The sequence below is a fragment of the Hydrogenophaga sp. L76 genome, assembly GCF_057654755.1.
In genome coordinates this window covers 2754706-2864798 of the sequence record NZ_CM172807.1, presented here as the reverse complement: position 1 = coordinate 2864798, position 110093 = coordinate 2754706, and the positions used below count along the sequence as shown (strand labels likewise).

Below are 110093 nucleotides of genomic sequence, written 5' to 3'. Positions count from 1 at the left end.
CGCGAGGAAGACGGCATCGTGCTGATCGACCAGGACAAGTGCCGCGGCTGGCGCATGTGCGTGAGCGGCTGCCCCTACAAGAAGATCTACTACAACTGGAAAAGCGGCAAGGCCGAGAAGTGCATCTTCTGCTACCCGCGCATCGAAGCCGGTCAGCCCACGGTGTGCAGTGAAACCTGCGTCGGTCGCATCCGTTACCTCGGCGTGCTGCTGTACGACGCCGACCGCATCGCCGAAGCCGCGAGCACGCCCAACGAGATCGATCTTTATCAGGCACAGCTCGACCTGTTCCTCGACCCGAACGATCCCAAGGTGATAGCGCAGGCGCGCATCGACGGCATCCCCGACGCCTGGATGGCCGCGGCCCGCCAGAGCCCGGTCTACAAGATGGCGGTGGAGTGGAAGGTGGCCCTGCCGCTGCACCCCGAGTACCGCACCCTGCCCATGGTCTGGTACGTGCCACCGCTCTCGCCCATCACCGCTTCGGCCAACGCCGGCATGCTGAGCCAGAACGGCGAGATCCCGGACGTGTCGCAGCTGCGCATTCCGGTCAAGTACCTGGCCAACTTGCTGACCGCCGGCGACACCGGCCCGGTGGTGCGCGCGCTCGAACGCATGCTGGCCATGCGCTCCTACCAGCGCACCAAACACGTGGATGGCCTGGTCAACCAGGAGGTGCTCGACCAGGTGGGCCTGACCGCCCGCGAGGTGGAAGAGATGTACCGCTACATGGCGATCGCCAACTACGAAGACCGTTTCGTGATCCCGACCACGCACCGCGAGTACGCCGAAAACACCTTCAACGTGAAGGGCGGCTGTGGCTTCAGTTTCGGCAACGGTTGCTCCGAAGGCCAGACCGAGACCAGCCTGTTCGGTTCTGAAAAGAAGCGCACCATCCCGATCAAGCTGGGAGCATGAGATGAACCTGTTTTCTTCCTCCCCTCCGCAGGCCCGCCACACGCTGCGCGTGCTGGCGCACCTGCTGCGCTACCCCGACGCGGCGTTTCGCGCCCACACCGCCGAGATGCAGCAGGCGCTGCGCACCGAGGCGGCTTTGCCGGCCGCGCGGCTGGCCGAACTCGACGCGCTGCTCACGCACCTGGCCACCCAGCCCGCGCTGGACATCGAATCGGAATACGTCGAGCTGTTCGACCGCGGGCGCCGCACCGCGCTGCACCTGTTCGAACACGTGCACGGCGATTCACGCGACCGTGGCCCGGCCATGATCGACCTGATCCAGACCTACGAAAAAGCGGGCCTGTTTCTGGGACCGAACGAGCTGCCCGACTACCTGCCCGTGGTGCTGGAATTTGCGTCCACCCAGCCGCCGCAGCAGGCGCGTGAGTTCATGGGTGAGATCGCGCACATCGTGCGCGTGATCTTCAGTGCGCTGGCCGGTCGCCAGAGCCCTTACGCCAGCGTGCTGGCCGCCGTGCTGGAGCTGGCGGGCGAAAAGGCCGAAGCGGTGGCCGTGGCGCCGGAGCCCGAAATCGACGAGAGCTGGGCCGAGCCCGAGGTGTTTGGTGGTTGTTCGACCGAAGGCCAGGCCAAACCGAATCAGCCGCAGCCCATCCAGATCGTCAGAAAGTCACCCCAACCCTCTTCAGGAGCGCAGGCATGAACACGCTGCACAACTTCTTCTTCAACGTCTACCCGTACATCTGCCTGTCGGTGTTCCTCATGGGCAGCCTGGCGCGCTTCGACCGCGACCAGTACACCTGGAAAAGCGACTCGTCGCAGCTGCTGCGCAAGCGCCAGTTGCGCTGGGGCAGCAACCTGTTTCACATCGGCATCCTGTTTTTGTTCGGTGGTCACACCGTGGGCCTGCTCACGCCCCACTTCATCTACGAGCCCTTCATCAGTCCGGGCGACAAGCAGATGGTGGCCGTGGTGGCCGGCGGTATCGCTGGTGTGATCTGCTTCATCGGCCTGACCATGCTGCTGCACCGCCGCATTTTTGACGACCGCATCCGCCTCACCAGCCACCGCACCGACCTGTTCATCCTGGTCATCCTCTGGGTGCAGCTGGTGCTGGGTCTGATCACGCTGCCGTTCTCTTACGGGCACAGCGACGGCTCGGTCATGCTGGTGCTGTCCGACTGGGCGCAGCGCATCGTCACCTTCCGCCCCGACGCGGCTGGCCTGGTGGCGCTGGACTGGCCTTACAAGGTGCACCTGGTGCTCGGCATGACGATCTTCCTGCTCTTCCCCTTCTCGCGCCTGGTGCATGTGTGGAGCGGCTTCGGCACGCTGGCCTATGTGTTCCGCCCCTACCAGGTGGTGCGCAGCCGCAAGCTGGGCCTGACGCCCAACACCCCACGCCAGCCGTGAGCGCCTCCACCCTGAACCAGGAATTTGCCATGAACCCCTCTTCCACTGTTGGTTGCGGCAGCAGCAGCTGCGCCTGCGCCGATCTGGCCCAACCGCAGGTGGCCAGCATCAACGGTATCGCCCTGCACGAACCCGATGAAGTGCTCGATGCCCAGACCCTGCGCGAGCGCGCCTACACCGAGCTGCTGATGCAGGAAGCGGTGAAACAGGGCCTGCTGCCGCGTTTCCGGGGGCTGGTCGCGCAACAGCCGGACGAGGCGCAGCGCCAGGTCATCGAGACCATGCTCGACCAGGCCGTGACCTCGCCCGACCCCACCGAAGAGGAATGCCGCCGTCACTACGAGGCGCAGAAGAACCGGCTGATCGTCGGGCAGGCGCTGCATGTGCGGCACATCCTGTTTGCGGTGACGCCGGGCGTGAACGTGCACGCGCTGTCGCAGCGCGCCGAGACCGCGTTGCTGGAGCTGTCGCGCAAGGACGTGCCCGCGGGGCGCTTTGCGCAACTGGCCGCCGAGCTGTCGAACTGCCCCTCGGGCGCCCAGGGCGGCGACCTGGGCTGGGTGACGCCGGAAGCCTGCGCCCCCGAGCTGGCGAACGAGCTGTTCTTCCAGACCGATTCGCGCTGGGGCATGGGCGTGCATCCGCGCCTGGTGCACACGCGTTTCGGCCTGCACATCATCGAGGTGCTGGGCCGCAAGAAAGGCCAGTTGCCCGAGTTCGGGCAGGTTCGTGACCAGATCGCCAGCCGGCTCGCGCTGCAGTCGCGCAGCACCGCGCTGCGCCAGTACATGCAGCTGCTGGTGGGGCAGGCGAAGGTCGAAGGGATCGAACTCGAAGGTGCCGACTCGCCCCTGGTTCAGTGAGACCGAGGCCACCATGCCCGACGACCTGCTGCTGCGTCTGCGCGATTTCCATTCCGATTATTTCCCGCTGCACCAGCAGCGCTTCCAGGACCTGGTGGCGCAGGGGCAGCATCCTAAGACGCTGTTCATCGGCTGTTCCGACTCGCGCCTGGTGCCCTACCTGCTGACCGGCGCGGCGCCGGGCGAGCTGTTCCTGGTGCGCAACGTGGGCGCCTTCGTGCCGCCCTACGACCAGGTCATCGAACGCCCCCCCGTAGGCGCCCCTGGCGCCTTCCCCCCCGAGGGGGGCGCCAGCCTTGGGGCGGCCCGGCGCCTGGCCGGCCTGCACGGCACCACGGCGGCGATCGAGTTCGCGGTGCTCAGCCTGAAGGTGGAACGCATCATCGTCTGTGGCCACAGCCACTGCGGCGCCATCCGCACCGCCTACGAAGGTGCGCCCGAGGAGGCGGTGGCGCTCAAGGCCTGGCTCAAGCTGGCCGACGAGGCGCTGCTGCCGGTCCAGCCCAGTGCCGAAGCGCTGCGCCGCACCGAGCAGCGCGCGGTGGTGCTGCAGCTGGAGCGGCTGATGGATTACCCCATGGTGCGCCGCGCCGCGGAGGCGGGTCAGCTGTCGCTGCACGGCTGGCATTACGTGATCGAGGAGGGGGAAGTCCACGTTTTTGACGCAGAACAAGGTGCCTTTGTGCCGGCCTCGTTGGCCTCCCACAGCGGCACGGGGCCCTATCCGCCTTATGTCGAACACGATGGGCAAATTCTTTCTGATGGATGAATTGAGACATATGGAAAGCGGATTGCCTGTTCATGAGGCAGTTGCCGGGCGCGGGCGGGCCGGGGCACCCGGGTGCCACCGCCGATTTCGCTCGGAAAAGGGACGGGCATCGGATGCGAGGTCGTTGAACCGGCGCGGCTCAGGGCAAAATGCAGGGTGGTTTTCACCCGTCCGGTCGTTCACCGCCCACACGACGGCATGCCCGACCTGGGCCACCCTGCCACCACCCCGCAGCCTGGCCGCCCCCTCTCACTCTTTCCAACAAACACCGAGATGAAACGCGACAACACCATGCGTCCCCAGGACCTGACCGCCACCCAACCCATCAGCCAGGACGTGCTGGCCGAGAAATACCTGAAGCCGGGCGAATCCGGTCTGGAAGACCTGTACCGCCGTGTGGCGCGGGCGCTCGCTTCGGTGGAAAAAGAGGCCGAGCGCGTCGAATGGGAGCAGCGTTTCCTGGACAACCTGCACGCGGGTGCCATCGGCGCGGGCCGCATCATGAGCGCGGCCGGCACCGACATCCAGGCCACCCTGATCAACTGCTTCGTGCAGCCCGTGGGCGACGCCATCCAGGGCGTGGACGCCGAGGGTTACCCCGGCATCTACGAAGCGCTGCGCGAAGCCGCCGAAACCATGCGCCGCGGCGGCGGCGTGGGTTATGACTTCTCGCGCATCCGCCCCAAGGGCGCCGAGGTCAAGGGCACGCATTCGATGGCGTCCGGCCCCTGCAGCTACATCAACGTGTTCGACCAGAGCTGCTCCACCGTGGAGAGCGCGGGCGCACGCCGCGGCGCGCAGATGGGCGTGCTGCGCATCGATCACCCGGACGTGATGGAGTTCATCACCGCCAAGCGCACGCCGGGTCGCTGGAACAACTTCAACGTCTCGGTCGGCGTGAGCGACGCCTTCATGGAAGCCGTGGGCGGCGACCAGCCCTGGGAACTGGTGCACAAGGCCCGGCCCGGCAAGACGTTGCTCGACAAGGGCGCCTACCAGCGCGGTGATGGCCTGTGGGTCTACCAGACCCTGTCCGCCACCGAGCTGTGGGACACCATCATGAAGTCGGCCTACGACTTCGCCGAGCCGGGCATCCTGTTCCTCGACAAGATCGGCACCGACAACAACCTGCACTACTGCGAAACCATCGCGGCGACCAACCCCTGTGGCGAACAGCCGCTGCCGCCCTACGGCTGCTGCGACCTCGGCCCCATCATCCTCACCCGCTTCGTCAAGAACCCGTTTGGTTTCGGTGGTGTGCCGGCGTTTGATTTCGAGGCCTTCGAGCAGGCGGTGGCGACCCAGGTGCGTGCGCTGGACAACGTGCTCGACGTGACCTTCTGGCCACTGGAGCAGCAGCGCGTCGAAAGCGCCGCCAAGCGCCGCATCGGCGTGGGCTTCACCGGCATGGGCAATGCGCTGGCCATGCTCTGCGTGCGCTACGACCGCGAAGAGGGCAGGGCCATGGCGGCCCAGATCGCCGAACGCATGCGCAACGCCGCCTACCTCGCCTCGGTCGAGCTGGGCAAGGAAAAGGGCGTGTTCCCCAAATTCGACGCCGAGGGTTACCTGGCCCCCGGCACCTTCGCCAGCCGCCTGCCCGAGGCGATCAAGAAGGCCATCCGCAAACACGGCCTGCGCAACAGCCACCTGCTCTCGATCGCGCCCACCGGCACGGTCAGCCTGGCCTTTGCCGACAACGCCTCCAACGGCATCGAACCGCCGTTCTCCTGGATGTACCGCCGCAAGAAGCGCGAGGCCGATGGCAGCACCAGCGAGTACGCGGTGGAAGACCACGCCTGGCGCCTGTACCGCGAACTCGGCGGTGACGTGGACCAGCTGCCCGACTACTTCGTCAACGCGCTGGCCATGAGCGCGGGCGAACACATCGCCATGATGGAAGCGGTGCAGCCCTTCGTGGACACCGCCATTTCCAAGACGGTCAACGTCGCGGCCGACTACCCCTTCCAGGACTTCAAGAGCCTGTACCAGAAGGCCTGGCGCGCCAACCTCAAGGGCATGGCCACCTACCGGCCCAACAGCATCCTCGGCTCGGTGCTCGACACCGGCAGCGCCGCGACCGACGCCAAGGCCGATGCGGCCCCGGCGCCCGCAGCGCCCGTGGACCCGATGCGCACCGTGATCGAGAGTCGCCCCAAGGGTGCGCTGTCGGCCGTGGCCGACAAGATCGAGTACTGGACGCAGGAAGGCCACAAGACGCTGTACATCGTGGTCTCCTTCCTGCCGGTGCCCGCGGCCGAAGGCAATGGCACGGTGGAACGCGCCATCGAGTTCTTCATGCCCGTGGGCCAGAGCGGTGAATCGCAGCAGTGGATCACCTCCACCATGCGCATGCTCTCGCTGGCCGCTCGCGGCGGTTTCCTGGGGCGTGCGTTGTCCGACATGCGCAAGGTCGCCTGGGACCGCGGCCCCGTGCGCCTGGGCACGTACCAGAAGGCCGATGGCACGCACGTGCCGATGTGGCACGACTCCGAAGTCGCTGCCATCGCCTATGCGCTGCAGAACATCATCGCGCGCCGCGCCCAGCTGGGTGTGGTGGCGGCTGCCCCGGCGCCGGCCATGCCCGAACTCACCGGCATGCCCTCGGGCGTGATGGCCGGCAAAAAGTGCCCGGAGTGCGGTGCACACGCCATGATCCGCAAGGACGGCTGCGATTACTGCACCTCCTGCGGCCATCTCGGCACCTGCGGATGAGCACCGTCCGGCCGTTCCGAAGGCGCTCAGCTGTGGGTGACACCATAAGCTGCAAGTTTGTCAACATAAGCTGCAAGTTTGACCGGTGAAACCTGCAAGTTTGTCCGCTCCCCTCGACCCCTGAGATTCAGTTGAATCTCAGGGGTCGTTTTTTTTCATAGCGTGTTGGCGCCGACCGAAAACTGAGCCACTTTTGAGGGTAGTGCCGACCCAAAACTGAGCCAGGTGAACAACCTACTCTGCTGTTTTTATGTGCAGCAGAGGACAAGGAGTGATCACCATGGACATGATTGGCAGGATCCGGCATTTGCATGCCCGGAAGAACAAATCGGAGCGCGAGATATCGCGCATGACAGGGCTCTCGCGCAACACGGTGGCGAAGTGGTTGCACGGCGAGGTGGACGGCCCGCCGAAGTACCGGCGCGGCGAACAGCCCAGCAAACTCACGGCGTTCCATGACGCACTCAGGCAGGCCTTGAAGGCCGATGCACGTCGGCCCAAGCACGAGCGGCGCACGGCCAAGGCGCTGTACGCCGAGATCAGGCGCGCGGGCTACGAGGGCGGGTACACGCGAGTGACCGACTTCATCCGGGCATGGCGCCAGAGCGAGGGTCAGGGGTCTGCGGGCAACGCCTTCGTGCCGCTGACCTTCGAGCTGGGCGAGGCCTTCCAGTTCGACTGGAGCGAGGAAGGCATGGTGATCGGTGGCATCTACTACCGGGTGCAGGTCTCACACATGAAGCTGTGTGCTTCACGGGCCTTCTGGCTGGTGGCCTACCCCAGCCAGGGCCACGAGATGCTGTTCGATGCCCACACCCGGTCGTTCGCGGCACTCGGCGGTGTGGCCCGACGCGGCATCTACGACAACATGAAGACCGCTGTAGACAAGGTCAAGAAGGGCAAGGGTCGCATCGTCAACGAGCGCTTTGCCACCATGTGCGCGCACTACCTGTACGACCCGGACTTCTGCAACGTGGCCAGCGGCTGGGAGAAAGGGGTGGTGGAGAAGAACGTGCAGGACAGCCGTCGGCGCATCTGGATCGACGCGGCCAAGATCAAGTTCGGCAGCTTCACCGAACTCAACGCCTGGCTGGGCCAGCGCTGCCGCGCGCTGTGGGACGAGGTGCGCCACCCCGAGCACACCCAGTTCAGCGTGGCCGAGATGCTCGAACACGAGCGCGCGCACCTCATGCCCATGCCGGTGCCGTTCGACGGCTACGTCGAGAAACCCGCGCGGGTCTCCAGCACCTGCCTGGTGTCGGTGGCGCGCAACCGATATTCCGTGCCGTGCGAACGGGTCGGCCAGTTGGTCAGCACACGGCTGTACCCGGGCAGCGTGGCCATCGTGGCCGACGACACCATCGTGGCGCGCCACGAGCGGCTGAGCAACGCGGGCGAGACCCGGTACGACTGGCAGCACTACATCCCGCTGCTGCAGAGGAAGCCCGGTGCCCTGAGGAACGGCGCGCCCTTTGCCGACATGCCCGAGGCCCTGCAGCGGCTGCGCCGAGGGCTGCTGCGCAACCCGGGTGGCGACCGGGTGATGGCGCAGGTGCTGGCCATTGTGCTCAGCGCCGGTCTGGACGCGGTGCTGGTGGCCATCGAGCTGGCACTGGAGAGCGGTCCACCGGGCAAGGTCAGCGTGGAGCATGTGGTCAACGTGCTGAACCGGCTCAACGCGCAGCCGATACCGCCCACGGCGGCCACACTGTTGAAGGTGAGCACGCCGCCGCTGGCGAACACGGCTCGCTACGACAGCCTGCGTTCGGACACCGTGGGCAACATTGTGGGAGTGACCACCGAAGGAGCCGGCCATGAAGACTGATGTGCTGGTCGAACTCAAGGCACTGCGCCTGCACGGCATGGCCGGGGCGTGGGCCGATCTGGTCGAGCAAGGGGGTGGTAAGGGAGGCGGTGTGGGCATCGAGTCCTCGCGCTGGCTGATCGAGCACCTGTTGCAGGCCGAGGGCACGGACCGCGCGATGCGCTCGGTCAGCCACCAGATGCACGCGGCGAAGTTCCCGGTGCACCGCGACATGGCGGGCTTTGACTTCGAGGTCTCGCCGGTGGACCGCAAGCTGGTGGAGACTCTGGCCACCACGGCCTTCACCGACGAGGCGCACAACGTGGTGCTGGTGGGCGGGCCGGGCACAGGCAAGACCCATCTGGCCACGGCCATGGGCGTCTCGGGCATCACCCGGCACGGCAAGCGGGTGCGCTTCTACTCCACGGTCGATCTGGTCAACGCACTGGAGCAGGAGAAGGCCCAAGGCAAGGCCGGGCGCATCGCAGCCAGCCTGCTGCGCATGGACCTGGTCATTCTGGACGAGCTGGGCTATCTGCCGTTCAGCCAGGCCGGCGGGGCGTTGCTGTTCCACCTGCTGAGCAAGCTGTACGAACACACCAGCGTGATGATCACGACCAACCTGGACTTCGCAGAATGGTCCAGCGTGTTCGGCGACGCGAAGATGACCACCGCGCTGCTGGACCGTCTCACTCACCACTGCCACATCGTGGAGACAGGCAACGAGTCGATCCGTTTCAGTCGCAGCACAGCTGCAGCCAAGAAGCGTATCAAGGCCCGCGAGCAGGCGCGAAAGAATACCTCGACGCAGGCTGAGCCCGACCCATTCTGAGCAAGTGCCGTGCTGTGCAAGCCGCTACAGGCTACGCCCTGCGCGGCTTGCACAGCGCCTTCAACACAACAACAAGGAGATCGCCGAACCAGGACAGCACCTACACTTATCCACAGCCGACCCCACAAAAGTCGGCTTCCACCCCTGGCTCAATATTCAGTCGGCACGGTGGCTCAAATTTGGATCGGCGCCGACACCAATGAGAACAAGGGACACCGACTCTGGAAACCCCCGCGTAGTTTGACGCACCAGTTCAAGTAGCGCGGAGCTGTACAAACTTAGAGGGAACTCGACGCGCCAGACGAATACTTTTCTCTCCAACTGCGAGTGCTGTGAAACGAAGATGTCGTCACTGCCCAGCAGATCCAGGCTGTCCATAACGAATGACTCAGATAGTGTGCCCCCCGCATCATCTGCACCCATCCCAACAGCAGTCCCACCGTCACCGTGAGAATCAGCCACCATCTGGCTGTGCGCGGTGCACTCCCACGCAAAGCAAACCAGCCTGCCAGGAATCCAAATGCGCTTGAAGCGTGCCCAGCTGGAAAACAACCGCCGGGTCCACCGTCGCTGTAGCCCAGCAGCCAGTGCGGCACGTACCTGGCTTCGCCACCAAACTCGACCAATGACCATGGGCAACTTGTCGAACTCACCTGCTTGAGCAGAGGGATCAAGGCAACGCAGAGCAAGATGGTTGCCAACATCCAAATCCGACCTCGTTGGGACACTGAACGCAGCAGCGGAACCGACAACCAAACGCTCAAGGCCACGTAAGCGAGCAGGCTCAGTGCCACTGCGCGTGCGCCGCCATGCAGCATGCCACCCGTGAGCCAGTGGTTGCGCCACGAAAATCCCTCAGCATTGCCGTACAAACGCGCCAGTGGCAAGTCGAGTCCGCTCACCTCCCAAAGCACCAGCAGCAGGAGCAGAGCACCAACGCCGATAGCGTCACGCCATGCTGCCTGTTCGTGTGCTCTGGATTCGTGTTCAGAAAGTGCCATCTTTATGTGCGCTTATTCGGCCCTGCATCCCGCCGATATATCGAATTTGCGTTCGTACACGCTGGTCTGCACCTGCAACAGCCCGAGTACCGTGTGAAACAACTCATCGTGTGCCCATGGCTTGGTGGTTTGCTTTTTCAGACAGCTCTGGTCAAGTCCGAAGCTTTTTGTAAATCCTGCCGACAACCACCAAACCATCGGCACCTTGGTTTGTACGTCGGGCGCGATGGCGTACGGAACGCCGTGGAGGTACAGGCCACTTTCTCCCAGCGACTCCCCATGGTCAGACACGTACATCAAGGCTGCGTCGAAGGTTCGCTCTTGTTGCTTCAGAAAGTTGATCGTCTTGGACAGAATGTGGTCTGTGTACAGCAAGGCGTTGTCGTAAGCATTGACGATCTCGTCCTTGGTACATTTTCGAAGCTCGCCCGTGTCGCATGTCGGTGAGAAGCGCTTGAACGCATCGGGGTATCGCTTGTAGTACGTCGGTCCATGGTTGCCAAGCATGTGCAGAACGACCACCAGGTTGCCCTTTGCATCCCGCGCGACCGTGTCCAGTCCGCTCAGCAAGGCGTCATCCAAGCACCGACCGTCAACGCACAGTTCGGGCAATTGCGCAGGATCAATCTGCTGGATGGGAAGACCATCGCATACCCCTTTGCATCCAGACTGGTTGTCGCGCCAGAGCACCTGAAAGCCAGCTCGGTTCAGCACGTGCAACAAAGACTCACTGCCGCGGATGCGCTCTTCGTCGTAGCTTCGGCGACCCACTGCGGAGAACATGCACGGAAGCGAAGTTTCCGTGTTGGTTCCGCATGCGGTTACATCGGTGAAGTTCAGGACGTCCTGTTTGGCCAACTCGGGTGTGGTCTGTCGGACGTAGCCATTCAGCCCCCAGTTTGCAGCGCGAGCAGTCTCTCCGATGGCCAACACCAGCAGGGTGGGTCGTGGCCGTGCGCTCCATGAGGCGCCCTGTCGTGCATCAGCGCCCACCGTCAATCGTGCGACCGCAGCTTGCCGCGTATCGGCTGTCAGAACCCGTGCCGTTGAATACAGGAAGTTCGCGGGAGTAACGAGATAACGCATCTCCTTTTGGTTGCGCATGAGCGCCGAGAAGTCCTGATACACAACGAACACCGAGCCAATCAACAAGACTCCCGTCGCCATCAGTGCCAATGTACGCAACGCGAGTGCTCGCGCCAAAGAGCGCTTTTTAATCTGAACACGCCAGAGGAGCAGAAGCGGAAGTCCAGCGAAGACCACCAGATGAGGCACCATGCCAAGGCTGAACAGCTCGCGGGCTTCAGCCACATCGGTTCGCAGCACATTGCGCAGCATGCTTGGGTCCATGAAGACGCCAAACCGCTGCATGTAGTAAGTTGCGAATGCGGTGGCAATGAGCAGCACGCTGAGCAGCTCGCGCGCGACCGATCGGTGAAGCACCAGCAGCAGTAAAAACAAGTGGAGCATGGTGAGCATCACCACCATGGCGCCACCGAACATCCAGGTTGATGGGTCGGACTCAAGCCGTCCAGCCAGCGCGGCCTTCAAAAATTGCGAGTTACACGCAAGCGCGAAGAACACGCTGGCCGCCAGCGCAACAACCTCGGTACTGACCTGTGGACGGATTCGGAGCAGTGGGCCAAGACGTGTGCTGATTTCATGTGTCAGCCTCATCTTGGAGGGAAGCCCAGCGCCTTGGCTGGATCGGAGCGGTGTTCAATACATACCATCGCTCACATTTTTTGCCGCTGCGACTTAAGTGCGACTTAACTCGCCGGACGCGTTCAATGACATGAGGTGGTTGATGTCACCAACGCATCTGTCCTGCTCCGACACTCTGCAAGTGAGATTGCAGAAGGACGCACCCAGACGGAATACCGCCCAAGACGGTGATCCGTCGGCCTCTAACCTTTAGGGGCGAGCCAAAACCAGAGAGCCGCAGAAAACCCAATCCAGATGAGCACGATCAGCGCTGCACCGAGTCGGCTGCGCGGTTTCGATCCCTGAACCTTCATCCACGCGTCGGCCTGTTCGCGGCAATCGGCCAGGACTTCACTTGGCAATAGGCGGATAGTCAGCCAGATGAGTCCGGGTAGCAACAAAACATCATCCACGTAGCCGAGCACCGGGATGAAGTCTGGAATCAGGTCAATTGGACTGAGCGCGTAGGCCACGACGAAAGCTCCCAGTGCTTTCGCATACCACGGCGTTGCAGGATGTTTGCCAGCGAACCAAAGGGTCACACCGTCTCGTTTGATTCGCCTCGCCCAAATCTTAAGTTTGCCGCTGAGTTCCATTTTTGGGAGCATGCCACACCTTCACCCACGCCTCTAAATTCAAGCATCACGGAAGATGTTTTCTGCGAATCAAGGCATGAAAAGAATTACCTAGGCTTGAAGGAGTTGGTGGCGCTACTCTGCGGCCTGGTCGTTGAGCCGAAACCGAACAGTGACCTCAAGGCCCCGATGATCCGCAGGCGATGCCAAGCCGACATGGGCGCCATGGCGTTCGGCAATCGCTTGCACGATTGCCAGCCCGAGACCACTGCCGTAGCCATCGCGTGCCAACGCCGTGGCTTCGCTCCCTCGGTAGAAACGATCAAAAACCCGTTCCCGTTCAGCATCGGAAATACCCGGTCCATTGTCGATGACGCGAAGCACTGGGGATGCGTCATGATCTTGGGAAATCTTGACGTCCACCACGCCACCCGCCGGCGTGAATCGAAGCGCGTTTTCGACCAAGTTGTTCAGCAGCACGGTGAGTTGTTCAGAGTCCCCATTCACCCATACGCCAGTGGAAGTGGGCTCGCTACTGACTCCCAGATCAATGTCGAGCACGTCGGCTTTCAGACTGAAGCGTGCCACCACCGACTGCACCAGTTCCGTCAAATTGAGCGGCTGCGGAGAAAAATGGTCACTGTTGGCGTCGGCTCTTGCAATGTTCAACAACTGCTCCACCAGCCGTTGGGAGCGGTCAACCCCGGCGGCAAACTCAGTCATCGCTTGCGAACGCTCTGCATCGTTGCCGCTCCCCTGGAGCAACTGCAGCTGCAGACGCAGTGCCGTGATTGGAGTTCGCAACTCGTGCGCCGCATCGGCCAAAAATCGACGCTGCGTCGCAAACGCCTCACCCAAGCGCTTCATCAGGTCGTTGATCGAAACCACTAGCGGCTGGATTTCATTCGGAACCCCATCCAGTGAGATGGGGTCCAGCGAATGTGCGCTGCGCTGTGAAACGTCTTGTGCTGCGCCTTGAAGTGGTTTTAGACCTTTGCGCAAGCCAAAAATCAGCAATGCACCGACCACCACAACAAGTCCCAACAGGGGCGGGAGCACTTTGGACGCCGACTCCCCGGCCATCTCCTGACGGGCAGATACGCGCTGGGCTGCTTGGGCTACCCCGTCGTCATTGACGCTCGAATAAACGATCCAGTCTTCTCCCTTTGCGGACGTGCGCGACAGTCCTTGCGTGCTGCTGAACGGAAGTTCAACCCGGGGATCAGAAGCGAACACGCGCTTGCCTTCGCGCGTCCAGGTCAGTGTCACGATCTCAGAATCTTCCGGCGTGTCGGTTCGATTGGGCATCACCACAACACTGTCGTCCCCTGGCCCGTACCCGGCGTGGTGGTAACTCGCTACCGCTTGTGCAATGTTCTTGAGATCTGCATCAAAAACCTCGTGCATTTCATCGAGTGTGACAACGTATGTGAGCAATGCAACCAGCAAGGCGCCCAGACTCAACGCTCCAAGAATCCAGGTCAGCAGGGTTCGCTCGATCGAACTCATCACATCTCCGCAATGCGGTACCCAACACCACGCACATTTTTGATGGCCGATGCGCCGAGCTTCTTGCGCAGGTAGTGCAGGTGCACTTCGATGGCGTTGCTGCCGACTTCGCTGCCCCACCCATACACGGAGTCCTCAAGCTTTTCTCTTGACAGGACTGCGCCGGGTCTTTGCATGAGGGCTTCAAGGACCGCAAACTCCTTTGCAGTCACATCGACGGTTGCTCCACCCTTTGTGACCAGCTTGTTGACGGGGTCCAGTTGCAGTTCACCGCAGCGCAGCATGGGCACGCCGCTGCCGGCATGGCGCCGCAACAAGGCTCGTACCCGAGCGATCAACTCGTCCAGGTCGAAAGGTTTCAGCAAGTAGTCATCGGCACCGGCCTCCAAGCCCGAAATACGGTCTCGCACGGTATCGCGCGCCGATACGATCAGCACGGGCATGGAGTTGCCCCCATGGCGAAGCGTTGCAAGGATGGCCATTCCATCCTTCTTGGGCAAACCCAGGTCCAGGATCGCGAGGTCGTACACGCGGTTTGCCAGTGAACACTCGGCATCGCGCCCATCGGTAACCCAGTCAACGACGAAGCCCGCTTTGGTCACACCACGCTTCACGGCCTTCCCGATCATGGGATCGTCTTCAATCAGCAAAATTCGCATAGGTGAACGAAAGCCGGTCAGTCGCGGGAGCACTCGCAAAAAGGCAGTCCACTGGTTGGGGATTTAGCCAGGTTCTATTGAGATCAAGGACGCCGCGTTCACCCGCCCTTACATTGAGGTGCACTTCATCCTTGGCCACCGCGTCGTGTCTATCGCGGCAGCTCTATCAGAACCAGCACGAACGACCACTCTACATTCCCTATTGTCGCGGCCAAACCATCTCCGAGAGCTTGGGATCGGTGACAGTCCACCCCTTGTCACTGTAACCCGGTGGCTTCCACAACTTCAACCAGGCTGTCACTGCACATAGACTACCCGGGCCGTACCGCATCGAGAGTCTTGCCCTGTGCAGAGTGCCGAGGCGAGGCCTGATGGCCGCTCAAAATACAGCGAGTTTCGGGCTGCCCTCTTCACTGCGAAGACATTGGTCTTTGCAGCGGTCATTGGCTGGACAAATATCCGCAAGCAAAGCTGCGTGTGGATTGGCTCCCGATTCAGTTTGAAGGACAGAAGGCGTTATGCAAAAAAGCTTGCGGGTACTGCGTTCTCGACATCTGCTTGAGCCGGCGGCTCTCCTGCTGGTTTTGCTGATGTCACTGGCTGCTGGCGTTTTCGTCTGGACCGCTGACGAAATGCGGGAAGGCGAGACCTTGCTGCGCGATCGGCAGTGGCTGCTCGCCCTTCGTGCGCCCAATGACGTGGCAACTTTGTTGGGCGGCGCCTCTGCACTTCAACTCGCTCGGGAAGTGACCGCGCTGGGCAGTCCCTGGTTCCTTGTGCTGCTGGTCGGGGGTGTTGGCGGGGTTTTGATTGCGATGCATCAGCGGCGTTTGGCACTTTTTATCGTCGTGGCAACGTCGGGAGGCGCGCTGCTCAAACGGGCCTGAAGCACGCGTTCGAGCGAGCGCGACCCGACCTGGTGCCTCACGAGGTGATCGTGGCGAACGCCAGCTTCCCCAGCGGACACGCGTTCGGGGCGGCAATGGTGTACTTGACGCTGGCGGCATTGCTGACTTTTCGGATGCAGCCCAGGGCAGCGCGCGTGATCTTGCTGGTGCTGGCCATCGGTGTGGCGCTGGCTGTGGGCGTGAGCCGTGTTGCATTGGGCGTGCACTGGCCCAGCGACGTGCTGGCCGGCTGGGCTGCGGGCTCAGCTTGGGCGTTGGCGAACTGGATTATCGCCAACGCGACAGGCTGGTTTGACGCTCGCGACCGGTCTGAATCCGCTTGAAAGGGACCGCATTCCACCGCGCAGAACTTGAATTCAACCCACGGCGGTGGTGAAGGGAACGCGAGTTCCGGGCTAGGAAACCTGAGGGCGACGACTCCTCAGCGTGTCTCTCTGCCCCACCGTTCAAGTGACTGCGAATGCCAGCACCACCGCGCCGAGTGCCAGAAGCGCCAGAGCCGTCAAGAACACCCATTCCGCATACCCCTCCAGACGAGAGCCAAACCGCTCGGACCGCATCGACATGAATGACAGCACGGCGCTGGCCAGGAACACCAACGCGTCGACCGCCATGAGTTTGTCGACGATTACGCGACGCGTCATCATAGGGCCAAGCAGGCTGATGTAGAGCGTCGTCATGCACACCCCGGTCATCGTGGCCGATGTTGGCAGGATGTGTGCCGAGAGTCCATTGCTTGTAGGTCCCCCGGCATGGTCGGAAGGATGAAGAGCGTTCCGCTTCGTCATGCGTGGACCCACGCATGACGAACTGGCCGTTGCGCCGTCTCGTGTTCCATCAGCCTACCTGCACCGGCACAAAAATCTTCTCGCCGTCGCGTTGAATCAACAATGCCACTGACTTCTTGTTGCTGGCCACCGCCGCACGCACTTGCTCAATGTTCTTCACTTGCGTACCGTTGATGGCCATCAGAACGTCGCCCGCTTGCACTCCTGCCATTGCGGCGGGACCAGCAGCCTCTTCAATGAGCAGCCCGTCAACGCCGGCAACGCGCCGTTCCTGAGGCTCAAGCGCGCGCAGAGCCAGACCCAGTTTGCCTTTGTCCGCGGCACCAGTGCTCTTGGCCATCTGCACTTTCTTGTTGACAGCGTCGCCCAGCTTGGCCGCCAAGTCCTCGCGCTTGCCTTGGCGCCAGACTTCGAGTGTCACCACTTCACCCGGCGTGGCTTGGCCGATCAGGGCGGGCAGATCACCCGAAGCAACGATGGGCTGACCATTGACCTTGCGAATCACATCGCCGTATTTCAGCCCCGCTTGCTCGGCGGGGCTGCCGGCATCCACGCTGGACACCAGAGCGCCCTCGGGTTTGTCAAGCTTGAATGAGTCGGCCAAAGCCTGGTTCACTTCTTGGATCGCTACGCCCAGGCGTGCGTGGCTGGCCCTGCCTGTGGCGACAATCTGGTCCTTGATCTTGTTGACCAGGTCGATCGGGATGGCGAAGGACAAGCCCTGGTAGCCGCCCGTGCGGCTGTAAATCTGCGAGTTGATCCCCACCACCTCGCCGCGTGCGTTGAACAGCGGGCCGCCGGAATTGCCCGGGTTGACGGCAACGTCGGTCTGAATGAACGGCACGACGCTGTCCTCGGGCAATGAGCGGCCCTTGGCACTGACCACGCCCGCACTCACACTGTTCTCGAATCCATACGGGGAGCCGATCGCCAGCACCCATTCACCGACCTTCAGGTCATTCGAGTTCCCCTTGGTCACCGTGGGCAGGTCTTTTGCGTCAATCTTGAGCACGGCCACGTCGGTCTTGGGGTAATCCCCCCGAAAAACCAAAGTTCCCAGAAGTAGAATTTTCCAAGAAGGAAGTTCTACGTGAAGAAGTCGAGATTTACCGACAGCCAGATCATGGCTGCCTTGAAGCGAGTTGAGGCCGGTCTGGCGGTGCCAGAGATCTGCCGGGAGGTGGGGATCAGTACCGCTACTTTTTACAAGTGGCGTGCCAAGTTCGGCGGTATGGACACCTCCATGATGGCCCGCATGAAGGAGCTTGAAGACGAGAACCGGCGCCTCAGGAAGATGTATCTGGAGGAGAAGCTCAAGGCTGAAATCGCCAACGAGTACCTCGCAAAAAAGTAACACGGCCATCTCGTCGGCGCGAGATGGCCAAGGAAGTCGTGCAGCAGCGTGCCGTCGCCATACGAGTCGCCTGTGCGGTGTTCTCGATCAGTGAATCCTGCTACCGCTACGAGTGCAAACAAAACGCCGAGAACGAGGAGATTGCCAACTGGCTGATGCGCCTGACGGACAACCACCGCAACTGGGGATTCGGCCTGTGCTACCTGTACCTGCGCAACGTGAAGAATTTTGGCTGGAACCACAAACGGGTCTACCGCATTTACCGCGAGCTGGAGCTCAACCTGCGCATCAAGCCACGCAAGCGGCTGATGCGGGAGAAGCCGCAACCATTGGCCGTGCCGCAGGCTATCAATCAGGTCTGGTCCATGGACTTCATGCACGACAGGCTGGAGGACGGCAGGAATCTGCGCTTGTTCAACGTGATCGACGACTTCAACCGTGAGGCGCTTGGCATTGAGGTGGACTTCTCGCTGCCCAGTGAGCGGGTGATCCGGGCGCTGAAGCAGATCATTGCCTGGCGAGGCAAGCCGCTGGTGATTCGTTGCGACAACGGGCCGGAGAACATCAGCGGCACCATTCAGAACTGGGCCAGTGAATGGGGCATCCAGATCGAATACATCCAGCCTGGTAAGCCGCAGCAAAACGCCTACGTTGAGCGGTTCAACCGGACGGTGCGATACGAATGGTTATCCCAGTATCACTGGTCAAGCCTTGAAGAGGTTCAGGACTTCGCCACGCAATGGATGTGGTCCTACAATCACGACCGCCCGAACATGGCCCTGGGCGGATTCACCCCAAAGCAGCATCTGGCCATGGCTGCATAACCGTTCTACTTCTGCGGACTGTGGAAATTGGGGGGATTACCTTGGGATCCGAACCCAGGACTGTGGCCGTGTACTCACGGCGATCCGTGAGCTTGACGGTCACGACCTGCGCGTCGCGCACAACGTGGGCGTTGGTCAGAATCAGTCCATCCGCACTGACAATGAAGCCAGATCCCTGCCCCCGCACTGGCGACGCCCGCTCTCCCGGCTGGCTGTCACTGGGACCTTCAAAGCGCTTGAAAAACTCGGAGAACGGGTCGCTGGGGTCCACGCCCTGCGGGGCTCGGCGGTGGGCTGCCGGCGCTTCTCCTGATTCATTGGAGACTTGTCGCAGGCCACTGACACTGATGTTCACCACAGCAGCACCGTTGCGCTGGGTAATTTGCGAGAAGTCGGGCGCGCCGCTGATGCCAGGCATTCCCATGGTCGAGGTAGCTGGTGAGACGGCCTGGGCAACGATATGAGGCGCCTCGGCACGAGCGTGCGTGCCAGACACAAAAGTGGCCCCTGCGCCGCCGAGGATGCCGGCTGCGGTCAACGCAAGAACCAGGCGTGTGGAAGTCATAGAACGGGTGGTCATGTGAACTCCTGAATGAGAAGATGTTGAACAGGTGGTCAGTGTGTTGCCGGACACTTAGACAGTTCTTAATCTTCTTGTGGACGACCACACGCCCCCATCAGAAGTGCGATGCCCAGTTCAGCGTGCTCAGATCCAACCGCGTGAATACCAGACACTTTTCAGTTGTGCATAAATGATGGGAGCACTCACGAGTCCAGCGATACCGAAGAGAGCTTCGAGTACCAACATGGATGTCAACAGTTCCCAAGCCTGAGCACGGATTCTTTGGCCCACGATGTGCGCATTGAGAAAATACTCCAGCTTGTGAATGCCCACCAACCATCCCAGCGAGAGTGCCGCCACGCCCAGCGAGTGGGTAAGACTGACCCCAACGATCATGGTGTTGGAGACCAAATTGCCCAACACAGGCACCAAGCTGGCGACGAATGTCGCAACCACGAGCGTGCCGGCCAGCGGAATGGGCGTCCCCAACAGAGGCAGCACGCCCAACAGGTACACCCCGGTAAGCGCTGTGTTCACGGCAGCGATTCGAAATTGAGCGAACACCACGGCCGTGAAACTGGTGACGAGGCCATCAAACTGGTTGCTGACGGCCAAACTCATGGGAGGTTTGCGATCGACAGCGACTTCCCGTTCTGCCCGTTGAAGCGTGAGCAGCGCACCGATCACGATACCTGCGAGGGCGTACCCCAAGCCTCGAACGGTGTGCCCTCCCCAAAGTTGTACTTGTGCGGCGTGCGACGTGAGCCAACCCACAGCAGCGGTTCGCAGCGTCTCAAGCGAAGCCGGCACATGGCTGGCCAGCCACGGTGGCAACATCAGTCGCAACCGATCCAGCGCCGCAGCCATTTGTTGAAGAACCGCTGCATAGCCACCGCCCGAGGCCGTTGCCTCGGCTGCTTGCTCAACCATCAAAGACATCGTCAGCACGACCACAAACACAAACAAAATCAAACCCCACCCCTGCGAGTGGCGCAGCGCCGGCCAGATACGGCGGAGCATCGCAGATGTAGCGCGCGAACCGCCGAAGGTGAGCAGTGCGGCGAACAACGCAGGCGTCAGGTGCAGCGACAGGATAGGCACCCACAACAGCGCAACACCCACCACCGAAATGGCAGCTGTGCTCAGTTTGAAGTCGGTTGGTTGGATCATGGTTCGGTTTTCTCACTCATTTCATGCCAGGTGCGACCACATCTGACGGATGTATACGAATCGCCCGGGGCAGGTGTTCCCCAGAGCGGGAACGCCACTTGAGACGGTACCGCAACAAGCTCATCAACGTCGAGCCTCTCGCCCCACGGACTGCGCCGGTGCAAGGGCAAACAGGTTGCGTCAGCGAGGGCACAGCAAAGTGGACTTGGTCGCTCCTGTGCAGCCTCCTGGAGCGGCACTACGACGCGACGGAATCACTGGGCAAAGGGTCGCGCTGCGATTGATCAATACGTTCCGTGGACATCCGCTTGTTGACCAGCGCGGCGACATCGATCAAGGCGCCCGTCAGGCCGATACCCCCGGGCGCTGCGAGATACCTCGATCGCCACACCGGCCCAAACTTGTTCTTGTACGCGCGCAGACCTTGAAAGTTGTAGAACTGTTCTCCATTGCGAAACAGTGCCGTTCCCAGCCGATGCCACAGCGGCGCCAGGGGGCGTGAATCCAATCCGGCAAGCGGTGCCATCCCCAGGTTGAAGAATGCATACCCCTCATGAGCGCCCCACAGCATAAGCTCTGTGAACAGGAAATCCATGGTTCCATCAGGAGCGTCAGGCCGGTGTCGCATCAGGTCAATCGACAACTCCCCCTTGCCATCGGCGGTCCAGAGATTGGCAAATGCCACGATTTGGTCGCCATGCTTGACCACCCCAAAGCGGAAGTGGCGCAGATAGGGCTCGTCAAAACGGCCCAGCGAGAATCCTTTCTCATGTGCGCCCTTGCTGCGAAGCCATGAGTCAGACACCTCCCGAAACGCCTCCATCAAGTCCGCCACTCGAGCCCCCGACACAATCTCGAAACTCATCCCATCTCGTTGGGCGCGCCTGTGCGTGCGTCGAAGATTGGCACGATGAGGACCGTCAAGAGAAAACTGGCCCAGAGAAACCAGCGCCTCTTCACCCATTTTGATCGCGACCAGCCCGAGATCTGCATACATGCCCAATCGGGTGTCCCCCACTTGATAAAAAACCGGTCGTGCACCGTGTCGGTCTGTCATTTCCCGTATCCGCCACACGAGTCTCTCGGCCGCCTGCGGCGATCCGATCGGATCGCCCATCACGACCCAACTGCGGCCCTGAACCTGGTACATCAAAAACGCGTCTTCCTCATCATCGAAAAGAATGCGCTTGTCCCCAAGCAAGGCCAGCGCTGCGTCCGCCACAGGCCACGTATTGATGATTTCTGACACCTTCGCCAGATCGTTTGATGAGGGAACCTCGCGCTCAACAGGCTGGGGCCTCAAGAGCTGCCACAGTGCCATGGCCAGAGTCAGGCCTGCAACGAGCACGGCTGCTCTTAGATAGCGCGGCGCATCACCCCGCAATGCAAACTGCCACCACAGGTCGGCGGAGTAGTCCACATGCTTGTATGAGAACAGCCCAAGCACGATTGTTGCGGAAACAACCGCGGCAACAGCAAACCAATTCTCCGGCCCGAGAAGCCGCAAACCCATCCGAGCGGGCCGGTCGAAGACCGCTCGACTCGACCACAGAAGCACCCAAACCAGCGCCGCGATGATGGCTTCTTCAACGTCAACGCCCTTCAAAAGTGACACCAGTACCCCTGCCACCAGAAGCCAGCTAACGAGCTGGTGAGCCACTCGAATCCGGCGGTACAGCGCGTGCGCCAGAACAACCATGGCCAGCCCGATCAGGCTGCCGGCCAAATGAGAAACCTCAATCACTGGGAGCGGCACCAGCGTCAGGAGCAAGGACAGACGATCAAATTGGGCTGGAAGACTGCCCGACAACAGCAGCAGGGTCCCCGCCACAAACACCGCAACACTGACCACGGGTGGCGCGATCCAGTTGATCAATGGCTGGGTAAAGGCTTCCAGTTTTTTAAGTCCAGCGAAACTTCCTTTGAGAGACAAAGCGCCACCCAGCGCGCCGGCAAGGCCCAGCGGCACGAAGTAGTAAATCACTCGATAGGCAAGGATCGACGCCAACAGCTGTTCGTGCGCTATGGACGGCAGGCCCAGGATCATCACGGCCTCGAAAACACCCAAACCTGCTGGCACATGGCTCACGACCCCCAAGACGACCGCGAGCACGAACACCCCGAGAAAAACAGGCCATACTGGCGCCGTGTCGGGTAGCAGCACCCAAAGAGCGAGTGAAGCCGCGCCCAGATCAACCACCGCGAGCAGAATTTGTCCCAGTGCCAGCAGCGGTCCAGGCGTGTGAATGACCCAGCTCTTCCATTGCAGGGATCGTGCCCCTCGCAAGGCCAGTCCGAGGTATCCCGCGGGGATCAGCAGCAGCAACGCCCCCGCAGCGCGTCCCCAAGCCGTGTTGATCTGCAGCGTTGCCAGCATGGATGGCGGCTCCAGCAGCAGAGCAAGCCCACCGCAGAGGGCAACGCCAACACCAAACGTGGTGCCGACGATCCCAATGAGCACACCGACTTCACTGGCTGAAAGGCCCCAGTTGCTGTACAAGCGCATGCGCACCGCACCCGCGCTGACCAGTGCCACCCCCACGTTGTTTCCAATGGCGGTTGCCACGAACGAGGCCAGACACGTCCGCGTTGCGCTCAGGCGGTGTCCCAGTTGCCGCAAGGCAAGCGCGTCGTACCCCATCAAAGCCACATAGCTCAGCAGCGTTGCCAGTCCCGCCCAGATTACCGAAGAGAGCGGAACAGCCTGCCAAGCCTGCTGAACGTCCACCAAGCGCAACGCGCCCAGCTGTCGATGAATCGCCCAGAACATCCACGCCAGCAGGACCGCGCCCGCCAGCGCGACCAGCCACCGCCATGGGATTGGCGGCAGCCGTGCTGGAGGTTTACCTGCCGTAGAACTGGTGCTGACGCGGCTCACAATTTGGACGTGGGCGATAGGGTTGATTGCCGAAACACAGCCGAGCGCCGGTTGTCGACGCGCCTCACCATGTAGCTGCACCCCTGCACGATACCCCAGCCCACGGTGCCTCCCAACGCAAAACCGGCCAAGATATCGACCGGGAAATGAACCCCCGTTGCGACCCGGCTCCACCCGATTGCAAGGGCAGCGAAGGGCCCAAGCCAACGCAGCGATGACTTGGGGTTACCCCACCAAACAGCCGCAGCGAAGGCGGCAGCAACCGTGGCATGGGTGCTTGGAAATCCAGGCGTTGACGCGTGCGCCATCCACTGATGCCCAAGACCCAAAACAAATGGCCTCGAAGCGTCAATGACCGATGCCAGAAGGCGTGCGATCGGGAAGCTCAGCGCCATCGCGAGTGTGGCCTGAATGGCTGTGCTGCGCCAGCGAGGGCGCCCAATTGCAATGGCCGAAATCACAGATGACAGAAGAAAACCGGGCAGGACGGTGGATGTCAGTATCGCCAACTTGACAAGCCACGGTGATGCATTGGCGCTGAGATTCAAAAAATCGAACAGCTGAATGTTGACCGCGTTCATGGGGCGCTTTCGTGGGCAGTGAGGCTGGGGGCAGGCGTGATGGGCGTGTGGCATGTAGCCACAGCGACGGCGGGTTGTCGGGTGCCCGGTTCAGTTTGGGAGACGCGGGAAGCACTGCGTTCAGACGAACATTGAGCGCGTGCGTGAAGCGAAAACGCAACGCAAGGAGGGGCGCCAAGCGCCCCTCCTGTGTTCGATCAAGAGTCGTCTTTGTCGTTGCCCTGGTCGGCCTTGTCGAGCTGGCTGGACAGGACCTTGCCGTCGGCAGCGTCGACCTTGACGTCGAAGACCTTGGCATCAGCCGTGACGACCTCCACCTCGTAGTGCAAAGCGCCTCGCTCGCTCTCCAACTCGGCCTTTGCGGATTTTCCGGTGGCGTGTGCTTCAGCAGCCGTGATGGCCTGGCTCAGCGAGATCTTGGCTTTGGCCAGGTCGGCGACTGCGTCGTTTTCGTTGGCCTTTGCGAAGGCCAGCGTGCCAGCCGTGGCCAGGCCAGCAGCGAGCAAGAGCGCGGAGATTTTGGTGTTGCGGTTCATGGTGAGTTCCTTTTTGGGAGTTGTGTCAGGGCGGTATTGCCAACCGACGGATGAACTATCTCGCCCATGACTTAGGCCCCGCTTAGGAATCACCAGACACTGCAAATGAAGATCAACAAAGTGCGCTTGACATTGCAAAGCACGAATTTTCCCGAGTTCAGACCGCAACGCAGCACAGGCGATGCGCGTTCTGGATGGGCTTCGCGTGCCAACAGCTGGAGTTTGGGTGGTCGGTGCAATTGGCTTTGTCGACCCGTGCTCAACTCCACTTCAAGAGGCAAGATCGTTGCTGCGATGAGGTGGTGGCAGGCGGTCTTGTCCTGGCGGGCCAACTGCTGCGATGCGCTGATGGAGCGTTCCTTGGTCCGTACAATCGACGACAGCAGGTGGCGTGCTCCCCCAAATTGCGCGCCGTGCACCTCCTGCATGCGACCCGTTCGATGGCTGCGCAAGCCTCCGACCCAGATCCTGCGACGGGGGCGGATCTTGACAATCCAACGCCCCCAAGGCGACACAAGTCCGGCACTGCTGAACCTGCTCCTTTGTCGGCACCACAAACTGCATTGACGCATGGACCCAGTTGAACGCCACCCCTTGCACGTCTTGTACTGGACCGCGCGATTGACCGCTTTTCAGGGCCACGGTCTGGCTATCTTTGTCGGCATCGTTGGGGCGTTTGCCGCTGCACGATTGGTTCCCGTCGCTTCGGAGGTGCCATGGCTCGCAGGCTGGCTGGCTTACAACCTCACGTACTTGACCATTGCATGGCAGTTGATCGTCCGCCTGGACGCGCACTCCACGCGTCGCCGGGCACAGAGGTCCGATCCAGGTTCAGTGGCCTTGTTCACGCTGGTGGCTGCGGCGGCTTGTGCAAGCGTGGTTGCCGTGGCGCTTGCAGTGGACACGGGACGAGCCATGCAGGGCTTGGCGCGCTGGGGTTACCTTGCCATCGCCATGCTGTCGCTGGCAGCGTCCTGGTTGTTGCTGCAGACTGCTTTTGCGTTGCACTATGCACGCGTGTTTTATCAGCGAGGTCAGGATGGGGGTCAAACCGAAGGTGGGCTGAACTTTCCCGGAAGTATTGACCCCGATTACCTTGATTTTGTCTACTTCTCGGCAATTGTCGGCATGACTTCACAGGTTTCAGACGTCGCAGTGACCGGTCGACGCATGCGCAGACTGACGCTTTTGCATGGGCTGCTTTCCTTCGCGTTCAATTTGATCGTGCTCGCCATGGCCGTCAACGTTTTTGCGGGCAGCCTCGCTTGAGAATCATCCGAGAGCTTTCACAAAAAAAGTAGCGTCTATTGGACTGGTGTAGCTCGCCACAACCCACTACCGTTATGGTGAGTGGCCTGGTTGCTTCAGGGAAATTCCTTCGCAGTTCTCAGCGGGAACTCAGCCTAGCGGACATCTTCCATGCTCAAAGCAATTTTCAATCTGCCTCGAACAGTTTGGGTGATCGGACTCATCAGTCTGGTCAACGACAGCGCCAGCGAAATGCTGTACCCACTGGTGCCGCTCTATCTTGCGTCCGTGTTGATGGCAGGTCCGCGGGCACTGGGAATCATTGAAGGCATCGCAGAAGCAACAGCGAGTCTGCTCAAACTGTTCTCCGGCGTGGTCGTGGACCGGTCGCGACGGTCAAGGCCCTGGATCGTGTTCGGGTATGGTTTGGCCGGTATCGGTCGCCCTCTGATCGCCTTTGCAAGCAGTTGGCCTCTTCTGCTGGCCATCCGTTTTGCCGACAGGGTAGGCAAGGGCCTGCGAAGTTCGCCCAGAGATGCACTTCTGGCGGCCAGCGTTGGTCCCGATCAGCGTGGCTTGGCGTTCGGATTGCACCGAGCCATGGACAACGCAGGTGCCGTCATTGGCCCCCTTCTCGCCTTTGCATTGCTGGCTTCCCATGTTCCGCTTAAGAACATATTTTTGTGGTCCGCCATCCCGGCTGCCCTCTGTGTGGGATTGGCACTTGCCGTCCGAGAGCCAAAGGCGGCACCGCTCACGTCCAGGCCTGCGTTCGACTGGCGGCTGCGGGACATGCCTGCGTTGTTCAAACGTTACCTGTTCGTGGTGGCACTGTTCACCCTGGGCAATTCGTCCAACATGTTTTTGTTGCTGCGCGCCAGTGAACTGGGAGTCCCACAGGCTCAGATTCCACTGCTTTGGGCAGCTGTTTCCACCGTCGCGATGTTGTTCTCAACCCCACTGTCGGCTCTGTCAGACCGGCTGGGCCGAGTGAGGCTGTTGATCGTTGGCTACGTTGCCTATGCGGTCTTCTACTTTGCGATCGGTTTCCTCAACACCGGTGGATGGATGCTGTTTGCCTTGTTCGGTTTCTATGGCCTGTTCATGGCGGCGACAGAGGGGGTCGAGAAGGCGTTCGTGGCTGACCTGGCGCCCGCCCATCGCGCGGGCACGGCCTTCGGCTGGTTCAATTTGGTGACCGGCATCTTTCTGCTTCCGGCCTCAATCGTCTTTGGCTGGATCTACCAGTCCATCGCCCCGTGGGCGGCATTCCTCTTCTCGGGCAGTTGCGCATTGTCAGCAGCCATCCTGCTGGTTTTCGCCGTCAAGGACAAAGCACTGCTCTCAACGACCAGCAAGTCCTCGGAGCGTGATGCAACATAAACGCCGATCGCGTGTCAAAGCTCAAGTCGGAAGGCAATACAGACTTTCAGCCCTCCCAGCTTCTCTGATTCTGAGAGAGAGAGCGATGCTCCGTGAAACTCGACAATGCTCTTGACGATCGACAGACCCAGGCCACTTCCAGAAGCGCTGGCGCCCGCGATTCGGTAAAAACGATCCAGGACTCGCTCGCGCTCCGATAATGGAATTCCAGGGCCGCTGTCCTCAGTTCGGAGCTGCAGTTCGCTTGCCGTTCGCACTACCGCAACGTCCACCGTTCCTCCGTCTGGGGTGTATTTGATGGCATTGCTCAACACATTGCCGAGAAGAATGCCCAATGCATCCTTTGCGACGAGAATTGAGCCCTCGTCTGCGGTGGTGATGCCGATGTCGATGGAGCGCTCTCGGGCCAGCGCGGCAACATCTGCAACTGCCTGTTTTGTGAACTCAGACAACGGCAGGTACTCTCGGGGCATGCTGTTTACGATGCCTTCCTCGTGCCTTGCGAGCACCAGAAGCTGCTCCACCAGGCGCGTCGCCCGATCGATACCTGATGTCAATCGACCCATTGCAATGTCCCGGGTGCTGGTGTCTGCAGACCGCCTCAACCCCTCCAATTGCAGCTTGAGCGCCGCCAGCGGTGAGCGTAATTCGTGCGCGGCGTCCGCCACGAACCGCTGTTGTGCATCGAAAGCCTTGCGGACTCGCGCAAACAGCAGATTGAGCTCATGGACCAGCGGCCTGATCTCATCTGGAAGGGTCGCCTCTTCCAGCTTTTCCAACTCATCGGCCTGGCGCAATGCAACCTGTCTGCTCGCGAGCAGGACTGGCTTCAACGACGCGCCCACAACCACCCAAACTAGCAGCATGAGCATGGGCGCAATCAACACAATCGGAACAACAGTGCGCAGCGCAAGCTTGCGGGCCATCTCCAGGCGTGCGTCCAGATCTTGTGCAACCTGCACGTTGATCACACCCACCTTCGTGGCAAATACCCGGTATCTCCCATCGTCCAACGTGACTTCAGCAAATCCCGATACCCCAAGCTGCGGCAGCATGCTTTGATGAGTCCGGTAGACGCTGATTCCATCTGCAGTCCACGCCTGAACGACAAAATCGAAGCCTTCCTCATCGTGTTGAACCTGCGCTCCCGGGCTGCCGCCCTTCAATGTGATCCCACTGCCCAGCATGATCGCCATCTGTTGCATGTGGTAGTCGAAGATTTCGTCAGCCTCCGACCTGGCGGTCTGATAGGCGATCAACGCCTGTGCAAGTGCAGTCAGCACGATCGCGGCCGACAAGAGAATCAGCAGGCGTGTTCGCAAAGAGTTGGAGATCTTCAGCGGCATTTGAAACTCACTCCTTGGGCACCATGTATCCGACGCCTCTCACGTTCTGGATCAACTCTGCGCCGAGCTTTTTTCGCAGCCCATGGATGTACACCTCCACAGCGTTGCTGCTGATCTCGTCCTTCCAGCCGTAGAGCTTTTCTTCAAGCTGTGTGCGTGAGAGCACCATGCCCGGTCTGGCCAACAATGGCTCGAGTACCGCCCATTCACGGGCGGAAAGCACGACGGGCACCCCATTTGACGTCACCTCCCGTGAAGCGGGATTGATACAGACACCTTTGTGCTCGTAGACAGGCTCGGCACGACCAGAAGCGCGCCGCAGTAGGGCCCGGATTCGAGCCAACAGTTCATCGAGTTCAAAGGGCTTCAACACGTAATCATCTGCTCCCGCATCAAGCCCTTCGATTCGCTGAAAAAGCGAATCGCGTGCAGTTGCAATCAGAACGGGGGTGCGATCCTTGCGAGCGCGCAGCGCTCGAAGCACAGACAACCCATCAAGGAGCGGCAGTCCCAGGTCGAGCACGATCAGATCGTAGGTCTGCGTTCGCAAGGCCGTGGATGCCATGTCGCCATCCTTCACCCAATCAACCGCGTAGTGTTCAGAGCGCAGGAGATCAAGCACCACCTCGCCGATCATCTTGTCGTCTTCAACCAATAGAAGTCTCACTTGAAGTCTCCATACAAACCGCAAACATGACGGGGGGCCCGCCGTCCTCCACGTTGACACGATGCCTACGTAAGAACACGCCCGTTTGCATGAATCCCCCAGCAGGCACGCTCAAATGTTTTGTGGATCAAATTGATTTGATTCCTGGGGCAGGCTTTCACGCACGAATTCTTCGATTGCCTGCTTGACAAAGAGGCTGTCCAGCTCGTGAACACGCAACGGTCGCTCCTCATCGACAGACTCACTGAACACGCCATTCAGGTGGGGAGAACTTCGAGCGGTAGGCGCAGTAGCCACATCAAAACCACCATCCGTGCCAATGCCAGGGAGACGTCGCTGCTCTATGACCATCTCGAGCACGAGGCACCGCTGCAGCAGCAAATACACAATATCCTCGCGGGTCTTCTGAAGCGCAGACGCCAGTATCGCAGCCTCATCGTCCCGAGGACCTACCGGCACTTGAATGAGGCGCCGGATGAGGCGCCCCAAAAGATATCGTTCACTGTTGTTCATGATCGTTCCTTACGGAACGGGGAGTGGGTTTCCCCTCTCCCCGTGTTCGATCAAGAGTCGTCTTTGTCGTTGCCCTGGTCTGTCTTATCGAGCTGGCTGGACAGGACCTTGCCGTCGGCTGCGTCGACCTTGACGTCGAACACCTTGGCGTCGGCCGTGACGACCTCCACCTCGTAGTGCAAAGCGCCTCGCTCGCTCTCCAGTTCGGCCTTCGCGGCTTTGCCGGTGGCATGTGCTTCAGCCGCCGTGATGGCTTGGCTCAGCGAGATCTTGGCCTTGGCCAGGTCGGTCACTGCGTCGTTCTCATTGGCCTTTGCAAAAGCCAGTGAGCCAGCCGTGGCCAGGCCAGCAGCGAGCAAGAGCGCAGAGATTTTGGTGTTGCGGTTCATGGTGAGTTCCTTTTTGGGAGTTGTGTCAGGGCGGTATTGCCAACTGACAGCTGCACTATCTCGCCCATGACTTAGGCCTCGCTTAGGCGTCCCACTGGAGCCCCTGCTTGTCGCGCGATGATCACTCAAACACGGAAGCAACACCGTGAACTGGTTCCCAGGTGGCCACTAGATGTCCTCACCCAGATGAAAAAAAAGTGGCTATAGATCTTTGCCCAAACAAGTTGTGTCCAAGACGCTCAGCACTTGGCCCTGACCTGCAGACGCATGAGCACATAGAGGCTGCCGTCTTCAGTGCAAGGACCTGGACGTTAACGGCCAACACTGGGCCAATGGGGGTGCTGGTCATCCACCACAAAGGCGTGTGCATGACGAACTCCATCACCACGATCCACGTCAGCATTCGTGTGTGCGTGACCGACGGGCAAGTCCGGATGTTCATGCTCAACCACGTCCGGATCTTGTGAATGCCAGACCCGCGAAGCCAACCAGGCAGACAGAGCGCCCGCGGCACCGAGAACCGCAAAACTTGTCGGCATGCCAAAACGCGCGCCCAGCCAGCCGGCCAAGGGGTAAAACAGCAACCAGCACGCATGCGAGAGCGCGAACTGCGCGGCAAAAAGTGCTGGCCTATCCTCTGGGTGGGCGGAGCGCCGCAACAAGCGTCCCGAAGGTGTCTGCGCGGTGGAGTAGCCAATGCCGAGCAGGAACCACAGGACCATCAACCCGGTGTGCCCAACCACGAACGTTCCAGCAAAAAGGCCCACGATCATGACACTGATGCCGCCAAGCATGGCCGTGCGATCGGTCAGTTTTTCCAACATGCCTGGCAAGGCCAAAGCTGCCAGCATGGAGCCTGCGCCAAAACTGGCCAGCGCCAAAGCCACCGCGCTCTGGGTCAGGCCCAACCCTGCCTGCACGATCACCACCGTGTTGACAAACACCATGGATCCCGCCGCCGCCACAGCTGCGCTTATGGCCAGAAGTCCCCGCAGCCGAGGCGTGGCCAGGTAGATGCGCAGCCCGCGCGTGGTGCGCTCGTAAATGCCACGGCGCTGCGGCGCCGGATGGGCTGGCAACTCCACTGAGACCACCAGCGCCGCCGAGACTAGGAAGCCCACCACCGTGCCGGCGAACAGATCGTGAAAGCCGATGACGGTGAGCAAGGCGGCCGCCAGCATGGGGCTGACCAGACTCTCCATGTCGTAGGCCAGACGGGAGAGCGACAGGGCCTTGGTGTAGTCCTTTTCATCGGGCAACACGTCCGGAATGGTCGCCTGAAAGGTGGGGGTGAAAGCGGCCGACGCCGCCTGCAGCACAAAGATCAGCAGGTACACCTGCCAGATCTGGGAGACAAACGGCAGCAGCAGCGCCACGGCCGCGCGCACCAGATCCAGCGTGACCAGCATGGTGCGCCGGGGCAGACGATCGGCAAAGGCTGCTGCCACCGGCGCCACGCCCACGTACGCGACCATCTTGATGGCCAGTGCTGTGCCCAGCACCATGCCCGCGTTGTCTCCGGCAAGCTCAAAGGCCAACAGTCCCAGCGCCACCGTGGCCAGCCCGGTCCCGATCAGGGCAATCACCTGCGCGGCAAACAGATGGCGGTAGGTGCGATGGGACAAAACGTTGAGCATGTGTCGATCTCGCGTGGTGCGGGGTGATCAAAGAATCGGTTCAGGCACTGCGCACAACTCAGAGGTAACGGGTGATTTCCCTGAATTCGTCCATCGAGTGGCGCTGACCCGCGCCGAGGGGTCCGACCAAGTGCTCCAGGCAGTGATCCAGGTGGTCCTGGATCAGGGCCTTCTTGGCTTGCTGGATCGCTTTCTCCACCGCTTGCAGCTGCTGCGCCACATCAAGACAGGTGCGCCCCTGCTCCAGCATGTCTATCGTGCTGCTCAGGTGTCCATTGGCCCTGCGCAGGCGCTTGATGATGGCCGGGTGGGAGGTATGTGTGTGCGGTTGTTTCATGGTGGTCGTATCCCCTCGGGGAGGTTACTATAATTCACCGGTCTCCAATACCATCCCCACTCGATTCCATGACCTTTCGTACTCCGTCTTCTTTGCTGCCCTCCCGGGCGATGCGAGGCATGGGGTGGATGGTGCTGATCGTCATCGTGGTCGGCACGATCATCTCCTCGATCGGTCTGACAAGCTCCCATGGGCTGGCAGCGATTTCAGCGGGACACCCTTCAGCATCACAGCCTGCTGACGAGTCACACGGGCATTCGCATGGCGACCAGGACGAAGAGGTTGCAGCAGTGGACGGCCTTTTGGGCGGCGACCATGCGCACCACGCGGTAGACCACTCGCACGACAAGGCCCATGCTTTGCCCGCGGGTTGGCAGGCTGCGGCCACCCAGACGCCAGGCTGGTGCGGTCAGGTTCGGCCGTGGGTTGAAATGGTGCAAGCGTCCCGGCTGGACCGTCCTCCGATGGCCTGAGGCCACTCTTGCTCTCGCGCTGCCCTTCGCAGTGCTCCCATTTCTTTCAGACCATTGGAGTCTTCATGCACAGCCTTCTTCAAGACAGGCTGCCACGTTCGCCATGGGCGATGCGGCAGTCACGTCTCTTGCTTCCTTCAATCTTCCTCCTCTGTTTGCTCCTCGGGACCTCCGATGTCTGGGCCCATGCGGTGACCGCTGGTGACAAGGGCTACATCCAGGAAATTTCGGGCGTCAACCTGCTGCCCTTCATGTACCTGGGTGCGAAGCACATGATGACCGGCTACGACCATTTGCTGTTCCTTTTCGGGGTGATCTTCTTCCTGTACCGGCTCTCGCATATCGGACTCTATGTGAGCCTCTTCGCGCTGGGTCACTCCACCACCATGATCCTGGGCGTGTATTTCAACGTCGGGATCAACAGCTACCTGATCGACGCAATCATCGGTTTGTCGGTGGTCTACAAGGCGCTGGACAACATCGGCGCCTTCCAGCGTTGGCTCGGGTTCCAGCCCAACACCAAGGTCGCAACGCTGGTGTTTGGCCTGTTCCACGGTTTCGGGCTGGCCACCAAGATCATTGAGTACGAGATCTCGCCCGACGGCTTGGTGCCCAACCTGCTCGCCTTCAACGTGGGCGTGGAAATCGGTCAACTGCTGGCGCTCACCGTCATCCTGATCGGCATGAGCTACTGGCGCCGTACGCCCAGTTTTGTCCGCAACGCCTACACAGCCAACGTCGCCATGATGAGCGCGGGCTTCATTCTGGTGGGCATGCAGCTCACCGGTTACTTCGTATCGTGAACACCCAAGGAATACCAACCATGTACAACGCTGAAACGCCTTTGCGCGCTGAACTGCCTTCTTCCTCGAAGCTGCTGCGCTCCACGCTTCTGGCCGCCGTCTCCGCCATCGTGATTCTGGTGGCCATCGTGCTGCCTGCCGAGTACGGCGTGGACCCCACCGGTGTGGGCCGCGTGCTGCGCATGACCGAGATGGGTGAAATCAAGCAACAGCTGGCAGCAGAAGCCGCTGCGGATGCAAGTGCCGCTCCTGCTGGCAGTCCTGCTTCAACGGTTGCAGCCGTCCCGGCGAACGCCGGTGCTGCAGTCTCCGCAACGCCCAGTGCACCCGAAGTGATTCCGCAGACTGCGGCAATCCCCGCAGCCCAGTCGAACTGGCGCGACGAATTGACGTTCACTCTGACCCCGGGCGAAGGCAAAGAAATCAAATTGCGCATGGCTGAGGGGGAAAAGGCCGAATTCCAGTGGATCGTCAATGGTGGTTCGGTCAACTACGACACGCACGGCGACGGCGGTGGGCGCTCCATCAGCTACGAAAAAGGCCGCAGCGTGCCAGCCGACGATGGTGATTTGGTGGCAGCGTTCACCGGCAACCATGGCTGGTACTGGCGCAACCGGGGTTCATCGGATGTGAAGGTCGTGCTCCGGACACGCGGCCAATACACCGACATCAAGCAGGTTCAGTGACCTGATGCGGGGGGGCTGCGCCGCCAGGGCAGTTCCCTTGCAAGCGGGCCACTTGCAGAACCTCGCGAATCTTCGCGAAATGGCGCCCTTGTTCAAGACGCCCTGCAAGTGGCTCATCAGAATGCCGGCACTCACCCGCTGCACCAAACAATGCAGGGGTAGTGAGGGTGATTGATGTCCCCAGGAAGGATTCATTCGTGTCTTTGTCCACCGACCAAAGTGTCTTCCTCAAGAGCTGGCTGAAACGTCCCATGAGGACCGGCGCAGTCGCGCCCTCCAGCAACGCATTGGCGCGTCTCATCACGCGCGATATCTTGCCTGGCGCAGGACCCGTGATCGAACTGGGCCCAGGAACCGGGGCCTTCACACGGTGCATCCTTGCCAAGGGAGTACCCCAGTGTGATCTCACGCTGGTGGAGAACAGCCCGGACTTCACGGCGCTGCTGCGCCAGCGCTTTCCCGAGGCTCGCCTGCTGGACATGGATGTGACACGCATGCGGCGGTGGCACGACCCATGGCGGTCGATGCAGGCGCAGGCCGTGATTTCCGGCTTGCCACTGCTGACCATGGGTGTGCGCGCACAGTGGAACGTGGTCGGCGCCTGCATGCAAAGCTTGCAAGCTGGGGCAGCGCTGTACCAGTTCACCTACATGACCCGATGCCCGATTGCACCCGAGATACTGATCCGAATGAACCTGAGGGCAGAACGCATCGGAAGCTCGCTTCTCAACTTGCCACCCGCCTCGGTGTATCGAATCGCGCTGAACACTTGACCTGAGAACTGGCCCGGGAAACACCTACCCCGAAGTGCTGCAGCGCTGCAGCCAGGAAGCTCACGGCTGAGACGCGAAGTGCAAACAAAACTGCGTCCCTCCTGCCACCGAGGTGACCGCAACGCTGCCGCCATGAGCGAGCATGATGGCTTTGGTGATGGCCAGACCCAAGCCCGCGCCATCGGACGACGGGTGCGCGCGCGCCTTGTCCACGCGATAAAACCGGTCAAACAGGCGCGGCAGGTCTGCCGCATCGATCGGATCGCCCGTGTTGGTGACACACAAGCTGGTGCCATTCGTCTGAGGCTCGACAGTCAGCGCAACATCGGTACGAGGGTGCGCGTGCCGCAGTGCGTTGGACAGCAAATTGCTGATGGCCCGCCGAATCATCAAGCGATCACCCACCACGGTGCCCGCCCCCGCCACCCGAAAACGAAGCTCTTTGTCTTCAGCCACCGCATCGTAGAAATCCAGAAGACTCCTCACCTCGTCTTCCAGCGCGACATCTTCGCGATTCGGGAGCTGAATGCCGTGGTCCGTCTTAGCCAGAAACAGCATGTCGGACACCATGCGCGCCAGGCGCTGGAACTCCTCGGCGTTGGAGGCGAGGATGTCGCGGTAGGTGTCTGGATCACGGTGCTGCGACAGCGACACCTGGGTCTGTGTCAGCAGGTTGCTGATGGGGGTGCGCAGTTCGTGGGCGATGTCGCTGGAGAACTCCATGAGCTTCGCAAAATCCTGCTGCAGCCGCTCCAGCATGGTGTTGAGGCTGTTGGCCAGCTCGGCCATCTCCACGGGCACGGCGTCGATCGGCATGCGCTCGTCGAGCTTGTGGGCCGTGACCTTGAGCGCGCGTTCTCTCATGGTCCGAAGCGGGGCCAGACCGCTGCGGGCTGCCCACCACCCCAGAAGGCCGCTGAGCAGGGTGGCCAAGACGACATAGATCGCCAACTGCTGGCGCAGCATCTGCGTGAAATGGGTGTGGTGTTGCGTGTCCAGCGCAAGCGTCAGGCGCAAACTCTGACCTGAGTTAGGGCCTGTTAACACAAACCACGAAGGCCGTCGGCCACCAGAACGAAGCTGAGAAAGCCCAGGAACATCGAATCGAGCTTTTCGAACCGCGAGAAGATGCGACGGTAACCCTTCAAGCGCCGAAACAGTCTCTCGACCTCGTTGCGGCGCTTGTACATCGCCCGGTCGTATTCCCAAGGCTCGATCCGGGTCCTCAGCGGAGGCACGACCGGGATAAATCCCAGATCAAGGGCAAGCTGGCGAGTCTCGTTGCCTTCATAGGCGCGATCCATGAGCAAGTGAATTGGACGGCTCGCAGGCCCCAGGCTTTGCAGCAGGCGTCTGCCCTCGGGCGCATCGTGGGCCTGTCCAGGCGACAGGCAGAACGTCACGGCCGTTCGAGCATCCGCGGCAACCATATGAATCTTGGTGTTCCATCCGCCTCGGGACTTGCCAATGGCCTGTGGGCCGTTTTTTTAGAGCACCTGTTCCATCGGGGTGCACCTTGATGCTCGTGGAGTCCAGCGAAACCGCCTCGATCTTCACGCGCACCAGCTGCTCGCGCTGCAGCTCCTCGAACATTTTGTCCAGCACACCCGCCTTGGTCCAGCGCCGCATGCGCGTGTAGATCGTGTGCCAGTTACCGAACCGCTTGGGCAGTCCGCGCCACTTGCAGCCGTGTTCGGCAACATACAACATGGCGTTGACCACCTGCAGATTGCTCAGGCTGACGTTGCCGCGCTGCACGGGCAAGCAGTGTTCGATGCGTTTGAATTGCTCGGGTGTGATCTCCATGCCTGCAGTTTCACATCCGGTGACTTCCGTCGCAATTAGTGTTAACACGCCCTAGTCAATCCGCCGGGCATCTGCGCCGTGAGGAGCTCTGTGCTCATGCCTCGCAGTTGACGCTCACCATCGGTCCAATCAATGGGCTGATCTGAGGCGCTTTGCGCAGCGAGTTTGGCTGGAAACGTGACGTTGCCTGTTCCAAAAACCAGCTCTTCACCGCGCGTGAGCGAGATAAACAGGCCTTGATGGCTGTCGAGCAACTCTTCCAGCTTGGCAGAAAGCTCGGTTGAGTCGGGCGTCTCATCCACGATCTTCTGGATGAGCTGCACCTTGTCCAAAAGGTAGTCGCGGTCAAGGTCGATGAAGTGCATATGGGTGGACCACGCCACCAGGACACCCAGGCCCAGCAGTACCGCAGCCGATACCAGGGTGTACAGAAAAGTGAGTCGTGCGGTGAGGGTCATGCGCCGGATCATCAGGAGTGCTCCGGCACTTCCAGCACGTAACCCATGCCTCGCACGGTCTGCAACAGGCGGCATTCAAACCCGTCATCCACCTTGACGCGCAGCCGTCGCATGGCCACCTCAATGACGTTGGTGTCGCTGTCGAAGTTGACGTCCCAAACCTGGGAGGCGATCAGCGAGCGGGGCAACACCTCTCCCTTGCGGCGCATCAGCAATTCCAGCAAACCGAACTCCTTGGCGGTCAGGTCGATGCGCTTGCCCGCGCGGGTGACCCGGCGGCGCAGCAGGTCCAGCTCCAGATCCGCGACCTGCAGGGTGGTGGGCTCCATACCCGAGCGCCCACGGCGCAAGATGGTGCGCACCCTGGCCAACAACTCGGAGAACGAAAACGGCTTGACCAGATAGTCGTCCGCTCCGAGCTCCAGACCCTTGACGCGGTCGTCCACATGATCTTTGGCGGTCAGGAAGAGCACCGGCATCTCTCGACCTTGGGCACGCAGACCTCTGAGCACCTGCCAGCCGTCCATGCCAGGCAGCATGACGTCCAGAATGATGAGGTCGTGGTCGCCCTCCAGCGCCTGGTGCAATCCGTCCACACCGTTGTTGAGCAGCTCAACCGCGTAGCCCGCCTCGCGCAGCCCCATGGACAGGTACTCACCCGTTTTGCGTTCGTCTTCAACAATCAAGATTTTCACGTTCACTCCTGTAGCGATTTTCACTGCCAGCGGCCCCGCGCAACCGAACCTGACAACTTTGTAATGAAACCGACAGGTTCGTGACGGGTGGCCTTTTGCACACTGCCCTCAGCTTGAAACAGTTGAACAGGAGCAAATCAGTGATTCATCGACGTTACCCTTCCTCAGCACTGCGGGCCATTGCAATAAGCGTTCTGGCGCTGCCTTTGGTGGTGTCGGCCCAGATTGCACCGGCGCCCGCCGAGAAAAACTGGCGCGAAGCCAACGACGCCGTGGGGCAGTTCAAACGCGGCCATGCCGACATTCTCAAGTGGGAGAAACAGAACACACCCGTCGTGCAGCCCGAGGCATCAGCTGCTGCCCGGCTGAGCCTCATGTCCCCCGAAGACGCCGTCCGGCAAGCCTGGTTGTTTCACCGTGGGCTGGTCAAGCCGATGAACAGAATTGGTGCGGCCAACGTGGATCTGATCGCCAAAGGCCAGTGGGCAGATGTCGATCCGGTCTGGCAGCGCAAGGTGGACGACTTCGGCGAACTGCTGGAGGTGGCCGCACAGGGGCGCAAGGCCTGGATTCAAGCGGTGGCGGCTCGCCAGGTGCTCAAGCAGCACCGCGACACGCTGGACGCTGCAGAGGCCGGGAACGAACTGGGTCGCCGCATGGTGAGCGTGGGCAACTGGAGCAAGCTTCAGCAGGCCCAGGTTCAGCTCGCGCAATCCTCCGCACAGGCGAATGTGCGCCGCGCCCAGCACGCGGCCACCCAAGCGGAGGCCACGCTCATCAAGACATTGGGCCTCACGGGTGTGCATTCCGCCATCACCTTGCCTGACCGTCTGCCAGAGATGCCTGCCCAAGCGATGTCGCCGCAGGTGCTTGATGCGCGTGCCGTCGCCATTGCGGCACAACTGCCGCGTGCCGAGGGCATGCGCAATGGCGCCAACGCTCGCCTGGCGCGCCAGGCTTACCTGGCCAGCCATGCACTGGCCGTGAGTTCACGCGACGAGGTTCTGAAGGTTCGCGAGTTCATCACCGAAGAAACCGTTCTTCACTACAACGGCATGCTCAAGAGCGTGTGGGACTTGTTGGGTGAGGTTTCCAGCCAGTCCCAAGCGGTGGCCAGTGCCATCGAGGCGCAGCGGGACTTCTGGATCGCAGAGACCGATCTGCAGTGGGTCCTTCAAGGCGGTGCGCCCGACAGCTTTGTCTCTCTGGGCGGCGGAGGCGGTGAGCCCGCTGCTGCCGCTGGCCACTGATCACATTGCACGCATAGAAAGAAAACCAACATGAGTCTCCTCAATTCACGTCGTCAGTTTTTCGCGGGTGCTGCCGCTTCGGTGGCAGGTCTTGCCGTCGCGCGCTCTGCCATGGCCGCCCTGCCTGAACCTGTCTACCAAACGTCCGTGGACACAGCGCCGCCGCTGGTGCCCACCACCGGCCGGCCCTACAACCCGGTTGTCACGCTCAACGGTTGGACCTTGCCCTGGAAAATGAACAACGGTGTCAAGGAATTCCACCTGGTGGCCGAACCCGTGGTGCGCGAGGTCTCGCCGGGCTTCAAGGTCAACATGTGGGGCTACAACGGCCAGAGTCCTGGCCCGACCATCGAGGTGGTCGAGGGTGACCGTGTGCGTATCTTCGTCACCAACAAGCTGCCCGAGCACACCACCATCCACTGGCACGGCCAGCGCCTGCCCAGCGGCATGGACGGAGTGGGTGGTCTCAACCAGCCAGCCATCCCCGTGGGCAAGACCTTCGTGTACGAATTTGAAGCGCGCCGCCCGGGCACCTTCATGTACCACCCCCATGCAGACGAAATGGTCCAGATGGCCATGGGCATGATGGGCATGTGGGTCACCCACCCCAAGGGCAAACATCCCCACATCAGCGAGGTCGACCGCGACTTCTGCTTCCTGCTCAATGCCTTTGATGTGGAGCCCGGCAGCAAGACGCCCAAGACTGCCACCATGACCGACTTCAACATCTGGTGCTGGAACAGTCGGGTGTTCCCTGCGATTGACACACTCAATGTGCGTCTGAACGACCGCGTCAGGATTCGCGTGGGCAACCTGACCATGACCAACCACCCGATCCACCTGCACGGACACGAGTTTCTGGTGACCGGTACCGACGGCGGCCCGACGCCCCCCAGCACGCGCTGGTATGAGGTGACTACCGACGTGGCTGTGGGACAGATGCGGCAAATCGAACTGATCGCCGACGAAGAAGGCGACTGGGCCATGCACTGCCACAAGAGCCACCACACCATGAACGCCATGGGCCATGATGTGCCCACCATGATCGGTGTGGACCACCGCGGCTTGGTTAACAAGATCCAGAAAGTGGTACCCGACTACATGCTGATGGGCGAGCGCGGCATGGCCGACATGGGTGAAATGCAGATGCCGATTCCCGACAACACCGCACCCATGATGACGGGCACGGGCCAGTTCGGCCCGCTGGAGATGGGCGGCATGTTCACCGTGTTCAAGGTGCGCAAGGATCAGAAGCCGGGCGACTACAAAGATCCTGGCCCGTATAAGTTCCCCGAAGGCACTGTTGCGCACGAATGGACCGGTGCGCCGTTGCCCGCCGTCAGGCCCAAGGCAAGTGCAGACACAACCCCGGCGATGGGCACAGCTGTCAAGCCCATGGGCAAGGGCATGCAGCACTGAACCGTGCGTCTAGATACATTTTTTCCGCTTGCTTTCTCAACCCATCAAACCAGAGAGTTCACATGATCTTCACCCAATCCCCTCTTTCCAAGCGTTCGAGCCTTTTGTTCGTTGCCGCTCTTCTGGCCGCCTCGGCCGCCACAGCGGCGGGCACGCACGGCGGCGGCCACACCGAATCGCCCATCGGTGAGCCCGGCGTCGCCAGTAAAGCTTCCCGCACGATTCAGGTCGACGCTGCCGACAGCATGCGGTTCACGCCAGCACTGGTGGACGTCAAGAAGGGCGAAACCGTCCGTTTCGTCGTCACCAACTCCGGCAAGGTGCCGCACGAGTTCAGCCTGGGCACGGAAAAGGAGCTGAAAGAGCACTACGAAGTCATGAAAAAGTTTCCCGGTATGGAACACGATGAGGCCAACAAGATTTCCTTGAAGCCTGGGCAAAAGGGCGAAGTCATCTGGCGTTTCACAAAAGGCGGCGTCGTTGATTTCGCCTGCCTTCACCCCGGGCACTACGACGCAGGCATGAAGGGTCAGATCAAAGTGACCACCAAATAAGCCGGCAAAGCTCGCTTTCCGATACTCCACATCCACACCTGATTGAAGGAACATCTCATGAAATCACTGAACCTGAGTCTGGCCGCATCAGCGGTCGCCCTTTCCCTTGCCTTCGCTGGACCCGCGCTGGCTCAAATGACCATGGACCCTGGAAAGATGGGAATGGATCAGGGCAAGATGGGCATGGCGGCGACACCCGGCATGACCGACGGCGAAATTCGCAAGATCGACAAGGAAAACGGCAAGGTCACGATCAAGCATGGCGAGATCAAACACATGGACATGCCTCCGATGTCCATGGTGTTCAACGTCAAGGACAAGGCCCTGCTGGACAAAGTCCAGGTGGGCGAGAAGATCCAGTTCATCGTCATTCAGGACGCCGGCAAGATGGTCGTCACCGACATCAAAGCGACGAAGTGATTTGACCTTGCTGACCCTCTGGGTCGGTTAGGGTGAAGGGGTCGGTTGTGATGACCGAACCCTTTTTTACATGGGTGACGTCCTCGCTGCCATGTGAAACCGGTCCGACACAGCCTCGCAACCAATGGGCAGGCGTACGTTGGCGCACAGTCAATCCGAGCATCGTTGTCGATGATGATGAACCCGCCTTCGGGTAGCTTCAAGGAAGTCACATGAATCATCAATCCACCACAAAACGCTTCACCACTGTCCCTGTCAAGGCTCTGTGCGCCGTTTCGCTGACTGTGCTCATGTCGATGTCGGCGCATGCTCAGTCCACGCCAGCCACACGCCCAGCGACGATGCCCATGTCCGATATGCACAAAGGCGCCACAGGTGCACACGACATGAAAGGTTCCATGATGATGGGCATGGAGGAAATGCAAAAGATGCCCATGTCGGGCAATACCGACAAGGACTTCGCGATGATGATGAAAATTCATCACCAGCAAGCTTTGAACATGGCCGAGATGCAGCTCAAGACCGGCAAGTCACCCGAGATGAAGGCCATGGCAAAGCAGATCATCGCGGCGCAAAAGAAAGAGATCGCTCAGTTCGACAAGTGGCTCGCCAAGCACAAGTGATCTGTATGGCAGGGGCAAAGCGGCGGTGCTGCTGACATACGCATAAGCGCTGGCTCAGGCAATCAACGAAGCGTCGGTCTTCAAGGCTGCAATCAGCGGGCATCGCACCTTGCCCCTGGATGCTCCGCAAAGTCGAATCAAACCCTCAAGCACTCCTTCAATCCGGTGCAGGTCCTCAAGCCTGCTCTTCACATCCGCAAGCTTGGCCTGTGCTTTGGTTCGGGCTTGAACACAGCTGGTGCCATCGTCGAGTTGCAGCAGCTCGGCTATCTCGTCCAGGCTGAATCCGAGTCGCTGCGCCGACTTGATGAAATGAAGGCGAGAACGGTCAGCTTCTGCGTAGCGCCGAATCCCGCCAAATGGGCGGAGCGGCTCAGGCATCAATCCCTTTCGCTGGTAGAAGCGGATGGTCTCCACATTGACTTCGGCTGCCTTGGCCAATCCGCCAATCGTCATGTTGGAGTCGGAAGGTGTTTGGATATCGCTCATGTCACTTGACTCCGTACTTGGGTACGGCTTTAAGGTTATCTCATGCCAGCGCACTCCACCACCCCGAGCACACCCACTTCCAGTCCCGCTACCGAACATGGGGGCAAAGCCCTCGTGGCTGGTGGTCTTGCAGCCCTCTTTGCATCGGCCTGCTGCCTGGGCCCACTGGTGTTGATCCTGGTGGGCATCTCGGGCGCCTGGATCAGCCATCTCACGGCCTTGGAGCCCTATCAACCGCTGTTCATGGGTGTATCGCTGGCGGCGCTGTTCTTTGCGGCAAGAAGCATCTGGAGGCCAACGGCTGCCTGCGAACCAGGTCAGGTGTGTGCGATTCCCCGCATCAACCGCATCTACAAACTGCTGTTCGGTGTCGTGGTGCTGCTGCTCACCACCGCAATGGCATTCCCGCTGGTAGCTCACTGGTTCTATTGATGAAAGGCCTGGCTGTGAAACACATCTTGATTGCTGTCGGATTTGTGCTGAGTCCGCTTGCATGGGCAGCGCAGAAAACCGCCACTCTATCCGTCCCCGGTATGTCCTGCGCCACCTGCCCGATCACGGTCAAAAAGGCGTTGACGAAACTGGGTGGCGTGGTCGACGTGAAGTCAAACCTGGGCAGGCGGGAGACCTCGGTGGTTTATGACGACACCCAGGTTTCATTGGACGCTCTGACCCGGACGACCAAGGAAGCTGGCTTCCCTTCAACCGTCAAGGGAGTCAAGCCTTGACCGAAGTGCTCCTGACGTCGGTGTTGACCTGTCCTGAGTGTGGACACGCAAGGGCTGAAGTCATGCCCACCGATGCTTGCCAGTGGTTGTATGAGTGCGAGGAATGCCACACGATCCTTCGGCCGAAGACGGGTGACTGCTGCGTGTTCTGCAGCTACGGAACGGTGCCGTGTCCACCAATTCAAGGAGGAGACCAATCGGGTTGCGAGAGGGTCTGCTGACTTTGCGCTGACTAGGGCGTGTTAACACTAATTGCTTTTGGACATCTCGGCTGCGAAACTATCGGCCATGGAGATCACAAAAGAGCAATTCGCGCGCATTGAACACTGCCTGCCCTTGCAGCGCGGCAACGTCAGCATGAGCAATTTGGAGGTCATCAACGCCATGCTGTATGTGGCCGAGCACGGTTGCAAGTGGCGCGGACTTCCCAAGCGGTTTGGCAACTGGCACACCATCTACACGCGCATGCGTCGCTGGACCAAGGCCGGTGTGCTGGACAAGATGTTTGATGCGCTGCAGCGCGAGCAGATCGTGCGCATCAAGATTGAAGCGGTGTCCCTGGACTCCACCAGCATTAAGGTGCATCCCGACGGCACAGGCGCTCTAAAAAAAACGGACCTCAGTCCATCGGCAAGTCCCGAGGCGGATGGAACACCAAGATTCATATGGTTGCCGCGGATGCTCGAACGGCCGTAACGTTCAGCCTCTCACCGGGCCAGGCGCATGACGCACCCGAAGGTCGGCGGTTGCTTCAGAGCCTGGGCGCAGCGAGTCGGCCGGTACATCTGCTCATGGACCGAGCCTACGAAGGAAACGAGACGCGACAGTTGGCGCTTGACCTGGGATTCATCCCGGTAGTGCCGCCGCTGAGGACGCGAATCGAACCATGGGAGTACGACCGTGAGATGTACAAGCGCCGCAATGAAGTTGAACGCCTGTTCCGCCGACTCAAGGGCTACAGGCGCATCTTCAGCCGCTTCGAGAAACTCGATGCGATGTTCCTGGGGTTTCTTAGCTTTGTGCTGGTGGTCGATGGCCTTCGAAGTTTGTGTTAACAGGCCCTAAGATGTAATGCGTTCGCAAGCTGCCGGTCATGGGTGCCTCGCTACATTGAGCTTGTACCTCGTACCGCATTGATTCAGTCGAACAATGTGATTTGTTCTTGAAGGAGACTCCCCATGATCCGCAAACTCAGCATCCTCGTCATCTCAATGGCAGCATTGGCCCCGGCATTCGCGATGGACGCAGCCAGGTCCGAGGCCAAGCAGGTCATCGCACTGCAGAACGGTGAAACGCTCTACGTCTTCAAAGACGGACTGATGGCCAAGGAAAGCAAGTTTGGAAGCGTGACTCACCTTAGCAAGGGTCAAGTGGTCCAGACCGCCGATGGCAAAAGCATCACGACGATGGGCAACGAAGTTGCGCGTCTGAGTTCCCTGTTGAACAAGGGACACAGCAACTGAGGTTCAAAGCGACGACTATCACTGGTCACGGGTACAGCGCTAGATGAACGAGACATCGGACAGGACCGGTAACACCCAGAGCCATCTCTACTTTCGAAACCGCTCCACCTCGCTCTTGACCATCTTGTAGAGTTGGTCCGGGTCAGCCGAAGCGAGTGGTTTCCCATTGACGAAGAAGGTCGGGGTGGCTCGAACCCCGATCGCCTTCAAGTCAATTACGTCCTGCGCCAGCAATTTGTCCACCGAACCAGCGGCGGTGTACCTGTGTGCCTCCTCAACATCGAGACCCGCCGATTGCGCAATTGCCCATGCACGCGGTGATGCGTTCGCGCCTTGACCCGTCCACGCGCGTTGACCATCCAGCAACGCTTCGAGCACGGGCTCAAACTTCCCTTGCGCACGCGCCGCCTCTAGAATCTTCACCGCTTCCACGGAAGCCTCCCTGTGAAACGGCGTGTACCGAATCACAAGGCGCGTCTCGCGCGGAAATGCCGCGAGAATGCCTTTGACCCGGGGATGGAACGCCTTGCAAGCTTCGCATGCAGGGTCAAAAAACTCCACGATCGTGACTGGCGCAGCCATCGGACCAATGACGGGCGAGTGCGGCCGGACCATCGCTCCGGCCTGTTCCGAGGCCTGAACGGTCGCAAGCTGCAGGGTATGTCGCTGGTACAGGAAGACGGCGGCGGCAAATACCGCGAGGGCAGCCAGTGCCGACAAAGAAACAAGGTGACGGCGCGTCATGCGCATTTTCCTAACATGTCAAACGGCGAACAGCATTTCAGAATGGCCACCCTGGCGGTCGCATCGTGTCGGGTCTCATGTTCTTGGTTGATACGCAATGATTACCATGCCCGCCAAGGTCACGGCCACGCCCGCCACATCCCAGCTGCTTGGGCGCACGCCGTCCACCGACCATAGCCATGCCAGCGCCACGGCCACATAAACCCCGCCATAAGCCGCGTACACCCGTCCCGACGGCGCGGCGTGCAGGGTGAGCAGCCACGCAAACGTGGCGAGACTCAAGACGGCAGTGGGCAGCAGCCACCACCCTGATCCCTGCCCGCGCAGCCAAAGCAGTGGCAAGTAACAACCGACGATCTCGGCGATGGCAGTGACAAGGTAGAGCAGCAGTGTTTTCATGGTGGCAGGGGGTCGTTCAACCCTCCATGGAGTTCAAAAGCGTGAGGATGTCTTGCGCGATCACACCAGGTTCCGTGCCGTAGCTGGAGAACAAGCGCACCCGACCTTCAGTATCAAACACATACTTGCCCGCCGAGTGGTCCATCGTGTACGACGTAGGCGTGCTGCCCTCGGCCTTGCGGTAGTAGATCTTGAAACTGTCCGCCACTGCCTTCAGCTCAGACGGCTCGGGGCGAAGCGCCAGAAACGTCGGATCGAAGTTGGTCATGTACTCCTTGAGCAGCGGCAGCGTGTCACGCTCCGGGTCCACGGTGATGAAGAGCACCTGCAGTTGCTTGCCCTGATCGCCCATGAGGCGCTTGACCTCGGCCAGGGTGGTCATCGAGGTAGGGCACACATCGGGGCACTGCGTGAAGCCAAAGAACACCACCACCGCTTTGCCGCGGAAATCCGACATGCTACGCACCTGCCCGGTGTGGTCGGTCAGTTTCAAGTCTTGAGCAAACGCGGCGCCGGTGATGTCGGTGCTCTGGAAAGTGGGGGCTTTGGGCGAACAACCGGCCACGAACCCGCCAGCGACGAGCCATGCTCCGCTCAGTGCAAGCACCTTGCGTCGGCTGGGAGCAGATGTGAATGCCATGTTGTTCATTTCTTCGCCTTGGCCACTTCTTCTGCCACCAACGCGGCCAACTGGTCAGGCCCGAAACTCGGCAGGCTGCGGCCGTTGACAAAGAAGGTGGGCGTTTTGGTGACCTGCAGCGCGGTGAGGTCTTCGATGTCCTGCTGCAATAAGGACTGCATGCCGGGCTTCTCGATGTCCTGGCGCGCTTTCACGAGGTCTAGCCCTGCCTGTTCGGCCACCTTGAACGCGGTCTCGATGTTGGGCTGACCATGATCCGCCCACGCGGGCTGTGCGGCGAGCACAGCCTCAAGAACCGTTTGGTACTTGCCCTGGCTCTTGGAGGACTCCAGCAACTTGACCACCTGATCCGAGCCCTGGTGAAAAGGTGCATACCGGATCACCAGTCGCACGTCGTTGGGGTATTGCGCCATCAGGTTCTTGACAATGGGATAGAAGGCACGGCAGGTCTCACAGGCGGGGTCAAAAAACTCGACGATGGTGACCGGCGCACCTTGGGGGCCAAAGACCGGTGAGTGCATGCGTACCAGACGGGTCTGCTCGGCCTTGACCTGCACTTCCTGAGCAGTCTGCACGCGATTTTGGTACGCGTTCATGCCCAGATAGAAGAACAGGGCAACGATGGCCACCAGGCCGATGACGGTGATTTTTTTGGCGTTCATGACCGGGTCTTTCTCAAGTAAACAAAAAGCAGGATGGCGATGGCGCTGAAGGCTGCGAGCGACAACCAGGGGATCTGGATGCCGCCCAAAATCTCCAGACTTTGTTGGCTGCACGAGGGCCCGGTGCCACAGGGCACCCACCACTTCGGCACCCAGCCGGCGATCAGCGCGGAGTGGTACCCGGCCATGGCTGCGCCACCTATTGCCAGCGGGAGTGCATAGACCGCTCCGCGCCGGTCTTCGGCAAAGGCCGCCATGCCCAGGATGAGCGCCAGCGGGAACATGAAGATCCTCTGGTACCAACACAGCAGACAGGGCGTCATCCCCATGACTTCACCAATGAAAAGCGCGCCGAGCGTTGAGACCAGGGCGAATCCCCAGGCGGCCATGATCCAAAACCAGCCACGCTTCATTAAGGCAACTCCTCGGACGTCTTGCCGGTCGTTTTGCGCGGCGGAGATTTCAGTGATGCGAAGCACCAGACCAACATGGAGCACACGATGAAGATATCGGCCAGATTAAAAGCCGGCCAGTGGATGCTGCGCCAGTGAAAGTCAAGGAAGTCCACCACGGCGCCGATCTGAACGCGGTCCACCAAGTTGCCACCTCCCCCGCCCACCACAAAAGCGCCCACCCACCGATCCAGCGGTTCGGCCTGCCGGGCCAGGCACACCACCGAGACAACACCCACCACCAGCGCTGTCACGCCAATGAAAAACCAGCGCTGCCAGCCTCCAGCATCGGCCAGCAACGAGAAGGCCGCGCCCGTGTTGAGCACATGAACAAAGTTGAACCACTCGGTCACCTTGATGGCTTCGCCTAGCTCAAGGGTGGTTGAGAAATATGATTTGCTGAGTTGATCAGCAAACAAAAGGACCGCGACGGCAGCAAGCCACGTCCATCGCGGGTTTCGCTGAATCCAGCGAGCAGTCATGAGAAAGTCCTTCCAAAACGATCCGGGAATGGCCACCGTGTGCAACGGCGGCCACTTGAAGCCAGGAATCGGGGAAGAGGTGCCCGTCAACTCGTCAGACGGACCGGTTCAGCCCCGAACTTTTCGGGGCAGACCATTGAGGACGGTAGGGTCGCTCGTGCCAGGGCGGCAAGATCAGTTCGACGAGGTGTTCGACCCGCTCGATGCCAGCGGGGTCGGCCATGGTCGCTGCTGTTGCCGTTACAGCGGCAGCGCAGTTGGCGTGGCAGGTTCCGCAGTCAAGATCAAACCCCAGTCCGTTTTCGGTCAGATCATCTGCACCTTGAACCGGAAATAGATGAGTGGGCTGATGGTGCTGTCCTTGGAGACCTTGTGCCACCGCAACGTGCCCGCAGCACTCGGTCGCCGCAGCTGCAGAGAACTGGAGCGGCAGCAGCGCAAGCATCAGCAGGATCAGGAGAACTCGCATGAGTGGATTTTATGCGGCGGGCGTTTTACCGGTGCGTGCCTGGGCGATCAAGCCGGCCAGCTCCGGGCGCACCGGAAGCGGCTCGAAGGCGCTCACGGTGGATCGACCCGGGTTGCCCAGCGGCAAGCGCCCACTCAAGTGGCCCAAGGGCACTAGGGCCAGCCGGAGCGCCTGACCTGCGGCCTCAGACCAGTCGCGCGTGCGCCAGGCCAGTCCCAGCATGTGCGCGTGCGTCTGCAAGTGCGGCCTGATGTGGAGCTGCCCCACCACATGCGCTGCCTCCAGGTACAACCAGGCTTGTTCAATGGAATTCGCCTTTGTGGCCTCGCGCATCAATCTTGTATGCGTTGTCTCGTCGAACCAGCGAGGGGACGGTGGGTCAGTGAACGTGGCCATGGTGATCCTTTGCGCTGTTGTCACCGAGTTCTCCCCGCGCCTGGCGCATCACCGTCCACCCGCCGTGCAGCGCCAGCGCCGCCATCAGGCTGGCCACCAACAAATCGGGCCATGCGGAGCCGGTGCCGAACACGCCGAGCGCGGCCATGAACACCGCCACGTTGCCAATCGCGTCGTTGCGCGAGCACAGCCACACGCTGCGCATGTTGGCGTCACCCTCGCGAAATGCGAAGAGCATCCAGGCCACGGCCACGTTGGCCGCCAGCGCCAGCAGCGCCACCGCGCCCATGGTCACGGCCTGCGGCACGCCGCCGTGCCACACCGACCACACCGCGGCCCCCAGCACATAGAGGCCAAAGCCCATCATGCTCACCGCCTTGAGCATGGCCGCACGCACGCGCCAGGCCAGCGCTGAGGCCAGCACGGCGAGCGACACCGCGTAGTTGAGTGCGTCGCCTGCGAAGTCGACCGCGTCGGCCAGCAGCGAGAGCGACCCGGCCTGAACACCGGCGCCGATCTCGATGAGAAACATGGCAGCGTTAACGATCAGCGAGATCCAGAGGATCTTGCGGTAACGGGGCAGGTTGACGATCGCCTCGGCTTTGGGGGTTTCGTGGTCACAGCAATGGGCAGACATGGCTTTCCTTTCAATGTCCGCATTGGAAACCCTGGAGTCGCTACAGTGTCAATGACTTCCCTCAAGGTGAGGGAAAAAATTGCAAAGTTGAGGTTTAAAGTCTCTGCCTCAGAGACGATCTGGCATCGCCAACGCTGACAGCGTCGCCGCAGTCAACATAAGATTCAGATAACTTCAGCACAGAGGAAGCGTCATTGCTTGCCACGCCGCAAACGCAGCGCATTGCCGATCACCGACACCGAACTCAAGCTCATGGCCAGCGCGGCAATCAACGGCGACAGCAGCCAGCCAGTAAATGGATACAGCACGCCTGCCGCTATCGGGATGCCCAGTGCGTTGTACAAAAAGGCGAACATCAGGTTTTGCTTCATGTTGTCCACGGTGGCTTCTGACAGTTCGCGCGCGATCGCAATGCCGCGCAGATCGCCCTTGACCAGCGTGATCTGGGCACTGTTCATTGCCACGTCAGTCCCGGTGCCCATGGCCACACCCACATCGGCCTTCGCCAGTGCCGGTGCATCGTTGATGCCGTCGCCTGCCATCGCCACCATGCGGCCTTCCTTTTGCAGCCTTTCCACCAGAAGCAACTTATCGGCCGGCTTGACCTCGCCGTGCACCTCGTCGATGCCCAAGCGGGCTGCAACAGCCTTGGCCGTGGTCAGTCCGTCACCGGTCGCCATCACGATGCGCAGACCGGATGCCTTGAGCGTGGCCAAGGCCTCCGGCGTGCTGGCCTTGACAGGATCGGACACCGCCAACAGGCCCACCAGCTGTCCATCAACCGCCAGGTGCATCACGCTGGCTCCTTCTGCGCGCAGGGCCTCGGCCTGTGGCACCAGAGCACTGACAGAAACACCGATCTGCTCCATCAGTGTGGTGTTGCCCAACGCGAGCTGACGTCCGGCCACTTGCCCGCGCACGCCAATACCCGAGCCCGATTCGAAGTTCTCGGGTTTGTCCAGCGACTGAATCGCCCCGGGTTTCGTGGAGGCCGGTTGGTTTAAGTCAGGCCGCCACCATGGAGGACTGACTGGCGAGTTGCCGGTAGTAGTTTGCCTCAGCCTCTGCAGGAGGGATGTATCCGATGGGTCCGAGCAGCCGGTGATGGTTGAACCAGGACACCCATTCCAGCGTTGCCAGCTCCACCGATTCACGGGTTGGCCATGACCGGCGATGAATCACCTCGGCCTTGTACAGACCGTTGATGGTCTCGGCTAAAGCGTTGTCGTAGCTGTCGCCCTTGCTGCCCACCGAGGGCTCGATGCCTGCCTCTGACAGCCGTTCGCTGTAGCGAATGCTGACGTATTGCGACCCCCTGTCGGAATGGTGAATCAATGCGCCATCACGCTCGGGCTGCCGGGCATACAGCGCCTGCTCCAGGGCATCCAGAACGAAGTCCGTGTGCATGGAGGTACTGACCCGCCAGCCCACGATGCGCCGGGCATACACATCGATCACGAAGGCCACGTACAGCCAGCCTTGCCAGGTTGAAACGTAGGTGAAGTCCGAGACCCACAGCTGGTTCGGCCGCTCGGCCTTGAACTGCCGATTGACCCGATCCAGCGGGCAAGGGGCCTTCATGTCGCTGAGGGTGGTGCGCACCACCTTGCCCCGGCGCACGCCCTGCAAGCCCAGTCGCTTCATCAACCGCTCAACCGTGCAGCGGGCAATGACAACTCCCTCCCGGTTCATCTGTTTCCAGACCTTGTCGGCGCCGTAGACCCGCATGTTGGCTTGCCAGACGCGCTCAACGTGCGGCACCAGGGTGTCGTCACGCTGGGCGCGCGGGCAGCGCAGCTGGGGATTTCGCTGATGAGCAGCATGGCGCCAATAGCCTGACGGGGCGATCTGCAGCACTTTGCAGATCGACTCGACCCCGTAGGCCTGTCGATGCTGATCGACGAAGTTGTTCAGGACTTCAGACGGCGGTCGAGCTCCGCCTGGGCGAAAAACGCGCTGGCCAGCTTCAGGATCTCGTTGGCTTTGCGCAGCTCTTTGACCTCGCGCTCCAGCGCCTTCATCTGTTCACGTTCGGATGTCGTGATGCCGTCGCGCACGCCGGAATCGATCTGGTCTCGCTTGACCCATTCGTTGAGGGTCTGGGGCACGCAGCCGATCTTGGGGGCGATGGACTCGATGGTGGCCCACAGCGAGGGGTACTCGCCTCTGTGCTCACGCACCATGCGAACAGCACGCTCGCGGACCTCAGGTGAAAACTGGTTCGACTTCTTGCTCATGGCTCAATCCTCTCAGAGAAAAGAGCCTCCTCAAAACCCGGGGCGATTCAGACAGCCCCTGCTCCCGAGCGGCGCGCACGATAGTCTCAGCCAGTGGGTGTTCGCTGCCCTGGTCCAGACTGGCGGCCAGGCGCAGCACTTCATCGGCATCAAAACCCGGCGCAGGAACGACACGCTCAAACGTCGGGCGACCTTCTGTGAGCGTTCCGGTCTTGTCGATGATGAGGGTGTCGATCTTGCGCATGTTCTCGATGGCCGCCGCGTCCCGGAACAACACGCCGTGAGTGGCTCCGCGACCGGTCGCGACCATGATGGACATGGGCGTGGCCAGACCCAGCGCGCAGGGACAGGCAATGATGAGTACGGCGACCGCATTGATCAGGCCGAACACCCAGCTGGGCTCGGGACCGAACAGACCCCAGCCAAAGAAGGTCAACAAGGCAATGCCCACCACAGCCATGACGAAGTAACCAGCCACCACGTCGGCCATGCGCTGCATGGGCGCTTTGGAACGCTGGGCCTGGGCCACCATCTGCACAATTTGCGACAGCATGGTGGACGCGCCGACGCGCTCGGATCGCATCACCAGCGCACCACTGGTGTTCAGCGTGGCGCCAATCACCTTGTCACCGACACGTTTGGTGACCGGCATCGGCTCGCCCGTGAGCATGGATTCATCGATTGAACTGCTCCCCTCTGTGACCTCGCCGTCCACTGGTACCTTTTCACCAGGGCGCACGCGCAGCAAGTCGCCCACATGCACATGGGTCAGCGGCACATCCTCTTCAGTGCCGTCTTCCCGGATGCGCCGGGCGGTTTTTGGCGCCAGACGCAGCAACGATTTGATAGCCGCCGAGGTCTGTGACCGGGCTTTGAGTTCGAGCACTTGTCCCAACAGCGTGAGCGAGATGATCACGGCGGCCGCCTCAAAGTACACAGCGACGCGGCCCATTGAGATGAACGAGTCAGGGAAGACTTGGGGGGCGACGGTGGCCACCACGCTGTAGACGAACGCGGCGCCGGTACCCAGGCCGATCAGGGTCCACATGTTCGGACTGAGGTTCACCACCGACTGGGCGCCGCGCACAAAGAACGGCCACCCGGCCCAGAGAACAATGGGCACCGACAGGACGAGCTCGATCCAGCTCTGGGTGCCCATGTCGAACCACTCCAGGCGATGTCCGAACATCGCGAGCACGAAGACCGCTCCCGTGAGCGGCAGCGTCCACCAGAAGCGGCGCTGGAAATCACGCAACTCGGGGTTGTCATCGCCGTCAAGATCCGGCATCAAAGGTTCGAGCGTCATGCCGCACTTGGGACAGTTGCCGGGATGGTCCTGGCGAATCTCAGGGTGCATCGGACAGGTGTAGATCGCACCGGTCACCGCTGAACTGGTTTCTGCAGGTGGCTCGGGCGCAAGGTATGAAGACGGGTTTGCCGCGAATTTGCCCTTGCACTTGGCACTGCAGAAATAGAAGGTTCGGGCTTCGTGGGTCAACTTGTGATCCGACTTCACGGTGACGGTCATTCCACAGACTGGGTCCTTCAAGTCCTTTGGTGACCCCGACTCGGGCGCGGCACTGCTGCCGTGATGTTGATGTGCATTCATGTTGTTCCGCCTATTTCCGGCCGTGGTGGGTACGCCCGGAGTCCTGCGAGTGGCTGCTGTGCCCCCCATGACCCTTCCCGTGCATCAAGTGCATCAGCGGACAAGCAAGCAGCAGCAGATAGGGCCAGTAACCCAAAACATGGCCCCAGTGCTCTCGCAGGAAGAAAAAGCCCCCAATGATGGCAACCGTCACCAACACCATTCCGGCTGGGCGGCGCCAGAACGATGGCTCGTTGGATTCGTTGTTGGGTGGGTTCATGGCTACGCTCCTTCAGACTGGACAGCTACGAGTGGGGAAAGGAGGTGCCCGCCGCTCAATGCACAGCGCGATGACTCAAAGGCTGAACAGCGGGGACCTTTCACCTGTTCGCGGGAGGCACCGTCGCGCCTGGCAAGCGCTGCATCATCATTTCCATCATGGTCTGCATCATGTCCATGCGCATCTCCATCATCTGATGGTGCTTCGACATGTCCATGGGCATATCCTTCATGCCCGACATCCCTGGCATGCCCGCCTTGCCGTGCATGCCGCCCATTCCTTTCATGTCCTTCATGCCTTTCATCATGGCCATGCCTTCGTGCATGGATTTCATGTGCTCGTCCATCAAGGCCTGGCGCTCCGCAGGCGTTTTTGCATTGGTCATCTTGTCGCGTATGGACTGCATGTTTTTCATGTGCTCATGCATGGCAACTGGCGCTCCTGAAGATGCCGCGGCGGCTTGATGAGCCGCGTGTTCGTCGGCTTTGGCAGCCGACACAACACCGGTTCCCGGCGCGCCCGGGTTGGCGCATGCGGTCAGCAAAACAGCGGTTGAAAGCGCGAGGATGATGTGGATGGTTTTCATGGTGGTGCTCTGTGAATGAAGGGAGACGCCGCGGGGGGCGGCGAGAAAATGGCCGAGGCCAGAGAAGAGGCGGGTGCTGTCCTGGATTCCCGGACAGGGAGTGCTCTTCGCAATTGACCGCGACGCGGTCTACAAGGTCAGACGGTGGGGTCGCGCATCAATGGGCAGGGCCATGTGCGCGGGTCTGGTGGCGTGCACCCGTCGTTGAAAGGCGGCTTCAGAGGCCAGGGTCGGCACCGCCGTCCGATGTAGCACGCCCACCGAACCCGAACTGCCATCGGCGCTGGGCTGGTCCACCTTGGTGATGGCCAGCGAGGCTTCATCGCAAAACTTCAAGCATCCGTCATTACCGGGATCGGCTGTTTCGCCATGAAGGGATCCGGCGAAAGGAATCTCGTGTGGAGTTGCCGTCAACGATAGAGGACTGCTGGCGTTTGGTTCAGTCAACAGGCATGCGTTGGCTACCCCCGCAGCCAACGCAAACAGCCAAACCACCAGGATCATCCAAGTGGTATAGCGTAGCGAACGTCGGTGCAGGGTCATGTCAATCGAGCGAAGAGTGGCAACAATCCAAGGCTAAACCTGGGCGCTCGAACAGCCTTGATGCAGATCAACGAAGCAGGTCAAGAGACGATTCCGAGTTGAAACAGTGTGCGACCGAGCACGGTGACGGTCGGTTCGTTTCCGAACAGAACGAGTTTCTCCACGAAAAGTGACCTTCGATGCACTCAGTGCGCCTCATGGGGAACGTGCACGCCGCGCATCCAGGCCATGAGGTCGATGGGGCTGGATGTGCCTATGCTGGTTGCCTCGGCCGGAGCACGGGATTTCTTGAGCTGTGGCTTCTGCTGAGGCTGGTGTCCCAACTGCGGTCTGTCGGGAGCTGCTCCTGATCAACCAATGCACTCCACCCTTGTTCATGAATCCCCACGGTCTCGCTCTTCAGACTTGAGTCCGTTGCCACTAAGCGAATGCCATACGGTGGAGAGTGTTAATGCAATCCTTCGTTGGTAGTAGTTCTTTTGGGGGTTCGCGAGGAAAGGATCTGTTGTTTACTGAAAGATCGTCATCGACACGCAATATTGCGAACAAGCTGAGTGGCAAGTTTGGTGGAGAAGAGTGAGATCGACTCATAGAAATGGCACTTGCAGCTTATGCGTACATCAGTGCCGAAACTTGCAGCTTATGAGGGAATTCGCTAGCAGCTTTTGGCGTAGGTGCCATTGCTAACTCGTTGATTTCAAATGGATGAAACTTGCAGCTTATTCACAGACGCACATCAGCCCCGCAGTGCGCAGCGCGGAGGGTAGTCCAGTGACCACCACCGCGCGCCCCGTTGTGCCTGTGCGCCCGGTCGGGCCAGGACGCGCGGGGCGCGCACAGCCGCCAGGGCCGAACCCCTGGCGGCCCGGGCAACTGCTGCTGGCGCCGCACCGGCTGGCGTTCTTTCTCGCGATGGTGTTGCTGCTGGCCTCGGGCCTGTGGTGGGCGCTGGTGCAGGTGGACCGCTCCACGGGCGCCATCGGTCTGGGCTACGCGGTACCGCCAACGATCACCCACGCCGCGGTCATGAGCTTCGGTTTCATGCCGCTCTTTTTTGCCGGCTTCCTGTTCACCGCCGGTCCCAAGTGGCTGGGCGTGCCAGGCCCCGACGCGCGGGCGCTGGTGCCCACCCTGTTGCTCCAGGCCGGTGGATGGCTGCTCTGGCTGGCCGGGGCGCACACGTTTCTCTGGATCGCGGTGGCGGGCGCGGCGCTGGCCGCGGCCGGGCTGGGCGCGCAATACCTGCGCTTCTGGGGCCTGGTGCGGCGCAGCGCGCTGGACGACCGCCTGCACGCCACGGTGGTGGCGGTGGCCGGCACCGTGGGCGCCCTGTGTGTCGCGGGCCTGGCGCTGGCTTTGCTGGCCGGTGCGTTCGACATCGCCCGCAGCCTGGTGCTGACCGGCCTCTGGGGCTTCGTGGTGGTGACCTACCTGGTGGTCGCGCACCGCATGATTCCGTTTTTCACCTCCAGCGCCGTGCCCATGGTGAAGGCCTGGCGGCCGTTCTGGGTGCTGTGGGCCCTGCTGGGGGCCGCGGCCTTCGAGGCATTGGCGGTCTGGGTCGCCGCGAGTGGCTGGGCGGGCGCGCCGGGCTGGATGCTGCTGCAGGGCGTTGTCGAGCTGCTGGCCGGTGGGGTGATCCTCTGGCTGGGCGTGGCCTGGGGCCTGGTGCAGAGCCTCAAGGTCCGGCTGCTCGCGATGCTGCACCTGGGTTTCCTGTGGCTCGGCCTGGCCTTTGTGCTGGCGGGGCTGTCGCAGCTGCTGGGCCTGCGCGCCGGTGTGCCGGCCCTGGGCCTGGGGGCCTTGCACGCGCTCACCATGGGTTGCCTGGGTTCGCTGCTGGTGGCCATGGTCACGCGCGTGTCGTGTGGCCACAGCGGTCGCACCCTGGTGGCCGATGCGCTGGTCTGGGGCGTGTTCTGCCTGCTCCAGCTGGCGGTGCTGCTGCGCGTGGCGGGCGCCCTGGACGGCGCGCCGCTGTGGGTGCTCACGGCCGCCGCGCTGCTCTGGGCCGCTGTGATGGGTGTCTGGGGTCTGCGCCTGATCGGCTGGTACGGCCGCCTGCGCGCCGACGGCCGGCCCGGTTGAGGCTTGCCGTTTTCCCCGTTCCCATGCCTTCACACCCTGCCATGACCTCCGCCACAGAGACCTCCCCTGACTGGGCCTTTGTCGTCAGCGAGCTGATCCAGGCGCGCCAGACCGTGTTGCCCAAGCGCCTCGTGGAACCGGGCCCGGACGCCGGACAGACCCAGGCCATCCTGGCCGCGGCCGCGGCCGCACCCGACCACCTGCAGTTGCTGCCCTGGCGCTTCATCCTCGTGCCAGCCGGGCAGCGTGCCACGCTGGCCGAGGTGTTTGCCCGCGCCCTGAGCGAGCGCGATCCGCAGGCCACGCCCGAGCAGCTGGCGCAGGCGCGCGAGAAAGCGTTCCGGGCGCCGCTGCTGATGCTGGCGGTGGTGGACGGCGCGCGCGGCGACCCCGAGGTGGACCTGAACGAACGCATCCTCTCGGCCGGCTGTGCGGTGCAGAACATGCTGCTCATGGCCACCGCGCTCGGCTTCGGCTCGGCGCTCACCAGTGGCAAGGCGCTGAAGTCGGACACGCTGCGGGCCTGCTTCGGCCTGGACGCCAGCGAACAGGCGCTGTGCTTCGTGAGCGTCGGCACCGTGCTCTCGCGCAAGCCGGCGCGTGCCCGGCCGGTCGTGGCCGACTATGTGAATACCCTGGGTTCGGACCCCGTGTCCTGAATCCCCATTTTCCAACAGGACTTTTCATGGACATCAGCACCTTTGACGATCTGCTGGCCGCCGCGCGCGCCCAGTCCCAGCCCCAGCGCCTGCTGTTTGTGTTCGCCGGCGTCGAGCTGCCGGACGACGCGACCCCTGCCCAGCGCGCGGCTTTCGAGCAGGGCCAGGGCGGTGCGCTGGTGCCGCAGATGTGCGTCGACAAAAGCCCCGACGAGCTGGCTTCGTTTGACCAGCTGAAGCAGGAAGCGACCAGCTTCGGCCAGGCCTGGGGCATGGTGTTCGCGGCTGCGATGTCGGGCGCACCGGGCAAGGCGCCCACCAGCGCCGACGCCGATGAACCACTGAAAAAAATGGTGGAAGCGATCCGCCAGGGCCAGATCGAGGCCTACATCCCGTTCGACCCGCAGGGCCGCGCGGTGCGCCTCGGCTGATCGCCATGGCCGGTATCCGCCTGCACCAGATCGGCCAGCCGGGCGCACAGCCGCCAGCGGCAAGCTTCGAGCAGCCTTTCGAGATGCTCACCGCCTGCCACGAACGGGTGGATCGCATGTTGCGCCTGCTTCACCGGCTGTGCCAGCACCTCGACGAAAAAGGCCTTGACGAACAGGCCGCCCAGGCGGCGCGCGACGTCATGCGCTACTTCGACCTGGCCGCGCCGGACCACCACGAAGACGAGGAGCGCCACGTCTTTCCCCGCCTGCTGGCCGGAACCGATGAGAACGCGAAGGCGGTGGTGCGCCGGTTGCAGCAGGACCATCGGGACATGACCGCGAACTGGGTCAGCGCCCGTGAGGTGCTCCACCGGGTGTCCGAGGGATCGGCGCCGACGTGGTCCGGCCTGGGCGAGGCCGATCGCGCCACGCTGGCGCGTTTTGCGGACCTGTACGCCGATCACATCCGCGCCGAGGAAGACACGGTCTACCCGGCCGCGTCAGCCCTGATCGACGCCCCCGAGCTGCAGCGCATGGGGGCCGAAATGGCCGGCCGCCGCACGGCCCGGTCCTGAGCGACAGGGTCACCCCCATGCCCACCCTGGAACTTCCCCAATTCGAATGGAGCGAGGGGTTCGCCTGCGGGGTGGACCTGATCGACCGGCAGCACCGCAACCTGGTCGACATCACCAACCTGCTGCGCCAGGCCATCTTGCGCGACGACACGGTCAGCAGCGCGAACAGCGTGGAATCGCTTCAGGCCTATGCACGCTACCACTTCGCCTATGAGGAGTCTTGGGCGCGCGACCGCGGCATGCCCCAGGCCGCACTGGACCAGCACGCGCGCCGTCACCAGGCTTTTGCCGATCGCATCCAGGCGATGGCGGAACAGGACGGCCGGTAAGACGGCGATGGGCGCGCCCTGCACCGCTACCTGTGCACCTGGCTGGCCGACCACATCGTCAAGGATGACCGGGAGATGGTTCGCCGCCTGCTCCATCCAGACGGCGCCAAGGCCTGACTACCCGCCCGCGTCCGGACGGCCAGTGCCGCCCCTTTGGGGGTCGCGCGCAGCGCGGCGGGGGTGTCTGACTTCAGGCGGCGTCGGGTTGCCGCGCAGGCGCCGCGCGGCGGAAGCTGTCGAGTTCGCCGCAGGCCTGGTCGATGGCGCTGATCAGCGGCCAGCGCAAAAGATCCACCTGGAATCGCCGCGCACTCTCCACCTGCGGGATCAGGTACACGTCGGCCACCGTGGGCGTGTCGCCAAAACTGAAACGACCCCGCCGCGCATCGGCGGCCAGCAAGGCTTCGTAGGCGTCGAAACCGGCCGTGATCCAGGTGCCGCACCAGGTGTTGATGGCCGCCTCGTCGGCGCCAAAGGTCTTGCGCAGGTGTTCGAGGATGCGGCGGTTGTTGATGGGGTGGATGTCGTTGCCCACGATGGCGGCGAGCGCGCGCACGCGGGCGCGGCCCCCGGGGTCCGCCGGCAGCAGCGCAGGTGCCGGATGCGTCTCCTCCAGCCATTCGATGATGGCCGGTGACTGGATCAGCACCTCGCCATCGTCGAGTGCGAGCGCGGGCACGAGCATCTGCGGGTTGACCGCCTTGAAGCTGTCGGTCAGGTGTGCCTCTTTGCCCAGGTGCACCGCGAGGTATTCATAGCCCAGGCCCTTGAGGTTGAGTGCGATGCGCGTGCGGTGCGAGGTGCCGCTGCGCCAGAAGTTGTAGAGCTTCATTCGGCCGGTCCCACCGTCAGCGCGACCTCGGCCACACCTTCCACGCGCCCGGTGATTCGGTCACCCGCCACCACGGCGCCCACGCCTTCGGGCGTGCCGGTGTAGACCAGGTCGCCGGGTTGCAGGTGGTAAAACAAAGACAGGTCGGCGATGATCTCGCGGATGTTCCAGATCAGCTTGTCCACGTTGGACGACTGCCTGGTTTCGCCGTTGACTTCGAGCGCGATCGCACCGTTTTCGATCACCACGCCTTCCATCGGCACGATCTCGGAGCACACGGACGAATGCTCCACGTCCTTGCCCAGGTCCCAGGGGCGGCCCTTGTCGCGCGCCACCAGCTGCAGGTCGCGCCGTGTCATGTCCAGCCCGGCGGCGTAGCCGTAGATGACGGTGTGCGCGTCCTCGGCCTTCACGCGGAAACCGGCCTTGCCGATGGCGACCACCAGTTCCATTTCGAAGTGGTAGTTCTTCGTCTCGGGCGGGTAGGCCACGGTCGCTCCAGAAAGCGTGAGCGTCTGCGGCGCCTTGGTGAAATAGAACGGCCGCTCGACCGATTTGTCCACCGGCTTGCCCATCTCGACGGCGTGTGCGTGGTAGTTGCGGCCGACGAAAAACAGGCGGTTGATGGGGAAACGTTCGGTCTTGCCAAGGACGGGCAGGGACGGGACGGCGGGCGGGGTGAAGAGATATGGGGTCATGTCGTTCTGCAGAGCGTTAGCGCGTCTCATAGACGCCGAGTTTTCGATGGAGCGGGGATTCGTCGGCGATGAACACGAACGATGGCTTGTCCTGGCGGTTCTTCAGCGTCACGGCCTCGTAGCCGGGCGCGCAGCAGGTGTCGGCTTCAACCAGCTCGAAGCGTTTGCCGCAGGTGGACACGTCCACACCGCCTTCGATCAGGTGGAACACCTGCGCGGGCGAGCGCGCGGGCAATGTGAGCGTCTGGCCGGGCCTGAGCATGAGGGCGTAGAAACCCAGGATGTTCTGTGCGTCGCCGCCGGTTTCGGGGTTCACGTAGGTCACCTGCAGGCAGTCCAGACCGGGCTGGTCGGCGGCCATCGCCACCAGCGCGGCGCGCGTGTCCACCCAGGGGTAACGCAGCATGGGGTAGCGCTTGTCGCTGCGCGCGAACACCTGCGTGGGCACCACGCCGGCGCGGGTCCAGGCGCGGTCGCCGCTGCCTTGTTTGACGGGCTGGCGTTCGCCGTTGATGTGGTAGCTGGCCTCCATGTAATACACCAGCGGCAGGTCCAGCACGTCGAGCCAGACGACCGGGTCTTTGCCGTCGTGGCCGTGTTCGTGCCACAGGCCGGTGGGCGTCAGGATCAGATCGCCGCGGCTCATCGGGCACTTTTCGCCGTCCACCGTGGTGTAGGCGCCTTCGCCCTCGACGATCATGCGCACCGCGTTGGGCGTGTGGCGGTGGCTGGGCGCCCACTCGCCGGGCAGCAGCAGCTGCATGCCCAGGTACATGGCCGGGCTGGCCTTCATGTTCTCCAGCCCGTGGCCGGGGTTGGCCAGCACCAGCACGCGGCGCTCGGCTTTTTCAATCGGGGTCAGCTCGCCGGCTTTCAGCAGCAGCGGCTTGAGCGTGGCGTAGGGCCAGTGGATGGCCTGCGTGGCGCGCGTGGGAATGTCCGGCGGAAGGACCGCGCGCAGGCTGGGCCACAGCGGCACCAGGTTCAGGTTTTTCAGGTCGTCCCGGTAGTCCTGCGGCAGGTCTTCGAGTCGGCCGAGTTGATGGCTCATGGGTGTCTCCGGAAATGGGCGTTTGAAGTGACTGGTGAAAGCCCTGGCATGTCTCTCTAAAAGGCCGCACACACATAATCAGTGTGCTTATCGTAAGTGTCCTGCTAACATGAATCAAGCCTCACGGGGGAAAACCCTTGATTCCATCCGCCATGAAAAATCCCGACCCGTCCACCGTCAACATCGACCTCCAGCCCGGTCACGCGATCCGCCGTCTGCACCAGATTTCGGTCGGCATCTTTTTGCAGGAAGCGGGCGAACTGGGCATCACGCCCGTACAGTACGCCGCCCTGCAGGTGGTTGGCAACCAGCCCGGCATCGACCAGCGCACGCTGGCACGCACCATCGCGCTGGACGCGTCGACCACGGGTGGCGTGGTGGACCGGCTTGAGGCACGGGGCTGGATGGAGCGCCGTACAGCGCCCGAAGACCGGCGCGCACGCCAGCTGGCGCTGACCGCGGCGGGCGAGCAGGCCCTGGCGGCGAGCATCCCCGCGATGCTGCGCGCCCAGGAGCAAATCCTGGCGCCGCTCAGCGAGGGCCAGCGCAGCGACTTCATGCGCCTGCTGAACCTGCTGGTGACGCAAAACAACGAGATGAGCCGCGCGCCGAGCGACGCGGCACGGTAACCGTCGCGCCGCTTCAACCGTTCCATCCCGGCAGCGGGCTTCCGAGGCGCTGCGGCCAGGGGGTCTGTTCGACTGCGCACAGACAACACCGCCGGTCGCGCAAAATCATCGGTTCCCGCATCGCCTGCTCCGAGACCTCGGCGAGGCGCCTGCACCCCAACCCCGAACAAGGAAAATCCTCATGAACCTGCACCTGAGCATCGGACCGCTGGTGTCCCTCATCGCCGGCATCCTCATCCTGGTGATGCCCCGCCTGCTGAGCACCATCGTCGCCGTCTACCTGATCATCATCGGCTTGCTGGGGCTGTTGGGGCAACGCTGAACCCGTTTGCGCCGGCATGCGCTTCCGTTCTCGGGAACGGGCCGGGTGTCCGTGGAGACGCCCTGAGCCTTGCTGCAAGCGATCGGCTCGCTCAAGCCGGGTCGCATCAGTTTCACCAGGGACAACCATCTGGGGCAAGCCGTAACCTGTTGGTAACTTGTTTCACAGATAATTGAAACCAAATTACAGAACCACCCGTTTCAGCCATCCCCCAGGAGCCAGCCCCCATGCCCCAACGCGCCACCAAAATCGTCGCCACCCTCGGTCCCGCTTCCAGCGACCCCGCCCTGCTGGAGGCGATGATCCGCGCCGGCGTCAACGTGGTGCGGTTGAACTTTTCGCATGGCACCGCGCAGGACCACGTCGACCGCGCCACCCTGGTGCGCGAAGCGGCGCAGCGTGCGGGCCGCGAGGTCGGCATCATGGCCGACCTGCAGGGCCCCAAGATCCGCGTCGGCAAGTTCGCCGACGGCAAGGTGATGCTGGAACCGGGCCATGCTTTCGTGCTCGATGCCTCGCGCACCGAACCGGGCGATCTTGGCGGCGTCGGCCTCGACTACAAGGAACTGCCACGCGACGTGAAGGCCGGCGACACGCTGCTGCTGAACGACGGCCTGATCGTGCTGACCATCGACAAGGTCGTGGGGCCGGCGGTGCACACCACCGTCAAACTCGGCGGTGAGCTGTCCAACAACAAGGGCATCAACAAGCAGGGCGGCGGGCTGACCGCGCCGGCCCTGACCGCCAAGGACATGGACGACATCAAGACCGCCATGGGCCTGAAGGCCGACTACGTGGCGGTGAGTTTCCCCAAGAACGCCACCGACATGGAGCTCGCGCGCCAGCTGTGCAACGTGGCCGGTGCGGCCACCGGCCACAAGCCCGCACTGATCGCCAAGATCGAGCGTGCCGAAGCCATCCCCGAGCTGGCCAACATCCTCAGGGTGTCCGACGGCATCATGGTCGCGCGCGGTGATCTGGCGGTGGAAGTGGGCAACGCGGCCGTGCCCGGCCTGCAGAAACACATGATCAAAATGGCCCGCGAGATGGACAAGGTGGTGATCACCGCCACGCAGATGATGGAGTCGATGATCGTCAACCCGGTGCCCACGCGCGCCGAGGTGAGCGACGTGGCCAACGCGGTGCTCGACGGCACCGACGCGGTGATGCTCAGTGCCGAAACAGCCGCTGGCAAATACCCGCTGGAGACGGTGATGGAGATGGCGAACATCTGCCAGGAAGCCGAGAAGGCCGAGTACAGCGAACTGGGCGCCGACTTCACCGGCAAGACCTTCACGCGCATCGACCAGTCGATCGCCATGGGCGCGCTGTTCACCGCCCACCACCTGGGCGCCAAGGCCATCGTGGCACTGACCGACTCGGGTTCCACGGCGTTGTGGATGAGCCGGCACAACGTGCGCATGCCGATCTACGCGGTGACGTCCAACCTGACCTCGCAGCGAAAGATGACCCTCTACCGCAACGTGCGCCCGCTGCTGATGGACACCAGCGCCGACCGCGACACGGCCCTGGCCGACGCCGAGGCGCACCTGAAGGCGCGCGGCATCGTGCAGAAGGGTGATGTGTACGCCATCACCGTGGGGGAACCCATGGGTCAGCCCGGCGGCACCAACACCTTGAAGCTCTGCAGAGCTGGTTGACGGTGCCCCCACGCTCCGCCGCTGCGCGGGGCGCTGCCCCCCGAGGGGGCTGATCCAGCTTGGGGCGGCCCGGCGCTGGATCGTCCTCCGTGTGCCGCTGGCGGCCCGGCGAAGCCGGTTCCGCGGCGGCCTGGTGTTGATGCCCATCTTTCCGGGCGGGGGTTTGTCATCGGTGTGCAAGGCCCACGGCGCTAAAATTCGCCGAGTTACAGACCGGTTACCAACTTTGATCTAGGGGATTTTCATGGCTCTCGTTTCCATGCGCGAACTGCTCGACCACGCTGCGGCGAACGGTTACGGCATTCCGGCTTTCAACGTCAACAACCTCGAACAGGTGCAGGCCGTCATGGCCGCGGCCGACGAGGTCGGCGCTCCGGTCATCCTGCAGGCCTCGGCCGGTGCCCGCAAGTACGCGGGTGAAGCCTTCATCAAGCACCTGATCCAGGCCGCTGCCGAGATGTACCCGCACATCCCGATGGTCATGCACCAGGACCACGGCACCAGCGTCAAGGTCTGCGAAGGCGCCATCGCCCTGGGCTTCGGCTCGGTCATGATGGACGGCTCCCTCAACGAAGACGGCAAGACGCCGTCGAGCTTCGACTACAACGTGGAAGTGACCCGCAAGGTGGTCGAGATGGCGCACCAGAGCGGCGTCACGGTGGAAGGTGAACTCGGCTGCCTGGGCAACCTGGAAACCGGTGACGCGGGCGAAGAAGACGGCATCGGCGCCGAAGGCAAGCTGGACCATTCCCAGATGCTGACCGACCCCGAAGAGGCCGCCACGTTCGTGAAGGCCACCCAGCTTGATGCCCTGGCCATCGCCATCGGCACCAGCCACGGCGCCTACAAGTTCAGCCGCCCGCCCACCGGCGACATCCTGGCCATCAGCCGCGTGAAAGAGATCCACGCCCGCATCCCCAACACCCACCTGGTGATGCACGGTTCGTCCAGCGTGCCGCAGGACCTGCTCGCGATCATCAACCAGTACGGTGGCCAGATGAAGCAGACCTGGGGCGTGCCGGTGGCCGAGATCCAGGAAGCCATCAAGCACGGCGTGCGCAAGATCAACATCGACACCGACATCCGCATGGCCATGACCGGCGCGGTGCGCAAGTTCATGGCCGAGAACCCCGAGAAGTTCGACGCCCGCGAATGGCTCAAGCCCGCCCGCGAAGCCGCCAAGGCGATCTGCAAGCAGCGCTACATCGAGTTCGGCTGCGAAGGCCAGGGCAGCAAGATCAAGGGCGACACGCTCGCCGTGATGGCCGCGAAGTACGCCAAGGGTGAGCTGGCGCAGAAGGTGGTCTGATCTCTCGACCGACCTGCGATAATCGTCCGGAATGGTTCGGAGCCCGTTGACTGTTCGGTCACCGGGCTTTTTTCTTGGCTGTCACTCCCTTGCGCCCGATCATGACTTCCGCCCTGCACACCTCCGCCCTGAACTCCCTGCCGCTGCTCGCGCGCGGCAAGGTGCGCGACAACTACGCCGTGGGCGACGACCGCATCCTCATGGTCGCGTCCGACCGCATCAGCGCCTTTGACGTGATCATGGGCGAGCCCATCCCCGGCAAGGGCGCGTTGTTGACCAAGCTCAGTCTGTTCTGGTTCGACCAGCTCGGGCCCAAGGGCCTGAATATCTGCCCGATCCACCTGACCGGCGATGCACCCGAGAGCGTGGTGTCGTCCGAAGAGGCGCCGCAGGTCGCGGGCCGCTCCATGCTGGTGCAGCGCCTCAAGCCCATCCCGGTGGAAGCCGTGGTGCGCGGTTACCTGGCTGGCAGCGGCTGGAAGGAATACCAGGAGAGCCGATCGGTCTGCGGCGTGCCGCTGCCCGAAGGGCTGATGAACGCGAGCAAGCTGCCCGAGCCGATCTACACGCCGGCCGCCAAGGCCGAGTTGGGCGAGCACGACGAGAACATCACCTTCGAGCAGACCGTGGCCATGATCGGCCCCGAGCTGGCCACCAGAATCCGCGACATCTCCATCGCGCTGTACAAGGCCGCGGCCGAGATCGCGCTGAAGAAGGGCATCATCATCGCGGATACCAAGTTCGAGTTCGGCCTGGACAAGGCCGGCACCCTGGTGCTGATGGACGAGGTGCTCACGCCGGATTCCTCGCGCTACTGGCCGCTGGAGAGCTACGTGGTGGGGCAGAACCCGCCGAGCTACGACAAGCAGTTCCTGCGCGACTGGCTCGAAACCGCCCAGGTGGGCGGCAAGGCCTGGGACAAGACACCGCCCGCGCCACGCCTGCCCAAGGAAGTGATTGAAAAGACCTCGGCCAAATACCAGGAAGCGCTGACGCGGCTGATGGGCTGAGGCCCTCGCGTCAGGTCGCCAGGCCTTCGGCAAACCCCGGCGCCAGGGCCTGGCGCAGGAAATCCACAAACGCCGTCACCGCGCGCGGTACATGGGCCGAATATGGCCGGATGGCGTAGATCTGGTCGGCAAACGCACCCACCGGCTGCCACAACGGCAACACCATCACCAGCTTGCCCGCGAGCAGGCTCGCCTGGGCGCTGAAGTCGGGCAGCAGCGCAATGCCCAGCCCGCCGAGCGCGGCGTCGCGCAGCGCCTCGCTGTTGTTGGCCGCCAGCGAGCCCGACACCTGCACCGTCACCCGCTCAGCGCCGGCTTCCGGTTGCAGCGGCTCCAGCGTCCAGGCCGGCGTGTCCTGCGAGCGCGGGTAATGCAGGCAGTTGTGCCGCGCCAGGTCGGCCGGCGTCTGCGGCGTGCCCTGGCGGCGTAGGTAGGCGCGGCTGGCCACCAGCACCGAGCGCGTGGTGCACAGCGTCCAGGCCACGTGCGTGTCGGGCGGGTTGGCCGTGTGGCGGATCGCCAGATCAAAACCTTCGGTGGCCAGCGAACTCAGGTGGTCCGACAGGTTCAGCTCCAGCCGCACTTCGGGGTACTGGCGCAGAAACTCCGGCAGGCGCGGCACCAGCTGCTGGCGCGCAAAGGCCACCGGCGCCGTCACGCGCAGCAGGCCGCGCGGCGCGCCGGCGGCATCGCGCACCTGCGCAAAACACTGGGCGATGTGCTCGAACGAGGCGCGGGTGTCGTCCACCAGGCGTTGGCCGGCTTCGGTCAGCCGCACGCTGCGGGTGGTGCGCTGCACCAGCGCCACGCCGGCCATGCGCTCGAGCTCGGCGATGCGCTGGCTCACCGCCGCCTTGCTCACGCCCAGGCGCGCGGCGGCGGCCGTGTAGCTGCCCTGCTGGGCCAGCACGCCCAGCCAGTGGAAGTGGCCCCAGAGTTCGTGGACTTTCTGCTCGTTCATGGATCCTATTGTTCACCATTTTGAACAATCATTTCAGGTTTTTGGCCTTGTATCGGGCGGCCGTGCTTCCTACACTGCACCCACCCCTCATCCAGTCCGAGACACACCATGACCACCGCCATCACCCACTTCATCGCTGGCGCCCGCGCCGCCGGTTCCTCCACCCGCGCGCAGGACGTGTTCAACCCCGCCACCGGCGCCGTCACCGGCCGCGTGGCGCTGGCCAGTGCCGCCAACGTGGACACGGCCGTGGCGGCCGCGCAGGCTGCGTTCCCCGCCTGGTCCGACACGCCGCCGATCCGCCGCGCGCGCGTGATGTTCAAGTTTCTCGAACTGGTGAACCTGCACAAAGACGAGTTGGCGCACCTGATCACCGCCGAACACGGCAAGGTGTTCACCGACGCGCAGGGTGAGGTGGCGCGCGGCATCGACATCATCGAATTCGCCTGCGGCATCCCGCAACTGCTCAAGGGCGATTTCACCGACCAGGTCTCCACCGGCATGGACAACTGGACCATCCGCCAGGCGCTGGGCGTGGTGGCCGGCATCACGCCGTTCAACTTCCCCGTGATGGTGCCCATGTGGATGTTCCCCGTGGCGATCGCCGCGGGCAACACCTTCGTGCTGAAGCCCAGCCCCATCGACCCCAGCGCCAGCCTGTTCATGGCCGAGCTGCTGAAGCAGGCCGGCCTGCCCGACGGCGTGTTCAACGTGGTGCAGGGCGACAAGGAAGCCGTGGATGCGCTGCTGGTGCACCCGGACGTGAAGGCGATTTCCTTCGTCGGCTCCACGCCCATCGCTAACTACATCTACGAGACCGGCGCCCACCACGGCAAGCGCGTGCAGGCCCTGGGCGGTGCCAAGAACCACATGGTGGTCATGCCCGACGCCGACCTGGACCAGGCGGTGGACGCGCTGATCGGCGCGGCCTACGGCAGCGCCGGCGAACGCTGCATGGCCATCTCGGTGGCGGTGCTGGTGGGCGACGTGGCCGACAAGATCATGCCCAAGCTGATCGAGCGCACGAAGGCGCTCAAGGTGCTCAACGGCACCAACCTGGCGGCCGAGATGGGCCCGATCGTGACCGCCGCCGCGCACCAGCGCATCACGGGTTACATCGAAGCGGGTGCTGCCGAAGGCGCCGAGCTGCTGGTGGACGGCCGCCGCTTCGATGCGAAGCAGACCGGCGAAGGCTGCGAAGCCGGTTTCTGGATGGGCGGCACGCTGTTCGACAACGTGACCACCGACATGAAAATCTACAAGGAAGAGATCTTTGGCCCGGTGCTGAGCTGCGTGCGCGTGCACGACTTCGCCGAGGCGGTGCAGATCATCAATCACCACGAGTTCGGCAACGGCACGAGCTGCTTCACGCGCGACGGCAACGTGGCGCGCGAGTTCGCGCGTCGCATCCAGGTGGGCATGGTGGGCATCAACGTGCCGATCCCCGTGCCCATGGCCTGGCAGGGTTTTGGTGGCTGGAAGAAGAGCCTGTTTGGCGACATGCACGCCTATGGCGAAGAGGGCGTGCGCTTCTACACCAAACAGAAGTCGATCATGCAGCGCTGGCCGGAGTCGATTGGCAAGGGGGCTGAGTTTGTGATGCCCACCGCTAAATAAGTTACCCCCTGCGCCGCCTTCGGTGTCACCCCCCAGGGGGCGCCACTGGCGGCCCGGCGGAGCCGGTTCCGCGGTGGCTCTGGGTGGGGCACTTCGGCCTCGTTGCTCTTTTTGGGCGGCGAGGCTTTTTGTTTTCTGCACCTCGCGGGTCGATGGCGCGGCGCGTCCGACTCCGCGAATGTCCCCCGGGCCGTGCCGGCCCTCCTCCTTGACTTCGCTGCGTCAGACACACCACGCCATCGACGGGCGAACGGACGGATTTCCAGAATGTGGATAGCCAACCCCTCGGCCCGGCGCAATGGGGCGTTCTGCATAGCGAAGTAAAGGAGGAGGATCGGGCGTAGCCCGATCCGGGGGGCATGAGCGGCGCAGAGCGCTCCGTTGCGCCGGGCCAGCGAGCGCCAACCCAAGGCCAGCGTCAACACAGTCAAACGACCACCCAACCCTCATCAGGGTTGTCGACGCAAGGCACTGGGATTTCATGGGGTTACTGGGTAGAGTGGATAGCCAGCCGGCATGAAGGAGGCCCACCATGTACACAGCCGCCACCACGCGCTACGACAGCTTGCCCTACCGCCTGTGCGGCCGCAGTGGGCTGCGCCTGCCCGCCCTCTCGCTCGGTCTGTGGCACAACTTCGGCGACAGCTCGCACCTGGAAACCCAGCGCGCCATGCTGCGCACCGCCTTTGATCTGGGCATCACCCACTTCGACCTCGCCAACAACTACGGCCCGCCCGCCGGCAGCGCCGAGACCAATTTCGGTGAACACCTGCGGCACGATTTCCGGCCCTACCGCGACGAACTGCTGATCTCCACCAAGGCCGGCTGGGACATGTGGCGCGGGCCCTATGGGCAGGGCGGCGGTTCGCGCAAGTACCTGCTCGCCAGCCTCGACCAGAGCCTCAAGCGCATGGGTCTGGACTACGTCGACATCTTCTATTCGCACCGCTACGACCCGGACACGCCGCTCGAAGAAACCATGGGCGCGCTGGCCACCGCCGTGCAGCAGGGCAAGGCGCTTTACGTGGGCATTTCCAGCTACTCGGCCGGCAAGACCCGCGAGGCCGCGGCGATCCTGCGGCACATGGGCGTGCCCTTGCTGATCCACCAGCCGTCCTACAGCCTGCTCAACCGCTGGATCGAGGGCGAGCTGCTCGACACCCTGCAGGACGAGGGCGTGGGCTGCATCGCCTTCAGCCCGCTGGCCCAGGGCCTGCTGACCAGCAAGTACCTGGGCGGCATTCCCGAGGGCGCGCGCATCAACCAGCCGGGCGGCGGCTCCTTCAAGATGGAGCACCTGAGCGAGCAGAACCTGAACCACGTGCGGGCGCTCAATGAGATCGCCTTCAACCGGGGCCAGAGCCTGGCGCAGATGGCGGTGGCCTGGGTGTTGCGCCAGCCCGGCATGACCTCGGCGGTCATCGGCGCCAGCCGCCTGGAGCAGATCGTGGAGCTGGCTGGGGCACTGGACAACCTGGCTTTCAGCCCCGAGGAACTGACCGCGATCGACCAGCACGCGGTGGAGGGCGGCATCAACCTCTGGAAGAAGCCGTCGACCGATCAGAGGCCGTAGATCGGCTCACCCCCGCCGCGCTGCGCGCGACCCCCTTCAAGGGGGCTGAGGACCGCGGCTCCGAGCCTGCCTGCGCAGGCTTGGACGGGACGAAGAGTCAGCGGCTCTGACGCTGACGCGGCCTGCAAGGCACGCTGGAGGCCCGGCAAAGCCGGTTCCTCGGCGTCCTGGGTGAGCACCCGCGCTTTAGCTCAGCACCACGCTGGACAAACGCCGGCGGTAGGTCGCCACGGTCGGGTCTTCCGGTGGCACCTGGCCTTCGGCCACCTTGGGCTTGGGCGGTTCGATGATGTCGAGGATGGCGATGAAGGTCTTGCGCGCCAGCTCTTCGTTCCAGGCCTTGTCGCGCATCAGGATTTCCAGCAGATCGTCCATGGCCGGCACGAACTGGTTGTGCGCCATCAGCAGCTGGGCCAGCGCGAAGCGGCTGTCGAAGTCGCGCTTGTTGGTGGCGATCTTGGCCTGCAGCTCGGCGGCGCGCGCCTCGGGGTCGGCCACCATGTCCTGCGCGTCGCGCGCTTTCATCCAGCGGTTGAGCGAGTCGAGCCGGCGCACGGCCACGGCCTTGGCGATCACCGGGGCAAAGGCCACCTTGGCTTCGTCGTCGCGTTCCAGCTCCAGCAGCAGCTTGACCAGGTCGAAGCGCGCGTCGTCGTTTTCCGGGTCGGTCTGCACGGCGTGCTGCAGTTTGTCCAGAGCGCCTTCCACGTCACCGTCGGCCAGCGCGTCCAGCGCTTCGGCCTCTTCGGCGGCAGCTTCCACTTCTTCGGCCGCGGGCAGGTGCTTGTCGAGGAATTCCTTGATCTGGCCTTCGGGCAAGGCGCCCATGAAACCGTCGACCGGCTGGCCGTTCATGAGCAGCACGCAGGTGGGGATGCTGCGAATGCCGAAGGCCTGGGCGAGCTGCTGCTCCTGGTCGGAATCGATCTTCACCAGTTTGAAGCGCCCGGCGTAGTCGGTCTCGATCTTCTCCAGCAGCGGGCCGATGACCTTGCAGGGGCCGCACCAGGGCGCCCAGAAATCGACCAGCACGGGCGTTTGCATCGAGGCTTCGATGACTTCGGTTTCAAAGTTGGCGACGGTGACGTTGATCATGGGAAAGGCTCTGGAAATGGGCGCACATCGCCGACGGCGGGGCGCGAAACGTAAAATCGACACTTTACCGGAGAGGGGCCGATTTCCCGAACCGGTCCCCCACGCCGGCCCTCCGGGCGCCCGGCAGAAAGCCCTCCATGAGTTCCATCCAAGTGGGCGTGGTCATGGGTTCCAGCAGCGACTGGGACACCATGCAGCACGCCGTGCAGATCCTCAAAGACTTCGGCATTCCGCACGAGGCGCGCGTGGTCTCGGCGCATCGCATGCCCGACGACATGTTCGCCTACGCCGAGGCCGCCGTCGGCCGCGGCCTCAAGGCGATCATCGCCGGCGCTGGCGGCGCGGCGCACCTGCCCGGCATGATCGCGGCCAAGACCGTCGTACCGGTGCTGGGCGTGCCGGTGATGTCGAAAGCGCTGTCGGGTGTCGATTCGCTGCACTCCATCGTTCAGATGCCCAAGGGCGTGCCGGTCGCGACGTTCGCCATCGGCCAGGCTGGTGCGGCGAACGCGGCGCTGTTTGCCGTGGCCTTGCTGGCCAACGAAGACCCGGCGCTGCGCGAGAAGCTGGAAGTTTTCCGCGCTGCGCAGACCGAGGCGGCCCGCAACATGGCACTGCCGACCACATGAGCCGCAAACCTCTTTTGCCCGGTGCCCTGTCGGACCGTGGCCAGCAGATGACGCTGGGTGTCATGGGTGGTGGCCAGCTGGGCCGCATGTTTGTGCAGGCCGCGCAGGCCATGGGCTATTTCACCGCGGTGCTGGACCCGGACCCGGCCAGCCCGGCCGGGCTGATCAGCCACTACCACATACAAACGCCGTACGACGACGAGCAGGGTCTGGCGCAGCTGATGCAGCGCTGTGACGCCATCACCACCGAGTTCGAGAACGTGCCCGCCCCCGCGCTGCTCACGCTGGGCGCGCACCGGCCGGTGGCGCCTTCGTCGGCCAGCGTGGCGGTGGCGCAGGACCGCATCGAGGAAAAGGCGCATTTCGTGGCCTGCGGCCCGATCAGCGGCGTCTACCCCGCGCCCTACGCGGCCATCGCATCGCCCGAGCTGCTGGCGGCGGTGCCGGCCGAGCTGTTGCCCGGCATCGTGAAAACCGCGCGCCTGGGCTACGACGGCAAGGGCCAGATCCGCGTCAAGACCCGCGAAGAGCTGGCCGCCGCCTGGGAGCAGCTGGGCCGCGTGCCCTGCGTGCTGGAAAAGCTCATGCCGCTGCAGAGCGAGTGTTCGGTGCTGGTGGCGCGCGGCGCCGACGGTCAGGTGGTGAGTTTCCCGGTGCAGGCCAACACGCACCACGACGGCATCCTCGCCATCACCGAGGTCTACGAGGGCGCCGTGCCGGCCGATCTGGCCGCGCGCGCACAGGCCAGCACGGTGGCGATCGCGAACCACCTGAACTACATCGGCGTGTTGTGCGTCGAGTACTTCGTGGTCGACAACGGTCAGGGTGGCAGCGACCTTATCGTCAACGAGATGGCGCCGCGCCCGCACAACAGCGGCCACTATACGCAGAACGCCTGTGACATCTCGCAGTTCGAGGCCCAGGTACGCGCGCTCGCCGGCCTGCCGCTGCCCGTGCCGCGCCAGCACAGCCCGGCCATCATGGTCAACCTGCTGGGCGACTTGTGGTTCAACCCGAACGGTGTGCGTGCGCAGGCCAGCGAGCGGCCGGTGTCGCCGCCCTGGGCGCAGGTGCTGGCGCTGCCCGGCACGCACCTGCACCTGTACGGCAAGCTCAGCGCCCGCCCGGGCCGCAAGATGGGTCACCTGAACATCACCGGCAGCTCGGTGGCGCAGGTGCGCGAGACGACCGCGAAGGTGCTGGCGCTGCTCGGCCTGCCCGCGCTGCCCTGATCCACCGATGCCGCTCTGCCTGAACGCCAGCGATCCGGCGGCTGTCGAATCCGCCGCCCAGCGCCTGGCCGCGGGTTCGCTGGTCGGCATGCCGACCGAAACCGTCTATGGCCTGGCGGCCGATGCCGGCAACGCCAGCGCCGTGCAGCGCATCTTCGAGGCCAAGGGCCGGCCGAGCGACCACCCGCTGATCGTGCACATTCCGCCCGCTGGGGCGGCCGACTGGCGTGCCGCCGTGGCACCGTTTGCGCGCGACGTGCCGGCGTTTGCTGCCGCGTTGATGCAGGCTTTCTGGCCCGGACCGCTCACGCTGATCCTGCCGCGCCGGCCCGAGGTGGCGGCGGTGGCTGCGGGTGGCCAGGACTCGGTGGGCCTGCGCTGCCCCTCGCACCCGGTGGCGCAGGCGCTGCTGGTGGCGGCGCGTGCGCACGGCGTGCACGGCGTGGCCGCGCCCAGTGCCAACCGCTTCGGCCGCGTCAGCCCCACCACCGCCGCGCACGTGGCCGAAGAGTTCACCGACCTGGCGGACGACGCGCTGCTCATCCTGGACGGGGGGGGCTGCCCGGTGGGCATCGAGTCAACCATCGTGGACTGCTCGCGCGGCGCCCCGGTGCTGCTGCGCCCCGGGGTGATCACGCCGGCGCAGATCGAAGCCGTGTGTGGACAGCCGCTGCGCGCGCGCGACGAGGCCGCGCCGCGCGCCTCCGGCACGCTGGAATCGCACTACGCGCCGCGTGCCAAGGTGCGGCTGATGGCGGCGCCGCAGCTGCAGGCGGCGCTCGACGTGCTGGGTCCGGACGCGAAACACATCGCGGTCTACGCCCGCGCACCGCTGAAAACGGCGCGCGGCATTCTCTTTCGCCGCATGCCCGACGATGCAGCCCAGGCCGCGCAGGCGCTGTTTGCCGTGTTGCGCGAGCTCGATGCCACGGGCGTCAAGCTCATCTGGGTGGAAACGCCGCCCGAAGGCGCCGACTGGGATGGTGTGCGCGACCGCCTGCAACGCGCATCGGCCTGAACGAAACACCCCCTGCGCCGCTTCGCGTCACCCCCCTCAAGGGGGGCGGCACTGGCCGTCTGGCAAAGCCAGCCCGGCGGTGCCTCTGGGCGGCGTTGTCTCATGCGTTGCGGGTGGTGCTCCGGTGCCATGAAAACTGATACGGCTTCGCGCCTTGTTCTCACTTCGATGGCAAACCCGTAAGGGAGACGCTCTGTCTGCGTTTCACGAGCGCCCGAAGCGCAGTTTCATGGTCAGGATGGCCAGTGCCAGCAGCAGCGTGATCGCATTGGCCACGACCACCGGCCAGGCGCCCAGCATCAGGCCGTAGGCCAGCCACATCGCAATGCCCAGCGTGAAGCTGCTGTACATGCCCAGAGAAATGCCGCTCACGTCCCGCGTCTGGAACGTGTGCCAGACCTGGGGCACAAAACTGAAAGTGGTCAGGAAAGCGGCGAAGTAGCCGATAAGGTCGTCAGGGCGCATAGCCGCGCATGATAGGAGCGGCGATGGCTTCTTGCTTGCCGGCCGTTCAATTTCCATGTCTTTTCAACGCCTGCCGCAGCAGGATATGAACGGGTATTCCACCGGTGGACTGCCCGCACACCCCTCGGCACGTGAGGTGCAGCGAACGAGAAGCGCCATGGCCCGCCATCACCCGCAGAACATCGAGCAAAGACCTTGTAAGGGGTGGCGCTCAGTCCGGCTGCGCAGCGGTCCATTCCACCAGCGCTTCCAGCGCCGGCCGCGCGGCACTCGCGTTCGGGTGGTTGATGAACCCCACGACCGCGTAGCGTGTGCCGTTCACCGCATTCACGTAACCGGCGACACCCGTCACGTCGCGCAGCGTGCCGGTCTTGAGCCAGGCGTTGCCCCGTGCGGCGCTGCGCGGCGAGCGCGCCATGCGCGCGGCCGTGCCGCTGACGCCCGCCACCGACAGCGACTGCACGAACTGCGCGCCCTTGGGATGGGCTGCCGCGTGGCGCAGCAGGCCGGCCAGCGCGTCGGCGCTGATGCGCTCGTCGCGCGAGAGACCCGAGCCGTTGTCCATGACCGGGGGCGCATGGCGGATGCCGAAGGTGGTTTTCCACCACCGGCTCACGACCTCGCGTGAGCGCTCGAACCGCCCCGTGCGCAGCGGGGTGATGTGTTCGCGCGGCACGGTCCGCGCGTCCTGCCGCCCCGGGTTGAGCCGGCCCAGCGTGAGGAACACCTGTTGTGCCATCACGTTGTTGCTCCACTGGTTCACGTCGGTGATGATGTCCGAGAGCGGCAACGAGTGGGCTTCGTGCAGCAGGGTGGCGCCGGGCGGGGTGGTTCCGCTGCGCACCTGCCCGGTGAGGGCACCGCCGCTGGCGCGCCACAGGCCTTCGAGCGCCCGGGCGGCGTAGCTCGACGGGTCCTGGTAGGCCACGGGCCAGACGCGTTCGCCGCAGCTCTGCGGATACTGGCCCTCGAAACGGATGGTGTTGGCGTCGTCAAAACGAGCGCGCAGGGCGCCGCGCCAGTCGCCACAGCCTTTGCGCGACAGCGGCACGGTGGCGTCGATGGCGAGACCCGCCATGGGCGGCTCGCTCAGCACGTGGGCGACGCCGAGGGCGTGGTCGGGCTGGAACTTCAGGACCACCGACTTGAAGTTCACCAGCAGCGCGTCGGGGCTGGCGTTGTAGGGCCGCAAGGCCTCGCCGTCGAAGGCGCCGGGGTCGCGCGCGGGCAGTTCGAAAGCGCTGTGGTCCAGCACCAGGTCGCCCAGCACCACCTGCACGCCCCGGTCCTGCAGCGCGAAGAAGGCCGACTGTATGCGCTCCAGCACCAGCTTCGGGTCGCCCCCGCCCTGGATGTAGAGGTTGCCGCGCAAGGTCCCTTGGTCCACGGCGCCGTCGGTGTAGAAGCGCGTGCGCCAGGTGAAGTCGGGGCCGAGCAGGTCGATGGCGGCGTAGGTGGTCACCAGTTTCATGACCGAGGCCGGGTTGATCGGCTGTTCGGCACGGTGGCGCAGGCGCTCGCCGCCGTTGCCGGACACCGGCACCACCAGCGCCGACACCGCGCTCACAGGCACCGCGGCCCGCCGCAGCGCCGCCTGCACCGAGGACGGCAGGGCGTCATCGGCCAGCGCCAGGGCCGGGAGCACCAGGGCGCCGAGCAGGCCCGCGCCGGGTGCGCGCCACCAGGCCGCTCCCGGGGTGGGGGGCGTGTGTCGGGCATGTTCGGGGAGCGGGCGGGTCAACATGGGGGAATTATGGGACCCGGTGGTGGCGCTGGCGTGCAAAGAGCGACGCCGTCCGGCGCCTGCATCGGGCAACAGCGCTTGCGACGACGAACGAAGCCGCGGATGCGGCTCGCCGATAATGGCCGGATGCTCTCTGCCGTCTCCCCAGCTTCCCCCTCGCTGCGCCTGCTGGCCATCGAAACCAGCACCGACATCCTCTCGGTGGCGCTGGGCAGCGGGGCGCCCGGCGAGTCGCTGTGGCAGCACACCGGTCCGGGCGCCGCGCAGGCCTCGGCCACCCTGTTGCCCGTGGTGCAGTCGCTGCTGGCACAGGCCGGGTGGGCACTGCCGGCGCTGGATGCGCTGGTGTTTGCGCGCGGGCCCGGCTCGTTCACCGGTTTGCGCACCGCTTGCGCCGTCGCCCAGGGCCTGGCCTATGGCGCCCGGGGCGCGGGCCGCGAAGGCGGTGTGCCGGTCTTGCCGGTGGACACCCTGCTGGCGCTGGCCGAAGAAGCGCGCCACCAGCGGGCACTGGCCGGGCAGGCGCCACCGCGCGTGATCGCGGCCTTGCTCGATGCGCGCATGGACGAGATGTATGTGGCGCTCTACGCGTGTGGACCGCAGGGGCTGGATCCGGTGCCGCTGCAGCCGCCGCGCCTGTGTTCGCCGGCCGATCTCGGAGAGTGGCTGAAGCAGGCGCTGCCCGGGCCGCTGGCCGCTGGCGACTGCCTGCTCGCGGGCAATGTGTTTGCCAGCTACGGTGCGCAATTCAGCGACCTCGCGGGCGAACGGCAGGTGGCCTTGCCCACGGCGGCGGCCCTGTTGCGCCTGGCGCCGGCCTTGCTGACTGCCGGGCAGGCGGTGGCCGCGCACGAGGCGCTGCCGCTCTACGTGCGCGACAAGGTGGCGCAGACCACGGCCGAGCGCGAACGCCTGCGGCTGGAGCAATTGGTGCGCCTGTCCGTGCCCGTGTCGGCGGTGTCGCCGCTGGACGCCTGAGGGTGACGAACATGAGCCGGTTTCCAGCGATGCCGTCCGACAGCGCGCCGACCGTGCCCGTGTGGTCCGCGAGCGACTGGCCCCGCGCCGACGCCTGCGCCCACCCCGCACCGGCTGCGGAGCGCCGCATCGCCTTCGAGGTGGTGACCGATGCCGACCTGGACGCGGTGTGTGAGGTGGAAAAGTCCGCCTACACCCACCCCTGGACGCGAAAGCACTTCGCCGACTCGCTGGCCTCGGGTTATCCGGCGGTGATGCTGCTGGGCGAAGCCCTGCCGGGCGAGGCGGTGCATTCCCGGCGGGCCGACGGCCGTGTGCTGCTCGGTTACCTGGTGGCCATGCCCGGCGTGGACGAGGTGCACCTGCTCAACATCACGGTGGCGCCGGCGCACCAGCGCCAGGGGTGGGCGCGCTTCATGCTCGACGCGCTGGCGCTGTGGTCGCGTGGCCGGGGCGCGCAGTGGCTGTGGCTCGAGGTGCGCGCCAGCAACGCACCGGCGCGCGCCCTGTACGAACGGTATGGCTTCCAGCAGGTGGGCATGCGCCGCGCTTATTACCCGGCCGGCCAGTTCCAGCGCGAAGACGCGGTGGTCATGAGCCTCAATCTGGTGACGCAGGCCGAAGGCGGGGCGGTGGCATGAACGACTCCGCAACAAACGATCCAGCCGACCGCCCCGACGCCTCGTTCGTGCCGCTGCTCGATGCGCGCCAGCGCGCCATGCTGGCCGAGATGGGCGTGCGTGTCTGGGCGCCCAGGCCGCCCGTGGCCGCCCAAATCACTGCGCCCGTGGCGGCCGAAGCGCCGTCCACCTCGGTGGAGCGCGCACCCGCGCCTGCGCCAGCGTCAGCGCCCGTTGCACCCGCCGCCCGGCCCGCACCGGTGCGGCCGCCGGTGAAAGAAGCGGTGGTGGCAGTGCCCCAGCCCGTTGCCGCAACGGCCAGGCATCGCCCGGCGGACGTGGCCGCCATGGACTGGCCCACGCTGGAAGCCGCCGTCGCGGGCTGCGAAGCCTGCGGCCTGTGCCGCAGCCGCCAGAACACCGTGTTCGGTGTCGGCGACCGCCAGGCCGACTGGATGGTGATCGGCGAAGCACCCGGCGAAAACGAGGACCTGCAGGGTGAACCCTTCGTGGGCGTGGCCGGCCAGCTGCTCGACAACATGCTGCGCGCCGTCGGACGCAGCCGCAGCGGCAGTGGCGCGCAGGCCGCCTACATCGCCAACGTGCTCAAGTGCCGGCCACCCGCCAACCGCAACCCGCTGCCCGAAGAGGTGGCGATGTGCGAGCCCTATCTGGCGCGCCAGGTGGCGCTGGTGCAGCCCAAGATCATCCTCGCCATGGGGCGTTTCGCCGTGCAGTCGCTGCTGCAGACCAGCGAACCCATCGGCAAGCTGCGCGGGCAGGTGCACCGCTACCAGGGTGTGCCGGTCATCGTGACCTACCACCCGGCCTACCTGCTGCGCACGCCCACCGACAAGGCCAAGGCCTGGGCCGACCTGTGCCTGGCGCTGGAGACGGCGGCCGCATCCGAGGACACACCCGCGGCCGTCTGACGCAGGCCGCCTGGTCCCCGGTCACTGACTTCAGCGCATCCCTGCCGCCGTTCGGCCCTGGTGCCTGAACACGCTGATTTCAGCGGTGTTCTGCGCTCACTGGCCGCGTCGGCCACAACACGGTCGCAATCGCCAGCATCACCAGCACCACGGCGGTCCAGTCCTGCCAGTGCAGCACCTCGCCCAGCCACCAGGCGCCACTGAACACGCCCAGCACCGGGATGAACATGACCGAGAGCGTGGAGGCGATGGGTGGCAGGTCGCGCGCCAGCATCAGCCAGACCACCTGGGCGAACGCAAAGACGCCAATGGCGTTGTAGACGATGGCGCCCCAGATGGGCGCCGATGGCAGGGTCCAGGCGTCGCGCTCAAAGACCACCGCCAGCAGCGTCATCCACAGCGTGGTGGCCACGGTCATCCAGAAAGAGATCGCCAGCGTCGGGTGTGCGATGCGGGTGCGGCGCATCAGCTGCGTGCCCAGCGCCCAGGTGGCCGCCGCCACCAGCATCATGAACACGCCCAGCGGCCGGCCCGACAGGGTGCTGACTTCGTGCCAGAGCAGCAGCACCACGCCCAGCGCCGCAGCGGCCACGCCGAACCAGGCACGGCCCGCCAGCCGCTGGCCGAACCAGGCCGCACCGAGCAAGGCTGAGAACACCGGCATCGTGTAGCCGAGGATCGCCGCCCGGCCGCTGGAGAGCGACTGGATCGCCAGGATGGCCAGCGTGTGCCAGAAGAACATGTTGGTGACCGTGAGCACAGCCAGCTCGCGCCAGTGCACACGATCGATGCGAAACGGCACCTTGCGCCACAGCAGAAACAAGCCCAGCACCGGCAGGCCCAGCCACATGCAGATGGTGCGGAAAGTGAGGGGCGGGAAGCCGGTCACGCCGATCTTCATGATCGGCCAGTTGAGGCCCCAGACCAGGGTGAGCAGGACGAGCAGGATGAGTTGCTGGCGGGACAGGGCGTGCATCGGTCTGATCTTAGGGGGCTTTCGGTGCATGCCTGTCGCCTGGGGCCACCTAAAATCGGGCCATGACCTTTCTCGACATGCTCGGCGCGGCAGAGCGCCAGAACCAGTCCCTGCTCTGCGTCGGTCTGGACCCGGATCCGGCGAAGTTTCCCGCCCACCTCCGTGGCGACGCCAGCCGCATCTACGACTTCTGCGCCGCGATCGTCGAGGCCACGGCCGACACCGTGATCGCCTTCAAGCCGCAGATCGCCTACTTCGCCGCCCACCGTGCCGAAGACCAGCTCGAACGCCTGATGGCGCACATGCGTGCGGTGGCGCCACAGGTGCCGGTGATCCTCGACGCCAAGCGAGGCGACATCGGCAGCACCGCCGAGCAGTACGCCATCGAGGCTTTTGAACGCTACGGCGCCGACGCCGTGACGCTCTCACCCTTCATGGGCTTCGATTCGGTGCAGCCCTACCTGAAGTACGAAGGCAAGGGTGCGTTCCTGCTCTGCCGCACCTCCAACCCGGGTGGTGACGATCTGCAGAACCAGCGCCTGGCGTCGGTGGACGGCCAGCCCTTGCTGTACGAACACGTGGCCCGGCTCGCCCAAGGGCCGTGGAACCTGAACGGGCAGCTCGGCCTGGTCGTGGGCGCCACCTATCCGGCAGAGATCGAGCGCGTGCGTGAACTCGCGCCCACGCTGCCGCTGCTGATCCCCGGTGTGGGTGCGCAGGGCGGTGACGCCGTGGCCACCGTGCGCGCCGGTTACCGCCGGCAGGGCGACGCGACCACCGGACCGGTCATCGTCAACAGTTCGCGCGCCATCCTCTACGCGTCCAGCGGTGGAGATTTCGCTGCCGCTGCGCGCAGCGAGGCCCTGCGCACGCGCAACGTGCTGGAAGCCGCCCGGGGCTGAGCGCTCCCGGGCGCTCTGGCGGAACAATGGCCCGCAGGCGACAGCCCGCGGCGGCCCGGCCGTCTACCATGCCGCTCTGCTTCTAACGGGACACCGCCCCATGATCACCCTCTACACCGCCGCCACGCCGAATGGGCACAAGGTGTCCATCGCGCTGGAAGAGCTGGGCCTGCCCTGGACCCTGCAGGTGCTGGACCTGGCGGCCGGGGAGCAGAAGACGCCCGCTTTCCTGGCCATCAACCCGAACGGCCGCATCCCCGCCATCGTGGACCACGAGGCCGATGATTTTGCGGTGTTCGAGTCCGGCGCCTGCCTGATCTACCTGGCCGAAAAGACCGGCCGGCTCATGCCCGCGGATGCCAAGGGCCGCTCGCGCGTGCTGCAGTGGCTGATGTTCCAGATGGGTGGCATCGGCCCGATGATGGGCCAGGCCAATGTGTTCTTCCGCTACTTTCCCGAGAAGATCCCGGCCGTGATCGACCGCTACCAGGGCGAGAGCAAGCGCCTGTTCCGGGTGCTCGATGGCCAGCTGAAGGACCACGAATACCTGGCGGGTGACTACTCGATCGCCGACATCGCCAACTGGGCCTGGGTGCGCACGCACCGCTGGTCGGGTGTGGAAATGGACGACCTGCCGCACCTCAAACGCTGGCGCGACGCGATCCGGGCGCGCCCCGCGGTGCAGCGCGGCATTGAACAGCCGCCGTCGAAGGTGGACCTCACGCGCGACGGCGACGCGGGCGCGCAGCGTTTCGCCGAAGACGCGCGCCGCATGGTGGAGATGGGGCAGAGTCTGCGACCCGCTGCCGGTCAGGGGGATGCGCCATGAAACTCTATGTCTCGCCGCGTGCCCCCAGTCCCCGGCGTGTGCTGATGTTCCTGGTCGAGAAAAACATCAACGGTCTGGAGCTGGTCAACGTGGACCTCAACGCGCAGGAACACAAGAGCGAGCAATACCGTGCCAAGAGTCCGCTGGCGCGCGTGCCGGCGCTGGAGCTCGACGACGGCCGCGTGCTCACCGAGACCCGCGCCATCTGCACCTACCTGGAAGGCCGCCACCCGACGCCCAACCTGATGGGTGCGGACGCCACCGAGCGCGCCTTCATCGAAATGGCCGACCGGCGCGTGGAGTGGTATTTCTTGCTGCCCATCGCCAACTGTGTGCGCCACACCCACCCGGGACTGGCCCCGCTGGAGCAGCCGCAGTTTCCCGAGTTCGGCCGGTCGCAGGGCGAGAAGCTGCGCGAGTCTGCGGCCTGGCTCGATGGCGAGCTGCGGCGCCAGCCCTGGGTGGCGGGCGAGCGTTTCACCATCGCCGACATCACGGCCTTCTGCGCGCTGGAGTTCGCGAAGCTGATGCGCTTCAATGCGGGCGAATTGGGTTTTGTCGTCCTGCAGGCCTGGCGCGACCGGGTGGCCGAACGGCCGAGCGCAAAAACCTAGCGCCCCGCACAGCGCTGGAGCCCCGCTCCGCGCCGGCTGCGCTGTTTCAGTCCCAGGCGGCGATGGTTCGCAGCAACTGCTGCTGCACGCCGGGCAGCTCGGCCAGGTGCACCGCCATCAGCTCGTGCAAACGACCGATCACCTTCCGCCCGGCGGGTGGCGGCGCGCTGGCGAGCAGGGCTTGTGCGGTGTGGAGATCGTTGAGGGTGCCGAGCACGTCCTGGGCGCGCTTGAGTGACGCGCCCCCCCGCCGCTTGGGCGGCAACAGGCTGGACAGGAAGGACTGGGCGTAGCGCAGTTTCTTGAGCTCGATGCGCAGCTCGTGCCGCTCGGTGGCCGCTTGTCGCGCCGCGAGGCGCACCTCGCGCTGCAGGCTGCGGTGGCGTTGCTGCAGGGTGGCGTGTGCCCAATCGGTCAGCGCTGGCTGGCCGGTTCGAGGGGCCTGGCCCTGCAGCGCCAGCAGCGCGCGCGCGAAGGCCAGCTGGCCGAGTGCAAAGGCGGGCCCGGTCAGCGCCTGACGGGCGCGCTGGTTGGCTTCACCCCGGGCCTGGTCGACCCAGCGTGTCAGGGACGCTGCCTGAGGGCCCTCTCCCAGCAACTGGGGCAGCCAGGTCGTGGCCAGCACGTCCCAGTTGCGCGCATCGCCGAGCTGCCCGGCGGCGGTTTGCCAATGGGCGCTCCAGTGGGCCGAGAAGCGGCGTGGCAGAAAGGGCCGGAACAGGCGCAGCCCGGTGCGCAGGCGGCGCAGCGCCACCCGCGCCTGGTGGATGTACTCCGGGTCGGGCAGGGGGCCGGTCCCGGGTGTTTGCAGCAGCCCCAGCACGTTGCCTTGCAGCTGGGCCAGGCAGGCCCATGCCGTCGAGCAGAAAGCCTGTACCGGGTCGCCGTCGGCTGGCAGTTGCAGCGGTGCTTCGCGCAACGGCTCGGGCGTGTGGCCCAGAAACAGAGCCAGGCCGCGCTCGGCCTTGCTGCGGTCCGAGGGATAGAGCCAGACGCCCTGGGCGCTCCAGCCCTGCGGCCCGAGGGCCAGCGTGTGCGCCAGGTCGAGCAGGGCATCGACCGGGCCGCTCTTGAGTTCCAGCTCCAGTTCCAGGATCGGTTCCTGGCGCGTGCCGCGGGTATCCGCCGGCCGGGTGGTGATGCGGCCCTCGTCCAGCGCCACTTCAATCGCTGCTCCGTCATGGTTGAGCAGCCAGCTGCGGCGCGTGAAGTCGGTGCGGAACAGGGGCACCAGCCGGGGTTTGAGCCTGGTCAGCGCTCGGGCCAGTGCGGCATCGTCCACCAGCGAGGGAAAGTCCAGTTCGCCGGTTTGTGTCGGACCCTCCCACTCGCCGCGCCGTGACAGACCGCCCGCCGACGCGCCCGCGGTCTTGACCGTGAGCAGCGTGCGGCGGCCCACCCGCCGCTCGCGCACCGCGATGCGCTGCCGCATCAGCACCAGGTCGGGGGTGTCGAAGTAGGTGTTGAGCAGGCGCTGGCGCTGCGGCTCCTGGGCCGCGAGCAGCGGATGCGCCAGCAGCCGCGGCAGGTCGCGGGCGAACAGCGCGAGTTTGAGTTCGGTTTCCTGTGCCATGTCCGCCAGTTTGCCGCAATGGGGGAAATCCGTCAGGCGTCTTTCACCGATTTGCCCTTTGGCGTCAGCCGGGCTGGCTATGATCGCCGGATGTCAGCAACACATTGGCGCCTGGGTTTTGGGATTCTGGGGATCTGTCTGGCGCTGCAGGCGCGTGCCGAAGGACAGGTCGCGATCGGGGGCGACAGAGGGTACCTGCTGGGTGCCTCGGTGGTTTCCGCCAACGGGCACATCGGCAGCGGCGTGACCCGGTACGACATCAAGCCCTTGTGGGCGTTCCAGCTCGGTCCGTTCCGGGTCTCGCGGTCGCGGGCCAACTCGCTCATGCGCGCGGGGCGGGAGCAACTGGAAACCGGTGTGAGCGCGGAGTTTGACGTGTTCAGTGACTGGCGGCTGGGTGCGTCGCTGCGACTGGACAACGGCCGCTCGTTCGATGGTGACCCCGAATTCAGCGGCCTGCCCGATGTGCGAAGCACCCTGCGCGGTCGCGTGTCCACCGGTCGTTCCTTCGGTGAACGCTGGAACTGGAGCCTGAGCCTGGACCAGGACCTGCTGGGCCGTGGAGGCGGTGCGCGGCTGAACACCGGGGTGAACTACCGCTATCCGGTCTCTCAGCGAACGAACCTGGACTTTTCGCTGGGTGGTGGCTGGGGCGATGCCCGCTACCAGCGAACCATCTACGGCATTTCGACCGAGGCCGCCCAGGCGACGGGCCGTGAACCTTACCGGCTGGGCAGTGGCTGGGAAACCCTGCGCGTCGGTGCACACTTTGAAACCGCGCTGAGCACCCATTGGGTGGTGTTTGGCGGGCTGGATTTGTCGCGCGTGCTCGGATCGACCGCACGCAGCCCGCTGGTGGGGCGGCTTGTCACCCATGGCCTGGGTGTTGGCGTGGCCTACCGCAGCAAGTGATCGAAGCACCCCCCCGCGTCGCCTTCGGCGCCACCCCCCTGAAGGGGGGCGATACCAGCCGTCCGGCGAAGCCGGCCCGGCGGTATCTCTGGTTGGGGGCACTTCGCTCCTGCGGGTCACGCTTCGGTTCCGCGGTGTCTCTGGGTTGACGTTGCCTCCATCGGAGGGGATTGCCCTCCGGTTTTTCTGTGTCTCTGGTCGGAGGCCCTGGCTTGATCGGGCTGCGCGTCTTTCGCCCGATTTTCAGCGCTTGAGCAGCCGCGCCAGATAGCGCCCGGTGTGGCTCTCGCCGTTGGCGGCGATGTCTTCCGGCGTGCCCACCCCCACCACAGATCCGCCACCCGAGCCGCCTTCCGGGCCCATGTCGATCAGCCAGTCGGCGGTCTTGATCACGTCCAGGTTGTGTTCGATCACCACGATGGTGTTGCCCGCGTCGCGCAACTGGTGCAGCACCTTCAGCAGCAATTCGATGTCGGCGAAGTGCAGGCCGGTGGTGGGTTCGTCCAGGATGTAGAGCGTGCGGCCGGTGTCGCGTTTGCTGAGTTCCAGCGCGAGCTTGACGCGCTGCGCCTCGCCGCCGGACAGCGTGGTCGCGCTCTGGCCGAGCTGGATGTAGGTCAGGCCCACGTCCATCAGGGTCTGCAGCTTGCGGTGCAGCGTGGGCACGGCGGCGAAGAAGGCGTGCGCTTTCTCGACCGTCATGTCCAGGATCTGCGCGATGTTCTTGCCCTTGTATTGCACGTCGAGCGTTTCGCGGTTGTAGCGCTGGCCGTGGCAGACCTCGCAGGGCACGTAGACGTCGGGCAGGAAGTGCATTTCCACCTTCACCACGCCGTCGCCCTGGCAGGCCTCGCAGCGGCCACCGGCCACGTTGAAGCTGAAGCGGCCCGGGCCGTAGCCGCGCTCTTTCGCGGTGGGCATTTCGGCCATCAGCTCGCGGATGCCGGTGAACAGCCCCGTGTAAGTGGCCGGGTTGCTGCGCGGCGTGCGGCCGATGGGGCTCTGGTCGACGTTGATGACCTTGTCGAAGTGTTCGATGCCCTCGATGGCGTCGTGTTCGGCAGGCTCTTCGTGCGATCGGTAAAGCGTGCGCGACACCGCGGCGTAGAGCGTGTCGTTGACCAGGGTCGACTTGCCCGAGCCCGAGACGCCGGTCACGCAGGTGAGCAGGCCGACCGGAAAGGCGACGCTCACGCCCTGCAGGTTGTGGCCGGTGGCGTTGACCACGCGGATTTCCTGCAGCTCACCCAGCGTGGCGATGTGTGCGGCCTCGCGCGCGCTGCGGCGCTCGGCCGCCGGGCTCATGGGGAAGCGCGATTTGATCGGCGCCGCCTTAGCCGCCGCAGCGGCTTTGTTCACAGGCAGCCACGGCGTGCGCCGTGTGGGCAGGCGAATAGCGCGCGCGCCGCTGAGGTACTGGCCCGTCAGTGAGCCGGCCGTGGCCATCACTTCAGCGCAGGTGCCCTGCGCCATCACATGGCCGCCGTGCACGCCCGCGCCCGGGCCCATGTCGATCACGTGGTCGGCGCAACGGATCATGTCCTCGTCGTGTTCGACCACCAGCACCGTGTTGCCCAGGTCGCGCAGGTGCTGCAGCGTGGTGATGAGGCGGTCGTTGTCGCGCTGGTGCAGGCCGATGCTGGGCTCGTCGAGCACGTACATCACGCCCGTGAGGCCGCTGCCGATCTGGCTCGCCAGGCGGATGCGCTGGGCTTCGCCGCCGGAGAGCGTGTCGGCGCTGCGGTCCAGGCTGAGGTAGTTCAGGCCGACGTCGTTCAGGAATTTCAGGCGCTGGCGGATCTCGTTGATCACGCGGGCGGCGATGTCGCCCTTGGCACCCGGCAGGTGCAGGGTGCTGAAGTAGGCCAGCGACTCACCGAGCGTGATGTGGCTGATCTTGTAGATCGGCTGCTTCTGATCGCCCTCGCCCACGAACACGTGGCGCGCCTCCAGGCGCAGGCGCGTGCCGTTGCACGCGGGGCAGGGCTGGGTGGCGCGGTAGCGGGACAGCTCTTCGCGCACGGCGGCCGAGTCGGTCTCGCGGTAGCGGCGTTCGAAGTTGCGGATGATGCCTTCGAAGGGGTGTTTCTTGCTGATCTTCTTGCCCGCGCGCTCGCCCGATTCGAGCGCGTAGCTGAACTTGATCTCTTCTTCGCCCGAGCCGTAGAGCAGCACCTGCTGCACCGCTTCGGGCAGCGATTCCCAGGCCGCTTCGGCGTCGAACTTGTAGTGCGCCGCCAGGCTTTCGATCATGGCGAAGTAGTAGCCGTTGCGCCGGTCCCAGCCCTTGATGGCGCCGCTGGCCAGGCTCAGCGTGGGGAAGGCGACCACGCGCTCGGGGTCAAACACTTCCGTGTGGCCCAGGCCGTCGCAGCTGGGGCAGGCGCCCATGGGCGAGTTGAACGAGAACAGGCGTGGCTCCAGTTCACCCACGGTGTAGCTGCAGACCGGGCAGGCGAACTTGGCGGAGAAACCGTGTTCGGCGCCGCCGTCCATCTCGACCGCAATGGCGCGGCCCTCGGCCAGGCGCAGCGCGGCCTCGAAGCTTTCGGCCAGGCGCTGTCTTTGCGGGTTGGCGCCCTCTTCCTCGGCCGAGCGCACCTTGATGCGGTCGATCACGACGTCGATGTTGTGTTTCTCGGTCTTTTTCAGCGCGGGCAGGGCTTCGGCCTCCAGCACCTCGCCGTTGATGCGGAAGCGCACGTAGCCCTGGGCCTGCATGTCGGCGAACAGCTCCAGGAACTCGCCTTTTTTCTCGCGCGCCACGGGCGCCAGGATCATGAGGCGCGTGTCCTGTGGCAGCGCCAGCACGGTGTCCACCATCTGCGCCACGCTTTGCGAGGCCAGCGGCAGGTCGTGCTCCGGGCAGTGCGGCGTGCCGGCGCGCGCATAGAGCAGGCGCAGGTAGTCGTGGATCTCGGTCACCGTGCCGACGGTGGAGCGCGGGTTGTGGCTGGTGGCCTTCTGCTCGATGGCGATCGCCGGCGACAGGCCTTCGATCAGGTCCACGTCGGGCTTGTCCATCAGCTGCAGAAACTGCCGCGCGTAGGCCGAGAGGCTTTCCACGTAGCGGCGTTGCCCTTCGGCGTACAGCGTGTCGAAAGCCAGGCTGGACTTGCCCGAACCCGAGAGCCCGGTGATCACCACCAGCGCGTGTTTGGGGATGTCGAGGTCGATGTTCTTCAGGTTGTGCGTGCGCGCGCCGCGCACCGAGAGCACGGCCGCGGTGCGCAGGGCGGCGGCTTGGGCGGGGCTGAGCGGGGCGGGCGGCGTGTCCGGCGCGGTGCCGGTCAGCGGGGTCGGGTTCTGGTTCAAGGCGGGGTCACCAGGGGCGGGTTTCTGGCGTCAAAAAGGCAACCCGACATGATACGGCGGGACCGCTTGCGGGGTACATCCGCCGCACGCGGGTGGCGTTCAAGGCATGACGGGAACCACACACCGCGCAGCGGCGCGCGCCGGCACGTGGCTTTTCGGGCGGATTGGGCGTACTGTGCAAACTTTGGTGACAACAACAAGGAGGGTTCCCATGGATTTCCTGGACTGGGTGCGCGGCCCGCTGCTGACGCTGTCTCTCGTCATTTTTGTCGCCGGCGTCGCCTGGCGGTTGCTCGCGCTGTGGCGCCTGCCCCATCGGGTCGCGCCCGGCGCGCCCGAACGCCAGCCCTTCGGCACCGGTGCGGCGCTGGGCGCAGCGTTCACCCGCATGCTGCCGCGTGGCGGTTTTCACCCGAGCGCCACGCTCGTCACCGTGAACCCGTATGTGTTCCACATCGGGCTCGCGGTGGTGGTTTTCGGCTATGCGCCCCACATCGCCTTCATCCGCCGCCTGACCGGCCTGTCGTGGCCGGCCTTTCCCGACGCCGTGATGTACGCCGCGGCGGCGGCCACCATCATGTCGCTGCTGATGGCCTTGATGTTCCGCCTGAGCGATCCGGTGCTGAGACGGATCTCGACCGCCGACGACTGGATCACCTGGGTGGTCACGTTTCTGCCCCTCGTCACCGGCATGGCGGTGATCGGCGATCCGTCCTCGACCATCCTGGCGCGTGACCACGTGATCTACCGGGACCCGCTGGCGGTGCACCTGCTGACGCTGGAGTTGCTGCTGATCTGGTTTCCGTTCGGCAAGCTGATGCACGCCTTCCTGTTCCTGCCGGCGCGCATGCAGCTGGCCACGTTTTTTGGCCGTCGCGGGGTGCGCTCATGACCAACATGGATGTGTTTCATGGCTTTCTGCAAGCCATCCACCACCTGCCGGAGATGGCGCAGCCCGATGCGCTGACCGACGCCGAACGCCTGGGCCGCGCCAAGGCGGTCATGCGGGCCAAGACCGACCGCGGTCTGGCGCTGGACCTGGAGGCCTGCGTGAACTGCGGCTACTGCTCGGAAGCCTGCCATTTCTACCAGAGCACCCAGGACCCGAAATACAGCCCCAGCCGCAAGCTGGACCTGCTGCGCCGGGTGCACGCGCGCGAGACATCGGCCTTTGCGCCCCTCAAGCGCCTGTTCCTGCCCGACATCACGCTCGACGATCTCAAGGAATGGCAGGAGCTGGTCTACGACTCGTGCACGGAGTGCGGGCGCTGCAGCATGATCTGCCCGATGGGGGTCAACACCGCGCGCGGTGTGAACGTGATGCGCGAAGCGCTGTTCGAGGCCGGGCTGGCGCCCCTGGAGTTGACGGCGGTGGCGCAGGAACAGGCCGGTCGGGGCACGGTGTTCGGCGTCGGCCCCGACGAACTCCGGCAGACGGTGGACCTGCTGCGCGCCCAGGGCATTGCTATCCCCCTGGACGAACCGCAGGCCGACCTGATGCTCGTGACCACGGTGATCGATGTGCTGCTGTTCCAGGACGCGCTGGCCGCGACGGCGCGCATCCTCAACCACCTGGGCGTGCGCTGGACCTTGCGCAGCGCGGGGTTCGAAGCGGCGAACTTCGGCCTGCTGTCCGGCAGCGAATCGCTGCAGAAGGCGGCCAGCCAGCGCCTGATCGACGAGGCGCTGGCCATCGGCGCCAGGACCGTCATCCTGCCGGAGTGCGGGCACGCCTACCCGGCGCTGCGCTGGGAAGCGCGGCTCGCCAACGGCCAGCCGCTGCCCTTCGAGGTGCTGGCGGCGTCCGAATTCGTGGGGCGCGAAATCACCGCCGGGCGGCTGCAGCTGCAGCCACCGCAGGACCCCAGCCGCAAGATCACCTACCACGACGCCTGCAAGCTGGCCCGCCACGGCGGCGTGGTGGACGAGCCGCGCGCGGCGCTGAAAGCCCTGGGCATGGACCTGCGCGAAACCACGCCCACGGCCGAGCAGAACTGGTGTTGCGGCGGCGGCGCGGGCGTGTTCCTGATCAACCGCGCCGAGGGCTTGCGGCACCAGGCCTGGGGCATCAAGCGCGAGCAGATCGACGCCACCGGGGCCGACACGGTGGTGGTGTCCTGTGGCAGTTGTCGCCTGAACGTGATGGCGGGCGCCGAAGCCGACGCCTGGCCCACGAAGATTGAAAGCGTGGTCGAAATGGTGGCCCGGCAGTTGCCGGCCTGACCCGCCAGCGCCTGGCTCCAGGGCTCACCGGCCCTGGCCGGCGCCGACCCGCCAACGGCGTGGGGTCGGGCCTTTGGCGCACAATACCGGCTTGCTTCAACACCCCCCCGGTATGAGGCTGGTTGCCCAGCCAGCCGCGTGCGGCCCGACCCGTGTCTTCAACGTCTTCATCCCCTGTTTCCAGCGATGCGCCCGCCCCCGATGCCAACCGCATGACGGGTGAGGAACGCCGCGCCAGCGGCGCGCTGGCGCTGGTGTTCGCGCTGCGCATGCTCGGCCTGTTCATCGTGCTGCCGGTGTTCGCGCTCGAAGCCGCGCGCCTGCCCGGCGGCGACGACCCGGCGCGGGTGGGTTTCGCCATGGGCCTGTACGGCCTGACGCAGGCGTTCCTGCAGATTCCCTTTGGCATCGCCTCCGATCGCTTCGGCCGCAAGCCCACCATCGTGGCCGGCCTGCTGGTGTTTGCGGCGGGCAGCGCCATCGCGGCCTGGGCACCCGATCTCACCTGGCTCTCCATCGGCCGCGCGGTGCAGGGCGCCGGCGCCATTTCGGCCGCGGTCACCGCCTTCCTGGCCGACGTGACGCGCGACAGCGTGCGCACCAAGGCCATGGCGATGGTGGGTGCGAGCATCGCGCTGATGTTCGCGCTCTCGCTGGTGATCGCGCCGCTGCTGGCGGGCTGGGTCGGCCTGCCGGGCATCTTCGGCATGACCTGCACGCTGGCCCTGCTGGGCATCGCCGTGGTGCTCTGGGTCGCGCCGCCCGAACCGCGTGTGCACCGGCCTTCGGACATGCAGCAGGTGCGTGGCGGGCTCGGCGAGGCCCTGCGCCACGCCGGCCTGCTGCGCCTGAACCTGGGCGTGTTCGTGCTGCACGCGGTGCAGCTCGCCATGTGGATGGCTGTGCCCGCCATGCTGGTGCAGGCCGGGCTCGCCAAGGCGGACCATTGGCAGGTCTACCTGCCGGCGGTGGCGGCTTCGCTGCTGGTCATGGGCGGCGTGCTGTTTCCGATGGAGCGCAAGGGCCGGCTGCGCGCCGCGTTCCTGATCGCCATCGCGCTCATCGGCGTGGTGCAGTTCGGCCTGTGGTGGCTGGCGCGCAGCGGTGTGGCGCCGGGCCTGTGGGCGCTGGGTGGCCTGATGTTCGTCTTCTTCATCGGCTTCAACACGCTGGAAGCCAGCCAGCCCAGCCTGGTGTCGAAGCTGGCGCCGGCGCATGCGCGCGGCGCCGCGCTCGGCGTCTACAACACGCTGCAGTCGGTGGGCTTCTTCGTCGGTGGCGCGGTGGGTGGCTGGCTGGCGCGTGCGCACGGTGCCAGCGGCCTGTTCGCCGTCTGTGCGCTGGCCACCCTGGTGTGGCTGGTGGCGGCCTGGCCGATGCAGGCGCCAGCCGTCAAACGCTGACGTTCGGCGCGTCCTTCCGGACGAGGTGCCACGGGGCTGGTCAGTCCTTCCGGGGTGGCGCGCCGCTGGTCGGCGGCAGGTCGTCCTCGCCCGCACCGTCCAGCAGGGAGCGCTGCACCGGTCCCCCGGCAGGAGGCTCGTCGGGCGGCGGATCAGCGGGCGCTGTTGAATCGGGCATGGCCGGCGCCGGGGCGGGCGTATCGGTCTCGGCCGCAGCCTGGCGGGCGTGGTGTTCGCGGGTCGGACGCAGCATCAGGTTGGACAGCGTGCCGTACAGCGGCCGGCTGATCAGGCGCGAGATCAGGCTGGCCAGCATGGCCGCGGCCATCAGGCTGAGCACCATCGGCCGGCCGTCGATCATCTCCATGACGATGATGAACGAGGTCAGCGGGGCTTGCGTGGTCGCGGCCAGGAAGCCGGCCATGCCCATGGCGATCAGGGCGGGCGTCAGCGCGCTGGCGTTGCTGCCGGCGACGACCTGGGCCACGTCGTGACCGACACCCGCACCAATGGACAACGATGGCGCAAAGATGCCGCCCGGTACGCCGCTCCAGCTCGTGATCCAGGTGGCCATGAATTTCAACAGCACGTACAGCCGCGAGATGTCGCTCTCGCCGGCGAGCATGTTGCGCACTTCTTCCGCGCCGGCGCCGAAGGTTGCGCCTCCTGAAGCCAGGCCGATGATCGCCACCATCAGGCCGCAGGCCGCGGCAAAGCGCACCGGGAAACGTTTGCGATAGGCGCTGAACCGGTCGGGCATGCCGGCCAGCGACGCGGCCAGCAGCCGCGCGAAGAGCCCCCCGAGCACGCCGCAGATCACCGTCACCAGCACGCCCGGCAGGATCGCGCCCCAGCCCAGCCTGGGCACTGCGATCGAACCGAAATAGGTCAGGTTGCCGAAGGCCGAAATACTGACCAGACCGGCCAGCACGATGGCGGCGATGATGAGGCCGTTGTTGCGTGCTTCCAGTTTGTTGGACAGTTCCTCGATCGCAAACACCACACCCGCGAGCGGTGCATTGAACGCCGCCGCGATGCCGGCCGCGCCGCCCGCCACGAGCAGTGCCCGTTCGCTCATGACCGAACCCGGGCGCAGCCAGCGGCGAGCGTCGTGCATGACGCCTGCGGCCACCTGTACCGAGGGGCCTTCGCGCCCGGCCGACAGGCCACCCAGCAGGCTCAGCGAGCCCAGAAAAATCTTGGCGAACGTGATCCGCAGTGACACGAAGCGGTGCCGCGAATCCCTTGGCAGCAGGGGATCCAGCGCCGTCATGACCTGGGGAATGCCCGAGCCCGCCGCGCCCGGGAAATAGCTGCGTGTGCACCACACGATGAACGCCGTCAGGGCCGGTGTCCAGATCAGCACCACCCAGGGTGCTGCGGCGTACAGGTGCATGAACCACTCGAACGCGGTCTCGCTCATCAGCGTGAACAGGACCACGCACAGGCCGGCCAGGATGGCGTAGCCCAGGACCACGGAGCGGTCCAGCCACGCGCGACCATCGGACAGTTCGTCCTGCAGGTTCTGAAAGAAATCGGGTTCGCGGTTCATGTCGGGCTGCGTCCATTGTGGCATTGGACGCACTGGCGCGCCGCCCGGCTCATGCGGCACAATCGTGGCAGGCGGTTCCGTGCGCCCGGCTGCACCGGTCCGCCGTTCTCTTCAGATACCCCAAGGAATTCCATGGCCTCCGTCAACAAAGTCATCCTCGTCGGCAACTGCGGCCGCGACCCCGAAATCCGTTACCTGCCCTCGGGCAGTGCCGTGGCCAACGTGACGGTGGCCACTTCCAGCCGCCGCAAAGACAAAAACAGCGGCGAAATGATCGAAGACACCCAGTGGCACCGGGTGACCTTTTTCGAGCGCCTGGCCGAAATCGTTGGCGAGTACGTGAAAAAGGGCAGCCCGATCTACGTTGAAGGCCGGTTGCGTTACAGCACCTATATGGACAAGACCACCGGCGTCGAAAAGAACTCGGTGGAAATTGTCGCTACTGAAATGCAGCTGCTGGGTGGCCGCGAAGTCCGTGGCGGTGGTGAAGAAGGTGGCGCAGGCGGTGGTGGCGGTTATTCCCGTCCGGCGGCGGCCCCGCGCCAGGCCCCGCCCGCAGCCCGCCCGGCACCGGCTCCCGCTGCGGCCCGCCCGGCCAGTGGCTTTGACGACATGGACGACGACATTCCGTTCTGACTTTTCACGATCCCTGATGCCACGTCTGTCCTCCCGGACGTGGCCTTCACAACCCGCCCGGCGTTAGCCCGGCGGGTTTTTCTTTGGGCGCGTGCGGTATCTTTGCCCCATGAACTTCTGGGACCAGAACTTCTCCGTCGCTGGCTACAAGTACGGCACCGCGCCCAATGCGTTCCTCATGGCGCAGGCGCACCGGCTGAAGCCGGGTAGCGACGTGCTCGTGCCCGGTGACGGCGAGGGCCGCAACGGTGTCTGGCTGGCGCAGCAGGGCCACCGCGTGACCGCCATGGACGGCTCGGCTGTGGGGCTGCAGAAAGCGCAGGCGCTGGCCGCCGAACGTGGCGTGCGCATCGAGACCGTGCTCGGCGACCTGGCCGACTGGGCGCCCGCGCCCGCCAGCTTCGACGCCGTGGTGCTGACCTTCGTGCACCTGCCGCCGGCCATCCGTGCCGACGCCCACCGCCGCATGGCCGCCGCGCTGCGACCGGGTGGCCTGCTGCTGCTCGAAGCCTTCCACCCGCTGCAGCTGCAGCACGGCAGCGGTGGTCCGAAGAACCCGGCCATGCTCTACAGCCCCGAGCTGCTGCGTGCCGATTTCGCCGACACGCTGGAACAGCTGCTGGCCTGGCAGGGCAAAGTCAACCTCGACGAAGGCCCTGGCCACCAGGGCACCGCGCACGTGATCCGCTGGATCGGTCGCGCGCCGGCCTGAGTGGCTGGCTGTTGCACCGCCCGTGCCCAACGACTCCCGGCACAATTGCGCCATGGAATCCAAGACCAGCCTGTTGCCCGCCAACCACCCGCAGCGCGAGCTGCTGCACAACGAAGTGCATGCGCGCCCGCCCGCGCGCATCCGGCAGCCGGCTCTGCTGACCTACGTGGCGGTCTTCAACGAGGGGGTGGACCGCGAGCAGGAATGTGCGCTGCTGCGCCGGTTGCCCGGGCAGGCGGCGCTCACGGTGGACGATCTGCAAGGCAACTTCCTGCGTCTGCGCCTGCCGGGCTACACGCTCAAGTGGGAGCGCCACACCGAGTTCACCCGCTATTCCATCGTGCAGCCGCTGCCCGAGGGCTGTGGACTGGGCGCCCGCGAGCCCGACCTGCTGACGCCGCTGGCCACCCCCCCGGGCTGGCTGGCGGGCATTCCCGGACGCACCTTTGCGGCGATCCAGCTCGTGATGGTGGAGGAACCGATCCACCCGCCCGCTGCCGCACTGGCCCAGGCCCGCACCTGGTTCGGGGAACACACGGTGGTGGCCTCGCTCATGGGCAACAACGCGCACTCGCTGGCCGTGACCGACTTCTGGCTGCGACCCTGTGGCTTCGAGCGCATGCTCGCGGTCTGTCCGCCCGGCACCTCGGAAACCCGCGCCGGGCGCATCGCCGCACGCCTGTTCGAGCTGGAGACCTACCGCCTGATGGCGCTGCGTGCGCTGCCCGTGGTCAAGGACCTGGCGCCGCTGCTGGCCCGTTCCGAGCGGCAACTGGCCGACATCACCGCGCAGCTGGAGAACAAGGGCGCCTCGGACCAGGCGCTGCTCGACACCCTGGTCTCGCTGGCCGGTGGCGTGGAGCGCGCCACGGCCGAAAACGTCTACCGCTTCGCCGCCACGCGCGCCTACGACACGCTGGTGAGTCAGCGCACGGCCGAGCTGCGCGAGCAGCCCATCCCGGGCACGCAGACGCTGGGCGAGTTCATGCAGCGCCGGCTCTCGCCCGCCATGGCCACGGTGGCCGCCACGGCGCAGCGTCTGGCATCCTTGTCCGAACGCATCACACGCACCAGTGCGCTGCTGCGCACCCGCGTGGACATCGCCACCGAACAGCAGAACCAGCAACTGCTCGCCAAGCTCACCAAAGGGCAGGAAATGCAGCTCAGGCTGCAGAGCACCGTGGAAGGCCTGTCGATCGCGGCGATCTCGTACTACGTGATCAGCCTGCTGCTCTACCTGGGCAAAGCCGGCAAGGCCGCGGGCCTGCCGATCAACCCCGAGATGGCCGCCGGGGCCTTGATCCCGCTGGTGCTGTGGGCGGTTTGGCGCACCACGAAACGCATCCACGACAAGCTGCACGCTGACCATTGACACCCCCTGTGCCGGCGAGGGGGTGTCAGCTGCATCCGTTGTGCAGCTTCCACTTCTCTTCATGACCGATCGCCCTGGCGAAGGCCGGCACCTGGCAGCGTTCGGCGTCGGCCGCGCTGGCTTCGCCGGGTGTGGGCTTCAGGCCCATGTCCTCCAGCGTGGCCATGTCGTCAAAGCCGCCCAGCGGACCGGTTTCGTCCACCCAGGCCTTGGCCAGGGTGAGGGTGCCCACGAACAGCACCAGCACGGCCACCTGCGGCAGCGAGATGCCCCAGCCTTGGCGCCGGGCCGGCACCTCGCACACCCCACCGGGGCACAGCTGCGCCTGTTCCTTGTTGAACAGGTTGTAGAGCTTGCAGCCCAGGCAGATGCCGAACGCGGTCTCGAAGAACATCAGCGTCAGGCAGCTCGCGCAGACCAGCATGTTCACCGGGCCCATGAAGCGGTTGAGCACCATCAGGTAGAGCATGGCCAGGCCCAGCAGCAGGCCCAGGCCCCAGGCAAAGCGCTTTTGCGGCGCGCCCACCCAGTCGGGCGTCTGCTTGCGCACGATCCAGCCTCCCAAGATCATGCTCGGCGCCCAGCGCGGGTTGAGCATGCGCAGCGTCATGTCGATCAGGAACACGATCACGAACAGGCGCGTGGGCTGGTAGTTGGCCGTCAGCAGCGCGTTCATGAACGACACCACCGCCGGGAAAAACAGCAGGCCGGCGGCGGCGCGCACGGTGCGCTCGTTGACCACGCGCACCGGGTAGCCCTCGACGGTCTCGCCGAACTGGAAAAGCTTATTCATAGATATCTCCGAATATTCGGATGATGATGTTATATGTGTCTGAGTCCGTTGTCGTGGGGACATTCCCGCAACGCGTTCGATCCTCCGCCCAGCGGTTGAGCGTGGCCCGGGCCTGCGCGAAAGGCGCCCAGACTCTCAGGTCAGCGCTTTGAGTTTGCGATAAAGCGAGCGCTCACTGATGCCAAGACGCTCGGCCAGTTCGGATCGGCTGCCGGTGTGGCGCTCCACCATCTCGCGCAGGGCGGCGCGTTCCAGCGCCTTGAGGTCGGCGGGTCGCTCGTCTGGCGCTCCGCCCGGGCCGTCGGTGATCGGTCGCAGGCCGGTCGGCGCTGCCGGGCGAAGCGCCGGACGGCGCCCGGTGGCGATCGCGTCGCGCACGTGCTCGGCCTCGATGCGTTCGCCGTCGCAGAGCAGGGCGGTGCGCTCCAGCAGATTGCGCAGCTCGCGCACGTTGCCGGGGTAGTCCTGCGCCTCCAGCACGGCGAGTGCGGCCGGGCTGAGCTGCAGGCGGCGGGGAGCGGCCACGCGTTGCAGCAGGGCGGGCGCGAGCAGCGCCACGTCGCCGCTGCGCTCGCGCAGCGAGGGCAGCTGGATCGGAAAGGTGCACAGGCGGTAATACAGGTCTTCGCGGAAGCGGCCATCGGCCACCAGGCGCTCCAGGTCACGGTGCGTGGCGGAAACCACGCGGATGTCGGCGTGGCGCAGTTCGGTGCTGCCGACGCGGCGGTAGGTGCCGGTTTCCAGCAGGCGCAGCAGCTTGACCTGCATGGGCAGCGGGATATCGCCCACCTCGTCGAGGAACAGCGTGCCGCCGCTGGCCGCCTCGACTAGGGCGTGTTAACACTAATTGCTTTTGGACATCTCGGCTGCGAAACTATCGGCCATGGAGATCACAAAAGAGCAATTCGCGCGCATTGAACACTGCCTGCCCTTGCAGCGCGGCAACGTCAGCATGAGCAATTTGGAGGTCATCAACGCCATGCTGTATGTGGCCGAGCACGGTTGCAAGTGGCGCGGACTTCCCAAGCGGTTTGGCAACTGGCACACCATCTACACGCGCATGCGTCGCTGGACCAAGGCCGGTGTGCTGGACAAGATGTTTGATGCGCTGCAGCGCGAGCAGATCGTGCGCATCAAGATTGAAGCGGTGTCCCTGGACTCCACCAGCATTAAGGTGCATCCCGACGGCACAGGCGCTCTAAAAAAAACGGACCTCAGTCCATCGGCAAGTCCCTGTTAGCGGCGATCTAAACCCGCGTAAATCTGGCGGCGGTAAATGGTGACGGAATCCGGTGGTCATTTGTGGCGGCGGATTCTGGTGGCGGCTTTCGGTGCTGAGTGCGCCACCAACAGCAAGGGCCCCGTCAGGGGCCCTTGCTGTTGGCGTGGGAGATTCGTCGTTGTTCAGAACGGCAACTCCGGGTCAAAGTCGTCCAGCGATTCACTGTGTCACGCGCTGCTCGCGCAGCAGGTTCTGGATGACCCGGCCGTAATGGGTCCAGACGCGATCGCGCAGATCATCAAGCAACTCCATCACCGCCAAGGCCTGCTCTGGTGTCCAGGTGTCGTCCACCGTGAAGGGCAGCCCATGGTGCAGTCCTGAAGGCGGGTGCCACGGCTTCATGCTGTTTCCTTCGACGGTTTGCGCTTTGCGGTGCGCGCCCGGGCGCGTTCTTGTGCCTCCTTGTGCCGGTACGACTGGCCCTTGATACCGACAATTTCGGCGTGGTGGACCAGGCGGTCCACGAGTGCGACCACGCAGGCCGCGTTGGGGAACACTTCACCCCACTCGGCAAACGATTTGTTCGTGGTGATCAGCGTGCTCTTGTGCTCGTGGCGCCGGCTGATCAACTCGAACAGCAGATCGGCATAGCGGCTGGAATACGACAGATACCCGACCTCATCAATGGCCAGGAGCTCTGGCCTGGCGTAGTGGCGCAGCCGGGTGCGCAGTGCCGAATCGCTGTCCAGACTGGCCAGCTCGCCCAGCAGCTTGCCGGCGGTGGTGAACAGGACGGTGTGTCCCTGCAACACCGCCTGGTGCGCAATGTTCTGCGCGATCGTGGTCTTGCCGACCCCGGAGGGCCCCACCAGGATGGCGTTGCTGGCGTTTTGCAGGAACTGCAGCGTCATCAGCTCGCTCACGCTGGCCTGGTCAATCTGCTCGGGCCAGCGCCAGTCGTAATCCACCAAGGGCTTGAAGCGCCCGATGCGCGCACTGTGCAGGCGCCGCTCCATGGATCGGCGGGTTCTCTCCTGCTCTTCCCAGTCCAGCAATGTGCCCACCCAGGGTTCGGTGCAGCAGGTACTCCAGTTGGCCAGCACCCCGTGCAGTTGCAACGCCTGGGCGCGGTGTTTGAGTGTGGCCGAATCAGTTGCTGGCATCGTCACTCTCCTGCGTGAGACGGTCATAGCTGTCCAGGCTGTGGGGGCGCACGGCGATGTCGCGCGCGCGCACCTGCGCGGACAGGGCCACGCCCAGCGGGGGCGGGGTTTGCTGCTGGCGCTGGCGTTGGCGTTGGTGTTGCAGCGCCAGACGAACCGCATGGGGGTGCGGCACACCGCGGCTCATGGCATCGGCGACGGCGGCCGTCATCTGCGTGCGTCCATGCACATCCAGGAGTTCCTGCAACTCACGGGCGATGCGTCCCAGCGGCTCACCCCGCTTGGCCGCCTCTGTCAGCAAATCCTGCACCTGAGGCAGCGCGTGCACCAGGCGGTCCGTGTCGCGATGGGCTCGCGCGGCTCGCTTGTGCTGCACCAGTTCCTGCACATGGGCCTCGATCTCGATCTGCTGAGCCTTGTCCCAGCAACGCGGGTGCGTGGCCAGTGCCTGCTGGCCGTCCAGAATACGCACCTCATGCAGGCTGGCGTGCACGCTCAGGCTGCGCTGTACGTGGGTGTGGGGGATGGAATAGTCGTTCAGGTCAAAGCGAACATAGGGTGTCTTGGCCGCTGTCACGCCGCGGATCTCATCGCAACAAAACGGTGTGACCGGGATGTCCATCAGGTGCGCCTTCTCTTGGTCAAAGGCCTGCTGCACCGACAGCTGGGAGTCCTCGGGGCAGCGCCGAGCGCTGGCTGCCCCGTTCACCCAGGCATCGGCCTGGGCATTGAGATCGTCGAGGCCGTCAAAGGTGCGTCCCTCGAAGAAGGCCGTGCGGATGTAGCGGATGGCCCGCTCCACGCGGCCCTTCTCATTGCCCCGGGCCGGGGCCACGGGCCTGGCCTCGAAGCGGTAGTGCGCCGAGAGTGCCAGCAAGGTGGGATTGAAGCGGATGGCCTGCCCCCTGCGTTCGAGCACCGCGCTCTTGAGGTTGTCGTACAAGACGACCCTGGGAACGGACTCCCAGGATTCAAAGGCCTGGACGTGGCCGCGCAGGAAGTTCTCCATGTGCGCGCCCAGGAAGAAGCGCAGGAAGATGCGTCTGGACCAGGACAGGACCATCACAAAGGCCATCAGGGGTCGCCTGGCTTGCCCGATCTGGATGTGGCCGAAGTGGCCCCAGTCGCATTGCCCCTGTTCACCGGGCAAGGTGCGCAGGCGCAAGTAGGCCTGTGCTGGGGGGCGTGGACGGTGCCTGGCGACGATGTGGCGAAAGTGGTCGGGGCGTCCCTCGTAACCGCGCTCGGCGACCATGGTGTGCAACCGGCTGGCCGTGAGGTTGGGGAACTGCTTCAGGGTCTCTTCAATAAAGGGCAGGTAGGGGCTCACGCCCGAGGTGCGTTGTGCGGGCACTATGGGGGCGGCGCCGGCCTGGGTGAGCACGCGCATGACGGTCTCGCGGTGCACGCCCAGCTGGGACGAGATCGTTCCCACCGGCCAGTGCTCGGCGTGGTGGTAGCGCAGGATCTGCGCCGTGAGTTCAGGTGAAATGGCCATGTGAGTCGGTACTCCATACGGATGGTTTCGATGGGCGACGAAAGCGGCAACGCAAATAGTCCAGGCGTACAAAATTCGAGACCGAACGGCCGCAAAACTGGCACTTGCAGCGTTGACTTGCGTCTGGGATCAGAGCGGTTGTTTCGCCGGGTGGGAGTACATCAGTGCAGGGCGGTGGTGGGCTACCCTGATGCGTCACTGTTTGCTGGCGCGCCCTCCATTGCCCCTGGCGTCTGGCGTGAGCGTGACGGCCCTTGCGGCTGTCCTGGTAGCGTTTGCCGGCTGCGCGCTGGGCGCCACTTCTGGCCTGGTGCGAGCAGGCCGCGCTGCAGTAGCGCTGGCCGCGGTCGCAGTGGCTGCAGATGAGCACAGGGCAGCGGCACAGGGCGCACACAAAGCGTCTGGGCGGTGGTGACGGCGCGGGCTGGGCAGTGGGCATGGGCGCTCCATTCCCATGCGTGAGCCCATGCTATGGACAGCCACGCCCGCTTCGTGAAATACTGACAGCGGCAACGGCGCCCTCCAAAGCGGTGGGTCTCGGGGCGCGACAGTGGGTTTACCGGAAAGTGACTGTCACTGTCGCGCCTGCTTCTTACACGGGTAGGCGATATGTAACGCAAAACACCAGCGCTGCGCCATACCCCTGCGCTGACTCATGCCCGCCATGCCACGGCCAAAGCAGGCACGCCCCCCCCCCGGCACACCTCAGTGCCCTGCAGAACGGGCACCCCCCATTCAACTCAAAGGAAGTTCAAGGCATTCAGCTGACTGAAGCGGGTGAACGCGTCTGGCTTGCTCCCGACACCAGATTTACGCGGAAACTGACAGCCGTTCACAGTCCCGAGGCGGATGGAACACCAAGATTCATATGGTTGCCGCGGATGCTCGAACGGCCGTAACGTTCAGCCTCTCACCGGGCCAGGCGCATGACGCACCCGAAGGTCGGCGGTTGCTTCAGAGCCTGGGCGCAGCGAGTCGGCCGGTACATCTGCTCATGGACCGAGCCTACGAAGGAAACGAGACGCGACAGTTGGCGCTTGACCTGGGATTCATCCCGGTAGTGCCGCCGCTGAGGACGCGAATCGAACCATGGGAGTACGACCGTGAGATGTACAAGCGCCGCAATGAAGTTGAACGCCTGTTCCGCCGACTCAAGGGCTACAGGCGCATCTTCAGCCGCTTCGAGAAACTCGATGCGATGTTCCTGGGGTTTCTTAGCTTTGTGCTGGTGGTCGATGGCCTTCGAAGTTTGTGTTAACAGGCCCTAGACCGCCCTTGGCCGTGCTCGCCCCGGTGAATGCGCCGCGTTCGTGGCCGAAGAGTTCGGACTCGAACAGGTTCTCCGGCAGGCTGGAGCAGTCCACCGCCACCAGCGGCTTGCCCGCGCGCGGGCTGGCCTCGTGCACGGCGCGCGCCACCAGCTCCTTGCCGGTGCCTGACTCACCGAGCAGCAGCACGGTGGCCCGCGAAGGCGCCACGCGCGCCACCAGCGAGAGCATGCGCTGGAAGGCTTCGGAGCGGCCGATCATGCCCTGCGCCGCGGGTTGGCTCTGGGCCACACGCAGCGGCTCCATCTTCTCGACGTAAAACGCGGGTTCGCCGTCCGGGCCGGGCAGGGGCGAGAGCTCGATGTTCACGTACTCCTCGCCCTGGGCTGTGTGGTGCAGGTGCAGCACACGCTCGCGCTGGCCCGAGACGCGCGACTGCGCCAGCGGACAGGACTCGCCCGCCTGGTCGCAGGGCACGGCAAAGTGGTGCGAGACCTCGTAACAACAGCGCCCGACCACGCTGCGGTCCGGGCTGTACTGGCGTCGGTAGGCCGCGTTGGCCGCCAGGATGCGGTACTGCGCGTCGAACAGGATGTGCGGCTCGGGCAGGCCTTCGAGAAAGGCGGTGAGTTCGGGCAGGGGTTTCAAGCGGGCTCCCGGGTGGCGGCGAATGCTGCCATTGTCTGCCAATACTGGCAGTTTCACCAGCGTGCACCGAAGGCCAACCCTGGCGTGAACAACAGAAAGGCTTGATTCATAAACACTTTCTGGCGCCGGCCGGGCGTGGCACGTTTCTTGGAATACATGGTGCAAACCCTGTCATTCCATGGACTTTCGAGACCGTCTTTTGCTGCGCAAGCTGGCCGTCGTGCTGGTGATCAAGCTCGTGTTTCTCACGGGGCTGTGGTGGGGTTTTGTGCGTGAGCAGCGCGTGGCGGTGGACACCGACGCCGCTGCCAGCCAGATGCTGGGCAGCCGCCCGGTGCCGCATGTGTCGACCCAGGAGTGAAACCGTGATCTCTGAGCAGCTTGTTGACCTTTCCCGCCTGCAGTTCGCTGCGACGGCCATGTACCACTTCCTCTTCGTGCCGCTGACGCTGGGCATGGTGTGGTTGCTGGTGATCATGGAAAGCGTGTATGTGATGACGGGCAACGTCACCTGGAAGGACATGACCCGCTTCTGGGGCAAGCTCTTCGGCATCAACTTCGCGCTCGGCGTGACCACCGGCATCACGCTGGAATTCCAGTTTGGCACCAACTGGGCCTACTACTCGCACTACGTGGGCGACATCTTCGGGGCGCCGCTGGCCATCGAGGGGTTGATGGCTTTCTTCCTCGAATCGACCATGATCGGCCTGTTCTTCTTCGGCTGGGACCGGCTCTCCAAGACGCAGCATCTGATGGTCACCATCCTGATGGCGGTGGGCACCAATCTGAGCGCGCTGTGGATCCTGATCGCCAACGGCTGGATGCAGAACCCGGTGGGCGCTGAATTCAGCTATGTGACCATGCGCATGGAGATGGTGGACTTCTGGGCCGTGCTGTTCAACCCCGATGCACAGGCCAAGTTCGTGCACACCGTCTCGGCCGGCTACGTCACTGGCGCGATGTTCGTGCTGTCCATTTCCAGCTGGTACCTGCTCAAGGGCCGCGACATCGAGTTTGCCAAGCGCAGCTTCCGCGTCGCCGCTGCCTTTGGCATGGCCAGCGTGTGCAGCGTGATCGTGCTGGGCGACGAATCGGGCTACACCGTGGGCGAGGCGCAGCAGACCAAGATGGCCGCGCTCGAAGCCATGTGGGAGACCGAGCCCGCGCCCGCTGGTCTCAAGCTCATCGCCAGCATCAACGAGGCCGAGCAGAAGAACGACTGGGAGATCGAGATCCCCTGGGTCATGGGCCTGATCGGCACGCGCTCGGTGAGCCAGCAGATCCCCGGCATCCACGAGATCAAGGCGAAAAACCGCGAACGCATCCAGAGCGGCATCCACGCCGTGACCGCGCTCGAAGCCCTGCGCGCCAACCGCGAGGACGCGGCCGCCAAGGCCCTGTTCGAACAGCACAAGGCCGACCTCGGCTTCGGCCTGCTGCTCAAGAAATACGTGGTGGATGTGCGCCAGGCCACGCCCGAGATGATCCAGAAAGCGGTGGACAGCACGGTGCCCAAGGTCACGCCGATGTTCTGGGCCTTCCGCATCATGGTCGGTCTGGGTTTCCTGATGCTGGCGCTGTTTGGCATGGCCTTCTGGTGCACGCTCAAGCTCGAATGCGGCAAGCGTCCCTGGTTGCTCAAATGGGCGCTGTGGATGCTGCCCGCGCCCTGGATCGCCTGTGAGCTCGGCTGGTTCGTTGCCGAATACGGCCGCCAGCCCTGGACCATCTATGGCGTGCTGCCGACACACCTGAGCGTGTCCACCCTCAGCGTGGGCAGTCTCTACGGTTCGCTCGCCGGCTTCATCGGTTTCTACACCCTGCTGCTGGTCGTCGAGATGGTTTTGATGGTGAAGTTCGCGCGCATCGGTCCGGGCAGCCTGGGCACCGGTCGCTATGAACGCGAACCCGTCCACCACGCTGTCCAGCACGCCTGAAGGAGCACCCCATGTTCGACTATGAAACCCTCAAGATCGTCTGGTGGCTGCTCGTCGGCGTGCTGCTGGTGGGCTTTGCCATCATGGACGGCCACGACATGGGCGTGGGCACCTTGCTGCCTTTCGTCGGCCGCAGCGACATCGAGCGCCGGGTCGTCATCAACACCGTCGGCCCCCACTGGGACGGCAACCAGGTCTGGTTCATCACCGGTGGCGGCGCCATCTTCGCGGCCTGGCCGCTGGTCTACGCCACCGCCTTCAGCGGCTTCTACTGGGCCATGCTCGCGGTGCTGTGGGCGCTGTTCTTTCGCCCGGTGGGCTTCGACTACCGCAGCAAGATCCACAACGCCACCTGGCGCAGAACCTGGGACTGGGGCCTCTTCATCGGAGGCTTCATCCCGCCGGTGATCTTCGGTGTGGCCTTTGGCAACCTGCTGCAGGGCGTGCCGTTCCAGTTCGACGCTTTCCTGATTTCCACCTACACCGGCACGTTCTGGCAGCTGCTCAACCCGTTCGCCCTGCTGGCCGGTGTGGTCAGCAGCGCCATGATCACGCTGCAGGGCGCCACCTACCTCGCGCACCGCACCGAAGGCGTGGTGCAGGCGCGCACGATCACCGCCGGCACCGGCGCCGCGCTGCTCATGGTGCTCGGCTTCATCGCCGCCGGCGTCTGGCTGCAGGGCATTGATGGTTACCGCATCAGCTCCGTGATCGATACCGCTGCCTTGCCCGACCCCCTGGGCAAGACCGTGGTGCGCGAGGCCGGCGCCTGGATGGCGAACTACGCCACGCAACCGCTGCTGTGGCTGCTGCCCGCCATCGGCGTGCTCGGTGCGCTGGCCGCCGCCGCACTCATGCGCATGGGCCACACGCTCACCGCCTTCGTCGCTTCCTCGCTCGCCACCACCGGTGTGATCGGCACCGCCGGGGCCAGCATGTTCCCCTTCATCATGCCGTCGAGCAGCCAGCCCGCGGCCAGCCTGACGGTGTGGGACAGCGTCTCCAGCCACCTCACGCTGGGCATCATGTTCTGGGCCACGGTGCTCTTCATGCCGCTCATCGTGGTCTACACGGGGTGGGCCTACCGCGTCATGCGCGGCAAGGTGACGGCCGCGTACATCAGGGAAAACGAGCACGGTGCTTATTGAGTTTTTTGCGCCAGCGCAAGGGATTTCATATACCCATACAGGTATTGATAGAACGCAAAGACAGGTCACAGACACCCCCGTGAGACTCGCCATCCGTTCGATTCCATTCCCTCAACGCGCTGGAGACAAAGCATGACCCACAACAAGCATCCGCACCCCCCGCCGCGACAGCGCCAGAGCCGATGGCGCACGCTGGTCGCCTGGCTGGCGCTGGCATTGGCCGCCCCTCTGGCGGGCGCCACAACCGCCGCGCCCGGCGCCCCACCCGACGTGGCCGCGGCCCTGGCCGCCGCACCCACCAAGAACAAATCCACCGCCGACCACAGCAAGTTCAAGGAGCTGCAGGGCCCGTTCAAGAGCGGCTCGGAAGTCACCAAAGCCTGCCTGAGCTGCCACACCGAAGCGGGCAAGCAGGTCATGGGCACGCGCCACTGGACCTGGGAGTACACCAACCCCGACACCGGGCAGAAGCTGGGCAAGAAGACCATGCTCAACAGCTTCTGCATCGGCGACCGCTCCAACGAAGCCTTCTGCCAGTCCTGTCATGTGGGCTACGGCTGGAAAGACGACAAGTTCGACTTCCACAACGAGAGCAAGGTGGACTGCCTTGTCTGTCACAACACCGGCGGCTACAAGAAGCCTGCAGGCATGGCCGGCGAGGTGCCCACCGAGCGCATCGAGTTGCCACCGGGCTCGGGCAAGTTCATCGACCCGGTGGACCTGGCCATGGTGGCCCAGCACATCGGCAAGACCAGTGTGGCCACCTGCGGCAGCTGCCACTACGCCGGCGGCGGCGGTGACGGCGTGAAACACGGCGACCTCGATTCCTCGCTCAACAAGGCGAGCAAGGAGCTCGACGTGCACATGGCCAGCAAGGCCCAGGGCGGCGCCGGCTTCACCTGCGCCACCTGCCACCAGGCCGACGGCCACCAGATCGCGGGCAGCCGCATCAGCATGACCGCGTCCGACCCGCACGGTCCGATGCTGCGCGGCGATTCGGTGCACGCCGGACGCAACGCCGCCACCTGCCAGAGCTGCCACGGCGACAAGCCGCACAAGCAGCCCTCGCTGAGCGTGGAGCTGCTCAACAACCACACCAACAAGCTGGCCTGCCAGAGCTGCCACATCCCCGAGTTCGCGCGCGGTGGCGTGGCCACCAAGATGGCCTGGGACTGGTCCACCGCCGGCCAGCTCACCCCCGAAGGCAAGCCGATCCAGAAGAAGGACGAGCACGGCCACGTCATCTACGACAGCAAGAAGGGCGACTTCAAGCTCGCAGAAAACGTGGTGCCCGACTACGTCTGGTTCAACGGCCAGGTCAACTTCACCACGCAGGACATGAAGATCGATCCGACCCAGGTGCTCAAGATCAACAGTTTCATGGGCGGTCCGGAAGATCCGACCGCGCGCATCTGGCCGGTCAAGCGTTTCGAGGGCAAGCAGCCCTACGACAAGGTGCATTTGCAACTGCTGGTGCCGCACACCGCCACGCCCGATGACACCGCGTTCTGGTTCAACTTCGACTGGCCCAAGGCCTTGCAGGCCGGCGCCACCGCCACCGGCCAGCCCTACAGCGGGCAACACGACTTCGTGAAAACCGAGATGCTCTGGCCCATCACCCACATGGTGGCGCCTTCCGAAAATGCCGTGGCTTGCGCCTCGTGCCATACCGGCCCAACGAAGAGCCGCCTGGGTGACCTGCCCGGCGTCTACCTGCCCGGGCGCGACAGCCAGCCCTGGATCGACCGCCTCGGCTGGCTCGCCGTGGTGGGCGCCATCGCTGGCGTGCTGCTGCACACCGCCGCCCGCCTGCTGACCCGCCGCCGCAACCAACGAGAGAACCGCCATGTCTGAGACCACCGCCTCCATGGCCAGCGTCGCCGACGCGGCCAGCCACTCCCCCGCCCGCATCTACATCTACAAGCGCTACGAGCGTTTCTGGCACTGGTCGCAGGCGCTGCTGATCATCGCCATGCTCATCAGCGGTTTCGAGGTGCACGGCAGCTACACGCTGCTGGGCTTCGAGCCCGCGGTGCGCCTGCACACGCTGGCCGCCTGGCTGCTGCTCATCCTCTGGGCCTTCACCATCTTCTGGCAGTTCACCACCGGTGAATGGCGCCAGTACCTGCCGACCCACAAGAAGGTGGTGGCGATGGCGATGTACTACAGCTGGGGCATGTTCCGTGGCGCGCCGCACCCGTTCCACAAGACCGTGCAGAAGAAACACAACCCGCTGCAGCGCCTGGCCTATCTCGGTCTCCTGGCCATGATCTCGCCGCTGATCTGGGGCTCGGGCCTGCTCTACCTGTTCCGTGCCTTCTGGCCCTCGCTCGGCATCGACCAGTGGCTCACGCTGGAAGGGGTGGCGTGGGCGCACACGGCGGGAGCTTTCCTGATGCTCACCTTCTTCATCGTTCACGTGTACCTGACCACCACCGGCCACACCCCCACCGCGCACATCAAGTCCATGGTGACCGGCTGGGAAGAGCTGCACGACGACGCCCATTCCGCGGACACACCGTCCGCTCCGCCGAAAGGCCACTGAGGAGTTTTCCATGTCACACGCCCCTGCATTGCCTTTGCCACCCGAGTCCGGCATGGACCCGGAGCGCCGCACCTGGCTGCTGGCCACCAGCGCCATGGGTGTGGCGGCCACCGCCGCCGTCGCGGTGCCCTTCGTGTCCAGCTTCGCCCCCAGCGAGCGGGCCAAGGCGCAGGGAGCGGCCGTGACCATGGACCCTTCGGTCGTCGAACCCGGTGAGCTGAAAACCGTCGAATGGCGCGGCCAGCCGGTGTGGGTGTTGCGCCGCACGCCGGAGATGCTCGCCAGCCTGGAGGGCGTCACCGACCTGGCCGACCCGGCCTCCGAAGTGCAGCAGCAGCCCGACTACGCCACCAACACCCACCGCTCCATCAAGCCCGAGGTGTTCGTGACGGTGGGCATCTGCACGCACCTGGGCTGCTCGCCCGTGACCTTGCCGCAAGGCACGGCCAACCCCAGCGTGCCGGCCGACTGGAAAGGCGGATTTTTCTGCCCCTGCCACGGCTCCACCTTCGACTTCGCAGGCCGCGTGTTCAACAACAAGCCCGCGCCCACCAACCTGGTCGTACCGCCGCACAAGTACCTCGCCGACGGCAGCCTGCTGATCGGTGAGGACGACAGCGGCGCCGCCTGAATCTGACCTTACTTTTGGAGAAACACATGTGGTACTTCGCCTGGATGCTCGGTGTCGGTTTTGCGGTGTTGCTCGCCATCCTCAACGCCATGTGGGGTGAACACGAGCAGGCCCGCGCGCTGCCGAAAGGCGGCGACGCATGACACCCGCCCCCGCTCCCGCCACGGGCCTGCTCGGCGCGGCGCCCGTGCCGGTGGCCAGCCGCGTGCACCTTCCCAGCCTGCTGGCCGCGCTGGCCATCATGCTCGTGGGCAGCATCTACCCGCTGCTGTTCGCCGATGCCAGCGGCCAGGCCGATCATGGCCTGGCCATGGCCCTGTTCTGGGCCATGAGCGCCGGGCTGGTGCGTGGCGTCGGTTTTGTGCCGCGCTGGTTCGGCTGGCGTTGGCTGTTCTCCGGCTGGGCCTGCGTCGCCGGCCTGTTGTTGGCTGCGTGGCTGCGCTGGGGAATCTGAGGTGCTGTTTCGCATCCTGCACGATGAACGCAGCGGCGAGCTGAGCTATGTGCTGGCCGACAACGACGCGCGCGAAGCCGTCGTGGTCGATCCGCGCAGCCGCGATCTGCCGGTGCTGCAGGCGCTGCTGGGGGAGCGCGATCTGCGCCTGCGCTGGGTGCTGCGCACCCACCAGCACGACCACCTGCAGAGCCACGAACTCGAACGCCTGCGCAGCCTGGGCGCGCCCGTGGTGCAGGGCGAAGCCTGCGAGGGCACGCACACGGTGGCCGATGGCGAGCACCTGCCCGTGGGGAACGAGATCGTGCGGGTGATCACCACGCCCGGCCACACCGCCGGCTGCCTGAGCTTCGTCTGGCGCGACCGCGTGTTCTGCGGCGGCCTGCTCGCGGTGGACGCCTGCCCGCACCAGCCGCACCCGGCGGACCCCGCAGCGCTGTGGGACAGCATCACCCTGCGCCTCTTCACCCTGCCTGACGAGACCCTGCTGTTTGCCGGCCATGAGCAGCGCGCGCGCGCCGTGAGCACGGTGCTGGAGCAGCGCCGCTGGCACCCTTTCTTTGCCCGGCAGACGCGCGACGCCTTCCTGGCCCGTGTCGCCGCATTGCCAACGCAAGCAGCGGATGCCGTGAGTGCAGCGGCGGGCCACAACACCCAGTCCGCCTGAACGG

At 64.3% G+C, this 110093-nt stretch carries 115 protein-coding genes, 7 pseudogenes and 1 other annotated feature (1 of these 123 running past the window's edge); of the genes and pseudogenes, 66 read left to right on the top strand and 56 right to left on the bottom strand.

Annotated elements, in window-relative coordinates; genetic code table 11:
• The 8 genes from narH to istB (AC23D4_RS13765) form a co-directional block, all read left to right on the top strand.
• Positions 1-918, top strand: partial view of a nitrate reductase subunit beta gene (gene narH, locus AC23D4_RS13800; RefSeq protein ID WP_472889878.1) — the 3' portion only. Its footprint begins 615 nt before the window's first position; 918 of the gene's 1533 nt are visible here — the last part of the coding sequence; its start codon lies off the left edge, out of view; it ends in the stop codon at positions 916-918.
• 1 nt (position 919) lies between these two features.
• Positions 920-1621, top strand: a complete 702-nt coding sequence (gene narJ, locus AC23D4_RS13795; protein WP_472889879.1) for a nitrate reductase molybdenum cofactor assembly chaperone — start codon at positions 920-922, stop codon at positions 1619-1621.
• On the top strand, positions 1618-2331 hold the full coding sequence (gene narI / locus AC23D4_RS13790) for a respiratory nitrate reductase subunit gamma (RefSeq protein WP_472889880.1): 714 nt from the start codon (positions 1618-1620) through the stop codon (positions 2329-2331). The genes narJ and narI overlap by 4 nt, the downstream gene beginning before the upstream one ends.
• 29 nt (positions 2332-2360) lie before the next feature.
• On the top strand, positions 2361-3194 hold the full coding sequence (locus AC23D4_RS13785; protein WP_472889881.1) for a peptidylprolyl isomerase: 834 nt from the start codon (positions 2361-2363) through the stop codon (positions 3192-3194).
• A gap of 13 nt (positions 3195-3207) precedes the next feature.
• Positions 3208-3963, top strand: coding sequence for a carbonic anhydrase (locus AC23D4_RS13780; protein WP_472889882.1), 756 nt, complete (start codon positions 3208-3210; stop codon positions 3961-3963).
• A 273-nt stretch (positions 3964-4236) separates the two neighbouring features.
• Complete coding sequence (locus tag AC23D4_RS13775; protein WP_472889883.1) at positions 4237-6678, top strand: adenosylcobalamin-dependent ribonucleoside-diphosphate reductase; 2442 nt, start codon at positions 4237-4239, stop codon at positions 6676-6678.
• Between the two features lie 280 nt (positions 6679-6958).
• Positions 6959-8503 carry an IS21 family transposase gene (gene istA / locus AC23D4_RS13770; RefSeq protein WP_487623627.1) on the top strand — a complete coding sequence of 515 codons (1545 nt, stop codon included), beginning with the start codon at positions 6959-6961 and terminating at the stop codon, positions 8501-8503.
• Positions 8493-9314, top strand: coding sequence for an IS21-like element ISThsp19 family helper ATPase IstB (istB, locus tag AC23D4_RS13765; RefSeq protein ID WP_487623626.1), 822 nt, complete (start codon positions 8493-8495; stop codon positions 9312-9314). Before istA (AC23D4_RS13770) ends, istB (AC23D4_RS13765) begins: the two co-directional genes overlap by 11 nt.
• A gap of 278 nt (positions 9315-9592) precedes the next feature.
• On the opposite strand, the gene AC23D4_RS13760 is transcribed toward istB (AC23D4_RS13765), so the two are convergent.
• From AC23D4_RS13760 to AC23D4_RS13740, 5 genes are all read right to left on the bottom strand, one after another.
• Complete coding sequence (locus AC23D4_RS13760; RefSeq protein WP_472890538.1) at positions 9593-10315, bottom strand: phosphatase PAP2 family protein; 723 nt, start codon at positions 10313-10315, stop codon at positions 9593-9595.
• Between the two features lie 12 nt (positions 10316-10327).
• Positions 10328-11899, bottom strand: a complete 1572-nt coding sequence (locus AC23D4_RS13755) for a phosphoethanolamine transferase (protein ID WP_487623625.1) — start codon at positions 11897-11899, stop codon at positions 10328-10330.
• 323 nt (positions 11900-12222) lie between these two features.
• Positions 12223-12615, bottom strand: coding sequence for a YkvA family protein (locus AC23D4_RS13750; RefSeq protein ID WP_472890540.1), 393 nt, complete (start codon positions 12613-12615; stop codon positions 12223-12225).
• 114 nt (positions 12616-12729) lie between these two features.
• Positions 12730-14103: an ATP-binding protein gene (locus AC23D4_RS13745; protein ID WP_472890541.1), complete on the bottom strand. Its 1374-nt coding sequence runs from the start codon at positions 14101-14103 to the stop codon at positions 12730-12732.
• Positions 14103-14762 (bottom strand): response regulator, encoded by a 660-nt coding sequence (locus AC23D4_RS13740; RefSeq protein ID WP_472890542.1) that lies wholly within the window; start codon positions 14760-14762, stop codon positions 14103-14105. Before AC23D4_RS13740 ends, AC23D4_RS13745 begins: the two co-directional genes overlap by 1 nt.
• A gap of 518 nt (positions 14763-15280) precedes the next feature.
• On the opposite strand from AC23D4_RS13740, the gene AC23D4_RS13735 reads away from it, so the two are divergent.
• Positions 15281-15649, top strand: coding sequence for a hypothetical protein (locus tag AC23D4_RS13735; protein ID WP_472890543.1), 369 nt, complete (start codon positions 15281-15283; stop codon positions 15647-15649).
• A 32-nt stretch (positions 15650-15681) separates the two neighbouring features.
• Positions 15682-15993: a phosphatase PAP2 family protein gene (locus tag AC23D4_RS13730; RefSeq protein ID WP_487623624.1), complete on the top strand. Its 312-nt coding sequence runs from the start codon at positions 15682-15684 to the stop codon at positions 15991-15993.
• A gap of 123 nt (positions 15994-16116) precedes the next feature.
• Here AC23D4_RS13730 and AC23D4_RS13725 read toward each other — a convergent pair whose 3' ends face one another.
• Positions 16117-16350 carry a hypothetical protein gene (locus tag AC23D4_RS13725; RefSeq protein WP_472890545.1) on the bottom strand — a complete coding sequence of 78 codons (234 nt, stop codon included), beginning with the start codon at positions 16348-16350 and terminating at the stop codon, positions 16117-16119.
• Between the two features lie 157 nt (positions 16351-16507).
• Positions 16508-17485 (bottom strand): annotated as a pseudogene (locus AC23D4_RS13720) (PDZ domain-containing protein); the annotation flags it as partial.
• Positions 17486-17548: 63 nt separating this feature from the next.
• On the opposite strand from AC23D4_RS13720, the gene AC23D4_RS13715 reads away from it, so the two are divergent.
• A protein-coding gene (locus AC23D4_RS13715; RefSeq protein WP_472887725.1) for an IS3 family transposase occupies positions 17549-18636 on the top strand; the annotation gives its coding sequence in 2 pieces (ribosomal slippage) (positions 17549-17801 and positions 17801-18636; 1089 coding nt in all).
• Here AC23D4_RS13715 and AC23D4_RS13710 read toward each other — a convergent pair.
• The 6 genes from AC23D4_RS13710 to AC23D4_RS13685 all read right to left on the bottom strand — a co-directional run bounded on the left by AC23D4_RS13710 (position 18602) and on the right by AC23D4_RS13685 (position 24791).
• A complete protein-coding gene (locus AC23D4_RS13710) occupies positions 18602-19216 on the bottom strand; it encodes a trypsin-like peptidase domain-containing protein (RefSeq protein ID WP_472890470.1) in 615 nt (204 codons plus the stop codon). The two genes, AC23D4_RS13715 and AC23D4_RS13710, sit on opposite strands and share 35 nt — an antisense overlap.
• A 126-nt stretch (positions 19217-19342) precedes the next feature.
• Complete coding sequence (locus AC23D4_RS13705) at positions 19343-20368, bottom strand: AI-2E family transporter (RefSeq protein WP_472890471.1); 1026 nt, start codon at positions 20366-20368, stop codon at positions 19343-19345.
• A gap of 238 nt (positions 20369-20606) precedes the next feature.
• On the bottom strand, positions 20607-23246 hold the full coding sequence (gene mprF, locus AC23D4_RS13700) for a bifunctional lysylphosphatidylglycerol flippase/synthetase MprF (RefSeq protein ID WP_472890472.1): 2640 nt from the start codon (positions 23244-23246) through the stop codon (positions 20607-20609).
• Positions 23243-23827, bottom strand: coding sequence for a phosphatase PAP2 family protein (locus AC23D4_RS13695; RefSeq protein WP_472890473.1), 585 nt, complete (start codon positions 23825-23827; stop codon positions 23243-23245). Before AC23D4_RS13695 ends, mprF begins: the two co-directional genes overlap by 4 nt.
• Before the next feature lie 197 nt (positions 23828-24024).
• Positions 24025-24363: a PepSY domain-containing protein gene (locus AC23D4_RS13690; RefSeq protein ID WP_472890474.1), complete on the bottom strand. Its 339-nt coding sequence runs from the start codon at positions 24361-24363 to the stop codon at positions 24025-24027.
• Positions 24364-24452: 89 nt separating this feature from the next.
• Positions 24453-24791, bottom strand: a complete 339-nt coding sequence (locus AC23D4_RS13685) for a hypothetical protein (RefSeq protein ID WP_472890475.1) — start codon at positions 24789-24791, stop codon at positions 24453-24455.
• Between the two features lie 142 nt (positions 24792-24933).
• On the opposite strand from AC23D4_RS13685, the gene AC23D4_RS13680 reads away from it, so the two are divergent.
• Together AC23D4_RS13680 and AC23D4_RS13675 are read left to right on the top strand one after the other, a co-directional pair.
• Complete coding sequence (locus AC23D4_RS13680; RefSeq protein ID WP_472890476.1) at positions 24934-25632, top strand: DUF1345 domain-containing protein; 699 nt, start codon at positions 24934-24936, stop codon at positions 25630-25632.
• Between the two features lie 150 nt (positions 25633-25782).
• Positions 25783-26994, top strand: a complete 1212-nt coding sequence (locus tag AC23D4_RS13675; RefSeq protein WP_472890477.1) for an MFS transporter — start codon at positions 25783-25785, stop codon at positions 26992-26994.
• A gap of 14 nt (positions 26995-27008) precedes the next feature.
• On the opposite strand, the gene AC23D4_RS13670 is transcribed toward AC23D4_RS13675, so the two are convergent.
• The 6 genes from AC23D4_RS13670 to AC23D4_RS13645 all read right to left on the bottom strand — a co-directional run bounded on the left by AC23D4_RS13670 (position 27009) and on the right by AC23D4_RS13645 (position 31883).
• Positions 27009-28340, bottom strand: coding sequence for an ATP-binding protein (locus AC23D4_RS13670; protein ID WP_472890478.1), 1332 nt, complete (start codon positions 28338-28340; stop codon positions 27009-27011).
• Between the two features lie 7 nt (positions 28341-28347).
• On the bottom strand, positions 28348-29007 hold the full coding sequence (locus tag AC23D4_RS13665; protein ID WP_472890479.1) for a response regulator: 660 nt from the start codon (positions 29005-29007) through the stop codon (positions 28348-28350).
• A 111-nt stretch (positions 29008-29118) separates the two neighbouring features.
• The gene (locus tag AC23D4_RS13660; RefSeq protein WP_472890480.1) at positions 29119-29520 is read right to left on the bottom strand and encodes a hypothetical protein; all 402 of its coding nucleotides are present in this window, start codon (positions 29518-29520) and stop codon (positions 29119-29121) included.
• Positions 29521-29570: 50 nt separating this feature from the next.
• On the bottom strand, positions 29571-29909 hold the full coding sequence (locus AC23D4_RS13655; RefSeq protein WP_472890481.1) for a PepSY domain-containing protein: 339 nt from the start codon (positions 29907-29909) through the stop codon (positions 29571-29573).
• A 311-nt stretch (positions 29910-30220) separates the two neighbouring features.
• Positions 30221-31546, bottom strand: coding sequence for an MFS transporter (locus AC23D4_RS13650; RefSeq protein ID WP_472890482.1), 1326 nt, complete (start codon positions 31544-31546; stop codon positions 30221-30223).
• Positions 31547-31604: 58 nt separating this feature from the next.
• Positions 31605-31883 (bottom strand): metal-sensing transcriptional repressor, encoded by a 279-nt coding sequence (locus AC23D4_RS13645; protein ID WP_472890483.1) that lies wholly within the window; start codon positions 31881-31883, stop codon positions 31605-31607.
• Between the two features lie 128 nt (positions 31884-32011).
• Here AC23D4_RS13645 and AC23D4_RS13640 point away from each other — a divergent pair, with 128 nt between their 5' ends.
• The 4 genes from AC23D4_RS13640 to AC23D4_RS13625 all read left to right on the top strand — a co-directional run bounded on the left by AC23D4_RS13640 (position 32012) and on the right by AC23D4_RS13625 (position 34618).
• Positions 32012-32356 carry a hypothetical protein gene (locus tag AC23D4_RS13640; RefSeq protein ID WP_487623623.1) on the top strand — a complete coding sequence of 115 codons (345 nt, stop codon included), beginning with the start codon at positions 32012-32014 and terminating at the stop codon, positions 32354-32356.
• A gap of 110 nt (positions 32357-32466) precedes the next feature.
• Complete coding sequence (locus AC23D4_RS13635; protein WP_472890488.1) at positions 32467-33159, top strand: HupE/UreJ family protein; 693 nt, start codon at positions 32467-32469, stop codon at positions 33157-33159.
• A 20-nt stretch (positions 33160-33179) separates the two neighbouring features.
• Positions 33180-33845 (top strand): transmembrane anchor protein, encoded by a 666-nt coding sequence (locus AC23D4_RS13630; protein WP_472890485.1) that lies wholly within the window; start codon positions 33180-33182, stop codon positions 33843-33845.
• 197 nt (positions 33846-34042) lie between these two features.
• A complete protein-coding gene (locus AC23D4_RS13625; protein ID WP_472890486.1) occupies positions 34043-34618 on the top strand; it encodes a class I SAM-dependent methyltransferase in 576 nt (191 codons plus the stop codon).
• Positions 34619-34678: 60 nt separating this feature from the next.
• Here the strand turns inward: AC23D4_RS13625 and AC23D4_RS13620 are convergent, their stop codons facing one another.
• The 4 genes from AC23D4_RS13620 to AC23D4_RS13605 all read right to left on the bottom strand — a co-directional run bounded on the left by AC23D4_RS13620 (position 34679) and on the right by AC23D4_RS13605 (position 37577).
• On the bottom strand, positions 34679-35635 hold the full coding sequence (locus tag AC23D4_RS13620) for a heavy metal sensor histidine kinase (protein WP_472890487.1): 957 nt from the start codon (positions 35633-35635) through the stop codon (positions 34679-34681).
• A gap of 23 nt (positions 35636-35658) precedes the next feature.
• A protein-coding gene (locus AC23D4_RS13615; protein WP_487623622.1) for an IS5 family transposase occupies positions 35659-36424 on the bottom strand; the annotation gives its coding sequence in 2 pieces (ribosomal slippage) (positions 35659-36106 and positions 36105-36424; 768 coding nt in all).
• Between the two features lie 41 nt (positions 36425-36465).
• On the bottom strand, positions 36466-36882 hold the full coding sequence (locus tag AC23D4_RS13610) for a hypothetical protein (RefSeq protein WP_472890572.1): 417 nt from the start codon (positions 36880-36882) through the stop codon (positions 36466-36468).
• An 11-nt stretch (positions 36883-36893) separates the two neighbouring features.
• Positions 36894-37577, bottom strand: a complete 684-nt coding sequence (locus tag AC23D4_RS13605) for a heavy metal response regulator transcription factor (protein WP_472890573.1) — start codon at positions 37575-37577, stop codon at positions 36894-36896.
• 113 nt (positions 37578-37690) lie between these two features.
• On the opposite strand from AC23D4_RS13605, the gene AC23D4_RS13600 reads away from it, so the two are divergent.
• The 5 genes from AC23D4_RS13600 (at position 37691) to AC23D4_RS13580 (ending at position 41843) form a co-directional block, all read left to right on the top strand.
• Entirely contained in the window at positions 37691-38827 is a 1137-nt protein-coding gene (locus AC23D4_RS13600; protein WP_487623621.1) for a TolC family protein, read from the top strand.
• Between the two features lie 30 nt (positions 38828-38857).
• Positions 38858-40246 carry a multicopper oxidase family protein gene (locus AC23D4_RS13595; RefSeq protein WP_472890575.1) on the top strand — a complete coding sequence of 463 codons (1389 nt, stop codon included), beginning with the start codon at positions 38858-38860 and terminating at the stop codon, positions 40244-40246.
• Between the two features lie 62 nt (positions 40247-40308).
• On the top strand, positions 40309-40800 hold the full coding sequence (locus tag AC23D4_RS13590) for a cupredoxin domain-containing protein (protein ID WP_472890576.1): 492 nt from the start codon (positions 40309-40311) through the stop codon (positions 40798-40800).
• Positions 40801-40842: 42 nt separating this feature from the next.
• On the top strand, positions 40843-41220 hold the full coding sequence (locus tag AC23D4_RS13585) for a copper-binding protein (protein ID WP_472890577.1): 378 nt from the start codon (positions 40843-40845) through the stop codon (positions 41218-41220).
• A 212-nt stretch (positions 41221-41432) separates the two neighbouring features.
• Positions 41433-41843 carry a DUF305 domain-containing protein gene (locus AC23D4_RS13580; protein WP_472890578.1) on the top strand — a complete coding sequence of 137 codons (411 nt, stop codon included), beginning with the start codon at positions 41433-41435 and terminating at the stop codon, positions 41841-41843.
• Between the two features lie 54 nt (positions 41844-41897).
• Here AC23D4_RS13580 and merR read toward each other — a convergent pair whose 3' ends face one another.
• Entirely contained in the window at positions 41898-42332 is a 435-nt protein-coding gene (merR, locus tag AC23D4_RS13575; RefSeq protein WP_472890579.1) for a mercury resistance transcriptional regulator MerR, read from the bottom strand.
• 42 nt (positions 42333-42374) lie between these two features.
• Here merR and merT point away from each other — a divergent pair, with 42 nt between their 5' ends.
• From merT to AC23D4_RS13550, 5 genes are all read left to right on the top strand, one after another.
• Positions 42375-42764 carry a mercuric ion transporter MerT gene (gene merT / locus AC23D4_RS13570; RefSeq protein WP_472890580.1) on the top strand — a complete coding sequence of 130 codons (390 nt, stop codon included), beginning with the start codon at positions 42375-42377 and terminating at the stop codon, positions 42762-42764.
• Positions 42764-43060 carry a mercury resistance system periplasmic binding protein MerP gene (gene merP / locus AC23D4_RS13565; protein WP_487623620.1) on the top strand — a complete coding sequence of 99 codons (297 nt, stop codon included), beginning with the start codon at positions 42764-42766 and terminating at the stop codon, positions 43058-43060. Before merT ends, merP begins: the two co-directional genes overlap by 1 nt.
• Positions 43057-43281: a GDCCVxC domain-containing (seleno)protein gene (locus AC23D4_RS13560; protein ID WP_472890582.1), complete on the top strand. Its 225-nt coding sequence runs from the start codon at positions 43057-43059 to the stop codon at positions 43279-43281. The genes merP and AC23D4_RS13560 overlap by 4 nt, the downstream gene beginning before the upstream one ends.
• Before the next feature lie 67 nt (positions 43282-43348).
• Positions 43349-44115 (top strand): IS5 family transposase gene (locus tag AC23D4_RS13555; protein WP_487623619.1). Its coding sequence is split into 2 segments (ribosomal slippage): positions 43349-43664 and positions 43664-44115, totalling 768 coding nucleotides; the frame shifts between segments, so codons are not numbered across the junction.
• 123 nt (positions 44116-44238) lie between these two features.
• Positions 44239-44523, top strand: coding sequence for a CopK family periplasmic copper-binding protein (locus tag AC23D4_RS13550; protein ID WP_305726787.1), 285 nt, complete (start codon positions 44239-44241; stop codon positions 44521-44523).
• A gap of 87 nt (positions 44524-44610) precedes the next feature.
• On the opposite strand, the gene AC23D4_RS13545 is transcribed toward AC23D4_RS13550, so the two are convergent.
• The 15 genes and pseudogenes from AC23D4_RS13545 to AC23D4_RS13475 all read right to left on the bottom strand — a co-directional run bounded on the left by AC23D4_RS13545 (position 44611) and on the right by AC23D4_RS13475 (position 54431).
• Complete coding sequence (locus tag AC23D4_RS13545) at positions 44611-45267, bottom strand: DsbA family protein (RefSeq protein WP_472890566.1); 657 nt, start codon at positions 45265-45267, stop codon at positions 44611-44613.
• 75 nt (positions 45268-45342) lie between these two features.
• On the bottom strand, positions 45343-45666 hold the full coding sequence (locus AC23D4_RS13540; protein WP_305726785.1) for a YnfA family protein: 324 nt from the start codon (positions 45664-45666) through the stop codon (positions 45343-45345).
• Between the two features lie 16 nt (positions 45667-45682).
• Positions 45683-46306: an SCO family protein gene (locus tag AC23D4_RS13535; RefSeq protein ID WP_305726784.1), complete on the bottom strand. Its 624-nt coding sequence runs from the start codon at positions 46304-46306 to the stop codon at positions 45683-45685.
• 5 nt (positions 46307-46311) lie between these two features.
• Complete coding sequence (locus AC23D4_RS13530) at positions 46312-46968, bottom strand: DsbA family protein (protein ID WP_487623618.1); 657 nt, start codon at positions 46966-46968, stop codon at positions 46312-46314.
• Complete coding sequence (locus AC23D4_RS13525) at positions 46965-47381, bottom strand: disulfide bond formation protein B (RefSeq protein ID WP_472890568.1); 417 nt, start codon at positions 47379-47381, stop codon at positions 46965-46967. Before AC23D4_RS13525 ends, AC23D4_RS13530 begins: the two co-directional genes overlap by 4 nt.
• Positions 47381-47902: a signal peptidase II gene (gene lspA, locus AC23D4_RS13520; RefSeq protein ID WP_472890569.1), complete on the bottom strand. Its 522-nt coding sequence runs from the start codon at positions 47900-47902 to the stop codon at positions 47381-47383. Before lspA ends, AC23D4_RS13525 begins: the two co-directional genes overlap by 1 nt.
• 94 nt (positions 47903-47996) lie before the next feature.
• Complete coding sequence (locus tag AC23D4_RS13515; protein WP_472890570.1) at positions 47997-48371, bottom strand: hypothetical protein; 375 nt, start codon at positions 48369-48371, stop codon at positions 47997-47999.
• A gap of 9 nt (positions 48372-48380) precedes the next feature.
• Positions 48381-48704 (bottom strand): DUF3703 domain-containing protein, encoded by a 324-nt coding sequence (locus AC23D4_RS13510; protein ID WP_305726779.1) that lies wholly within the window; start codon positions 48702-48704, stop codon positions 48381-48383.
• A 46-nt stretch (positions 48705-48750) separates the two neighbouring features.
• On the bottom strand, positions 48751-49404 hold the full coding sequence (locus AC23D4_RS13505) for a cation efflux transmembrane domain-containing protein (RefSeq protein WP_472890571.1): 654 nt from the start codon (positions 49402-49404) through the stop codon (positions 48751-48753).
• A 191-nt stretch (positions 49405-49595) separates the two neighbouring features.
• Positions 49596-50366: pseudogene (locus AC23D4_RS13500) on the bottom strand (HAD-IC family P-type ATPase); the annotation flags it as partial.
• A gap of 43 nt (positions 50367-50409) precedes the next feature.
• Positions 50410-51641 (bottom strand): IS3 family transposase gene (locus AC23D4_RS13495; protein WP_290729592.1). Its coding sequence is split into 2 segments (ribosomal slippage): positions 50410-51356 and positions 51356-51641, totalling 1233 coding nucleotides; the frame shifts between segments, so codons are not numbered across the junction.
• Positions 51244-51360 (bottom strand) — a sequence feature (AL1L pseudoknot). Its footprint overlaps the gene before it by 117 nt.
• Before the next feature lie 52 nt (positions 51642-51693).
• A pseudogene (locus AC23D4_RS13490) lies at positions 51694-53250 on the bottom strand (heavy metal translocating P-type ATPase); the annotation flags it as partial.
• 10 nt (positions 53251-53260) lie between these two features.
• Positions 53261-53509, bottom strand: a complete 249-nt coding sequence (locus AC23D4_RS13485; protein ID WP_472890258.1) for a DUF2933 domain-containing protein — start codon at positions 53507-53509, stop codon at positions 53261-53263.
• 100 nt (positions 53510-53609) lie between these two features.
• The gene (locus tag AC23D4_RS13480) at positions 53610-54095 is read right to left on the bottom strand and encodes a hypothetical protein (protein WP_472890257.1); all 486 of its coding nucleotides are present in this window, start codon (positions 54093-54095) and stop codon (positions 53610-53612) included.
• 129 nt (positions 54096-54224) lie between these two features.
• Positions 54225-54431: a hypothetical protein gene (locus AC23D4_RS13475; protein ID WP_472890256.1), complete on the bottom strand. Its 207-nt coding sequence runs from the start codon at positions 54429-54431 to the stop codon at positions 54225-54227.
• Between the two features lie 978 nt (positions 54432-55409).
• Here AC23D4_RS13475 and AC23D4_RS13470 point away from each other — a divergent pair.
• The 5 genes from AC23D4_RS13470 to AC23D4_RS13450 are packed head-to-tail and all read left to right on the top strand — an operon-like array spanning position 55410 to position 58720.
• A complete protein-coding gene (locus AC23D4_RS13470) occupies positions 55410-56726 on the top strand; it encodes an NnrS family protein (protein WP_472890255.1) in 1317 nt (438 codons plus the stop codon).
• Positions 56727-56767: 41 nt separating this feature from the next.
• A complete protein-coding gene (locus AC23D4_RS13465; protein WP_472890254.1) occupies positions 56768-57385 on the top strand; it encodes a nitroreductase family protein in 618 nt (205 codons plus the stop codon).
• A 26-nt stretch (positions 57386-57411) separates the two neighbouring features.
• Positions 57412-57816: a ribonucleotide reductase subunit alpha gene (locus tag AC23D4_RS13460; protein WP_472890253.1), complete on the top strand. Its 405-nt coding sequence runs from the start codon at positions 57412-57414 to the stop codon at positions 57814-57816.
• Positions 57817-57821: 5 nt separating this feature from the next.
• A complete protein-coding gene (locus AC23D4_RS13455) occupies positions 57822-58391 on the top strand; it encodes a hemerythrin domain-containing protein (protein WP_472890252.1) in 570 nt (189 codons plus the stop codon).
• Between the two features lie 17 nt (positions 58392-58408).
• Positions 58409-58720: a bacteriohemerythrin gene (locus AC23D4_RS13450; RefSeq protein WP_472890251.1), complete on the top strand. Its 312-nt coding sequence runs from the start codon at positions 58409-58411 to the stop codon at positions 58718-58720.
• A 190-nt stretch (positions 58721-58910) separates the two neighbouring features.
• On the opposite strand, the gene maiA is transcribed toward AC23D4_RS13450, so the two are convergent.
• The 3 genes from maiA to AC23D4_RS13435 are packed head-to-tail and all read right to left on the bottom strand — an operon-like array spanning position 58911 to position 61301.
• Complete coding sequence (maiA, locus tag AC23D4_RS13445) at positions 58911-59552, bottom strand: maleylacetoacetate isomerase (protein ID WP_472890250.1); 642 nt, start codon at positions 59550-59552, stop codon at positions 58911-58913.
• Positions 59549-60250 carry a fumarylacetoacetate hydrolase family protein gene (locus AC23D4_RS13440; RefSeq protein ID WP_472890249.1) on the bottom strand — a complete coding sequence of 234 codons (702 nt, stop codon included), beginning with the start codon at positions 60248-60250 and terminating at the stop codon, positions 59549-59551. The genes maiA and AC23D4_RS13440 overlap by 4 nt, the downstream gene beginning before the upstream one ends.
• Before the next feature lie 16 nt (positions 60251-60266).
• Positions 60267-61301: a cupin domain-containing protein gene (locus AC23D4_RS13435; protein WP_472890248.1), complete on the bottom strand. Its 1035-nt coding sequence runs from the start codon at positions 61299-61301 to the stop codon at positions 60267-60269.
• 152 nt (positions 61302-61453) lie between these two features.
• Here AC23D4_RS13435 and AC23D4_RS13430 point away from each other — a divergent pair, with 152 nt between their 5' ends.
• The 5 genes from AC23D4_RS13430 (at position 61454) to AC23D4_RS13410 (ending at position 66232) form a co-directional block, all read left to right on the top strand.
• A complete protein-coding gene (locus AC23D4_RS13430; protein WP_472890247.1) occupies positions 61454-61930 on the top strand; it encodes a MarR family winged helix-turn-helix transcriptional regulator in 477 nt (158 codons plus the stop codon).
• Positions 61931-62111: 181 nt separating this feature from the next.
• Positions 62112-62252 (top strand): DUF3096 domain-containing protein, encoded by a 141-nt coding sequence (locus AC23D4_RS13425; RefSeq protein WP_472890246.1) that lies wholly within the window; start codon positions 62112-62114, stop codon positions 62250-62252.
• Positions 62253-62479: 227 nt separating this feature from the next.
• Positions 62480-63913: a pyruvate kinase gene (gene pyk, locus AC23D4_RS13420; protein WP_472890245.1), complete on the top strand. Its 1434-nt coding sequence runs from the start codon at positions 62480-62482 to the stop codon at positions 63911-63913.
• 244 nt (positions 63914-64157) lie between these two features.
• Positions 64158-65222 carry a class II fructose-bisphosphate aldolase gene (fba, locus tag AC23D4_RS13415; RefSeq protein ID WP_472890244.1) on the top strand — a complete coding sequence of 355 codons (1065 nt, stop codon included), beginning with the start codon at positions 64158-64160 and terminating at the stop codon, positions 65220-65222.
• A 101-nt stretch (positions 65223-65323) separates the two neighbouring features.
• Positions 65324-66232 (top strand): phosphoribosylaminoimidazolesuccinocarboxamide synthase, encoded by a 909-nt coding sequence (locus AC23D4_RS13410; RefSeq protein WP_472890243.1) that lies wholly within the window; start codon positions 65324-65326, stop codon positions 66230-66232.
• Between the two features lie 10 nt (positions 66233-66242).
• Here AC23D4_RS13410 and AC23D4_RS13405 read toward each other — a convergent pair whose 3' ends face one another.
• Positions 66243-67193 carry a LysR family transcriptional regulator gene (locus AC23D4_RS13405; RefSeq protein ID WP_472890242.1) on the bottom strand — a complete coding sequence of 317 codons (951 nt, stop codon included), beginning with the start codon at positions 67191-67193 and terminating at the stop codon, positions 66243-66245.
• A gap of 108 nt (positions 67194-67301) precedes the next feature.
• On the opposite strand from AC23D4_RS13405, the gene AC23D4_RS13400 reads away from it, so the two are divergent.
• Together AC23D4_RS13400 and mgrA are read left to right on the top strand one after the other, a co-directional pair.
• The gene (locus AC23D4_RS13400; protein WP_472890241.1) at positions 67302-68810 is read left to right on the top strand and encodes a CoA-acylating methylmalonate-semialdehyde dehydrogenase; all 1509 of its coding nucleotides are present in this window, start codon (positions 67302-67304) and stop codon (positions 68808-68810) included.
• A 532-nt stretch (positions 68811-69342) separates the two neighbouring features.
• Positions 69343-70383, top strand: a complete 1041-nt coding sequence (gene mgrA, locus AC23D4_RS13395; protein WP_472890240.1) for an L-glyceraldehyde 3-phosphate reductase — start codon at positions 69343-69345, stop codon at positions 70381-70383.
• Positions 70384-70569: 186 nt separating this feature from the next.
• On the opposite strand, the gene trxA is transcribed toward mgrA, so the two are convergent.
• Positions 70570-71478: a thioredoxin gene (gene trxA / locus AC23D4_RS13390; protein ID WP_472890239.1), complete on the bottom strand. Its 909-nt coding sequence runs from the start codon at positions 71476-71478 to the stop codon at positions 70570-70572.
• A 137-nt stretch (positions 71479-71615) separates the two neighbouring features.
• Between trxA and purE the strand changes: the two genes are divergently transcribed.
• From purE to AC23D4_RS13375, 3 genes are read left to right on the top strand one after another with little or no spacing between them, the layout of a single operon-like run.
• On the top strand, positions 71616-72107 hold the full coding sequence (gene purE, locus AC23D4_RS13385) for a 5-(carboxyamino)imidazole ribonucleotide mutase (RefSeq protein WP_472890238.1): 492 nt from the start codon (positions 71616-71618) through the stop codon (positions 72105-72107).
• The gene (locus AC23D4_RS13380; protein ID WP_472890237.1) at positions 72104-73339 is read left to right on the top strand and encodes a 5-(carboxyamino)imidazole ribonucleotide synthase; all 1236 of its coding nucleotides are present in this window, start codon (positions 72104-72106) and stop codon (positions 73337-73339) included. The genes purE and AC23D4_RS13380 overlap by 4 nt, the downstream gene beginning before the upstream one ends.
• Positions 73340-73346: 7 nt before the next feature.
• Positions 73347-74357: an L-threonylcarbamoyladenylate synthase gene (locus tag AC23D4_RS13375; protein WP_472890236.1), complete on the top strand. Its 1011-nt coding sequence runs from the start codon at positions 73347-73349 to the stop codon at positions 74355-74357.
• A 204-nt stretch (positions 74358-74561) separates the two neighbouring features.
• On the opposite strand, the gene AC23D4_RS13370 is transcribed toward AC23D4_RS13375, so the two are convergent.
• Together AC23D4_RS13370 and dacB are read right to left on the bottom strand one after the other, a co-directional pair.
• Complete coding sequence (locus AC23D4_RS13370; protein WP_226463969.1) at positions 74562-74822, bottom strand: SemiSWEET transporter; 261 nt, start codon at positions 74820-74822, stop codon at positions 74562-74564.
• 211 nt (positions 74823-75033) lie between these two features.
• Positions 75034-76566 (bottom strand): D-alanyl-D-alanine carboxypeptidase/D-alanyl-D-alanine endopeptidase, encoded by a 1533-nt coding sequence (gene dacB, locus AC23D4_RS13365; protein WP_472890235.1) that lies wholly within the window; start codon positions 76564-76566, stop codon positions 75034-75036.
• Positions 76567-76725: 159 nt separating this feature from the next.
• Here dacB and tsaB point away from each other — a divergent pair, with 159 nt between their 5' ends.
• The 3 genes from tsaB to AC23D4_RS13350 are packed head-to-tail and all read left to right on the top strand — an operon-like array spanning position 76726 to position 79096.
• Positions 76726-77544, top strand: coding sequence for a tRNA (adenosine(37)-N6)-threonylcarbamoyltransferase complex dimerization subunit type 1 TsaB (gene tsaB, locus AC23D4_RS13360; RefSeq protein WP_472890260.1), 819 nt, complete (start codon positions 76726-76728; stop codon positions 77542-77544).
• Between the two features lie 11 nt (positions 77545-77555).
• A complete protein-coding gene (rimI, locus tag AC23D4_RS13355) occupies positions 77556-78185 on the top strand; it encodes a ribosomal protein S18-alanine N-acetyltransferase (protein WP_472890234.1) in 630 nt (209 codons plus the stop codon).
• Entirely contained in the window at positions 78182-79096 is a 915-nt protein-coding gene (locus tag AC23D4_RS13350; RefSeq protein ID WP_472890233.1) for a uracil-DNA glycosylase, read from the top strand. Before rimI ends, AC23D4_RS13350 begins: the two co-directional genes overlap by 4 nt.
• Before the next feature lie 79 nt (positions 79097-79175).
• On the opposite strand, the gene AC23D4_RS13345 is transcribed toward AC23D4_RS13350, so the two are convergent.
• A complete protein-coding gene (locus AC23D4_RS13345; protein WP_472890232.1) occupies positions 79176-80072 on the bottom strand; it encodes a DMT family transporter in 897 nt (298 codons plus the stop codon).
• Positions 80073-80134: 62 nt separating this feature from the next.
• On the opposite strand from AC23D4_RS13345, the gene pyrF reads away from it, so the two are divergent.
• The 3 genes from pyrF (at position 80135) to AC23D4_RS13330 (ending at position 82417) form a co-directional block, all read left to right on the top strand.
• On the top strand, positions 80135-80974 hold the full coding sequence (gene pyrF / locus AC23D4_RS13340; RefSeq protein ID WP_472890231.1) for an orotidine-5'-phosphate decarboxylase: 840 nt from the start codon (positions 80135-80137) through the stop codon (positions 80972-80974).
• Positions 80975-81074: 100 nt separating this feature from the next.
• The gene (locus AC23D4_RS13335; RefSeq protein ID WP_472890230.1) at positions 81075-81803 is read left to right on the top strand and encodes a glutathione S-transferase family protein; all 729 of its coding nucleotides are present in this window, start codon (positions 81075-81077) and stop codon (positions 81801-81803) included.
• On the top strand, positions 81800-82417 hold the full coding sequence (locus tag AC23D4_RS13330; protein WP_472890229.1) for a glutathione S-transferase family protein: 618 nt from the start codon (positions 81800-81802) through the stop codon (positions 82415-82417). Before AC23D4_RS13335 ends, AC23D4_RS13330 begins: the two co-directional genes overlap by 4 nt.
• Before the next feature lie 46 nt (positions 82418-82463).
• Here AC23D4_RS13330 and AC23D4_RS13325 read toward each other — a convergent pair whose 3' ends face one another.
• Complete coding sequence (locus AC23D4_RS13325) at positions 82464-83990, bottom strand: CYTH and CHAD domain-containing protein (protein ID WP_472890228.1); 1527 nt, start codon at positions 83988-83990, stop codon at positions 82464-82466.
• Between the two features lie 90 nt (positions 83991-84080).
• Here AC23D4_RS13325 and AC23D4_RS13320 point away from each other — a divergent pair, with 90 nt between their 5' ends.
• Positions 84081-84902: a MipA/OmpV family protein gene (locus AC23D4_RS13320; RefSeq protein ID WP_472890227.1), complete on the top strand. Its 822-nt coding sequence runs from the start codon at positions 84081-84083 to the stop codon at positions 84900-84902.
• A 243-nt stretch (positions 84903-85145) separates the two neighbouring features.
• On the opposite strand, the gene uvrA is transcribed toward AC23D4_RS13320, so the two are convergent.
• Positions 85146-88136: an excinuclease ABC subunit UvrA gene (gene uvrA / locus AC23D4_RS13315; RefSeq protein WP_472890259.1), complete on the bottom strand. Its 2991-nt coding sequence runs from the start codon at positions 88134-88136 to the stop codon at positions 85146-85148.
• 292 nt (positions 88137-88428) lie between these two features.
• On the opposite strand from uvrA, the gene AC23D4_RS13310 reads away from it, so the two are divergent.
• The 3 genes from AC23D4_RS13310 (at position 88429) to AC23D4_RS13300 (ending at position 91843) form a co-directional block, all read left to right on the top strand.
• Complete coding sequence (locus tag AC23D4_RS13310) at positions 88429-89109, top strand: hypothetical protein (protein ID WP_472890226.1); 681 nt, start codon at positions 88429-88431, stop codon at positions 89107-89109.
• Positions 89106-90440 carry a (Fe-S)-binding protein gene (locus AC23D4_RS13305; protein WP_472890225.1) on the top strand — a complete coding sequence of 445 codons (1335 nt, stop codon included), beginning with the start codon at positions 89106-89108 and terminating at the stop codon, positions 90438-90440. The genes AC23D4_RS13310 and AC23D4_RS13305 overlap by 4 nt, the downstream gene beginning before the upstream one ends.
• A gap of 152 nt (positions 90441-90592) precedes the next feature.
• Positions 90593-91843 carry an MFS transporter gene (locus AC23D4_RS13300; protein ID WP_487623617.1) on the top strand — a complete coding sequence of 417 codons (1251 nt, stop codon included), beginning with the start codon at positions 90593-90595 and terminating at the stop codon, positions 91841-91843.
• A gap of 40 nt (positions 91844-91883) precedes the next feature.
• Here AC23D4_RS13300 and AC23D4_RS13295 read toward each other — a convergent pair whose 3' ends face one another.
• Positions 91884-93395 (bottom strand): chloride channel protein, encoded by a 1512-nt coding sequence (locus AC23D4_RS13295; protein ID WP_472890223.1) that lies wholly within the window; start codon positions 93393-93395, stop codon positions 91884-91886.
• Positions 93396-93527: 132 nt separating this feature from the next.
• On the opposite strand from AC23D4_RS13295, the gene ssb reads away from it, so the two are divergent.
• The 3 genes from ssb (at position 93528) to AC23D4_RS13280 (ending at position 96115) form a co-directional block, all read left to right on the top strand.
• Positions 93528-94031 carry a single-stranded DNA-binding protein gene (gene ssb / locus AC23D4_RS13290; protein WP_472890222.1) on the top strand — a complete coding sequence of 168 codons (504 nt, stop codon included), beginning with the start codon at positions 93528-93530 and terminating at the stop codon, positions 94029-94031.
• A 109-nt stretch (positions 94032-94140) separates the two neighbouring features.
• Entirely contained in the window at positions 94141-94743 is a 603-nt protein-coding gene (locus tag AC23D4_RS13285) for an SAM-dependent methyltransferase (RefSeq protein ID WP_472890221.1), read from the top strand.
• 52 nt (positions 94744-94795) lie between these two features.
• Positions 94796-96115, top strand: a complete 1320-nt coding sequence (locus AC23D4_RS13280) for a DUF3422 family protein (protein WP_472890220.1) — start codon at positions 94796-94798, stop codon at positions 96113-96115.
• A gap of 25 nt (positions 96116-96140) precedes the next feature.
• Here the strand turns inward: AC23D4_RS13280 and AC23D4_RS13275 are convergent, their stop codons facing one another.
• On the bottom strand, positions 96141-96908 hold the full coding sequence (locus AC23D4_RS13275) for a DUF4395 domain-containing protein (protein WP_472890219.1): 768 nt from the start codon (positions 96906-96908) through the stop codon (positions 96141-96143).
• Positions 96909-97043: 135 nt separating this feature from the next.
• A pseudogene (locus AC23D4_RS13270) lies at positions 97044-97739 on the bottom strand (sigma 54-interacting transcriptional regulator); the annotation flags it as partial.
• A 52-nt stretch (positions 97740-97791) separates the two neighbouring features.
• On the opposite strand from AC23D4_RS13270, the pseudogene AC23D4_RS13265 reads away from it, so the two are divergent.
• Positions 97792-98141, top strand: a pseudogene (locus tag AC23D4_RS13265) (IS5 family transposase); the annotation flags it as partial.
• 208 nt (positions 98142-98349) lie between these two features.
• On the opposite strand, the gene AC23D4_RS13260 reads toward AC23D4_RS13265, so the two are convergent.
• From AC23D4_RS13260 to istA (AC23D4_RS13250), 3 genes are read right to left on the bottom strand one after another with little or no spacing between them, the layout of a single operon-like run.
• Positions 98350-98532 carry a hypothetical protein gene (locus AC23D4_RS13260; RefSeq protein WP_305335885.1) on the bottom strand — a complete coding sequence of 61 codons (183 nt, stop codon included), beginning with the start codon at positions 98530-98532 and terminating at the stop codon, positions 98350-98352.
• Complete coding sequence (gene istB / locus AC23D4_RS13255) at positions 98529-99293, bottom strand: IS21-like element helper ATPase IstB (protein WP_472888557.1); 765 nt, start codon at positions 99291-99293, stop codon at positions 98529-98531. The genes AC23D4_RS13260 and istB (AC23D4_RS13255) overlap by 4 nt, the downstream gene beginning before the upstream one ends.
• A complete protein-coding gene (gene istA, locus AC23D4_RS13250; RefSeq protein ID WP_472890610.1) occupies positions 99280-100791 on the bottom strand; it encodes an IS21 family transposase in 1512 nt (503 codons plus the stop codon). The genes istB (AC23D4_RS13255) and istA (AC23D4_RS13250) overlap by 14 nt, the downstream gene beginning before the upstream one ends.
• Before the next feature lie 835 nt (positions 100792-101626).
• Between istA (AC23D4_RS13250) and AC23D4_RS13245 the strand changes: the two are divergent.
• A pseudogene (locus AC23D4_RS13245) lies at positions 101627-102049 on the top strand (IS5 family transposase); the annotation flags it as partial.
• Positions 102050-102056: 7 nt separating this feature from the next.
• Here AC23D4_RS13245 and AC23D4_RS13240 read toward each other — a convergent pair.
• Positions 102057-102707 (bottom strand): annotated as a pseudogene (locus AC23D4_RS13240) (sigma 54-interacting transcriptional regulator); the annotation flags it as partial.
• Positions 102708-102885: 178 nt separating this feature from the next.
• On the opposite strand from AC23D4_RS13240, the gene cydP reads away from it, so the two are divergent.
• The 9 genes from cydP to AC23D4_RS13195 all read left to right on the top strand — a co-directional run bounded on the left by cydP (position 102886) and on the right by AC23D4_RS13195 (position 110089).
• Positions 102886-103068 (top strand): cytochrome oxidase putative small subunit CydP, encoded by a 183-nt coding sequence (cydP, locus tag AC23D4_RS13235; RefSeq protein ID WP_472890512.1) that lies wholly within the window; start codon positions 102886-102888, stop codon positions 103066-103068.
• Positions 103069-103072: 4 nt separating this feature from the next.
• Positions 103073-104644: a cytochrome ubiquinol oxidase subunit I gene (locus tag AC23D4_RS13230; RefSeq protein ID WP_472890513.1), complete on the top strand. Its 1572-nt coding sequence runs from the start codon at positions 103073-103075 to the stop codon at positions 104642-104644.
• 11 nt (positions 104645-104655) lie between these two features.
• Entirely contained in the window at positions 104656-105792 is a 1137-nt protein-coding gene (cydB, locus tag AC23D4_RS13225) for a cytochrome d ubiquinol oxidase subunit II (protein ID WP_472890514.1), read from the top strand.
• 132 nt (positions 105793-105924) lie between these two features.
• A complete protein-coding gene (locus AC23D4_RS13220; protein ID WP_472890515.1) occupies positions 105925-107646 on the top strand; it encodes a tetrathionate reductase family octaheme c-type cytochrome in 1722 nt (573 codons plus the stop codon).
• On the top strand, positions 107639-108337 hold the full coding sequence (locus AC23D4_RS13215; RefSeq protein ID WP_472890516.1) for a cytochrome b/b6 domain-containing protein: 699 nt from the start codon (positions 107639-107641) through the stop codon (positions 108335-108337). The genes AC23D4_RS13220 and AC23D4_RS13215 overlap by 8 nt, the downstream gene beginning before the upstream one ends.
• A gap of 10 nt (positions 108338-108347) precedes the next feature.
• Positions 108348-108968, top strand: coding sequence for a ubiquinol-cytochrome c reductase iron-sulfur subunit (petA, locus tag AC23D4_RS13210; RefSeq protein ID WP_472890517.1), 621 nt, complete (start codon positions 108348-108350; stop codon positions 108966-108968).
• A gap of 26 nt (positions 108969-108994) precedes the next feature.
• On the top strand, positions 108995-109111 hold the full coding sequence (gene cydX / locus AC23D4_RS13205) for a cytochrome bd-I oxidase subunit CydX (protein ID WP_472890518.1): 117 nt from the start codon (positions 108995-108997) through the stop codon (positions 109109-109111).
• The gene (locus AC23D4_RS13200) at positions 109108-109422 is read left to right on the top strand and encodes a cyd operon YbgE family protein (protein WP_472890519.1); all 315 of its coding nucleotides are present in this window, start codon (positions 109108-109110) and stop codon (positions 109420-109422) included. Before cydX ends, AC23D4_RS13200 begins: the two co-directional genes overlap by 4 nt.
• A 1-nt stretch (position 109423) precedes the next feature.
• The gene (locus AC23D4_RS13195) at positions 109424-110089 is read left to right on the top strand and encodes an MBL fold metallo-hydrolase (protein ID WP_472890520.1); all 666 of its coding nucleotides are present in this window, start codon (positions 109424-109426) and stop codon (positions 110087-110089) included.
• Positions 110090-110093: the final 4 nt, after the last annotated feature.

What these genes read in the sequence shown, in the direction of transcription:
- AC23D4_RS13285 (WP_472890221.1), top strand. Translation starts at nt 94,141, where the DNA reads ATGAACTTCTGGGACCAGAACTTCTCCGTCGCTGGCTACAAGTACGGC.
- AC23D4_RS13430 (WP_472890247.1), top strand. Translation starts at nt 61,454, where the DNA reads ATGAAAAATCCCGACCCGTCCACCGTCAACATCGACCTCCAGCCCGGT.
- istB (WP_487623626.1), top strand. Translation starts at nt 8,493, where the DNA reads ATGAAGACTGATGTGCTGGTCGAACTCAAGGCACTGCGCCTGCACGGC.
- AC23D4_RS13610 (WP_472890572.1), bottom strand. Translation starts at nt 36,882, where the DNA reads ATGACCCTCACCGCACGACTCACTTTTCTGTACACCCTGGTATCGGCT.
- AC23D4_RS13320 (WP_472890227.1), top strand. Translation starts at nt 84,081, where the DNA reads ATGTCAGCAACACATTGGCGCCTGGGTTTTGGGATTCTGGGGATCTGT.
- AC23D4_RS13215 (WP_472890516.1), top strand. Translation starts at nt 107,639, where the DNA reads ATGTCTGAGACCACCGCCTCCATGGCCAGCGTCGCCGACGCGGCCAGC.
- AC23D4_RS13260 (WP_305335885.1), bottom strand. Translation starts at nt 98,532, where the DNA reads ATGAAGCCGTGGCACCCGCCTTCAGGACTGCACCATGGGCTGCCCTTC.
- AC23D4_RS13750 (WP_472890540.1), bottom strand. Translation starts at nt 12,615, where the DNA reads ATGGAACTCAGCGGCAAACTTAAGATTTGGGCGAGGCGAATCAAACGA.
- AC23D4_RS13650 (WP_472890482.1), bottom strand. Translation starts at nt 31,546, where the DNA reads ATGCTCAACGTTTTGTCCCATCGCACCTACCGCCATCTGTTTGCCGCG.
- merR (WP_472890579.1), bottom strand. Translation starts at nt 42,332, where the DNA reads ATGAGCGATATCCAAACACCTTCCGACTCCAACATGACGATTGGCGGA.
- AC23D4_RS13645 (WP_472890483.1), bottom strand. Translation starts at nt 31,883, where the DNA reads ATGAAACAACCGCACACACATACCTCCCACCCGGCCATCATCAAGCGC.
- merP (WP_487623620.1), top strand. Translation starts at nt 42,764, where the DNA reads ATGAAAGGCCTGGCTGTGAAACACATCTTGATTGCTGTCGGATTTGTG.
- AC23D4_RS13595 (WP_472890575.1), top strand. Translation starts at nt 38,858, where the DNA reads ATGAGTCTCCTCAATTCACGTCGTCAGTTTTTCGCGGGTGCTGCCGCT.
- AC23D4_RS13485 (WP_472890258.1), bottom strand. Translation starts at nt 53,509, where the DNA reads ATGAACCCACCCAACAACGAATCCAACGAGCCATCGTTCTGGCGCCGC.
- AC23D4_RS13640 (WP_487623623.1), top strand. Translation starts at nt 32,012, where the DNA reads ATGGTGCTGATCGTCATCGTGGTCGGCACGATCATCTCCTCGATCGGT.
- merT (WP_472890580.1), top strand. Translation starts at nt 42,375, where the DNA reads ATGCCAGCGCACTCCACCACCCCGAGCACACCCACTTCCAGTCCCGCT.
- lspA (WP_472890569.1), bottom strand. Translation starts at nt 47,902, where the DNA reads ATGACTGCTCGCTGGATTCAGCGAAACCCGCGATGGACGTGGCTTGCT.
- cydX (WP_472890518.1), top strand. Translation starts at nt 108,995, where the DNA reads ATGTGGTACTTCGCCTGGATGCTCGGTGTCGGTTTTGCGGTGTTGCTC.
- AC23D4_RS13590 (WP_472890576.1), top strand. Translation starts at nt 40,309, where the DNA reads ATGATCTTCACCCAATCCCCTCTTTCCAAGCGTTCGAGCCTTTTGTTC.
- AC23D4_RS13670 (WP_472890478.1), bottom strand. Translation starts at nt 28,340, where the DNA reads ATGCCGCTGAAGATCTCCAACTCTTTGCGAACACGCCTGCTGATTCTC.
- AC23D4_RS13380 (WP_472890237.1), top strand. Translation starts at nt 72,104, where the DNA reads ATGAGCCGCAAACCTCTTTTGCCCGGTGCCCTGTCGGACCGTGGCCAG.
- cydB (WP_472890514.1), top strand. Translation starts at nt 104,656, where the DNA reads ATGTTCGACTATGAAACCCTCAAGATCGTCTGGTGGCTGCTCGTCGGC.
- istB (WP_472888557.1), bottom strand. Translation starts at nt 99,293, where the DNA reads ATGCCAGCAACTGATTCGGCCACACTCAAACACCGCGCCCAGGCGTTG.
- AC23D4_RS13695 (WP_472890473.1), bottom strand. Translation starts at nt 23,827, where the DNA reads ATGAACGCGGTCAACATTCAGCTGTTCGATTTTTTGAATCTCAGCGCC.
- AC23D4_RS13540 (WP_305726785.1), bottom strand. Translation starts at nt 45,666, where the DNA reads ATGAAAACACTGCTGCTCTACCTTGTCACTGCCATCGCCGAGATCGTC.
- istA (WP_487623627.1), top strand. Translation starts at nt 6,959, where the DNA reads ATGGACATGATTGGCAGGATCCGGCATTTGCATGCCCGGAAGAACAAA.
- mgrA (WP_472890240.1), top strand. Translation starts at nt 69,343, where the DNA reads ATGTACACAGCCGCCACCACGCGCTACGACAGCTTGCCCTACCGCCTG.
- dacB (WP_472890235.1), bottom strand. Translation starts at nt 76,566, where the DNA reads ATGTTGACCCGCCCGCTCCCCGAACATGCCCGACACACGCCCCCCACC.
- AC23D4_RS13460 (WP_472890253.1), top strand. Translation starts at nt 57,412, where the DNA reads ATGGACATCAGCACCTTTGACGATCTGCTGGCCGCCGCGCGCGCCCAG.
- AC23D4_RS13480 (WP_472890257.1), bottom strand. Translation starts at nt 54,095, where the DNA reads ATGAAAACCATCCACATCATCCTCGCGCTTTCAACCGCTGTTTTGCTG.
- narI (WP_472889880.1), top strand. Translation starts at nt 1,618, where the DNA reads ATGAACACGCTGCACAACTTCTTCTTCAACGTCTACCCGTACATCTGC.
- AC23D4_RS13655 (WP_472890481.1), bottom strand. Translation starts at nt 29,909, where the DNA reads ATGAACCGCAACACCAAAATCTCTGCGCTCTTGCTCGCTGCTGGCCTG.
- AC23D4_RS13785 (WP_472889881.1), top strand. Translation starts at nt 2,361, where the DNA reads ATGAACCCCTCTTCCACTGTTGGTTGCGGCAGCAGCAGCTGCGCCTGC.
- AC23D4_RS13200 (WP_472890519.1), top strand. Translation starts at nt 109,108, where the DNA reads ATGACACCCGCCCCCGCTCCCGCCACGGGCCTGCTCGGCGCGGCGCCC.
- AC23D4_RS13455 (WP_472890252.1), top strand. Translation starts at nt 57,822, where the DNA reads ATGGCCGGTATCCGCCTGCACCAGATCGGCCAGCCGGGCGCACAGCCG.
- AC23D4_RS13760 (WP_472890538.1), bottom strand. Translation starts at nt 10,315, where the DNA reads ATGGCACTTTCTGAACACGAATCCAGAGCACACGAACAGGCAGCATGG.
- pyrF (WP_472890231.1), top strand. Translation starts at nt 80,135, where the DNA reads ATGACCTTTCTCGACATGCTCGGCGCGGCAGAGCGCCAGAACCAGTCC.
- AC23D4_RS13405 (WP_472890242.1), bottom strand. Translation starts at nt 67,193, where the DNA reads ATGAACGAGCAGAAAGTCCACGAACTCTGGGGCCACTTCCACTGGCTG.
- AC23D4_RS13775 (WP_472889883.1), top strand. Translation starts at nt 4,237, where the DNA reads ATGAAACGCGACAACACCATGCGTCCCCAGGACCTGACCGCCACCCAA.
- AC23D4_RS13295 (WP_472890223.1), bottom strand. Translation starts at nt 93,395, where the DNA reads ATGAACCGCGAACCCGATTTCTTTCAGAACCTGCAGGACGAACTGTCC.
- AC23D4_RS13345 (WP_472890232.1), bottom strand. Translation starts at nt 80,072, where the DNA reads ATGCACGCCCTGTCCCGCCAGCAACTCATCCTGCTCGTCCTGCTCACC.
- AC23D4_RS13280 (WP_472890220.1), top strand. Translation starts at nt 94,796, where the DNA reads ATGGAATCCAAGACCAGCCTGTTGCCCGCCAACCACCCGCAGCGCGAG.
- pyk (WP_472890245.1), top strand. Translation starts at nt 62,480, where the DNA reads ATGCCCCAACGCGCCACCAAAATCGTCGCCACCCTCGGTCCCGCTTCC.
- AC23D4_RS13425 (WP_472890246.1), top strand. Translation starts at nt 62,112, where the DNA reads ATGAACCTGCACCTGAGCATCGGACCGCTGGTGTCCCTCATCGCCGGC.
- AC23D4_RS13685 (WP_472890475.1), bottom strand. Translation starts at nt 24,791, where the DNA reads ATGCAGGAGGTGCACGGCGCGCAATTTGGGGGAGCACGCCACCTGCTG.
- AC23D4_RS13630 (WP_472890485.1), top strand. Translation starts at nt 33,180, where the DNA reads ATGTACAACGCTGAAACGCCTTTGCGCGCTGAACTGCCTTCTTCCTCG.
- AC23D4_RS13275 (WP_472890219.1), bottom strand. Translation starts at nt 96,908, where the DNA reads ATGAATAAGCTTTTCCAGTTCGGCGAGACCGTCGAGGGCTACCCGGTG.
- AC23D4_RS13535 (WP_305726784.1), bottom strand. Translation starts at nt 46,306, where the DNA reads ATGGCATTCACATCTGCTCCCAGCCGACGCAAGGTGCTTGCACTGAGC.
- AC23D4_RS13745 (WP_472890541.1), bottom strand. Translation starts at nt 14,103, where the DNA reads ATGAGTTCGATCGAGCGAACCCTGCTGACCTGGATTCTTGGAGCGTTG.
- rimI (WP_472890234.1), top strand. Translation starts at nt 77,556, where the DNA reads ATGAGCCGGTTTCCAGCGATGCCGTCCGACAGCGCGCCGACCGTGCCC.
- AC23D4_RS13740 (WP_472890542.1), bottom strand. Translation starts at nt 14,762, where the DNA reads ATGCGAATTTTGCTGATTGAAGACGATCCCATGATCGGGAAGGCCGTG.
- AC23D4_RS13325 (WP_472890228.1), bottom strand. Translation starts at nt 83,990, where the DNA reads ATGGCACAGGAAACCGAACTCAAACTCGCGCTGTTCGCCCGCGACCTG.
- AC23D4_RS13780 (WP_472889882.1), top strand. Translation starts at nt 3,208, where the DNA reads ATGCCCGACGACCTGCTGCTGCGTCTGCGCGATTTCCATTCCGATTAT.
- AC23D4_RS13505 (WP_472890571.1), bottom strand. Translation starts at nt 49,404, where the DNA reads ATGTCTGCCCATTGCTGTGACCACGAAACCCCCAAAGCCGAGGCGATC.
- AC23D4_RS13410 (WP_472890243.1), top strand. Translation starts at nt 65,324, where the DNA reads ATGACTTCCGCCCTGCACACCTCCGCCCTGAACTCCCTGCCGCTGCTC.
- AC23D4_RS13530 (WP_487623618.1), bottom strand. Translation starts at nt 46,968, where the DNA reads ATGAACGCCAAAAAAATCACCGTCATCGGCCTGGTGGCCATCGTTGCC.
- AC23D4_RS13515 (WP_472890570.1), bottom strand. Translation starts at nt 48,371, where the DNA reads ATGCGAGTTCTCCTGATCCTGCTGATGCTTGCGCTGCTGCCGCTCCAG.
- AC23D4_RS13330 (WP_472890229.1), top strand. Translation starts at nt 81,800, where the DNA reads ATGAAACTCTATGTCTCGCCGCGTGCCCCCAGTCCCCGGCGTGTGCTG.
- AC23D4_RS13735 (WP_472890543.1), top strand. Translation starts at nt 15,281, where the DNA reads ATGCAAAAAAGCTTGCGGGTACTGCGTTCTCGACATCTGCTTGAGCCG.
- AC23D4_RS13705 (WP_472890471.1), bottom strand. Translation starts at nt 20,368, where the DNA reads ATGATCCAACCAACCGACTTCAAACTGAGCACAGCTGCCATTTCGGTG.
- AC23D4_RS13305 (WP_472890225.1), top strand. Translation starts at nt 89,106, where the DNA reads ATGACCAACATGGATGTGTTTCATGGCTTTCTGCAAGCCATCCACCAC.
- fba (WP_472890244.1), top strand. Translation starts at nt 64,158, where the DNA reads ATGGCTCTCGTTTCCATGCGCGAACTGCTCGACCACGCTGCGGCGAAC.
- AC23D4_RS13400 (WP_472890241.1), top strand. Translation starts at nt 67,302, where the DNA reads ATGACCACCGCCATCACCCACTTCATCGCTGGCGCCCGCGCCGCCGGT.
- AC23D4_RS13370 (WP_226463969.1), bottom strand. Translation starts at nt 74,822, where the DNA reads ATGCGCCCTGACGACCTTATCGGCTACTTCGCCGCTTTCCTGACCACT.
- AC23D4_RS13220 (WP_472890515.1), top strand. Translation starts at nt 105,925, where the DNA reads ATGACCCACAACAAGCATCCGCACCCCCCGCCGCGACAGCGCCAGAGC.
- maiA (WP_472890250.1), bottom strand. Translation starts at nt 59,552, where the DNA reads ATGAAGCTCTACAACTTCTGGCGCAGCGGCACCTCGCACCGCACGCGC.
- AC23D4_RS13350 (WP_472890233.1), top strand. Translation starts at nt 78,182, where the DNA reads ATGAACGACTCCGCAACAAACGATCCAGCCGACCGCCCCGACGCCTCG.
- AC23D4_RS13550 (WP_305726787.1), top strand. Translation starts at nt 44,239, where the DNA reads ATGATCCGCAAACTCAGCATCCTCGTCATCTCAATGGCAGCATTGGCC.
- AC23D4_RS13680 (WP_472890476.1), top strand. Translation starts at nt 24,934, where the DNA reads ATGGACCCAGTTGAACGCCACCCCTTGCACGTCTTGTACTGGACCGCG.
- AC23D4_RS13675 (WP_472890477.1), top strand. Translation starts at nt 25,783, where the DNA reads ATGCTCAAAGCAATTTTCAATCTGCCTCGAACAGTTTGGGTGATCGGA.
- purE (WP_472890238.1), top strand. Translation starts at nt 71,616, where the DNA reads ATGAGTTCCATCCAAGTGGGCGTGGTCATGGGTTCCAGCAGCGACTGG.
- AC23D4_RS13465 (WP_472890254.1), top strand. Translation starts at nt 56,768, where the DNA reads ATGACCTCCGCCACAGAGACCTCCCCTGACTGGGCCTTTGTCGTCAGC.
- AC23D4_RS13310 (WP_472890226.1), top strand. Translation starts at nt 88,429, where the DNA reads ATGGATTTCCTGGACTGGGTGCGCGGCCCGCTGCTGACGCTGTCTCTC.
- AC23D4_RS13375 (WP_472890236.1), top strand. Translation starts at nt 73,347, where the DNA reads ATGCCGCTCTGCCTGAACGCCAGCGATCCGGCGGCTGTCGAATCCGCC.
- AC23D4_RS13450 (WP_472890251.1), top strand. Translation starts at nt 58,409, where the DNA reads ATGCCCACCCTGGAACTTCCCCAATTCGAATGGAGCGAGGGGTTCGCC.
- AC23D4_RS13690 (WP_472890474.1), bottom strand. Translation starts at nt 24,363, where the DNA reads ATGAACCGCAACACCAAAATCTCCGCGCTCTTGCTCGCTGCTGGCCTG.
- AC23D4_RS13435 (WP_472890248.1), bottom strand. Translation starts at nt 61,301, where the DNA reads ATGAGCCATCAACTCGGCCGACTCGAAGACCTGCCGCAGGACTACCGG.
- istA (WP_472890610.1), bottom strand. Translation starts at nt 100,791, where the DNA reads ATGGCCATTTCACCTGAACTCACGGCGCAGATCCTGCGCTACCACCAC.
- AC23D4_RS13660 (WP_472890480.1), bottom strand. Translation starts at nt 29,520, where the DNA reads ATGAACAACAGTGAACGATATCTTTTGGGGCGCCTCATCCGGCGCCTC.
- ssb (WP_472890222.1), top strand. Translation starts at nt 93,528, where the DNA reads ATGGCCTCCGTCAACAAAGTCATCCTCGTCGGCAACTGCGGCCGCGAC.
- trxA (WP_472890239.1), bottom strand. Translation starts at nt 71,478, where the DNA reads ATGATCAACGTCACCGTCGCCAACTTTGAAACCGAAGTCATCGAAGCC.
- narJ (WP_472889879.1), top strand. Translation starts at nt 920, where the DNA reads ATGAACCTGTTTTCTTCCTCCCCTCCGCAGGCCCGCCACACGCTGCGC.
- AC23D4_RS13635 (WP_472890488.1), top strand. Translation starts at nt 32,467, where the DNA reads ATGCGGCAGTCACGTCTCTTGCTTCCTTCAATCTTCCTCCTCTGTTTG.
- petA (WP_472890517.1), top strand. Translation starts at nt 108,348, where the DNA reads ATGTCACACGCCCCTGCATTGCCTTTGCCACCCGAGTCCGGCATGGAC.
- AC23D4_RS13440 (WP_472890249.1), bottom strand. Translation starts at nt 60,250, where the DNA reads ATGACCCCATATCTCTTCACCCCGCCCGCCGTCCCGTCCCTGCCCGTC.
- AC23D4_RS13710 (WP_472890470.1), bottom strand. Translation starts at nt 19,216, where the DNA reads ATGACCACCCGTTCTATGACTTCCACACGCCTGGTTCTTGCGTTGACC.
- AC23D4_RS13525 (WP_472890568.1), bottom strand. Translation starts at nt 47,381, where the DNA reads ATGAAGCGTGGCTGGTTTTGGATCATGGCCGCCTGGGGATTCGCCCTG.
- AC23D4_RS13510 (WP_305726779.1), bottom strand. Translation starts at nt 48,704, where the DNA reads ATGCGCGAGGCCACAAAGGCGAATTCCATTGAACAAGCCTGGTTGTAC.
- AC23D4_RS13725 (WP_472890545.1), bottom strand. Translation starts at nt 16,350, where the DNA reads ATGACGACGCTCTACATCAGCCTGCTTGGCCCTATGATGACGCGTCGC.
- cydP (WP_472890512.1), top strand. Translation starts at nt 102,886, where the DNA reads ATGGACTTTCGAGACCGTCTTTTGCTGCGCAAGCTGGCCGTCGTGCTG.
- AC23D4_RS13545 (WP_472890566.1), bottom strand. Translation starts at nt 45,267, where the DNA reads ATGACGCGCCGTCACCTTGTTTCTTTGTCGGCACTGGCTGCCCTCGCG.
- AC23D4_RS13580 (WP_472890578.1), top strand. Translation starts at nt 41,433, where the DNA reads ATGAATCATCAATCCACCACAAAACGCTTCACCACTGTCCCTGTCAAG.
- AC23D4_RS13335 (WP_472890230.1), top strand. Translation starts at nt 81,075, where the DNA reads ATGATCACCCTCTACACCGCCGCCACGCCGAATGGGCACAAGGTGTCC.